We start from the raw sequence: 115,343 nt of genomic DNA, 5'->3' as shown, positions 1-115,343 counted from the left end.
ACGGGTGTAAACGGCTTGTCAATCTCGCACAAACTTCAAAAAACGTACCATGTTTTTAGACGTAATGGGAAATACAAACTTAAAATCACCCATTGGTTTGAAATGCAGTCTGATTTTGAAGGCACACCACAAGGGCAACTAGAAGAAGGTATTGAGAAAGTCGCCTGGATGAATCCGGAACAAATTACAGAAGCACTAAAAAACTCTTACGAAAACATAAAATTATTATTTGAAGAAGAAAAACTCCTAAAATAGGAGTTTTTTTTATTTTAGAATGCGATAGACTGGATATTGCAAATGTGCTTTTTCATAAAAGATAGAATGTTTGTAAATCCAGTCTAGTTGTGCTTCAGGATTATTAATGAAATTCACATCACTTTGTTTTTTTAAATCAAATTCGGCTTTTAATTTTGGATTTTCTTCCAAAATTTGTGTGGCGGAATCTTCAAAAACATAATCTGAATACCCTTCTTTTTGTTGTAACATTGTGTCGAAAAAATTCCAGTTAAAAAAGGAATCTATTGCTTCGGGTTCTAGTGTTTCCAGTAAATATTTGATTCCCTTTTGCTGTGTGGGAATAACGTAATCTCCTTTGGCGAAAGCTACTTTTTCCATTTTAGTAGTCACCGTTGTGTTTCGATGTAAATAATGTCCTTCATAGGCTGAATTTACAGTTTTAAAATCCGCAATTCTATAGCTTTCTACTTCAATTATAGTATCCTTTTTTAGTTGCGTATACGTGATTGTATTGCTCTTTAATAATTCAATTACCGGCCAAAATCCTTTGGGAATGATATATGCTTCTGGAATAATTATTTCTTTTACTGATTTGAATTCTTTGCTGTACGGAATGTCTTTTTTGAATGGTTTTGTACGGTCATAAAACAAGCGATTTCCGGATGTCACGTCACTTTTTTTATAACTGGCTTCATAGCCTAAAAAAGAAAAAGGAATTGTTTTGGTGCTATCAATTTCCCATTTTATAGGGTACGATTTCTTGGGTTTATATTGCTCTTCGTTTTTCAATCGCAAGAGTTTGATTTTTTTAAAATTAGTGTCGGTGAAATCTATTGCAGAGCGCATATATTCATAGGTTACTTTCACACGATCGGCATATTTTTTTAGCATGTGTGTTTCCACGACAAAACCAATGGTATTAAATAATGAAGTGTAGCCTGTTGCAAATCGTGGGCTTTCAAAAAATTGTCCAAATCCTTTGTCAGGTGTATCCTGAAAGGCATTAACATAAGGTGTGGTTTCGATATTTTTTGTTTGTAAATCCTTAACTAAAGTAGGCATCATTTCAGTATTTAAAAAATCTCCTAAAATCGTTCCTAATTTGTTGTGCTGAGTCATAATGTAGGTCAATTTGTATTGATAATCTGCGCCATTGCTAACATGATTATCAATAAAAACATCGGCATTTATTTTATGAAATATTTCCACAAAACTTTTTGTGTTTCGGGTATCTGATTTGATAAAATCCCGATTCAAATCGTAGTTTCTCGCATTGCCTCGAAAGCCATAAATTTCCGGTCCGTCCTGATTGGCTCTTGAAGTAGAGTTTCTGTTTAAAGCGCCTCCTATATTATATATTGGAATACACACAATGACGGTGTTTTTAGGCGCTTTTATTCTACCCAAAGCCAAGTCTCGGAACAATTGCATACTGGCATCAATTCCGTCCGGTTCCCCGGCGTGAATGCCGTTATTGAGCAGAATGACCGCTTTGGTTTTTTTGATGATTTCAAAATCAAATTGCTTTTCAGGATTGTAAACAATCATGTGCAGCGGTTCACCGCTATCTGTTAAGCCCATTTTTTGCATTTCAATTGTAGAGAAATCACTGTCCAGGAGTTTGTAATATGCTATCGTTTCTGGATAGCTAGCAGATTGATTTCCATTTCCTTTTTCAAAAAAAGTATCGTATTTATTGTTTTTTTGGGCAAATGAACTGATCGAGAGTAGAAAAAAAAAGAATCTGAAAAATTTCATATTTCGGTTTTTAGATTGAATTTCAAATGTAGCTTTTTTTTGATAGGTTGAGAAATGATACTAAGAAAACGAAGCATCCAACTTAATAATTGAAAATTTATAATTCAAAATTCATAACTCAGAATTAAAAATTACCTTTGCAAAATGAATAAGAAACACCATTCCAACAATATACTTTTGAATTTAGGCATCGAAAGCCTGAACGAAATGCAAGAAGTTGCACAAGATACGATCCTGAATGACAATAATATTTTATTGCTTTCGCCAACAGGTTCCGGGAAAACTTTGGCTTTTTTGTTGCCCATTTTAGAAATGTTACAGCCAGAAATTTTATCGGTTCAATGTTTAATCTTGGTTCCGTCACGAGAGTTAGGATTGCAAATTGAGCAGGTTTGGAAGAAAATGGGAACTGATTATAAAGTAAATGTGTGCTATGGCGGACATTCCATTGATACCGAAATCAAGAACTTAAGTAATCCACCAGCTGTTTTAATAGGAACTCCGGGAAGAATTGCGGATCATATCGACAGAGGCACTTTTCGTGTAGATAAAATTCAAACATTGGTTTTGGATGAATTTGATAAATCCTTACAATTGGGTTTTCATGAGCAAATGTCTTTTATCATTGGAAAACTGACTAAACTGAACAAACGTGTTTTGGTTTCGGCCACTTCTGATATTGAGATTCCTAGATACACGAGAGTCGTAAATCCAACGATTTTGGACTTTATTCCAGAAAATGTTGCAGAAACGAACCTTTCGATGCGAATGGTTGTTTCTAAAGAAAAAGATAAAATTGGGAGTTTATTTAATTTGATTTGCTCTTTGAAATCACAGTCGGCTATTGTTTTTTGCAACCATCGGGATGCTGCAGAGCGCATTAGTGATGTGTTGAATGAAAAAGGAATTTATGCTACCTATTATCATGGCGGAATGGATCAGGATGAAAGAGAACGCGCGCTAATCCAGTTTAGAAATGGCAGTGTGAGTTATTTGATTACAACCGATTTAGCTGCTCGTGGACTTGACATTCCCGAAATGAATCACGTAATTCATTATCATTTACCATCCAAGGAAGACGAATTTACCCATAGAAACGGACGTACTGCACGTATGCTAGCCTCTGGAACAGCTTACATCATTGCTCATGAAAGCGAGAAGAAAATGGATTATATCGATTACAGTATGGAAGCTCTAAAAATCGAAAATTCAACTTCATTGCCAAAACCACCTGAATTCCAAACCATTTACATCAGTGGCGGGAAGAAAAATAAACTGAATAAAATTGATATCGTAGGGTTCTTTTCCCAAAAAGGGAAATTAGAAAAAGGCGATTTAGGATTAATCGAAGTAAAAGATTTTATCTCATTTGCTGCCGTGAAATTCAACAAAGTGAAAGATTTACTTCATGCCATTAAAGATGAAAAAATGAAAGGAAAGAAATTTAAAATCGAAGTGGCGCGAAAAGTAATTAAGAAAGAGGAAGAGTAGTTTTTTAGTGTTCAGTTTAAAAAAGTGCTCAATGTTCAGCTTTTAGTGAGTAGTAAAAAAATAGTTTAACAATAAAAAATCGTTATTAGTAAATTTGATTTACTGTTAACGATTTTTTGCTTTAAAGAAGTCTCTGATTACACTTTTTTCTGACCACTTAACTTTTTATCAACTCAGGCACTGATCACTATATTTTTTTCACGTATTGAGTAATAATAACGATAGTCTGACCGTCAACTTTGCCTTCAATGTATTCTGCATTTTCATGATCCAATCTGATATTACGTACTGCGGTTCCTTGTTTGGCAACCATACTAGATCCTTTTACTTTCAAATCTTTTATTAAAACGACAGAATCTCCAATTTCTAGAATCACTCCGTTGCTGTCACGGTGAATGATTTTGTTCTCCTCTTCCTCACCTTCACCAGTTGCTTGTGCCCAAGCCAAAGCGTCTTCGTCTAAATACATTTGATCTAATAATTCCTGAGGCCAACCAGCAGCACGTAAGCGGCTTAGCATTCTCCACGCCACAACTTGTACCGCTGTATGTTCACTCCACATGCTGTCATTCAAACACCTCCAATGATTTAAATCTACATGGGCTGGATTTTCTATTTGTTCGAGGCAAGTACTGCATGCCATGATGTTTTCGTCAAGTTCCCCTTTTTTGGCTGGCAATACTTGATATACTTTTAGGTTTTCGGTTGCACCACAAAGTTCACATTTAGATCCACTTCGTTTGCTTAATTCTCTTTCTACACTCATGTTTGATGGCTTTTACTTTAGGTAAAAGTACGGCTTAACAGCACTTTTCACAAATTTATATTGTTGCTGTTTATTTGTCAAGTCGAGCGCAGTCGAGACTAAATGATACGTCTCGACCGCGCTCGACTTGACAAAATCACTTTAAAATTATTTTACTCGGACGGCATCAGGAACCAACATTTCGTATTGGCCACCATTGCGAATGACATCTCTCACAATGCTGGAACTGATATAGGAAGTTTTTGCCGCGGTTAATAAAAACACGGTTTCTATTTTTGACAAACGCCTGTTGGTGTGTGCGATGGCTTTCTCAAACTCAAAATCGGCGGGATTTCGCAACCCACGTAATATGAAATTTGCTTTTAATTTTTTACAAAGTTCGGTGGTTAAACCTTCATACGTAATCACTGAAACTTTGGGTTCGTTTTTGAAGGTTTCCTCGATAAATTGTTTTCTGTCTTCGAGAGAAAACATGTATTTTTTTTCAGCATTGATTCCAATGGCAATTACAATTTCATCAAATAGCGGCAGGCTTCTTTTGATGATGTCTTCATGTCCTAAAGTGATTGGGTCAAATGAACCCGGAAATATAGCTTTTCTCATTTTATAAGATATAATTAAATCGAATGACTTTATGTAGGAACTAAATTAAGTTTTTCGGTGTGTTTTTATTGCTGCGACCCATTCGGATTTTTCACAAACCCTGCATTCCGCATTTCCTGGTTGGTGGCTTTCCGTATTTCCACAAAATGTGCAGGAATATATTCCTTTAGTTGGGATTGTTTGACTTTTTAATTCAAATAAAAAAGGCAAAATGGGTAATCCTGGAAGTACTTCATGGTTTTCATAATAAAAAACACTGATTTCGCCACTGGTTTCCATAAAAGCATTTTTTACTTGTCCTAAGTGTTCAACCGATTTCAATCGGAGTTCCGAAAAAAATTCGTCTTGCGCTAAACTTTCTTTTTTAAAAGTAGCAATCGAAAATTTGCCTTCATTGATGATGCATTCCGTTTTGCCCTCTATAAACTCTTCAAAGCGTTTGCTTTTTCCGGTGAGCCAAGTTACTAACCGGTACAAAAGGATAATAACCAAAAATACGGTTATGGGTGGAATTATCCCAACTTCTTCATAAAACATGGGATCTCCCGCTGCAGATCCCAGAGCAATAATGATGACTGTTTCAAAAACAGATAATTGCTTCACGCCCCGTTTTCCAGCTACTTTTAATGTCAATAGTAGAACTGTAAACATTACAGTGGATCGGAAAATGACTTCTAAAAGAAAGGATTCTGGTAAATCATTGTATAGTAATCGGTTCCAGTCAAAGATTTCTATCATAATGGAGCGTTAGTTATTTAAAGCCAATTCTATTGCATTGGTAAATAAATCTTCCAATGAAATGCCGGCGGCTTTGGCTTGTTGCGGAATCAAACTTTCCGTTGTTAATCCCGGAATGGTGTTCATTTCCAGCATGTGTGGTTCATCATTTACGAGAATAAATTCGCTACGGGAGAAACCTTTCATTTTAAGAATTTCGTAAGCGCGTTTGGCTATTTCGCTGACTTTTTGAGTCATTTCATCTGAGATTCTTGCCGGAGTGATTTCTTGTGATTTGCCCAAATATTTAGCTTCATAATCGAAGAAATCATTATCTGAAACAATTTCGGTGATGGGCAAAACGGTTATTTTTCCCTTGTAATTGATGACTCCTACAGAAACTTCAGTCCCGTCCAGAAAACTTTCAATGATGATTTCGTTGTCTTCTTTGTACGCTACTTCTATGGCGATAGGCAATTCAGCGGTGGTTTTTACTTTTGAAATTCCAAAACTGGAACCTGCTTTATTGGGTTTTACAAAACAAGGCAGACCAACTTTAGCAACAATTTCATCCGTATTGATAGCATCGCCTTTGTTCAAGTAATAAGAAGTGGCGGTTTTTATACCGTATGGTTTTAAAACCGACAATAAATCGCGTTTGTTGAACGTTAAAGCCGCTTGGTAATAATCGCAGGAAGTTTGCGGAATGTGCAATAATTCGAAATACGCCTGCATCAATCCGTCTTCGCCGGGAGTTCCGTGAATAGCATTAAAAACGCAATCGAAAGAGATTTTGTTCCCTTCAACTGTTACTGAAAAATCATTTTTATCGATAGGGAATTCAATGTCATTTGCATCAACGTAGACCCATTTCTCCTTGAATATATGGATTCGGAAACCGTTGTATTTCGTTTTGTCCAGATATTGGTATACGACATTTCCGCTGATAAGGGAGATTTTATATTCGCTGGAATATCCGCCCATGATGATGGCAATGTTTTTCATTTTGTATCGTTTTGTTCTTAGTTGTTCGAATAAATAACCAAGTGTTTTTAGCACTAGATTCTAGCCCCGATAGTAGTGAAAATCCTTTTTATCAGCCTTTTTGGCGGATTAAAAGAGTGCAACGAATAGCGGGAAATAGCTCCAAAAAGCATTAAACAAAATTATCATTTTTTTTGAAACGAAATAGCTTTATCTTTGCCACATATAAAAATAAATTTATGAGTTTACGAAAGTATCTTACCAGTCGTGTGTTTTTAATACAAGTATTAATTGCGATTGCCATTATTGCCGTTTTGGGTTATTTGTTTATGCATTGGTTGACTTTTACAACAGATCATGGTCATGAAATTGCTGTTCCAAATTTGAGTAAATTAACGGAAGAGCAAGTAGAAGAAAAGCTGGATGAGTTGGATTTAGATTACGTGCTTTTGGATAGCGTGGATTATAGAAGCGATTTCCCGCAATTTAGTGTGGTAGAGCAAGATCCCACACCAGGTACTAAGGTAAAAGTAGGAAGAAAAATATACATAAAAATAAATACATCGGGATTTTCATCGGTACGAATTCCAGATTTAGTGAACAAAACATATCGTGAAGCCGTACCTACATTGAAAGCATTAGGGCTTGAGGAAGGAGCTGTAACGTATGTTCCAAATCTTGGAAAGGATATGGTGCTGGAAATGCGTTACAAAGGAAGAAATTTGAAAGTAGGAGACAGGGTCTTGAAATCATCTAAAATTGATTTGGTTTTAGGAGACGGAAAAATGAGTTACGAAGAAGAGGAAAATGCTGCAGATACGCTTGCAGCTCCAATAGAAGAAGAAATACCAGTTGATGAGCAATAATATAGATACAATAGATTTAGAAGACGAGTTATTTGAACATTTTAGATTTGAAGTTCCTAAAGGTCAAGCGTCGTTGCGAATAGATAAATACCTAATGGGTTTAATTCAAAACGCGACCCGAAATAAAATACAAACCGCCGCTACCGAAGGTAATATTTTTGTAAATGATACCACGGTAAAGTCTAATTATAAGGTAAAAGCCAATGATGTGGTTCGTGTGATGCTTACACATCCTCCTTATGAAAATCATATTATTCCGGAGAATATTCCGCTTGATGTTGTGTACGAAGACGATACGTTACTGTTAATAAACAAATTGCCAGGAATGGTGGTACATCCCGGTCACGGGAATTATACCGGAACTTTAGTGCATGCTTTAGCATATCATTTTGATAATTTGCCAATGAACAGCAGTGAACGTCCCGGATTGGTTCATCGAATTGATAAGGATACTTCGGGTTTATTGGTGATTGCCAAAACGGAAGCAGCCATGACGCATCTTGCCAAGCAATTTGAAGCCAAAACTTCAGAAAGAGAATATGTTGCTTTAGTCTGGGGAAATGTAGCAGAAGAGCAAGGAACGATTGAAGGAAACTTAGCGCGACACCTAAAAGATCGCATGCAAATGGCGGTTTTTGCTGATCCGGAAATAGGAAAACCTGCCGTTACGCATTATAAAGTGTTGGAACGTTTTGGATATGTGACATTAATTTCGTGCCAACTGGAAACCGGGCGGACACACCAGATTCGTGCACATTTAAAACACATAGGTCATCCTCTGTTCAATGATGAACGTTATGGTGGTCATTTGATTTTGAAAGGAACAACGTTTACGAAATACAAACAATTTATAGACAATTGTTTCAAAGCTCTGCCAAGACAGGCTTTACACGCTAAAACATTAGGTTTTGTACATCCTACAACCGGAGAGTTAATGCGTTTTGATACAGAACTACCACAGGATTTACAGGATTGTATCGAGAAATGGAGAGGCTATTCCAAATCGCATGGAACAGACGAAGTAGAAGAATAAAATATGAAAAGCCCCGGATTGGGGCTTTTTTTGTGGGATTATTTTCCCTGTTTACTGTTTTGATTACGGTAATGATTTTTGTACTATGGGATTGTTGGTATGTTTATTGTATATAGTTGCACATCTGGGATTTATTGTTTGCTTTCACTTCAAACTATGTATTTAGTTGGATTTTTTAAATTTAGGTTAGATGGCATTTTATTTAATTTTGGACTACAACTATCCCCGTTACTTAAACATAAAGTGTGCTAATTTAATTTTTTTAACATGACCTCTAAAAAGAAATATAGAGTACGATTTATACGAAACATGGGTTTATTAGCACTTGTTTTTTGTAGTGTGGCTTACGGTTCATCGCGTACTGATACGTTTTTACTTCAGAAGAATGAAATTGTTATTAAAAATGAATTGATATATCCAATCGAAACTAATATTTCCTTGGGTGAAAAAATTGTGAATTTTGGGATGGGTTTATTAGGAACCCCTTATGTTGCAGCCGGATGTAGTAAGAATGGTTTTGATTGTTCCGGATTTGTTTACTTTGTTTTCAATCATTTTAAAATTCAGGTTCCCCGAAGCTCTTCAGAATTTAAGAATTTTGGTAAAGAAATACCTATTGCTAATGTCAAAAAAGGGGATCTTCTGTTGTTTTTGAGTCCGACCAGAAATGTTATTGGACATATTGGTATCGTATCAAATCCTAATGGGATGGACAGTGATTTTATCCACTCGTCTTCAGGACGTGAAATGAAAGTGATTATTACTAATCTAAAAAAGCCAGGTTATACCCGTAGATTTGTAAAAGCAATACGTGTTTTGTAGTTTTTTAGATAAAAATAGTACTTAATATTTGGGTTTATTATTTAATTACTTATCGGAGTAGAATCAAAGTTACACAAATTCGTCTTTATTCTATTTTTAATAAAAAGAGACTGCCTTATTTTAATTCGGATTTATTGTTTGTATTATCAAATTTAACTCAAAAATTTATTGATAGTATTTACGATTTTCTCCAATTTATTAGAGTACTTATTTTGGTATGATTAAATCTAAATTTTCAAGCTTAACTTTGATAAATTAAGCCTCAAAACATCATATTTTCTTTTAAGTATGGTACTATTTTTTCACAAAAAAATTATCTTTTAAAACTAATTTCATCCAGTCCAATCGTGTATTCCACACGTTGATTGTCGTTGATATCCCAAATTTCCATTTTTATTTTCGGGATTTTCTTTTTCCAATCAATCGTCAACAAGCCAAAATGGTTTTCCATTATCGGACCTTCAATTCTGTTTGTATTGGGCGTTGCAAAATGCCAGGTAGAGGAAAGTCCGCTAGAGGTAAAGTCATAAATTGGATAGAGTCCGGGTTCTGTAAGTTTAGATATTTCTCCATAATGCACGTCTCCGGTTAAAAATAAAACACCGTTAGCTTTTGTTTTCTTGATAAGGTTTAAGAATCGTTTTTGCTCTAGCGGAAAGTTAGCCCAGCCTTCATAGCCGTTGTATTCAATTCCAAATTGCGATCCTGAACCAATCAATCGCAGATCAGCGGGTTTTTGTAATTCAGTTTCAAGCCATTTCCATTGCGCTGCACCTAAATATGTGGAGTCAGGGTTTTGTAAAGGTGCATAATCCAAAGAATAGAAATATCGTTTATCTTCAGTAACTTCGCCGTTGTATTTCTTGTAATTATCTCTAAAAGTTCGATTGTCTAACAAGATAATCTGTACTTTTTTGCCTTTGGTTTCATACATATAGGATGTATATATTCCCTTGTGTTTTCGTCTTTCGGAATCTGCAGGCTCTTCAAAAAAATTCAAGAATAGTTCTTTTGATTCTTCTTTTTTGGAATAATGCCTGCCTATATCATTTTGTCCAAAATCGTGATCGTCCCAAGTAGCAATGATAGGGACATTAATTTTTAAATTTCGAAAACTAGGTTTAGCAGCCAACCGATCGTATTTGGTTTTCAGTGTATTCATATTGTCTGTGTCACCGTAAATGTTATCGCCCAGGAATACAAATAAATCCGGTTGGTGTTTGACCACTACATCAAAAATAGGTAGGGGGTTACTTTGGTTCGAACACGAACCAAATGCAATTTTTGAAATGTTTTGTTGCGAGTAACTATTATATGTAAGCAATAAAACAGTCACTAAATAAAGGGGTATTTTAAGGGTATTATATTGTGTCATTTTATTTTTTTAATGGTTTAAACTTCTTCTGTAAATGTCAATCGGTTACCGAATGGACCTATCGCTTCCATGCAAATCACATTGGTAATCCAGGAAATTTTGTCTAAACGAGGTCTCTTAAACAGGTATTTTTTAGCAAGTAATTTTTTGTGATATGCTGTAAGATTATTGAAGCCGTCAATATGAATTCTTGCGCCGGGAGAACAACCTCCATGATGCTCGGTTAACTGATTAACAATGCCGTGTAGTGAAATTTGTAAATAAAACGGGAAGATGTCCGATTTGTTCTCCCAATTTATGGTGAAACCAAGCCAGTCAATATAAAATGCTTTGGCTTTCTTATAATCTAAAAATCTAAAAATTGGTCTTGCATTAGCCATCATCAGTTATAAATAAATTCGTATTGCTCAAATATAATCAAAAAAGTACTGCGACTAGAGGCAATATTGTGGCTAACACTAGAATGAAAAAAAGAAGACATACAGGTTGTTAATTAAAAGTTAAATCAATGGTATATTATCAATTTACAAACCGTAAAAATTATTTTTGATATTGATTAACTATTAAAAAACCTATTAATGAAGAAATTTTTCATTTTGACCACAATTGCAGCTTCTTTACTTTTGCCCACCACTCAGTTTGCACAATCCAAAAGAAAAAAAGATAAAAATGCCATTGCAGTTCCTCCTCCAGAAAAAAAGCCGGAACCCACGATAAAGGAGTACAGTAAAGTAATCACTAAAGACGCAATTTCTGATGATGGTTTGTTTACGGTTCATAAAGTAGATAAAAAATATTTTTTTGAAATACCTAATAAATTATTAGACAAGGACATGCTTTTGGTGAGTAGGTTGTCTAAACTACCGTCTAACTTGGGTGGGGGATATGTAAATGCAGGTTCGGAAACCAATGAACAATTAATTGTCTGGCAGCGTTTTCAGGATAAAATTCTCATTAAATTAAAATCGTATAATGCGGTTGCCAATGACAGTTTGCCCATCAGTATTTCGGTTAAATCCAATAATTATGAACCTACATTATTTGCTTTTGATATTGTAGCATTCAGCAAAGACTCTGCAAATACGGTGATTGACGTAACTAAATTTTATGGTACGGATGTAAAATCAATCAGTGGCTTGTCAGGTGAAATGAGAGAAACTTATAAAGTTAAAGGATTGGATGAATCCCGAAGTTTTATCAATACGATGAAAAGTTTTCCTATGAATATTGAAGTAATTCAAGATTTCACGTACAATGCATCTAAACCACCCATTCAGGAAGATGCGGAGACAATTAGTATCCAGATGAATCAGTCGATGATTTTATTACCTGAAAAATTGATGCAACCCAGATTAGCGGATCCCCGAGTGGGATGGTTTACGATGAGTCAAATTGATTATGGAAGCAATGAATTAAAGTCAGACAGTAAAACTTACATTCACCGTTGGAAATTGGAACCTAAAGATCCTGTCGCTTACGCTAAAGGAGAACTGGTAGAACCGATTAAGCCCATTGTCTATTATTTAGATCCTGCTACGCCTGAAAAACTGCGCAAATACATCAAACAAGGAATTGAAGAATGGCAAAAACCTTTTGAAACAGCGGGTTTTAAAAATGCTATTATTGCCAAAGACGCTCCCACTAAAGAACAGGATCCTGATTTTAGCCCGGAAGACATCCGGTATTCGGTAATTCGTTATGTAGCGAGTACCACGCGAAATGCGGTAGGCCCAAGTGTTTCTGATCCCAGAACGGGAGAAATTATTGAGAGTGATGTGATTTGGTACCACAACCATTTGCGTTCTTATAGAAACCGCTATTTATTAGAAACTGGAGCAGCGAATCCTTCGGCGAGAACGTTGAACACCAGCGACGAGGAAATGGGTGAAATGATGCGTATGGTTATCGCTCATGAAGTAGGGCATGCACTTGGTTTTCCTCATAACATGGGCGCTAGCTGTGCCTATGAAACTGAAAATTACAGAGACGGTGGTTTTACTCAAAAAAACGGAATCGCAGCCAGTTTAATGGATTACGCCCGTTTTAATTACATTGCCCAACCTGGAGATAAAAATATCCGTTTCATCCGCCAGATGGGGCCTTACGATCATTATGCTACAAATTGGGGTTACAGAGTCATTCCTAATGGCACTTCTCCTGAAGCTGAAGTGCCTACTTTAGACAAATGGATTATGGAAAAAGCAGGAAATCCTATTTATAAATTTGGAAAGCAAAGCAGTAGTTTTGATCCCTCTTCACAAACAGAAGATATTGGAAATAATTCGATGAAAGCGGGTTCTTATGGACTTGAAAATTTGCAATATGTAGCGGCACATTTATCAGAATGGACAAGTGATGTAACCAATAACTATGAAGATTTAGAGGAGTTATACAAAGAGATGTTGGATGTATGGAGCAGGTATGTAGGGCACGTAGTAACGAATGTTGGGGGCGTTTATGAAGCCATTAAAAAGCCAAACCAAACAGGAAGTATTTATAATGTTGTCCCAAAAGCAAAGCAACAAGAAGCCATGCAATGGTTACAAGCCAATGCTTTTGCCTCTCCAACGTGGTTGGTGAATGTGAGTACGTTGAAAAATATCGATTATTCCGGTTACACGGAGCGTTTTAGAAGTTTGCAAGCCAGACATTTAAATAGTGTCTTGAGTTTTGAACGTATTGGTCGATTAATGGATGCTGAAATAATAGGAAATGCTAATTATAGCGCATTGGATTTATTGGGTGATATGCGCAGAGGGATTTGGAAAGAAGCTAATTTACCCCTCAATGTGACTATTTACAGAAGGAATTTACAGCGTGCCTATATTGAAAGAATGGGATATTTAATGAAAGAAGAAATTAAATCAGGTCGTCCTTCTGAATACTACAATGTGGCGCAATCGGATGTGAGAGGATTGGTTAGAGGAGAATTAAATGCCTTAAAAACGACTTTATCCATTGCTAAAACCAGAGGAGTAAATGCAGAGACTAAGTATCATTATGAAGATGCCGTCAAAAGAATTGAGTTGATATTAAACCCGAAATAATTGTAATTCAAAAGATTTTTTTTGCTAAAAAATCCGCTTTCGAGCGGATTTTTTATTGTTGTCATAAGTTTTTTATATAACATGAAGAGTTTATTTCATTGGAAAATTAGCTTCGAAAGTTTTAAATCGAGTATCTAAATCTTTAAGCAATTGTTTTTTTATGGAAGCTTCTTTGATAAAACTGTAATGGATACTGTTGTACACATATTGCTTGATATCCGTGTAGCTCACCTCTTTGTATCTTTTGGCTAATAAAACATATTGTTCGGTCATATTAGTGCGTAAAATTCCTGCATCATCCGTGCTGATAACAATGGGAACCCCAAATTCTTTGTATAAAGTCAATGGATGACGATTTTCTTTGACTTTCAAAATAAATTCGTTGCTCACTAAATTAATTTCTATAGGAATGTTTTTCTGTGCCATATAACGCAATAAATCATACGAATCTTTCTCGTATGCTATATCTACTCCGTGCCCAATACGCTGAGCTTCTGCGGTATAAACGGCAGCACTAATGTGCCAAGTCAAATCTTCCGGAGGCACTAAACCAAGAGTCAGTTCTCCGGCATGCAAGGTATATTTTACATTTGGATAACGAGAATGGCAGTATTTAAACATGACCATGTGCAACCAATAATCTTTCATCGCTGTTTCACCATCTTCCGGAGAAACAATGTTAACTCCCGCCATCAAAGGACTTTCATCTGCTGAAATGAATGCGATTACCAGATTTTTAAATAGATCTACGGGTTCCATAAAACGCAATACAAAATTTTGATACCGCATCGTGAATTGCTTATCATCTATTTTTAGTTCATTGTGAAGCTTAGCTACAAAATTAGTATTGAACGATAGTGCGTAGGATTCAGCATTTTTTTTCAGTAATACATTGTAAACGGAATCCAATGATTTTAAAATTGCTTTTTCGTCTTTTGCAAAAGCTAATTTTCGCAATCGGGTATTGAATTTCGTCAAATCATCGGTATTCATTGTAGTTGGTATTGTAGACAATTGCGTTTCGATGTAACTGACATTTTCTGAAATGGCTCTATTTTTTAGTTCCAGTAAACCTTGTCCAAAATTCCCTTTGATGGCTGGTTCAAACTTCATAAACGATTCGAAAAATAACTTATCAGAAGGGTAATCGACATGATTATAGTCTTTTACAGACCATTTTTGCATGATTTTTTGTTTGTACGTATTTAATGTTCCGTTTCTTCTTAATGTCGAAAATTGTTCCCAGTTTCCGGTTGCTGGTTTTTCTTTTAACACATCCATCGTTTCGGTATTGAGATAAAAATCTTCCGCAATAGCGTGTTGTAGTAAGGGTTCAGCGTAAATAGAACCTGAAAAATGATGGTGTAAATCGCCTCCTTTTGGCATTTGCGAAAAGAAAGCAGTTAATTCTGCTTCATTCTCTCTGATTTTTTCAAAATAGTCATTCGGAGTTTGAGAATAAACGTTATTGAGTACTGTTATTAAGAGAAAAGTATAAATTAATTTCATATTTTTAAATTTTATTGAAAGAGTATTTTAAATAAATCTTTCAATTGATGAATTAGTGTTTTAGTTAATGTATGATAATCGAACTAGTATTTTGCAATTTATACCACGAACTTAGATATAAATGTATGAATTTTAACTAAAATTTTATGCAAAGATAATTTTTTCCAAATTTAAACAAAGAGGATATCTGCTTTAAGTGTTAAACACAAAAGGTTGTTTTGATTACAAGTTGAAAGATTAATTTTGATTTTTAATGTGGTTTGTCTAGACGGTAAAATTTAGTATTATGTAAAGTATTCTTTAAAGGAAATTACATCTAGGTATTAGTAGGTTTAATTGTTTTGTAAGTGGGATGAAATCAATAATCGACTACTGTTGCGTCTGTTTTTTAATTTGTTTTAATGCTATTTAAAATTTATGAATAAGAAGTCCTTTAGCTTTAATTCATTAAATATTATTTAAGTCTTACACTACAATTTCATTGCTTCAGCGGCTAATCTTCCTGTTTTTAATGCGGCATTTATAGAACCATTCAACAAATGATCCCCACATATAAACAATGAATCCGATATTTTTATTTCGGAGCCTGGGATTTCATTTCGTACACTTTCCTGCAATGGCAAAGCATATTCAATGCGATAGGCCTTTAGCATTTTCCACGATTGTACTTTTTCTCCATACCACTGTTTCAGTTCCTCTTTCATATATTCAGCTAAAGTGGCATCATCAATAGTTGGAATACCATTGTAAGAAACGGAGATTAATACTTTTCCTTTTGGAGCATAAGCTTTGGAAACATTTGATATTACAGTCAAATTATTGACCCATTTCTTGTTTTTTGAAGCATTTAATATAACTACCGCTTTGTTAGTGGGAGCTTCGTTTGTTTCAAAATAAACATTGGTTACTTGATGTGAAGATAATTGTTGTTCTGGTAAGATTTTTTTTGTCAGATTATTAGCGTTTGTAGCCAATAAGATTTGGTTGGCTTCAAGGATAGTTCCATTTGCAGTAATTATTTTATGTTCATCAATAGTAATAACCTTTGTATTATATTGAATACTTCCTTCAGGAAGCATAGCCAGTAATTGTTTTGGAATTTCTTCCATTCCTAAAGTGGGAACCGCCACATCACCATCTGAAAACATTTTCATCACAAAGTCAAACATTCTTCGGGAAGTATGCAAGTCATTTTCTAGAAATATTCCCGAAAGGAAAGGGGCATAAAAGCGTTCGATCATTTTTGAACTAAAACCATAATCCGAAAGTTGTTTTCGAGTTGTTTGTTCAGGTTGTTCGAATATTTCTTCAAGGGTTAATTTTTGCAATTTATTTTTTAACCAAAGCGTGTTCAGTTTGTCTTTTAGGGTGCCAACGGGTGCAAAAAGTGTAGCTAATGCGGCCGAAGGTCTTCGGAATGGATCTGCGATTTCAAAACTACCACCATCATAAAGAACGGTGGCTCCTGGTAACATGCTTTTGAGTTTTAAATCATTATAGTTAAGTAATGCTTTTGTCTCGGGATAGGCAGTCAAAAGAACTTGAAAACCTCTGTCTAAAAGAAAACCTTGATAAGAATCGGTTTTTATTCTGCCACCTACGCGTTCACTAGCTTCTAGGAGTAGTACTTTGCGTCCTTGGCGATGCAAATAAACTGCGGCTGATAATCCGGCAAGTCCTGCTCCAACAATAATTACATCGTGTTTCATAGTCTCTTAATAATGTTTTTACAAAAATAAACCAAATAGGTTTTAAATATTGAGGCCTTAGGGCTATTTATACCCACTCAAAGTTACGGTATATCGATATTTGTCATTTTTAACCTTAAAGAAGGGATTTAGATTCCTCTTCTGAATAATTCAAATCGGCATGAAAGGTTTCTTTTAATTTCCAAAGTGCCAAAATTGAGATTAGCGATAATATGGATCCAACAATCATGGCAGAAAGAAGAATGTTCCCCTCAAAAATGGTATCTCTGAAAAAACCATAAATGATAATAATTAAAGGTAGTGAACCCCGAACAAAATTAGGAACGGTGGTTGTTACGGTCGCGCGAATGTTAGTGCCAAATTGTTCAGCCGCTATAGTTACAAATAAAACCCAATACCCTACGGAGAATCCCATAATAAAGCATAGCGTATAGAAAGTGGCAGCTGTAACCCCAAAAGCATTTAAGTATACAAAAACCATAATCAGATTAAAGATCAGGAATATGTACATGATTTTTTTCCGGCTTTTAAACCACTGACTGAGCAATCCGCTGGCAATATCTCCAAACACTAATCCTCCGTAACACCAAGCAATTGCTTTTCCTGCTGCGATAGTTTCAAAGCCTTGGACATCTAATGCTTTGGCAAATTCTGGGGAAAAAGTAATCAATACTCCAACGAGGAACCATAACGGTATTCCGATAAGAATGCATTGAATGTACTTTGAAAAACGTTGTTTGTTGGTAAATAAAGAGATAAAATCTCCTTTTTTTTCTTTGCTTTGTTGAACTCGTTTGTACATTCCTGATTCAGAAATACTAATTCGTAAAAAAAGTAAAAGAAGCCCTAAAACGCCGCCTGCATAATAGCACAGACGCCAATCCTGAAAAATCTGATACACTAAATACGCTACAACGGCACCCGAAACCCCTACCGAAGCAACAATCATTGTTCCATAGCCTCGTTTTTCCTTGGGTAAAGATTCCGTAACTAATGTAATTCCGGCGCCTAACTCTCCTGCCAGACCAATTCCGGCTATCAGTCTCCAAAACGCGTATCCATCAACGGTGGTTACCATTCCGTTAGCAATATTAGCCACTGAATAAATTAAAATAGAACCAAACAAAACAGAAATTCGACCTTTTTTATCGCCTAATATTCCCCAAAGAATACCACCAAAAAGCATCCCGAACATTTGCATACTAATCAAATATTCTCCTTGATTCCTGATGGCTTCACCAGTAATTCCTAAATCTTTAAGACTATCCGTACGGACAATACCAAAAAGTAATAAATCATAAATATCTACAAAATAACCGAGTGCCGCTACTATAACGGCAGCATTTAAAATTCGGGTTGGTTTTTGAGTCTCGGTGGGAACAGTATGGGCCATTTATTATTGTATAAGGAGTTTCATCATTAAGTCGGTTTGTTCGTCAGTTCCTAATGTAAAAACGTGTTTGTCAAATACAACAAATCCATTTTTAGTATAAAAATGAAGCGCTCTATAATTCTCTTCCCAGACGCCAAGCCAAATATAATCTACGTTAGTATTTAGAGCTATTTTTTTTACTTCATCAATCAACAGTTGACCAATATTTTTTCCTTGAAAAGATTGCAAAACATAAATTCGGTGTACTTCTAGAGCATTGTCATTAAAACGCTCGGTTTGTGCATTACCAAAATTAATTTTTAAATAACCAACGACTTCTGTATTCGAATACGCTAAATAAAACTGGGAATTTGGATTGTTCAATTCAACTCTTAATTGCTCTAGATTAAAGCTGTCGGCAACATAATTGGTAATGTTTTCAGGAGTATTTACAGCTGCAAAAGTTTCTTTGAAAGTTTGAATGCTAATATTTTGTAGTACTTCAAGATCAGTATCAGTTGCTTTTTGAATTTCGATTTGGTTCATTCTCTTAAAATCATTTGGATTATTTGAACTCAAAAATACACAAATTAATTGGATGGGAATCTCGATCTTCTATTACACTATTAAACAAATCAATACAAATATTCTAGGTTTCTTATTTTCAATTAGTATTTTTGAACTAATTAATGGAAATAAATCCAAAGAGAATAGTGTATGAAAATTGTAATATCGCCAGCCAAGTCCTTAAATTTTGAGAAAGAGTTACCTACAAAGTTGCATACGGAGCCTTTATTTTTAAAAGAATCAAGACTAGTTCACAAAGTTTTAAAAGAAAAAAAACCTAGTGATCTATCTGATTTAATGAGTATTTCGGATAAGCTAGCTGATTTGAATTGGAAACGAAATCAAGAATGGAAAACACCTTTTACCCCGGCAAATGCTCGGCCTGCAGTGTATACTTTTGATGGGGATGTTTACACTGGATTAGACGCTTATACTATTACACCAAAAAAAATAGACGCTTTACAAGATAGTTTACGAATACTGTCTGGTTTGTATGGATTGTTAAAACCATTGGACTTAATTCAAGCGTACCGTTTGGAAATGGGAACTAAATTACCCGTGGGAGAAAGCAAAAACTTATATGATTTTTGGAAACAAACCATTACAAAAGCTTTAAATAAAGAGTTAAAAGAGGGAGAATTATTTTTGAATTTAGCCAGTACTGAATATTTTGGCGCTATTGATGCTAAAGCGTTAAAAGTTCCTGTAATTACTCCGGAATTCAAAGATTACAAAAACGGAAAACTAAAAATAATCAGTTTTTTTGCCAAAAAGGCGAGGGGAATGATGGTGCGCTATATTATTGATTCTGATCCTCAAACGATAGACGATTTAAAAGGCTTCAATTATGATGGCTATCAATTTGATGCTAATTTATCAGAAGGCAATCATTTGGTATTTACCAGATAGTGAAGAGACACTATTAATCTAATTTTTATTAATGCATCGCATCGGCAGGATTGATTTTGTTTTTTCCTTTTTTGATTAAAAAAATAATGGGAATACAGCATAGAAACAGAATGCCGAGATACAGAAAAATATCCATATACGATAAAACAGTGCTTTGTTTCATCACAGAATAATCTATGACCTGATATGCTTTTTTGAGAGACTCATTAGCACTAAATCCTTTTGACATAAAACCCCTTTGCAGCAGTACAACCCTTTCTTGCACTTCAAATTTACTGGCGTCTAAATGGGATATTAAATTCACTCGATGCTCTTGTGTAAATCTTGTAATGAAAGTAGTGATGATAGCAATACCAAAGGAACCTCCCAATTGTCGCATCATTCCTGTAAAGGCTGCGCCTTCGCCAATATCCTTTCCTTTTAAGGTAGAGAGTGACAGTGTTGTTATGGGAACAAAAAGAAGTCCTAATCCTATTCCTCTTAAAATTAATCCCCAGTATAGATGTTCAACACCTGTGTTGGGAGTCATGCTATTGTGCATCAGGAGAGTAAAAAAAAAGAAAATTAAAAAACCAAGACCTACCATATAACTTTGTGGTACGCCTCGTTGAATTAATTTACCAATTATTGGCATCATAATCGCGGTGGTAATCGAACCAGGAATAAGCAGTAAACCAGCATCGGTAGCGGTCCATCCTAAAATGGTTTGTGTATAAATGGGAATGATTAAAGTAGAACCATACAGACCAAAACCCAAAATAAAACACATTAAGACTCCAATTCTAAGATTACCATCTTTTAAAACACTCAAATTGACAATAGGATGTTTATACGTTAGTTCTCTCCAAATAAACAATACTAAACCAAAAACGGATACAGTGCTTAATACTAAGATTATTTTATTGTTGAACCAATCGTCTTGCTGACCGTGTTCTAAAACATACTGCAAAGAACCTATAAACAGTGTCAACAAAAAAATCCCCAACCAATCGACCTGTTTGGCTTTTAGTTTTTCTCCATATTTTGGGCTTCTTACAAAAGTAAATGCCAAAATAGTGGCTATAATACCCAGCGGAATATTTATATAAAAAATATAAGGCCATGAAAAATTATCTACGATATACCCTCCTAATGGTGGCCCTAATGTGGGGCCCACAATTACACCCATTCCATAAATTGCTTGCGCCATACCTCGCTTTGCAATGGGGTAACTTTCTGTTATAATGGTTTGTGCGGTCACTAATAAAGCGCCTCCTCCTAAACCTTGAATGAATCTAAATGTAATAAGTTCCCATATATTATTGGCATTGCCGCATAAAAAGGAAGCTACGGTAAAAATAATGATGGAGGTCACAAAATAATTTCGTCTTCCAAATTGTTGTGAAAGCCAGCTGGTCATTGGAATTACAATTACATTTGCAATAGCATAAGCGGTAATCACCCAAGCAACATCGTTTAATGTGGCACCCAGGCTTCCCCTCATGTTTGTTAGTGCTACATTGACAATTGTAGTATCTACGATTTCCAGCAATGCACATAGTACTGCTGTGATCGTAATAAGAACTCGTCGATAGCCATATTCTACTAAATCGTCATCTCCTGTTTGTACCATTTATGCTAAAGTGTATACTAATGATTTTCTTAAAAGTGTTCCCTTCTTTTGATTTTTTTAATTTAAAAATCAAGTTAATCTAAGTGTACATCAACATCAACATTCATTCCTGGGCGTAATAATTTTATTTTTTCAGGATCGTTTGTAGTGTCTAAACTTATCTTAACCGGCAATCGCTGAATTGTTTTTACAAAGTTTCCTGTGGCATTATCCGGAGGAAGCAAGGAAAATCGAGATCCTGTTGCGGGTGAGAACGAAGTAACGGAACCTTGAAAATTATATCCGGGATACGCATCCACTTTTACCGTTACTTTTTGACCAATAACCATTTTATTCAACTGTGTTTCTTTGAAATTAGCAATTACCCATGCTTCTTTGTTGTTGATAATGTAAAATAGCGATTGTCCTGGCTGAACTAATTGTCCTGGCTGAATGTCAATTTTAGAAACTTGACCATCAATAGCAGCAGTGATAGCAGTGTAGGTTAAATTTAATTTTGCAGCATCAAGTACCGCTTTGGCTCTTTTAATATTGGCAGCAGCCACTTCGGTTTGTTTATCAGATACCTTAGATTTAGCCACGATAACTGATTTTTGAAACGCACTCGCTCTTTCTTGTTGTTGTAAAACACGCAATTGACTTTCGGCTTCTAGTTTTGCGGCTAAAGCCTGTTCGTATTGTTGTTTTGTAATCGAGTGGCTTTTGTACAAATTATCATATCGGTTGTAATCACTTGTAATGCGCCCCAATCTTATTTTTGCAGATTCGATATTCCCTCCAGCAGATAAAACATTGGCATCCGAAACAGAAATACTGGCTAATGCACTACCAATATCCGCTTTAGTAACTTCAAAATTTCCTTCAGCACCAACCATGCCAGCATTCGCTTCTTCAATTTTTAATTGGTAATCTCTTTTATCAATAGTAAACAGCGTGTCGCCTTTTTTTACAAAATCATTGTCTTTGATGTATACTTTATCCACATATCCAGAAACTCTTGGGATAATTGGATTCATATTTTTCTCAATTTGTGCATCATCTGTTTCCTCGTGTGATTGTGAATGCAGGTATTTAAAAGTTCCATAAGTTCCTCCTAAAACGACCAAAGCTACTAGGATAATAATAAATTTTTTGTTTGTTTTTTTCTTTTCCATGGTAGTGTGATTATTTTTGAGCAAGATTGAATGATTGTGATAATTGACCCGTTACGGAGAGTAACTCATAGTATTTTTGAATGGTATTGGCTTGGGCCAAAGCTTTATTAATTTTGGAACTGAGTTGTTCTACATCAGCTTCTAGCAAATCATTCGTATCCGAAAGTCCATTGTCATATTTATCTTTTATGATTCTGTAATTTTCGGATGACTGCTCTACTGCTTGACCGTAAACTAGATCTTGTTTCAATGCCAAACTATATTCTTCAATTGCTTTTTGAACTTGGATTTTAATATAATCTGTCAGTATCGCCTCAGAGTTTTGTACTTCAAGGAATTTGTTTTCGGCTAGTTTTACCAGCGTTCCATTTTTGAGAATAGCGCTTAAATCATAAGAAAGACCAATACCTATATTCATCGCATTCTGAACAGTTATCACGTTACTTAAGTCTAATGCAGTATAGCCACCTACTATGGCAATGGCAGGGTAGTAAGAGCCTTTAGCTATTTTGATAGTTGCTTCAGTTGCTTTTCCCTGAAAGCGAATGGCTTCTAAATCCTTACGGTTTTCTAATGCTAATACATCATTTTTTGGTACATTAGTCATTTGAAAATCAGCGAAATCACTTTCACGGATCTCGAGATTTGTATCAGGTTTCAATTTTAGAAGAGTAACTAAATAAAAGTTGATGATTTTTAAATTATTGTTCGTTTCGTCTAAGGATAATTGGATTTTTGAGGCTTGTAATTGTGATTTTAATAAATCATTTCTGGGAATAATTCCATTTTTTTCAAGTTCAATAAAATCTTTTACTCGTTGTTGCGCACTCTTTTGATTTTCTGTTAGCAGTTCAATCGTTTTTTGAGCTTTGTACATGCTGGCATAATAGTCAATCACCCGTAAAGCTATATCCTCTTTTGTTTGAGAAGCGGTAGCCATTTCGGCCTGATATAAATTTTCATAAACCTTTATACTGTTTTGAATTTTAAAACCAGAGAAAACGGGAACACTAGCATTCAACTGTCCGATCATTAATTGATTAACAATAGGAAGCGGTTCTTGAGCACCTGAATTGTTTTGATTGAGTTTGAAATTAACCGAAGCATTTGCCAATCTTTGGTATTGCCCTGAAAGTTTCAAATCCGGATATTGATTGTTTTTATTGGATTGTAGCTCATACTTTTTAGTTTTGACTTTGGTATTAGCTAGAGTGACTTCATTGCTTTTGGTCCAAGCCAAATTAATGGCTTCGTTCAATGTAAAACTTGTTTTTTCTTGTGCTACTGAAGAGGAAATTCCAATAAAGAAAATCCCAAAGAGCATGAATTGACTAACTTTCATAAATCAGAAGTGCTTTTATAGTTTGTTGAATGTGCTTTGTCAAATTAGTTTTGATGTAATTGTTGTATAAATCCTCAGTTTTTAAATTCAATAAATTTTCGAAAAAGGGTTTATTCATGTGAAAATGAAAGAAAGTACCGAGAATTGTGGGTGTAATAAGCGGAATAATAACATCTTTTCTAAAAATACCTTTTTTCTGACCTTCCACAATGATAGATTCAAGGGATTTTAGATTTCCTTTTTTTAGTTCCGAAAAAGCCTGAAGATTTTGTTCTCTCTTTTTGGTGGTAAACTCGAAGTGTAGAATTCTGTAGATTCCACGATTACTATTAATTCTATTGATGTATAGCTCAATAAGTTTATTGATTTTATCAATAGGATCCAGATCTTCCTGTATTAAATTTTCTAATTGATTTTTAAGATCCGAAGTTCTGTAAACAATAAGCGATTCGAGTAATCGCTCTTTAGAGCCAAAGTAGTACGAAACCATGGCAATATTTATTTTGGCTACTTTTGCTATATTTCGGATGGAAGTACCATCAAATCCCTTTTCTGCAAAAAGGGCTTCGGCAACTTCGAGAATTTGAATTTGTTTGTCGTTAAAATTACTTTTCAATGGAATCGAATTTATTCAATAAACAAAACTAAACAAGCGTTTAATTTAAACAACTGTTTAGTTTTTCTTTAACACAGTTTTAACAGTATAAGATAAATCGCTATACCTTTTTTCAAATGGTCTAAAAATAGGTATATTGAGAAGGCCGATATTTAACTTAAATTGTGAATATCTATTTTATAAATTGTGATTAATTTTTCCTTTAAAATCTATCTTTGACATCCTAAAAAAAAAGAAATGAGCACAACCTGGTATGAATGCAAAGTAAAATATAGAAAAACGGATGAAACTGGAGCACAAAAGATTACGACAGAACCCTACTTGGTAGATGCGTTATCTTACACAGAGGCAGAAAGCAGAATCAATGAAGAGATGTCGGCGTATATCAGTGAAGAATTTAAAATCACGAATATAAAAGTGGCGAATTATGCCGAAATTCATCCTTTCGAAAATGCAGATCGTTGGTTTCGATCTAAAGTTTCATTATTGGCATATGACGAAGAAAGCGGTAAAGAACGCAAGACTAATATGTATTTACTAGTGCAAGCTAACGATGTCAAAGAGGCTTATGATAACACGATTAGTGTAATGAAAGGCACGATGGGCGACTACACTATACCAGCCATTTCAGAATCTCCTATAATGGATGTTTTTCCTTATTTCAGTGGGGAAGAAGGAGAATTGGAACAATTAGAACGGTTCAATGCGCTCAAAGGTTCTAAACCGGAAGTAGCTGCCGAGATAGTAGATAATATGGAATTTGAAATGGCTCCTGAAGAAGAAGCTGCAGTTTAAGAGAAGTTGTTTTTTTTTAAATACCGCAAATTCGCAGATAAAAACAGTTGTAAACTAATTTTATTTGCGAATTTGCGGTTTTTTAATTTTAACCCTAAGTTTTTGATAATTTCAATTAGTCTTGTTTAGCTAAGACTTTTTCATATGCTTTTCTGGAACTCCCTCTGAAAAATACTTCGCCACAATACGTGTAACCCGAATTTTTAAAAATGTTCATCATGGCGATATTATCAAAATTAGTATCTGCTTTTATGCTGTATATATTGTTGCTTAGCGCAAAATCTTCGATGTGTTTGAGAATCATTTTAGCAAAGCCTTTGCCTAAATACTTTTCAGAAATCGCTACGCGATGCAGTACTACAAAATCATCATTCGTTAGCCAGTTTCCTTCAATTTTTTCATAGGCAGGTTCGTCATTGATTAGTACCGCACTATAACCGACGATGGTTTCTCCATCAACCAAAACAAATCCTTCTCCTTTTTCAATATCTTTTTGAACAACGTCTGGATTTGGATAGCCGTCTTGCCATTGGGTACTGCCGTCTTCTTTTCTGCGTAGGATTGCTTCTTGTAAAATTTCCCATATCGAAGCTATTTCAGATAGTTCCGCTTTTCGAAAGTGATAATTCATCTTTATAATTTAATTTTGTCTGTTAAGGAGTGTGCTTTAAAAGTACAAAAGAAACTTTAAATTTTGGACAATCCGTATTATAGGGTGTGTTTATTTTTTAGAAGAGTATGTTGCGGAGCGGTGGTGTTAGTTCTTTATGCTGCTATTGCTAGCGCGAGCGTCCCGCTCGTGAACACTAACAAAAATAGGTGTAAATTTGTAATAGGCACGAGCGGGACGCTCGCGCTAGCTGGGGGCTATTTCTTAGAAAGATACCAATTAGCAAAAATCATTATTCCAATTGATATAATTACGATTAATATTTTGCCGTAGATCGCACTACCGATGTAAAAAGAAATTATAAAATAGATAATCAGTCCAATCAGTAAAATCGTAATAATATTTTGCAATGCTAACAATGTAATCCCAATAACTTTCCTTAAAGGATTAAAATGCGAGAACTTTCTAAAAAAAGTAATTTCATCTTCAACTTTAGAGATTAGTTGATAAAGATCTATGTCAATTAATGAAATTGTTTCTTTAACTAATGCTTCGTTGCCATTTTCATCAATTGATAATCTTAAACAGTTGTCCAGAATTAATTTACTAAGGTATGCTGATTTTCCATCTTTAAGTAGAAGATCTTGGATCTGCTCTTTAAAAACTTTGCTTTCATCATCATTTTTAAAATATAATATTAAACTTAATCTATTCTTTACTTCAGTAAGAATCTCGATACGGATATTAAAAGTTTTTTCAAATGTTATTTTTGAATCATTTATGGGTTTTTCAATTGCACCTTTTATGATCCATGCTATGAAAGCTATTAAACTTGTAAGAAGAAATACAAGTAAATTTGAATCCGCGTCTTTCAAAAATTCTATTTCATCCATGTGTAATCTTTATTTTGTTTAAAAAATGATATAAAAGCAATTTTTATGTGCTTAAAGATACTACCATCTTTTGAATAATCATTTTCTGGATTTTCATTTCTTAAAAAAGCGAATGTTGTATCAGCATGATGCACTACAGCCAATCTTTCTTCATTATTATTAGTTGTTCCAGTCTTCAGAAATACATTTTCAATATCCAAACCAACTTTAGTTTTGAAAATTTTATTCATAACTTTCATTAAGTCTTGCTTTTGGCTATCTAAATTTTCACTTAGGAAAGTGTTGTAAATACTAGCTAATTGATAGAGTGATATCCCGTTCTTTGTAGCACCCAATATACTTGAAGGAAATAATTCATCTCGATTGATACTCAACGTTTCTGAAAGAAACTCGAGAGTTTTATTTATCCCAACTTTTTCAGTAATGTTTATAAAAGAGTTGTTATTAGAATAAAATAATGCATCATCTATATTTAATTGTGAATCAACTCTTGTAGCCTCTCTTACACTCCAATTCAAGGTGTTACTGTGAGAATTAAATTTCTCTTTATCATTAATTCCAAATTTTTTAGCCCAATAATAAATGAATGGTTTCAATGTCGATCCGACATTTGACTTGAAAAAAAAGGGATAATCTGATCCATAATAACTAGAAAAGCCAACAACCTTTTTGTTTTTTATGATTATAACCGAGGTGGGATATTTTGAATCTCGCACAAACTGTTGCGCAAAATTTTGATATTGTGGTACTAGCGTCGAAACAATTATCTTTTTCTTCAAATCAATCTTTTCAGTGATGAAAGGGATTGTTCTATTTTTGATAGAAATAATTTTGTTATTTGCAACTTTGATGATTCGATTATCAATTTTGTTTTGCTGATTTAAATTTATCTTTTGGTTGTCATATAATAAATTAGAAAGAAGTCTCATCCTAGAATTGGCTTTTGCAACATTTGCCATATAATAATTAGGTCCTCTTAAGATTGTTATCAGATACAATACTTCTGAATAATTTAAAGCTTCCGGCTCTTTATCAAAATAGCATAAACTTGCACTTCTTACTCCACGTATATTTCTACCAAAATAGATATTATTGAAATATAGATTTAGAATTTCGTCTTTCGAAAATTTATTTTCCAGCTCTCGCGCTTTCAATGTTTCTCTAATTTTTCTAGATATTGTTTTGGAGTTTTCTCTCAATAAGTTTCTTGCAAGTTGCTGAGAAATTGTGCTGCCTCCTTCTATAACCTTTAGATGGACAAGGTTTCGAAATAATGCTCTTGTAATACCCCTAAAATCAATCCCAGAATGTTCAAAAAATCTTTTGTCCTCAATTGGAACAATGAAATCTTTAAATTTAGTAGGGATTTTTGACGATTCTGCCTTACACTCATAATTATCGGAAACCACAGCAAAGGCCTTTCTATCGCTGCAATGCTTATTATAAATTACAAATCCTTCAAATTCTTTATCCATAGAAAATCGTGAGTTTTCATAGGTCTGATAAACCTCAGACTTATTGGTTACGCTAATATATATAAATAATCTTATAAAAAATTAAAATTAAATATTGTTTCAACCATAAAAAAACGGCGTTTAAATACACTTTAAACGCCGTTTGATTTACAGAAAAAAAGTTCTTTTATCGAATCGCTTTTACAAACTCTTCAATTTTCCAAGTACCATTTTCGGTTAAATGCTGAATGAAGGCACTCCCTATAATCGCTCCTTTGGCAAATTGCACAGCTTGGTTAAACGTTTCCTTGTTGTTGATTCCAAAACCAATTACTTGCGGATTTTTTAAATTCATGTCGGCAATGCGTTTGAAATATTCCTCTTGAGCGCTTCCAAAACCAGTTTGTGATCCTGTAACACTTGCTGAACTTACCATATAAATAAATCCATCAGATACGCTGTCAATAAAATGGATGCGCTCGTCAGACGTTTGTGGCGTAATCAAGAATATATTTTTCAATCCGTATTTCTCGAAAGTTTCCTTGTATTCATCGGCATAGACAGCAACGGGAAGATCAGGAATGATTAATCCGTCGATGCCTATTTCGGCACATTTCTGACAGAAATTCTCTATTCCGTATTGTAACATTGGGTTGAAATACCCCATAATCACTAGAGGAATAGAAACCGTTTTACGAATATCCTTTAATTGGTCAAACAACACTTGTGTTGTCATCCCGTTGTGCAAGGCTTGTGTCGAACTCGCTTGAATGGTTGGTCCATCGGCCAATGGATCGCTGAACGGCAAACCTATTTCAATCATATCTACGCCGCTTTTCTCTAAATCCTGAATGATTTGAACTGTGTCGGTTAAATTAGGGTATCCTGCCGAAAAATAGATAGAAAGTATCTTTTTAGTTTCTTGTAATTTTTGATTTATTCTGTTCATTGTTTTATTTTTTGTCTTAACAGATTTTTAAAAGCTGTTAGGTGTATGTTTTTATATTTACAATTATTAATTTTCCATATAAATCCATGCCACTATTCCGGAGTTCAATGTTATTTGAACTCTTTTATACGCATTAGATTCGAATTGATCTGCTTTAGTCAGATCTTCACTGGAAACAGTAAAAACAATACCATTTATTTGATCCGAAGGATTTTCGCTTGGTGTTGCTACAAAATAATCTGCCATTCCAAATTCTTCTTCTATTTTTAGATCTTTTAGTTTATAGCCTTTGAGTTGGTCTAGTGTTCCAGTCAATAGCTTCTTAAAAACCTGTATTTGAATTTTTTTAGACTGTAATGTTCCGTAAGAGAATATATGTTCCATAATACTATTTTTTCTCGTTATTTATTGCGTTAGGGATAGGAACGGCATCCTTTTTTGTGGTTTTTTCTACCACAAAAAAGATATAGTGTACAGCCCGACCCGATTTTTTTTGGGAGGGTAACGCCCAAATTATTCTTCTGTTATAATTTAAAATAATCGATATACGTATTCAAATCTTTGTCACCACGACCAGAAAGATTAATGACTACAATATCCTCTGGTTTGAATTTCATTTCGTCTAAAACGGCAAAGGCATGTGCACTTTCGATAGCAGGAATCAGTCCTTCCATTTGGGATAATTTTAATCCCCATTGCATGGCTTGATCATCCGTAATGGAGATGAATTGCGCTCTACCAGTAGCGAATAAATTAGCGTGCAAAGGGCCTACGCCCGGATAATCCAGTCCTGCCGAAATGGAATAGGGCTCGGTGATTTGTCCATCAGGAGTTTGCATCAATAAGGTTTTACTACCGTGAATAACGCCTACTTTTCCCAAGGCTGATGTAGCGGCACTTTCGCCTGAATTGACTCCTAAACCTGCTGCTTCGACTGCAATAATATGTACGTCTTCGTTGTCCAGAAAATGATAATAGGTACCAGCAGCATTACTACCACCACCCACACAAGCAATCAGATAATCAGGGTTTTCGCGACCTTCTTTTTCTAATAATTGTTCTTTGATTTCTTTAGAAATAACACTTTGGAAACGCGCCACCATATCCGGATAAGGATGTGGTCCCACGACAGAGCCAATGATATAATAGGTATCTACAGGATTGTTAATCCAGTCGCGAATGGCTTCGTTTGTGGCATCTTTTAATGTTTTTGATCCGGAGAGCGCAGGACGTACTTCGGCACCAAGCATTTTCATACGAGCCACATTTGGCGCTTGACGTTTTATATCAATTTCACCCATGTAGACAATACATTCCAATCCCATTAATGCGCACACAGTTGCGGTTGCTACGCCATGTTGTCCAGCGCCGGTTTCGGCAATGATTCGTTTTTTACCCAAACGCTGAGCCAGTAAAATTTGTCCGATTGTGTTGTTAATCTTGTGTGCACCAGTATGACATAAATCTTCTCTTTTCAGATAGATTTTAGTGTTGTATTGTTCCGATAGGCGTTTGGCAAAATAAAGTGGCGTAGGGCGACCTACATATTCTTTGAGCAAAGCGTCAAATTCAGCTTGAAATTCGGGCTCCGCTGTAATTTTTAAATAATTTTGACGTAATTCTTCCACATTTGGATATAGCATTTCAGGAATGAAGGCGCCTCCAAATTCTCCGTAATAACCTTTTTCGTTGACGTTGTATGACATAATTTTATTTTTTTATTTTGTTATATGTAGAGACGCACTGCAGTGCGTCTCTACATAATTGTATGTTTTTTAAACCAGGTTCTATCTCAAATTTACTATTTACATCAATAGCGTAAAGCGGTAAATTGGTTTTTAAAATTTCATTTACAGCACCCATTTCATTAATTCCGATTCCGCCACTTAGGAAAAACGGTTTGCTAGAAGGATACTTTTCTAATACTTTCCAATCGAATGCAATTCCGTTTCCACCTGGTAATTTTCCTTTGGTATCAAAAAGAAAATAATCACAAACTGTTTCAAAGGGTTTCAGTACTTCAAAATCAAAAGAATCATCAACAGAAAATACTTTTATAATTTCAATCTGAACTTGTTTCCCATTCTCATCTTTCAAAACTTGCTTTAAATCCTGACAAAATTCAATCGATTCCTGTCCGTGCAATTGAACGGCTTGCAAATCGTATTTTTGAACTTTCGCCAAAATAACGTCGGTACTTTCATTAACAAAAACCCCTACTTTCTTGATTGATTTTGGTAAATCTGGAATGCTATCTTCAAAATATCGAGCTGATTTTCCCCAAAAAATAAAGCCCATATAATCGGGTAGGAGCGAACCTACTTCGAGTATATTATCGGGATATTTCATACCGCAGATTTTTATACCAACCCTATCCCTTCCCGAAGGAGAGGGAGCCGAAGTGTCTTGATTATCTGTTTTTTTTTTCATTTCCAGGTTTTTTTAAGTTCAATCTTTTTAAGGTTTTGAACCCTAAAAGAGTCATTTTACAGTTGACTGATAAATTCGGTTGCAGCTTTACCGGCATTGTCGGTTTTCATGAAGTTTTCTCCAATTAAAAACCCTTTATATCCGTAAGGCTTTAATTCATTTATCGCTTCAATAGAGGATATCCCACTTTCGGAAATTTTCACAAAATCATTTGGTATTTGCGCTGCCAATTGCTTGCTGAAATCTAAACTCACTTCGAATGTTTTTAGGTTTCTATTGTTCACACCAATCATATCTAAGGTAGGCATAATTGATTTTTCCAGTTCTTCTTGGTTGTGCACTTCCAGTAAAACTTCCAATTCTAAACTTTTAGCAAATTCGGATAAGGATTTAATTTCCTCTCTCGTTAAAACCGCAGCAATAAGCAAAATTAAATCGGCTCCGTAAGCTTTGGCTTCCAAGATTTGGTATTCATCAACGATAAATTCTTTTCGTAATAATGGAATGTTGACTGTGGCTCTTGCCAAAAGTAAATCGTCTAAGGAGCCACCAAAGTATTTCCCATCCGTTAATACCGAAATTCCACTAGCACCTGCATTTTCATACCCTTTAGTTACTTCTTCCACCGTAAAACTGTAATTTATCTCTGCTTTGGAAGGCGAACGACGTTTGTGTTCCGCAATAATTCCGGAGGTGCTGTTTCTTAAATTATCGCTCAAAGAAATAGTTTTTTTTCCAAAGAAAACGGAAGCCTCCAATTGCGAAACGGGAATGATGGTTTTCTTGAGAATGACTTCTCTTTTTTTGTCAACTATGATTTTATCTAAAATATTCATTATTAGCTATTTAGTATTTTCTTTGTTTGACGTTTAAAGTTGCTCATCGTTTGTAATAATCCATTTGCACAACTTTAAACCTTAACCTTTAAACTATTTTATTTACTCAATTCTTGTAATTTTTTCAAAGCTACAAGTCCTTTACCAGATAATAAACTTTCTTTTGCTATTTGAAACCCTTCTAAGGGAGAACATTTTGTAACGGTTGCAATAGCCATGGCCGCATTGGCACAAACCACATTGTTTTGCGCTTCGGTTCCTTTTCCAGAAATGATATCCGTAAATAGTTGCGCTGATTCTTCGATGGTGTTGCCACCTTGAATTTCGCTTTGCAACAAAAGACGAACACCAAAATCTTCCGGGGTTAAAATTCCTTCCATTGTAGGAGTAATCGTTTTTGTAGGCCCGGTTAATGAAACTTCGTCATACCCGTCAAGCGAATGTAAAATGGTAAAATTGACATCAGTATTCTGATATAGGTAAGCATACATTCGGGCTAGTTCCAAATTAAACACTCCTACTAATTGATTTTTAGGAAACGATGGATTTACCATGGGACCCAGCATATTGAAGAATGTTTTAACCGCCAATTCTTTTCGAATAGGTCCTACGTTTTTCATCGCTGGATGAAATAATGGAGCGTGTAGGATACAAATTCCCGCTTTGTCAATACTTTTTTCTAAGAAATCAGAATCATTACTGAATTTAATGCCTAATTTCTCCATTACGTTACTTGAACCTGAAATAGAAGAAACACCATAATTCCCATGTTTTGCCACTTTAATTCCTGCACCCGCTGCCACAAAAGAAGCCAAGGTTGAAATATTAAACGTGTCTTTTCCGTCACCACCTGTACCGCACAAATCGATGGTATCATAAGCAGATAAATCAACACGAATACACAGTTGTAATAAAGCTTCCCGAAAGCCGGCAAGTTCATCAATACTTACACTTCGCATCATGTAAACGGTCAGAAAAGAAGCAATCTGACTGGTGTTATAACTCCCGTGAGAGATATTTACCAATACGTTTTTAGCTTCTTCTTGTGAAAGTATTTCGTGATTTATCAGTCTGTTTAATATGTTTTTCATTTTTATATATGTCTTAAAGTTGAAAGTCTTAAAGTCTTAAAGTCTTTCGACATTATGACATTTGACATTATGACTAATTTTTCACCCAATTCTCTAATATCTTTTTCCCATTAGGAGTCAAAACACTTTCCGGATGAAATTGTACACCGCGTATATCATACATTTTGTGACGCAAGGACATTACTTGTCCATTTTCGTCAAATGAAGTGGCTTCCAGCACATCTGGTAAATTAGTGTCCACCACCCAAGAATGGTACCGTCCTACTTCAAATTCGTTTCCTAATCCTTCGAATAAAAGTTCATCATCAACCACAGTTTTTACCATAGTTGCAACGCCATGGTATACTTTGTCCAAGTTGGATAGCGTTCCCCCGTAAACTTCGCCTATTGCTTGCTGGCCTAAGCAAACGCCAAAGATACTTTTTGTAGGTCCGTATTTTTTAATGACTTCTTTCAACAATCCTGCTTCATCAGGAATTCCAGGCCCTGGAGACAGAAGGATTTTATCAAAAACTGCAACTTCATCAATATCAAATTCATCGTTTCGATACACGGTTACTTCGCAATCTAAATCTTCGAGATAATGCACCAAATTATAAGTGAAACTATCGTAATTATCTATGACTAGTATTTTTTTCATGTTTTATTATTGAAAAATTGAAAGATTTAAAGGTTGAAAAATTCTTGTGTTTTAGCAATCTTTAAATTCTTAAATTATTGAATCTTTAAATTATTTTATATTGTTTCGGCTAAATCTAATGCTTTATTCAGCGCTAATAATTTATTGTATACCTCCTGCATTTCGCTTTCTTCGTCTGAACTGGCTACGATGCCGGCTCCGGCTTGGGAATGCAATTGATGATTTTTACTTAGGAACGTCCGAATCATAATAGCATGGTTAAAATTGCCTTCAAAATCCATGAAACCAATAGCTCCACCATAAAAATTTCGATTGGTTTTTTCGTATTCTTCAATTAATTGCATGGCTCTGTGTTTGGGAGCACCACTCAAGGTACCTGCAGGGAAAGTATCCGCTACTACTTGCATGGTTGTAGCATTCTCATGTAAATGCCCCGTTACTTTTGAGACTAAGTGAATGACATGGGAGAAAAATTGTACTTCACGGTACTTTTCTACCTTGACGTTGTGACCGTTTCTGCTTAAATCATTTCGAGCTAAGTCTACTAGCATTACATGCTCACTGTTTTCTTTTTTATCTTCGGATAATTGTTTGGCGAGAACGGCATCTTTCTCGTCATCACCGGTTCTTTTAAAAGTTCCAGCAATAGGATGAATTTCTGCTTTACGGTCTTTCACAATGATTTGAGCTTCCGGTGAAGAACCAAATATTTTGAAATCACCATAATCAAAAAAGAATAAATAGGGAGAAGGATTAATGCTTCGCAATGCTCTGTATACATTAAACTCATCGCCTTTAAAACCTTGGGTAAATCGTCGGGACAAAACTAATTGGAACACATCACCTCTAAAGCAATGTTTTTTTGCTAAAGTCACATTGTGTTTGAATTCCTCGTCGGTTAGATTTGAAAATCCGGCTCCTTCTTTCGAAAATTTATAAGAAGTAATATTTCTAGATTGTAATAATTGTTCGATTTCTGAAATGTTGTTTCTTCCGTCTAAGCTATGGCAAAAAATATAGGCTTCATTCTTGAAATGATTGATAGCAATTATGTTTTGATACACTGCATAATACACATCGGGAATGGTATTGCTATTTTCTTTTTTGGCAATAACCACTTTTTCAAAATAACGTACGGCATCGTAAGCTATATATCCAAAAAGCCCATTATTAATGAATTTAAAATTATTTTTCTCGGATTTAAACTGACCCGAAAATTCTTGAATTACTTCTGGAATATTGGTATTGGCATCGATTAATATTTTTTCAAAACCCCCATCAGGAAAGGTCTTGTAGATAATTTCATTTTCTATTTTTATAGAGGCAATTGGATTACAACAGATGTACGAAAAACTATTATCATTGCCGTGATAATCACTACTTTCTAATAATAAGCTATTGGGGAATTTATCACGAATTTTGAGATAGACACTTACTGGAGTAATAGTATCTGCGAGGATTTGCTTGTAATTTGTATTTAGTATAAAAGGTTTCAATTTATATGTTTTTAGTGTTGTGTGATAGAGATAAAACAGGCATAAAAAAAAGGCCTGTCGTGATGACAAGCCTTTCAAATTTATAGTTTAATAATACTATAGGAAGCTTAGTTCACGACGACTGACGTAAATTGTTCCACCACCAAGTATTGTTTATTTTTGATTTCATGATTTATTTTATTGCAACAAATATATAAATGTAATTTGATTATTCAATATCATTGTGCGTTAAATAACATTAAAATTCAATAATTTTTGTTAAATAAATTTTAGTCGTGATTTTTATTAAAAAAACAAAACCCTAACGATATGTTAGGGTTTAATTATGGGATTTTAAATGAAATTTAGAATTTCAATGCAACCGCTAATTCAAATTCATCAGAAATAGCTTTGTCTCCTAAGTTGTCAAAGAAACTTCCAGAACCATATTTAATATCGTACTTTGTTCTGTCTATTTTTAATTTAGTTGCTGCGGTAGTTGCTGTTGTAGCAAGATCAAAAGTAATAGGATTTGTTTTTCCTTTAATAGTTAAATCTCCGGTTACAGTATAAATATTTGCAGATTTTAAAGTTGCTTTTTTGAAAATCAAAGTAGCTGTTGAAAATTTATCTGTTCCAAAAAAATCATCAGCCTTCAAGTGGCCCTCCAATTTTTCTTTACCTTGACCAGCTTTTAAGTCTGTAACGATGATAGAAGTCATGTCTACATTAAATGTACCACCTACTAATTTTTTTCCTTTAAAAACTAAGGCACCATCTTTTAGGTTGATTGTTCCTTCATGTTGTCCCGTTACTTTTTTTCCAGTCCAGTTGATAGTACTTTTTGCAGGATCTACTTTTTTTGTTTGAGCGGTTACTGATAAGGTAGATAAAACTACTACTAATGCGAATGCGATTGATTTAAAATTTTTCATGTTTTTGAGTGTTTGAATTTGATTAATAATTAAAGAGTGATGAATAATTCTTCGTTTGATTTCCTAACTTTTTTGTAATGTTGCGTTGCATCCTCATCGTGTCTGTATCCCAGAGTTGCGATTAATGTTGCGTTCAATCCTAATTTATCCAGACCCAATATTTCATTTACTTGAGCAGGGACAAATCCCTCCATTGGTGTAGCGTCAATTTTTAGATCAGCGGCAGCATTTAATAAATTTCCTAAAGCCAAGTAAGTTTGTTTTGCTGTCCAGATATTTCTAGCTTCTTCAGGAAGAGATGTTATGTTTGTTGTCATAAAATCTTTGTATCCTTGCATGCTTTCTAAAGAAATTTGTCTGGTTTGGCTTGTATTGATAAAATAATTATCGATTCCATTTTTACCAAAGTCTATTTCATTTGCAAAAACAATTAGGTGTGAAGCTTCTATAATTTGTGATTGTCCCCAGGCAGAAGGTTGAATTTTAGCTCTTAATTCGGGGTTTTCAACTATAATAACTTTATAAGGTTGTAATCCAAAGGAGGACGAACTCAAACGAATCGCTTCCTTTAATATGTTTAAATCTTCAGCTGTTATTTTTTTAGTGATATCAAACTTTTTTGTTGCATATCTCCAATTTTGATTTTCTAAGAAAGTATTCATGTTGTATTTACTATTTATTGGTTTCTGTATTTTTCTAATAATTGATTTAATTGAACTATTTCCTCTGCACTCAAATTTTTTGAAAAGAATTCCTCATGCGATATGACCTTTGGGTCTAATTCTTTCAAAACATTCAATCCTTTAGGCGTTATCGATACTTCAATTTTACGACGGTTATCAGGACAAACTTTACGAGTGACTAGTTCTTTTAATAATAACTTATCTACTAATCGAGTCGTATTGCTCGTTCTGGCTAACATTCGTTCTTGAATTACGGACATGTTTGCCGGATTTCCTTTTTGGCCTCGTAATATTCTAAGTACATTATATTGTTCTCCAGATATTTCATGAGGTTTTAATAATTCATTAAAATTTTCTGTAATTACATTTTGTGTATACAAAACATTTAGAATAATTTTTTTAGAATTATCCATTGTTACAGTTGATTTTAAAATGTCTTCAATTTTCATATTTGTATATATGTAATTTGTTGGTACAAATGTAACGTTTTTTATAGTTGTATATACAAGTGTAGGTTATTTTTTTGTTAAAATAATTTTAAGATACTGTAAAATGATTTGATTTTGTTTTTTTATGTGTTTTAACTCTTGTAAATCAAATGTTTGACTAATTTTGAATCTCAAAATTAAATTATTGTGAGGGTTGCTCGTGTTGGTTTAAAAATTTATTTTTTTTTAAAGTATACTCAAAACTTGTACCAAAACACGATGAAGCAAAAAGTGTATGTATGGCGAGTGTCCGATTTTGTTAAATTGTATGGCTTTCCACAAATGGTTTAATCTGATTGCAGTAATTAGAGTTCAAGTGTTTAAATATTTTAAAAAGTAAATTATCAAGAGTTGGAATCTGTTTTTACCATCAAGTAAGCGTTGGTAGAGTCTGATAAGTTTAGGATTTAGACTAACTACCCATTGCTCTTATTTCATAAGTAATTTAGTTTTAATCATCAACTACTTTTTTTAACTTTTATTCAAAACTTATGGATTATATTCAAATACTCGGTTTGATAGCAGCTACATTAACAACTGGTGCCAATTTCCCACAGACCTACAAAATTATAAAAACAAAATCAACAAAAGACATTTCTAAAGTTACTTATGTGATGCTTTTTTGTGGAGGAATGATGTGGCTTATATATGGGATTTTACAAAATGACATTCCTATTATCATTGCAAATGGCATTTCAGGCGCAATATGTGGAATTATTCTTATCCTTAAATTTTCTTCAAAAAAAGTACTCGAAAATTTGGATAAAAAAATATAGTGTTCTGTAATACAGTGTAGTGGGGTTTGTTTAAATCGTGATTTTATAAATTTTAAATAAGATTATGTAAAAATTTTATCTTTAAAAGTGTAAATTTATAATGATTTAAAAAAGTGTTACAAAAACTAATAAATTATTACAATGAAAAACACGAAAACAAAATTAAATGATTCTGAAAATCAGAAACTACAGGATTTAGCTATTGAAAAGTCCGATGCAGAGAATCAGTTTATGACCACTGATCAAGGACTTAAAATTAACGATGATACTAATTCTCTAAAAGCTGGCGAACGTGGTCCATCATTACTGGAGGATTTTATTTTAAGAGAAAAAATCACCCATTTTGACCACGAAAGAATTCCAGAAAGAATTGTACATGCGCGTGGTTCTGCCGCGCATGGTTATTTTCAGGTTTATGAATCTATGGAAAAATATACCAAAGCAGGATTCTTGCAGAATCCACATATTAAAACGCCTGTATTTACACGGTTTTCTACTGTTGCTGGATCAAGAGGATCAACGGATCTGGCACGAGATATTAGAGGATTCTCAGTAAAATTTTATACCGAGGAAGGAAATTATGATTTAGTGGGGAATAACGTGCCAGTTTTTTTTATTCAAGATGCGATTAAATTTCCAGATTTGATTCATGCAGTAAAGCCTGAGCCCAATAATGAAATGCCACAAGCAGCATCGGCACACGATACTTTTTGGGATTTTATTTCCTTAATGCCAGAAACGATGCATACTATAATGTGGGTTATGTCAGACAGGGCCATTCCTAGAAGTTTAAGAATGATGGAAGGTTTTGGAGTTCATACTTTTCGGTTTGTAAATGCTAAAAATGAATCTCATTTTGTGAAGTTCCACTGGAAACCAAAACTAGGAACACATGCTGTAGTTTGGGATGAAGCACAAAAAATATCAGGAAAAAATTCTGATTTTCACCGTCAGGATTTATGGGAAGCCATTGAGAACGGGCAATTTCCGGAATGGGAGTTAGGAGTGCAAATTATTCCAGAAGCAGATGAACACAAATATGAATTTGATTTATTAGATCCTACTAAAATTGTTCCTGAGGAATTAGTTCCTGTAACATTAATAGGAAAAATGATCTTAAACCGAAATCCAGATAATTTTTTTGCTGAAACAGAGCAAGTTGCTTTTCATCCAGGCCATATTGTTCCAGGAATTGATTTTACTAATGATCCCTTATTGCAAGGAAGATTATTCTCTTACACTGATACACAATTATCCCGTTTAGGAAGCCCAAATTTTCATGAAATACCAATCAATAGAACCATTGCACCAATGTATAATAATCAGCGTGATGGACACATGCGTCAGGAAATCAATGTAGGTAGGGTTAGTTATCACCCAAATTCTCTTGGTGGAGGCTGTCCTTTTCAAGCAAAAATTGAAGAAGGTGGATTTACCAGTTTTAACGAAAGGATTGATGCTCAAAAAGTACGTGACCGAAGCGAAAGTTTTTCAGATCATTTTAGTCAAGCTACGTTATTCTTTAATAGTCAAACCCAAACTGAAAAAAATCATATTATAAATGCTTTACGTTTTGAATTAGGGAAATTAGAAACTGTAGCAATTCAAATCCGTATGTTGGGATTATTATCTCAAATAGATTTAGGATTAGCGACAAAAGTAGCTGAAGGTCTAGGAATGAAAGTACCCAAAAGTCCAGAAAAGCCAATGAATCATGGCGTTGGTGCTAATGCCGATAAACAGAAGTATGAACCTAAAAAAGTAATTCAAAGTGTGGAAGCTTCGGATGCATTGAGTATGCTTAAAAACAAAACAGTATCCAAAACGATTGTGACACGACAGGTGGCATTTTTATGTTCAGAAGGAACTGATAGGGCTTCGATCAATGCCTTGAAAGCTGCTTTAGAGAAAGAAGGTGCAAGCATGAAAATTATAGCGCCACATTTAGGAACGATAAAAGCAAATGACGGAAGCGAAATAAAAGTAGATCAAAGTTTTCTAATTGCTTCATCTGTTTTGTTTGATGCTGTATATATTCCTGGAGGAAAAAACACTGCTTTCCTGAGTTCAAAGCCTGAAGCAATTGAGTTTATTAATGAAGCCTATAAACATTGTAAAGTTATTGGTGCTGATGAAGCCGAGATATTTACTAAAACGAATGTTAAAGATGTGTTAGATACTAAAGATAGTAAAGATGGAATTATTTTGAATGGAAGTAAAGAAGATAAAAATTTCACAAAATCTTTTATAAACGCTATGGAGCAACATCGTTTTTGGGATCGAGAAGCAGCACTTTAGTGGCACGGGTTTTATTTTAAAAAAACTCCCATAAACATTAAAAATCGAAATTTTAATTTCAATTTTTAATGTTTATGGGAGTTTAAATATGTACTTATTCAAAACTGATTTTGCTCCTGTTTAATTATAAATTTTTACTATTTAATATTCTTAACAGTATTTAATTTATCGAAATGATAATACAGCCAAATTTTACCTATAAACGGAACTAATTAAAAGTAACAGATTGTCAAATATTAAATTTTTAAAATGATTGTAGAACATTGTTTTTAGAAATAAACGGAATGATATTATGGTTATTCGATAGTAAGACTTTTTCAGATTTTATAAGTATAAATTGTTATATTTAAAAATAATTTGAATTTAACGAATATGCACAAATCAAAACCATCCTATGACGATCTACTAAGTATCCTAAAAGATCGTGAGATAGAAATTAATAGATTATTAAAAAAAGAACAGTCTATTAATAATTTTGAATTTTACTTAGAAGAATCTCAAGATTTAGTGTGCACGATTGGAAGTGATGGCTTTTTAAAAGAACTTAATTCTGCGTTTTGTACAATATTAGGTTACACAAAAGAAGAATTGCTATCGAATCCTGTTTTGTCCTTTATTCATCCTGATGACAAGGATAAAACAAGTAAAGAATTAGAATTATTATCTCTTAGCGGTTCTATAATAAATTTTGAAAATAGATTTATAAAAAAAAATATAGCAATTGCTACTATTCAGTGGACTATAACAGCATCTCCGTCAAGAGAAGTTGTCTATGCCATTGGTAGAGATCTTACTGAAAAGAGAGACATTGAAAAAAAAGTCAAAGCTCAGGAAATAGCTGAAACTAATTATAAGATGAAGCTTATACAAGAGGAAAGTAATTTGAAATTTAAAAATTATATCAAAAATGCTCCTGATGGGGTTTTTGTTATGGATCAGGATAGGAATTACATAGAAGTAAACGAGGCAGCGATTAGATTAACAGGATATTCTGAACAAGAACTTTTAGGGATGAAATTTGGAGATTTATCCTTAAAAGATAAAGTAGCTGATGCTTTAAATTTTTTTGAGGTATTAATAGCTACAGGAGTAATTCGGGGCGAAATAAAAATCAGTAATAAAAGCGGAGCCGAAATACATTGCTTTATAGATGTGGTAAAACTTTCTGAAAATAGATTTCTGGGTTTCGTGAAAGATATTACCCAACGTAAAAATGCAGAAGCAAAAATTGAAAAAAGCGAAAAACAATTTCGTGCCTTAGTCGAAAACAATGATGGTGTAATAACTGTTGTTGATAAGGATTTAAATGTCATATTTCGAAGTCCTTCTTCGGCTCGAGTTACTGGATATACTGATGATGAGTATGATGAAATTATGGATGTAGATTATTTTCATCCAGACCATTTAGAGTATGTTAGACAAATGGTACAAAAAGCATTAGATAATCCAGGCTTGCCAATAGCGGTTATTTTTCAGGTTAAACATAAAGAAGGAAATTATATATGGTTGCAAGGAATGCTCAATAACATGATTCATGACGATAGTGTTGGAGGTATAATTGCCAATTTAAAAGATGTAACAGAAAATAGAAAAGTAAATGAAACGCTTTTAAATGAAAAGAATAAGTTTGCTAAAATTGCAGCTACCGCACCGGGATTAATTTATTCGATGCGTCAGAATAAAGATGGTTCTTTATGCTATCCTTATGCGAGTAATGCTATTGAGGGAATTTATGGATTTTCTTTTAGCGAAATAGAATACAATCCCAATGCCATTTTTTCGCTCATTCATCCAGATGATTTAGATTTTGTAACACAAAGTATAATTGCAACTAAAACACGATTAGTGCCTCTAGTGTGTGAATACAGATATTTTCATCCTACTAAAGGCTTAGTATGGCACAATGTAAATTCGTTACCAGTTGTGGAACCGGAAGGAACTGTAATTTGTCATGGAATTGTAACGGATATTACTGAACGTATTAAAGCGGATCAAAAACTCATTAAAGCGAACAGACTGCATCTATTTATAAGTCAAATTAATCAGATGATTGTTCGAACCACTGATGAAAAAAACCTTTTTTATGAGGCTTGTAAAATAGCCGTAAAATTAGGTAAGTTTGAAATGGCTTGGATAGGAATGATTGATGAAAATACTAAAAAAATAATTCCTGTAACTATTGCTGGAGAAAATAGCGATTATTTAACTTTTATCAAAAGCATTTCAGTTACGGATATTCAAGAGAACCGTGATTCAGTTGGTGTTGCAATTATAAAGGGTAAATATTTTATTTGCAATGATATTGAGAATGATTTAACGATGCAGCCTTGGAAAGAGGAAGCTTTATGTAAAGGATTTCTGTCTGGGATGGTATTACCTATAAAAAAATTCGGAAAAGTAATTGGAAGCTTTTCCTTTTATGCTAAAGAAAAAAACTTTTTTGATGCTGAAGAAATCGCTTTATTAGAAGAGGCTACAGGCGATGTCGCTTTTGCGCTAGAGGTTTTTGAGAAAGAGACTTTGCGGAAGAAAGCCGAAGAAGCAGTTATTGAAAGTGAATCACGCTACCACATGCTTACTGAAGTATCACCTGTGGGTATTTTTCGAACAGATGCAAATGGATTTACTACTTATGTTAACCCGTTTTGGTGTCAAATTTCAGGCTTGTCTTTTCAAGAGGCAATAGGAAATGGCTGGTTAAGAGGTGTTCATGAAGAAGATAAAAGCTCACTATTCAGAGGGTGGGAGAATGCTACAAATAATGAACAGAATTCGTTATCCGAATATCGATTTGTGCGTAAGGACGGTTCTGTTGCATGGGTGATGGGACAAGCTTTGCCTGAGAAAAACATAAAAAATGAAATTGTAGGGTATATAGGTACCATAACTGATATTACACAACGCAAAAATGCTGAAACAATAATTCTGAGAGAAAAAAAACTTTCGGAATCCTTAATTAATAATCTTCCTGGTATTTTTTATCTGTACGACGAAAAGGGGAAATTTTTGAAATGGAATAAGAATTTTGAAGATGTCACGGGGTACAGTAAAACGGAAATTGCAAAAATGAATCCTATTGATTTTTATTTATCAGATGGTGAAGAAGGTTTAGGTGAAAAAATAAAAAAAGTATTAGATAAAAACACATCAGGTGTTGAGGTAGAGTTGGTTATAAAAAACAAAACTAAAGTTTCTTATTACATTAACTCTCACGTAATTGAGTATGAAGGAAAAATGTGTTTGTTGGGAATGGGAATAAATCTTACTGAAATAAAGAAGGCAGAAGAAAAAATAAAAATCGCAAAAGAACGCTATGAAATGATTTCGATGGCTACTAATGACGCTGTTTTTGAAGTCGATTTATTGACAGGACAAAGCTGGAATAATAAAGCATTTATTGATCTATTTGATTTTGGGAGTAGCGAGCCAAACGGAATTGAAAATACTACAATATGGCGATCAAAACTTCATCCGGATGACAAGGAAAGAGTAATAAAAAAATTAGAGGATTCGTATGTAGGATCTACAAATTTATGGTCCGATGAGTTTCGTTTTCAAAAGAGTGACGGAAGCTACGGTATCTTTTATGATAGGGGTTTTATAACAAGAGATGAATCTGGCAAGGCAATACGATTAAACGGAGCATTAACTGAAATCACGGAACTAAAGAATGTTAAGGAGCAACTAATTAATACTGAAGAAAAGTATCGCAGCCTCATAGAACAAGCATCCGATGCTATTTTTATCAATAACGCTAATGGAGATTTACTAGAAGTAAATGAAAGCGCTTGTGAAATGCTTGGCTATACTAAAGAGGAGCTTTGTACAAAAAATTTAACGGATTTATATACCAATGATGAGCTTAAATCGAGCCCAATTATTATTAAAGAATTACTTAGTGGCAAGCAAACATTAATTGAACGTAGCATGCTGCATCGCAATGGGACTTTGATTTCAGTTGAAATCACGGCTAAAATGATTACTGATGGGCGTATTGTTGCGATTGTTAGAGATGTAAGCAAACGAAAAAAATCCGAGGATGACTTCAAGAAAATGAATAAAAAACTAGAAGCTATACTCGGAGCCATACCAGATTTATTGTTTGAAGTTGATATTCAAGGTAGAATTTTTAACTACCATTCTCGTAGGGATGATTTATTAGCCCTGCCTCCAGAAGTGTTTTTGGGAAAAACATTTACTGAAGTGTTACCTACTGATGTAGGAAATTTATGTCTATCCGCCATTCGGGAAGCTTCGGAAAAAGGATATTCAACTGGTAGACAATATTCATTACAGTTGGCAAGTGGTTTGCATTGGTTTGAACTTTCAATAGCACCGATGAAAGAAAGCGATGAGCATGAAATACATTTTATTTGCCTTTCAAGGGATATTACAGCAGCTAAACAATCGGACAATGCACTATTGAAAAGCGAGGAAAGATATCGCGGACTGTTAAACAATTTGGAAGCAGGGATTATCGTCTATGCTCCGGATAAATCCATTATCGTAAATAATATTAAAGCGGGAGAATTATTGGGGCTAAGTGAAGAACAAATGAAAGGGAATACATCCATTCATCCGGATTGGAATTTTTTAAATGAAGATAATTCCGTGATGTCTATTACTGAATATCCTGTAAACCAAATTTTTGCCCGTAAAGAACCTCTCAAAAATTTCACAATTGGTGTTAGTAGACCAATAACTGATGATATTGTTTGGCTCTTAATTAATGGTTTTCCAGAAATTGATTCTTCTGGAGAAATATATGAAATTGTAATTAGTTTTTTTGATATTACCGAACAAAAAGAGATGGAAATGGAGCTGGTTAAGGCCAAAGAGTTGGCTGAGGCAGCAAATAAAGCTAAAACTGATTTCCTTGCCAATATGAGTCATGAGATTAGAACACCACTCAATGGGATAATTGGTTTTACCCATTTGTTGATGAAATCAAATTTAAAAAAGGATCAATCCGCATATATGAAAACCGTCAATGAATCTGCAATGTCATTAATTGAAATTGTAAATGATGTGTTGGATTTCTCTAAAATTGAATCTGGAAAATTAGAGTTGAATATTGAAGAGACCAATCTCTTTAAATTAACGAATCAGGTTATTAATTTATTTAAACACCAAGCTAACCAGAAAGAAATAAACTTAATATTAGATATTGATACGAACACCCCACAATATGTTTTAGCGGATTCGGTTCGATTAAAACAAATATTAGTCAATCTATTGAGTAATGCGGTAAAGTTTACCAATTTTGGAGAAATTCGTCTCGATATCAACGAAATTAAATCGTTAGATAAAAAATGGGTAACCATTAAATTTTCAGTTAAAGATACTGGAATTGGAATAAAAACGGGTAATAATGAAAAAATATTCAATTCATTTGTTCAAGAAGATAATTCAACCAACCGAAAATTTGGTGGTACAGGATTAGGTTTGGCAATATCGAATCAGCTGTTGGATTTAATGGGGACCAAATTGCAATTAATAAGTAAATATGGAGATGGAAGTGATTTTTATTTTGTCATTAAATTTAAGAAAGCAAAACATAAAAAGAACAAAGATCTGTTGTCTTTAGAAATAGTTTCTGAAAATTCATTAATTCAAGATACTATTTTAATGAATAAGAAGGTTCTGATTGTAGAAGATAATAAAATCAATATGCTTTTAGCCAAAACGTTAGTCAAGAGAATTATATCGAATTGTACAATTATTGAAGCTATTGATGGAAATGAAGCAGTAGCACTTTATAAAAAAGAATTACCAGACATTATTTTAATGGATATTCAAATGCCAAATAAGAATGGTTATGAAGCCACAAACGAAATAAGGAAATGTAAGAATGCGGAACATATTCCTATAATTGCAATCACTGCCGGAATCATGGTTGGTGATAAAGAAAAATGTATCGAAGCAGGGATGAGTGATTATTTACCGAAACCCATTATTCAAAAAGATTTAGAAATGATGTTGCATAAGTGGTTGAATAAAGAGTGATTCCTCTAGTATTAACAAGTGTTTATTGATTTAAACACTTTTTTTATGCAAATTTGTGAAGGAGGTTACATATAATAGTTCTGTTTTTATGTGTTTTAGAAGTTGTTACACTTGTAATAATGTGTTTTTTTTATTAAATTTAACATGCGTTAATCTATAATTTAGTTAAATATTTTGTTTTTCATAACATATTAGTCTTTTTGGACCTGAGAGTCTTTTTTTTTGCTTGTTAAATTTAACTTTTTAATAAAAATGATAAACAAATGTTAAAATAATAGATATTTTGGTAATAGAGTAATCTTTTATTTAATCCATAAAAAAAGGATTAGACAATTTAAACATATTAAATTAGCCATTTATTAATTGTCAAATTTAAAAAACAATACTTAATTGTAGTATACTACTCAACAAAAAATAGTTAAATGAAAATCTAACTTTATAATGATAAAATATAATCAAGTCAGTCTTGAAGAAGGCGAAATTTTAGATTTGAAACCAAATTTAAGTTTATCTCTATCCGATATTAAAGACTTTCCAATTATTGGTATTGGAGCTTCTGCGGGTGGGCTAGAAGCGCTAAAATTATTTTTTGAAAAAATGCCTACAGCAACAGGTATGGGATTTATAGTAATCCAGCATCTAGACCCAACACATCCTGGAATAATGCCTGAATTACTACAAAGAATGACAGAGATGAAAGTTTATCAGGTAACAGATATGCTTCCGGTAAGACCTAATTCTGTTTATGTAATTCCACCAAATAAAAGCTTATCAATTTTGAACGGTAAATTGCACGTATTTGATCCCAAAGAGCCTCGAGGGTTGCGATTACCAATTGACATTTTTTTTAGATCATTAGCAGCGGATCGAATGGAAAAAAGTATTGGAGTTGTTCTTTCTGGAATGGGATCTGATGGTAGTTTAGGACTAAAAGCCATCAAAGAAAAAAACGGAATAGTAGTGGTACAAGACCCTACCTCTGCAAAATTTGACAGCATGCCACGTAATGCAGTTGCATCTGTTACAGCTGATATTGTTGCGCCTGTTCAAGAATTACCTGACAGGATAATTGCATTGCTCCAATATTTTCCAAAAATCAATAGCGTATCTGATTTTTACATTAAAACTAAAAGTAGTCTTGATAAAATTATAATCTTGTTACGGGAACAAACAGGGCATGATTTTTCGATGTATAAAAAAAGTACTTTACTGCGTCGCATTGAAAGACGAAAAGGAATACATCACATTGACAAAATAGAAACGTATGTACGTTTTTTAAAAGAAAATCCCCAAGAAACGGAATTGCTTTTCAAAGAATTACTAATTGGTGTAACGAGTTTCTTTAGAGATCCTCCTGTTTGGAATAAACTGAAAGAGGAAATTATTCCAAAAATGTTACAAGGAATGTCTCCTGAACATATTGTACGAGTATGGATTCCTGCCTGTTCGACGGGTGAAGAAGCGTATTCTTTAGCAATGATTTTTGAAGAGGAAAACTATAAAAGGGAAAAAGATAAAAGAATAAAATTACAAATTTTCGCAACTGATTTAGATGTTTTATCTATTGAGAAAGCAAGGAAAGGTTTTTTTTATTCTAACATAACAAAGGATGTATCACAAGAACGTATCAATAAGTTTTTCACACCCGAAAAAGAAGGATATCGGGTAAACACTTCTATTCGAGAAATGATTGTTTTTGCGCCTCACAATGTTATCAAAGACCCTCCATTTACAAAGTTGGATTTATTAACTTGCCGGAACATGTTGATATACATGGAACCTCAATTACAAAATAAATTAATAATGCTGTTTAATTATAGCTTAAACCATGGTGGTATAATGATGCTTGGAACTGCAGAAACAATTGCAAGCAGTATTACAGGATTTGAAGTAGTGGATTCAAAATTGAAGTTTTTTAAGCGAATTTCAAAATCAATTTCCCCTAAATTCTCAAACTTTCCAAGTTCTTTTTCCCAAATTAAAAGAGAAACTATTGATATTATGAAAGAAAATAAGGTCGTTGAAAACATACAGACTCTTACGGATCAAATTTTACTACAACGTTTTTTACCTGCAAGCATACTGGTTAATAATAAAGGGGATATAGTCTATATTACTGGGAGAACTGGGAAATATTTAGAACCAGTAGCTGGTAAAGCAAACTGGAACATTCATGCTATGGCTCGGGAAGGTTTAAGAAATGAATTGCCAAAAGCATTCCGTAAAGCGATGCAAAATTTCAATCCAGTGCATGTTGATGCCATAAAAGTAAATGAAAATGGAACCTATCATCTAATAAACTTGACAGTCCAGCAATTAGAAAGTCCGGACGCTTTAAAAGGGATGATAATGTTGGTATTTACGGATGTTATCAATACTAATAGTAGTAAGGAACCCAGTTTAGGTATTTCTAAATTAATAAAATTGAATGCTACTAGTAAAGAGAACGAACTGGAAGCGGAACTCATTCGTAGTAATGAAGATTTAAATAGTGTTCGAGAAGAGATGCAGGCTTCTCAGGAGGAACTTAAATCAACAAATGAAGAGCTTCAATCGACAAATGAAGAGCTTCAATCAACAAATGAAGAATTAACAACTTCAAAGGAAGAGCTTCAAAGTTTAAACGAAGAATTACAAACCGTTAATACGGAGTTACAGAGTAAGTTAATTGATTTTGAGCAGGCAAATAATGACATGAAAAACCTGCTTAATAGTACGGAAATCGCCACTCTTTTTTTAGATAATGAACTAAATATACGACGATTTACAGATCCCGTAACTAAAATATTTAAATTGCGTGCTACGGATACTGGAAGACCTTTTACAGATTTAGTTTGCGATTTGAAATATCCCGAAATGGTTGATAATGCGCTAGAAGTTATACGAACACTTACACCCATCCAGAAAGAAGTGCCAACAAATGATAACAGGTTTTATTATGTTCGTATAATGCCATATCGTACTTTGGATGACCGCATAGATGGACTTGTAATCACATTTACTGATATTACAGCAGCAAAACAAGCTGAGGAATCTCTTAAACTAGAAAATCAGTACCGTCGTCTTTTTGAATCTGCCAAAGATGGAATTCTAATTCTTAATTTTGAGTCTGGAAAAATAATAGATGTAAATCCATTTTTGGTAGGTATGTTGGGTTTTTCATATGACCAGTTTATTGAGAAATCGATTTGGGAAATAGGTTCTCTAAAAGATATTGTTGCCAATAAGGATAAATTTTTAGAGTTACAAAAAAAAGAATTTGTTCGGTATGAAAATTTGCCCTTAGAAACTGCAAAAGGAAGAAAGATACATGTTGAGTTTGTTAGTAATGTTTATCTGGTAAATAATAAAAAAGTGATTCAGTGTATCATACGCGATATTTCTGATCGTGTCTTTGTTCAGGAAGCATTAGTTAATGCTGAAACGCGTTACAAACACCTTTTCGATTCTGTAAAAGACGGAATTGTATTTGTGGATGGAGCATCAGGAAAGATAAATGCTGTAAACCCTTTTTTTATAGATTTAACGGGTATTCCCAAGGAAAAATTTATTGGGAAAGAAATTTGGACTGTTGAATTTCTCAAAAACATCATAGTAAATAAAAATACTTTTAAGGAATTGAGTCACAACGAATCATTTCGCTCAATCTACAAAGAGATTGAAACAGCGCATAAAAAAAGAATTAATATTGAATTTATTAGTACAGTGTATTTTATTGGAAATCAAAAAAACATTCAATTTTTCATGCATGAAATAGCATTATAAAAGAGATTTTTGGTTAAAGATAAAAGGCTTTATAATTTCCAATTCTAGACAATTAAAATAGTAGTATTTAAAAATGTAGTACTCATGGGAAATATTGAAAATAAAACTGACGCTCGCTTCATCATTAGACAAAAAGCAGAGGAATTACAAAGGATAAAAGAGTCAAAAAGTAATTCCAAACTTTCTGAGGTGGAAACATTAAAACTGATTCATGAATTAGAGGTACATCAGTTAGAGTTGGAGATGCAAAAAGACGAACTCCTGCTTGCAGTAAATGAGGCCGAAAAGGCAAAGCAAAAATACACTGAATTGTATGATTTTGCGCCCACAGGCTATTTTACGCTTACGAATTCGGGTAAAGTGACTCATCTTAATATAGCTGGGTCTCAACTATTAAAAAAAGACAGATCAAAATTGATAAACAGTCAATTTGGATTTTTTGTTTGTGATGATTCTAAGCCTGTTTTCAATAAATTTATAGATCGTATATTTGAAGTTGAAAAAAAGGAATGTTGTGAGGTTAAATTAGTTTTAGAGGATCAAACAACCATAAATATATATCTTACCGGAATTCTTTCTGAAAATAAAAAAGAAGCACTGATCACAGTTGTAGACATTACAAAACATAAATTAACGGAATCAGCACTTAGAGAAAGTGAAGAACGGTATCGGGATTTATTGAATAATCTTGATGTTGGTATAATTGTGCATGATAAGAATTCTTCTATTCTTTTTTCAAATCCCAAAGCCTCTGTGTTAATAGGTTTGAGTAAGGAAAAAATAAAAGAAAAACACAGTCATAATCCACTATGGAAATTTATAAAAGAGGATTATAAATCGTTGTCCATAGAAAATTACCCCGTTAACCAAATTATTAGTTCACGAAAATCAATTAAAAATTTTATTATTGGAATAAAAAAACCCTATATCACATCTATTAAATGGCTTTTGTTTAATGGTTTTCCTGTTTTTAATAATAATGGAGAAATTGACAAAGTGATCATTAGCTTTGTTGAAATAACGGAGTTTAAAAAATTAGAAATTGCGCTGACGAAAGCTAAAGAACAAGCCGAAGCGGCCAATAAAGCTAAATCTAGTTTTTTGACAAATATGAGCCACGAAATTCGTACTCCCTTAAACGGAATTATTGGATTTACGGATTTATTAATGCGGACTAGTTTAGATGGAAACCAGAAGGAATACATGAATACGGTTAATGAATCTGCTACTATTTTAATTGAAATAATTAATAATATTTTAGATTTTTCCAAAATAGAATCGGGAAAATTAGAATTGAACGTGGAAGAAATTAATCTTATAGAACTTACGCATCATGTAGTTGATATTTTTAAATATCATGCAGATTTAAAAAAAATAGATTTAATTTTAAATATAGAAGACACTGTTCCCAATTTTGTTTTTGCAGATTCTATACGTTTGAAACAAATTTTAGTAAATTTAATAGGTAACGCATTAAAATTCACAAAAATAGGGCATGTTCAGTTAGATATTAGTTGTGAAACTAATTTTGAAGATGAAAATCGATGCCACTTAACGTTTTGTGTAAAGGACACAGGTATTGGAATAAAACAAGAAAATCAAGAGAAAGTATTTCAATCTTTTATGCAGGAAGATTGCTCTATAACACGCAAATTTGGAGGAACAGGACTTGGATTAGCTATTTCAAATCAGCTTTTGTCCTTGATGAACAGTGATTTAAAATTAAAAAGTAAATTTGGACAAGGAAGTGAGTTTTATTTTAATATTGAATTAGAAAAATCTAATCATGAAACTATTTCCATAGGCCAAGAGGAAAAAGTTAAGAGAAATAACGAAGCCAATTATTCAATGGATTTTTCTGGGAAAAATATATTGATAGTTGAGGATAATAGAATTAATATGCTTTTAGTAAAAACGTTACTGAAATCGATTCTACCAGGTAGCACTATTTTAGAAGCATCAGATGGTGAAAAAGCAATTAAAATGTACAAAAAAGAGAAACTGGATTTGATTTTAATGGACATCCAAATGCCTCATAAAAACGGATATCAAACTACTGCGGAAATAAAACATTTAAAAAAATACAATAACATTCCAATAATTGCCTTGACTGCAGGCATAATGTTAGGTGAAAAAGAAAAGTGTTTAGAATCAGGAATGGATGATTATGTTTCCAAACCAATTATTAGATGTAAATTAGAAGAAGTTTTATATAAATGGTTGCAAAAGGGAGCGTTAAATGAAAATAATTAAATTTAAAAAAAGATCTTCAAATTTATAATTAAGTCTGGTTATGTTAGTTGTCAATCAAGGAATGTTTTTATTTTGTTCTTTTTAAACCAAATTTTTTGATAGCGTGTTTTTTGAGGTGTTCAATTACCTCCTCTACAGAGTCAGTTACGAAAAGGAGCTTCATGTCTTCAGGACTGATGCTCTCATAGTCTACCATTTTTTTGATATGATAGGTTAATTCTTTGTGATAAATAGAATCAAAAATTACAATTGGGAAATTGCTGATTATTTTATTTTGAATTAAAGTCAAAGCTTCAAATAGTTCGTCTAATGTTCCTATTCCTCCTGGCATTACTACAAAAGCATAGGAATATTTTATTAAAATTACTTTTCTTACAAAAAAATAAGGAATATAAACCCATTTGTGTAGATAAGAATTTTGTTTTTGCTCTACAGGAAGCACAATATTGCATCCTACAGAATATCCGCCTGCTTGATAAGCTCCTTTATTTGCGGCTTCCATTAATCCAGGTCCACCTCCTGTCATTACTGTAAATCCTAATTTTGCTATTTCGGAACCAATTTTTTCGGCGCTTTTATAATGAGCAGTTTCTGGACCAAAACGGGCTGATCCAAAAATCGTTACACAAGGACCTAGGGCATGCATTTTTTGAAAAGCTCTTATAAAATTATAAAGGACCTTAAAAATGAAAGTTAAGTTTTTTATCCGCGTCATCGGTCCTCGTACAAATAAAGATTCGGATCTTGAAAGTTTGTATTTACGAGGCTTTTTCATAATGATTGTAAAAAAATAGAAATTAATACAGAGTTTTTATGAAGTTTTAAATAAATTTTCCAATACAAATAAAGAATGAATTTTTCAAAAAATAAAAGTTCATCAGTTTGTAACGTAATTACAGTAAATTTAATTTTAGAATTAATACTGACTGTTAAAAATTATTTATTACTTTTTTCCAAAATGATTTTAATAATTTCTTCTTTACTCAACACTCCGGATTGTCTCCACAACTGTATGCCATGTTGAAATAAAATCATAGTAGGAACTCCACGAACCTGATATTGATTTGAAATTTGCTGGTTTTTGTCTACGTCAATTTTAATGATGGAAATGGTCTCTCCCAAATTCTCTTTTACTGCTTTTAAAATTGGACCAAGCGTTTTACATGGTCCACACCATGTAGCAAAAAAATCTATTAATACCGGTTTTTCTGATTTGATAATTGTATCGAAATTACTCATCTGTAATGTATTTGTAGTTAGGAAATAGTTCTATTTAAAAAAAAATTAACTTACTAAAAAAAACAGCCCTTTAAACATTTATATTTTAAAAAGCGACTTTAGCAAAAATTATTGAGGTAACTATTAGAAAAATCTAAAACTTAAGGTGTTATTTTATAAATAAAAGATGCCTCCATTATTTTGAAAAAAACTAATATTATTGTTTCAATTTTTCAATTTTATACTTTTCATCATATGAAATCACATGTTGTAATTCCTTGATTGTGATTTCTTTTTTACTGACAATTAAAACTTCAGCAAAATTACTACTCATATTTACATTTAAGATAGTATCAATTGTTGCTAATTTTTGTGAGATAGTTTTCATACAGTTACTACAAGTAATGCCATCAAATTTATAAAGAGTAACAGCTACTAGATTGTTTTTTTTTAGTTCGATAAATAATTCAGAATTGGCTCTTGCTTTTATGGATTTTTTAGACAAATTCATGCTCAAAAAGTCAAAAACTCCTGCAAAAAGCATTCCATATTCTTCTTTACTTCCGCCAAAAGGAGGGCCGGTTTCAAAAGTTCGGTTGAATAATACTCCAGCCAAAATTCCTTCATCAGCTAAAAGATAATGCATTTTCCAAACGTACTTTTGCCGCAATACAGGTGGTAAAGCGCAGAAAAAGGTTTGCTCAATTATCAAATCATATTTTCCCTCGTGTTCAAAGAAATCACCTAATATAATTTGAATATTAGAATTGTTTTTAAACTTTTCTTTTAAATCCGCAACGGGAGTGGGTGCAATATCTATAACAGTTATGTTTGTAAATCCTTGCTCGAAAAGATAGTCTGCTTCATAACTATTACCACAGCCGGGAATTAAAATACGAATGTTTTTGTTTTTTAAGGTATCCACATACGCTTGTATGGGAGGAGATACTTTACCTAAATCCCAATGGGTTGTCTTAGCTTTGTATTGGGCTTCCCAATAGGTTGCGTCAAGCGATGACTCACAGGAAACTAGACAACATTTTAACTCTGACATTTTATTTTATTTTTTAAATTGTTAACATTATGAATAAAGACGTTCAAAAGAGGTACATATAAAATACTTTTATAATTGATATAAAAAACACCAATAATTTTGATAGTCAGCTTTCTTAATTTAGGTGTCAATTATTTTAAAACTTTGCTTTGGCAAACGAAATCAGTTTTTGGTATATTTGTTTTTGCAATTGCATTAAATCCACCTTCAATTTCTGTAAAATTTCTAAAACCACGAGCTTCTAATATTGAAGCGGCAATCATACTACGGTATCCCCCCGCACAATGTAGGTAAAAATGTTCTTTCGGATTTATATCCTTCACCCATTCATTAATAGCTGCTAATGGTTTACTGTAGGCTTCTTGTACATGTTCAGCTGAATATTCATTTTCTTTGCGAATATCAATTATAGTGCTTTCACCTATTTTTACTTTTTCTACAAATTGTTTGGCTGTAATTCTATTTACCGTATCAATTTCTTTTCCGGATTTTGCCCAGGCATCAAAACCGCCATCTAGATGACCTATTAAATTATCAAACCCTACACGACTCAAACGCGTTACAGTTTCTTCCTCTTGTCCTACTTCACAAACAATTAGAATGGGTTGTTTTACATTCCCAATTAAAGCGCCCACCCAGGGAGCAAAATCCCCGTCAATTCCTATATTTATAGCTTGCGGAATAAATCCTCTAGCAAAATCCCCATTTTTTCTCGTATCTAAAATCAAGGCACCGGTTTCTTCAGCAGCCATTTCAAATTCGACCACCGATAGTGCACGCATTCCCAAATGCAATACCTTTTCAAAACTCTCATATCCTTTTTTATTCAGGGCTACATTCATGCCAAAATAAGCCGGTGGAGGCAATAAACCTTCGGTTACTTCTTGCACAAATTCGGCTTCAGTCATATTTGCTCGCAATGCATAATTTGATATTTTTTGATTGCCGATAGTAGATATTGTTTCTTTGCTCATGTTTTTTCCACAGGCACTTCCTGCACCATGAGCTGGATATACAATAACATCATCTGCCAAGGGCATCACCTTATCTCTTAAGGAATGATATAAGAGCGCAGCTAAGTCTTCCTGTGTCATCGAAGCTGCTTTTTGGGCTAAATCCGGTCTTCCTACATCTCCAATAAATAAAGTATCTCCAGAGAAAATTGCGTGATCTTTTCCGGTTTCATCAATCAGTAAATAAGTAGCGCTTTCCATAGTGTGGCCAGGGGTATGTAAAACTTTTATTTTGATGTTTCCAATAGTGAATTCTTGTCCGTCTTTAGCAGAAATACATTCAAATTCACAGGTTGCATTTGGACCATAAACAATAGGAGCGCCAGTTTCTTTACTCAAATCAACATGGCCAGATACAAAATCAGCATGGAAATGGGTTTCAAAAATATATTTTAATGTAACGTTGTCTCTTTCTAATCGATCTAAATACGGTTGGGTTTCACGTAATGGGTCAATTATAGCAGCTTCGCCATTAGAGGTAATATAATAAGCACCTTGGGCTAAACATCCTGTATATATTTGTTCAATTTGCATGATTGCGTCTTTTAATTTCATAGTACAAATGTAGTTCTGTTTTTTAGGATAAACAGTGATAATTGTTACATTGATTTTTTATTTCATTAAAGATTCTTTGATTATAATATAAATACCCATGCTTAGTATAAACCATCCAAAAGCGGGTTTTAATCTTGCTCCATCAATTTTTTTAGATAAATAAGTTCCAATAAACATTCCAATTATGGCAATTGTTGAAATAGTAAAAAGCAGTTTATAATTGATTGGATTACCATTACATACATCCCCGCCAAATCCAATTAATGAATTAATAAAGATAATCAATAATGAAGTGCCAATAGCCTGTTTTATAGGTAAGTTTGCAAAAAAAAGCAAAGCTGGAATGATTAAAAATCCACCTCCGGCACCTAAAAATCCTGTTATGAACCCCACCAGAAGTCCTATGTAGGCAATACGGAAAAAGTTATCTTGTTTCACATTCTTTTTTTGACTAGTTTTTTTTATCATTGATATTGATGTAATAATCATTAGTATAGCAAAGATTATCATTATCAAAAGGTTTTTTGATACTTCAAAAGCATTTATTGTAAAAAGAACGGAAGGGATTGTGGGCAATATAATATCCCGAACAAAAAGTAAAGAAAGTACAGAAGGTATTGCGAAAATTAGTGCTGGTTTTAACTTTAAATTTCCAAGTTTGTAGTGACCGTAACTACCAATCATGGCTGTTATTCCTACTATAAATAAGGAATAACTTGTTGCCTGTTCTGGATTGATATTAAAAAGGTATACTAAAATAGGAACAGCAAGAATTGATCCTCCGCCACCTATTAGACCTAAAGAAAGCCCAATGATAATTGAAGCAAAATAACCTAAATATTCCATTTGAATTTTTTTAATACAAAGGTTGTCTGTAAATCATTTGTAAACGGTAACATTTGTCACATTAATGATGTTTTATTTTAAAATTTCAATATTGTTACGGTGCAGGGATACCAAGCCCCTTTGTTCCATCTTTTTTAAAAGACGAGAAATCACTTCTCTGGAGGTATTTAATTCGGAGGCAATTTCCTGATGAGAAAGTTTCAATTCTTTACAGTGGCAAGCCTCGGCATGGCGTTTTAAATAAAATTCTAAACGTTCATCCATTGCTCTAAATGCAATGCTGTCAATGACTTCTAGGACTTCCTCAAAACGAGTGCGATAGGAATTAATTACAAATTCAGACCAACTGCGGTGTTGCATCATCCATTTGTCCATGAATAGAAGAGGAATTAACACGATGTCAACATCTTCAACAACCTTGGCCATTATTTGACTTTTTTCATTTTTGGTAGCACAAATCATAGAAATAGCACAGGCTTGACCGGGTTGTAAATAATACATGAAAAATTCACCTCCATTTTCATCTTCGCGATAAATTTTTATTTTTCCACTGATCACTAATACAGTGTTTTTTATATATTGGCCGGTTCGTATTATTATATCACCGTTTTGGTAGGAATGTAAAGTGGCGTTTGTTGCGATTTCTATACCTAATTCTCTTGAAAATGAAGGAAATATATTCTTGATTGATTCTAGCATTTTAGTATAATTACTATCGTTTATAATGTAAAAGTAATCTAAAAAAAATAAAAAGAGGAGGCTGTTTTTAATTAGGAAATTATGGGCAAGTGGTTGATTTATTGCATCTTATTTTATTTATTGCCCATGGATTTAATAGGCTTTTTCAGTAAAATAGATGGCTGATTTATAATTCTTTGATACAAACTGTTTTGCGAAAACGTTTTCTTATAAATATTATCTAATTTACAATTCATCCGTTTATTATTAGTTAAAAACGTTGTATTTTTACAAAAAAAATCATTATGAATTTAACACAAGAAGATTGGATTTCTCAATTTGAAGCTGATGAAAATGCAGTGATTTTAGATGTGAGAACTGAAGCAGAATTCAATGAAGGTATTATCACTAATGCCATCAATATTGATATTCACCGAGGTCAGGATTTTGTAACTGAAATAGAAACATTAGACAAGAGTAAAAATTATTATGTGTATTGCCGTTCCGGTATGCGAAGTGCAAAAGCATGTGAAATCATGAATCAACTGGGTTTTGAAAATGCTTATAATCTGGTAGGAGGTATTACAGAATGGGATGGCGAAGTAGTTACTCCCTAATAAATAAAGAGGCAATTGCCTCTTTATTTATTTTAAAATAAAAATAAAATTTAATATACTTTAGTATGAATGTAATACCAGAAGAATTTAAGATCACCACATTATTGAATCAAGATACATATTTAATAGATGGTGAGTTAAAAAAATGGGAAGGTCAAACTACCGCGGTTTTCTCGACAATCTCATCCTCGGAGGAATACGGACCAACTATATTAGGATCTATTCCCTTTATGGGAGAAACAGAAGCTAATGAAGCAGTAAATGCGGCTAGCATAGCTTACAATAATGGTCAAGGTTTGTGGCCTACCATGAAAGTTTCGGACCGTATCAAATGCATGGCAAATTTTGTTACGCAGATGAAAGCGACTCGAACAGAAGTTGTTAAACTTTTGATGTGGGAAATTGGAAAATCATTGGGTGATTCTGAAAAGGAATTTGACAGAACGGTAGAGTACATCTACGATACTATTGAAGATTACAAACTGTTAGACAGAGACAGTTCTCGTTTTACCAAGAGCCAAGGGGTTAATGCCATGGTACGTCGCGGACCACTTGGTGTTGTACTGTGTCTTGGACCATACAATTATCCTTTGAATGAAACTTTTTCTTTATTGATTCCCGCTTTGATTATGGGTAACACTGTAATTTTCAAACCTGCTAAGCATGGTGTTTTGTTAATTTCTCCTCTATTGGAGGCATTTAGGAACAGTTTTCCAAAAGGAGTTATTAATATTGTTTATGGAAGAGGACGTGAAGTAGCTTCGCCAATAATGAAATCTGGAAAAGTAGATATTCTGGCTTTGATTGGTAATAGTAAATCAGCTATTGCGTTGCAGGATCAACATCCTAACAAAAACAGATTACGGTTGATACTAGGCCTAGAGGCTAAAAATCCAGCGATTATTTTACCGGATGCCGATTTAGATTTGGCTATTCAAGAATGTATTGCAGGTACCTTATCATTTAATGGTCAACGTTGTACGGCCTTAAAAATTTTATATGTTCATGAGACGATTGCCGATGAATTTAATCGTCGTTTTGCTGCCAAAGTAGATGCGCTGGTTTTTGGAAATCCATGGGATCAATCAGTACAGTTAACTCCGTTGCCCGAAAAAGACAAGCCTGCCTACATCCAGGAATTAATTGATGATGCGACTCACAAGGGAGCGAAAATAATTAATGCTAAAGGAGGGGAGCACTCTCCTAATTATATCTTTCCTGCAGTTTTATTTCCAATAAACAAAGAAATGAGAGTGTATCATGAAGAGCAGTTTGGTCCTGTTGTACCCATTATGACTTTCAAAGACATTCAAGAACCATTGAATGATATGGCGGAGTCAAATTACGGACAACAAGTAAGTTTGTTTGGAAAAGACATCAAAACTATTGCGCCACTTATTGATACTTTAGTGAATCTAGTGTGTAGAGTAAACCTAAATAGTTCTTGTCAAAGAGGTCCTGATGTATACCCATTTACAGGCAGGAAAGACTCTGCTGTGGGAACGTTAAGCATTCATGATGCCTTGCGTTCGTTCTCTATCAGAACTTTTGTAGCATCAAAAGATAATGATTATAACAATAGTATTTTGCAGGAATTATTAAATAGCAAAGAATCTAATTTTGTCAGTACAGATTATACATTGTAATTTATATAGATTAAATTTGCCCTCTCGTTTGAGAGGGTTTTTTTTGTTTTATAAAATCAAGAATAGCTAAAAATAAAAGTCAAATATTAAAACGCAATAATGAAATACTCAAGATTAACAAAAGAACAATTTGAGGAATTGAATCAGGAATTCAGTACTTTTTTAGCAACGCAGACCATCGATAAAGCCGAGTGGGATAAAATAAAAGCAGAAAAACCAGAAGTTGCCGAACAAGAATTAGATGTTTTTTCTGATTTGGTATGGGAAGGAGTACTTTCAAAAGCAACGTACTTAGAACATTTTTCTAAAAATCATATTTTTCTTTTTCATTGTTTTGATACTCACGTCCAATCAATAGTCTTGAAATCTTTAGTTCCAGAGACTGATTTCTTGACCAAAGAAGGCTTGCAATGGCTTAGCGATAATATGTTTACGGATACTATTGAAATGAAAGTGGGTAAAAAAGAGTTTTCAGAAGAACGCAATACTTCAATTTTTGAATTAATACAACAAGGTTCGTTTTTGAGTGATGGTCTATTGTACCAGCAAATAAATACTATTATGGCATCTTAATTGTATTGCTATTTATTTTTAATTGGCTATTTTAGTACACTTTTTCAAAACTAAAATAGCCAATTTATTTTCTATGGATATTCAGAATACAATTCAAAAATTAAGGGAGGAATTAAATCAGCACAACTATAATTACTATGTGTTAGATAAGGCAATTATTTCTGATTATGACTTTGATTTGAAATTAAAAAAACTACAAGAGCTTGAAAGTCAGTATCCGGAATATTTTGATGAGAACTCACCTTCGCAACGAGTAGGTGGAACAATAACAAAAAACTTCCAAACCGTTCCGCATAGATATAGAATGTACTCTTTGGATAATTCCTATTCCAAAGAAGAATTAATTGATTGGGAAAAACGCGTTCAGAAGGTCTTAGGCGATGTCCCGCTAGAATATACCTGTGAATTAAAATATGATGGTGCCTCAATTAGTATTACGTATGAAAATGGAAAACTGAAACGAGCCGTTACGCGTGGCGATGGTTTTCAGGGAGATGATGTGACTAATAATATCAAAACCATAAAATCAATTCCGTTAAAACTAAAAGGGAATTTCCCAGATACATTTGACGTTCGCGGTGAAATAATTTTGCCTTTTGCCGGATTCGAAAAAATGAATCAGGAACTAATAGAAATTGGAGAAACTCCCTATTCTAATCCTAGAAATACGGCTTCAGGAAGTCTAAAATTGCAAGATAGCGCTGAAGTGGCAAAAAGACCTTTGGATTGTTTGTTGTATTTTTTAATTGGAAATACTCTTCCTTTCAAATCGCAGTTTGAAGGATTAGAATCCGCGAGAAACTGGGGTTTTAAAGTTCCTAAAGAAGCAAAATTAGCCAGTAATTTAACTGAGGTTTTCGAATTTATTGATTACTGGGATAGTCAAAGGCATACTCTTCCTTATGAAACGGATGGTATTGTGGTTAAAGTAAATTCTTTTCAGTATCAAGAGGAATTGGGTTTTACCGCCAAATCACCTCGTTGGGCCATCGCTTATAAATTCAAATCAGAACAAGTTTCAACAAAATTAAATTCTATTTCGTATCAGGTAGGACGAACCGGTTCTATAACTCCTGTAGCTAATCTTGACCCCGTTCAGTTAGCTGGAACCATTGTAAAAAGAGCTTCATTGCATAATGCTGATCAAATAGAAAAGTTAGATATTCGTGTAGGAGATACTGTTTTTGTGGAAAAAGGAGGAGAAATTATTCCCAAAATTATAGCGGTCGATTTAACAAAACGAGCCGATGCCTCAGAATCTACAAAATACATTAGCCATTGTCCGGAATGCAATACAGAACTGGTCAGATCAGAAGGAGAAGCGAATCATTATTGTCCAAATTTTTATGGATGTCCACCGCAGATCATTGGAAGAATTCAGCATTTTATTTCTAGAAAAGCCATGGATATTGAAGGTCTTGGCGGAGAAACGGTAGCCTTACTTTTTAATAATGGATTAGTTCATAATTATGCCGATTTGTATGAATTGACTGTCGACCAGATTTTACCCTTGGATCGAATGGCACAAAAATCGGCTGAGAATTTAGTAAATGGAGTGGCTCATTCTAAAAATATTCCTTTCGAACGCGTTTTGTTTGCACTCGGAATTCGCTTTGTAGGAGAAACAGTAGCGAAGAAATTGGCTAAACATTATAAAAACATTGATGCCTTGGGTCAGGCGACTTTGATGGATTTAATTTTGGTAGACGAAATTGGAGATCGAATCGCACAAAGTGTACTTGATTTTTTTGAAAACAAAGAAAATAGAGGCATTCTGGAAAGGCTTAAAAAATATGGAATACAATTTGAAATTGTTGAAAAAATAAATCCCAATGCTACAGATAAACTTATAGGAAAAACTTTTGTGGTCTCAGGTGTGTTTGAGAAATTCTCTAGAGACGATTTGAAAAAAGCAATTGAAGATAATGGGGGAAAAGTGGGGAATTCTATTTCAGCAAAGACGGATTATGTTGTAGCTGGCGATAATATGGGGCCGGCTAAACTTGATAAAGCAAATAAACTCAACATTTCGATAATTTCCGAAGATGATTTTATCAATTTAATTCATACTTCTACTACAGAGACTGATTAAAGATATAGTTTTTGCCAGAATATGCATTGTCTGTTTTTTGGTGTAACGATTGAAATTCTTGTAGGGGTATTTTTATAGTTTTTTTTTGTTATTAAACGATTAGTCTTATTTATAGTAAGTTAGTCTGTTTTATAAATTTGGGATTCATGCCCAAAGTTTAAATCCAGACATGAAAGTAAACACTAAATAAAGTAATGATCGGTTTTGTTCAAAAAATAATTAGTGTGTAAATGGTTAAATTTTGAAGGAAAATCGATTGTAGTTACACTATAATCGATTTTCCTTCAAAAGCTTTTGCTTTATTGTTATCCAAATAAAAATCAATTCTCCCCAGATTTATACCATAACAACCTACTTGATTTACTAAAACTTCTTTGCCAATACGGTTTTTTGTAACAGTAGGTTTGTCTAAAAAAGTATGGGTATGTCCGCCAATAATCAAGTCAATATCCTGTGTGAGTTCGGCTAATTTTAAATCACATATTTTAGTAGGTTCGTCTTTGTATTTATACCCTAAATGGGATAGGCAAATTACTAAATCACACTGCTGTTCTTTCTTTAAAATTCGTACCATTTCTTGTGCGGTCTCAACCGGATCGTTGTAAACAGTCTCCTTATACATTCCTTTATCGACTAAACCGGCAAGCTCAATCCCGAGTCCAAAAACACCAACCTTAATCCCATTCTTGTTGAATATTTTGTATGGTTTTACAAAACCATCCATCACAGTATTTTTAAAATCATAGTTAGCGGATAAAAACTCAAAGTTGGCGTGTGGCATTTGTGCATGCAAACCTTCAACCCCATTATCAAAATCATGATTCCCTATGGTAGAAGCATCGTATTGCATCATGCTCATCAATTTGAATTCTAATTCTCCGCCATAATAGTTAAAATAAGGAGTTCCCTGAAAAATATCGCCCGCATCTAATAACAGAACATTTGGATTTTCTTTTCGAATTGTTTCAATCAATGCGGCCCTGCGGGCTACACCACCCATATTAGCATTTCTGGGATGATCAGCCGGAAATGGATCAATATAACTGTGTACATCATTCGTATGTAAAACTGTCAGCTGTCTGGCTTTTGAGGATTCGAAGCTGCTTAATGATATTCCTAAACCCAGTAAAGCTGAACCTGCAGCTGTTTTCTCTATAAATTCTCTTCTTTTCATTTTATTTTTTTTTGGAGCTATTTCCTGCTGTTTGCTATATATTTATGCTTTTAAAGAAAAAACACAAAGGCAATTGCGAAAGCAATTCGACCATCAGGGCTAAAGCCATATCTTAACAGTGTTATTCTATACTTGTTTAAAGCGAAGCCTTGTGTCGCACTATGGAACATTTATTTTTTATTCAACCGTAATTCGAATGTCATTTATCACGGGAATTGTATCTACTTCTTTGAAATAGTCAATTAGGATATTTCTCAACTTATAGTCTAAATCAAATTTCTGAATGCCTTTTTTAAAGAAATTCATGTTATCTCCACCATTGGATAAATAATCATTGGTTCCAACATAATAAATGGTCTCTTTTTCAAGGGGTTTTCCTTGTACTAAAATATTTTTGGCAACATTGTTTTTGTCAATTGTAAATGTAATTCCAGCAAGAGGATGGGATTTCTTTTCGGCAATAAAAAAGGTTACCATTTCAAGAATTTGTTCCCCTTTTAAAGCGATAACAACCAAGCTGTTTTCAAAAGGCATAATTTCAAAAGCGGTTCTGGCGGTTACATTCCCTTTCGGGAGTATAGAACGAATCCCGCCACTGTTGAGCAGGCAAATGTCAATACTCTTTTTTTCTCGGGCTTTAAACACAGCATTGCCTCGCATTAAAGTCACATCAGCCATTAAATTACCAATAGTAGTTTGCCATTTACCGGTGCTTTTATCTAATGTTTGTGGACTATAGGCAAGAATGCTGTCTAAGTCGTTGTTGATATTTTCTCGGTATGGTTTTATGAAATTTTCAATTTGTTGAGCTTGTCCTCTTTGTGGACCGGAATTAAGAGCTTGATTTTCCTTTTCCGTTACTGGAATTCGCTTTCCTTCAATCTTAGTAACGTAATAATTTTGTTTGCTGCATGAAACAACAAATAAAAATGTTAAGAATATAACAAAAAGTTTAGAAACGTCGTTATACTTTTTTAGTTTTACCATTTTAAATGCGACTTAATTAATTAATTTTGTAATCAAGTAAAAGTAATATGTTTTTAAATTATATAAAGAATTTTTTTGTAAAAAAAACATTAAAAAACAGTTTGCAAAATTTAAAAAGTAATGCTTCTACAGCTGCCATACATACCGTTGGATTAGTGGTTGATGCTACTGATTTTGTTAAGATCGAATTATTGATTAAAGAATTGTCTTCATTTGGAATTGTTCCTGAAAGCATAAAAACCATTGTTTACAATGGAAAACTAAAGAAAGGTAATAAAGATACATATCCTACTTTTAATGCAAGGCATCTTAACTGGAATGGACAAATTTCGTCTCCAGCAGTACATGATTTTATCAATCAAAAGTTTGATTTACTAATCAGTTATTATGATATCGAAAAAGCAATTTTAATGCAAATTACGCATCATTCAAAAGCAAACTTCAAAGTGGGCTTTTCAACTATTGACAAAAGATTAAATCATTTCATGATTAAAACGGAAGTCAATAGTTACAGTGTTTTTGTAAGTGAATTATTTAAATATTTAAAATTATTAAACAAAATATAATATGCAATCATTAATAGGAACCGGTGTTGCTCTTGTAACCCCATTCAAACAAGATTTTTCAATTGATACCGATGCTTTAAAAAGAATTGTACATTTTTCTATTGATGGAGGAATTGAATATCTGGTAGTATTGGGTACAACTGCAGAAAATGCAACCTTGTCTCCGGACGAAAAAGAATTGGTTATTCGTACTGTAATCGAAGCGAATAATGGCGCTTTGCCATTAGTGCTTGGAGTAGGAGGGAATAATACCTTAAAAGTGGTTGAAGAATTAAAAACAAGAGATTTGTCAGCATTTACAGCGATACTTTCTGTTTCACCGTATTACAATAAACCAACTCAAGAAGGGATTTACCAACATTTTAAAGCAGTTGCTGAAGCATCGCCAATTCCGGTAATTTTATACAATGTTCCTGGGAGAACGGCGAGCAATATGTTGCCTTCAACGGTTTTGCGTTTGGCACACGATTTCGAAAACGTTGTTGCCATCAAAGAGGCAGCAGGAGATATCGTTCAGGCCATGCAATTATTGAAAAATAAACCTAAAGATTTTCTTGTGATTTCAGGTGATGATATGATTGCTTTACCAATGGTTTTAGCAGGTGGATCTGGCGTTATATCAGTAATTGGACAAGGTTTTCCTAAAGAATTTTCAGAAATGATTCGATTGGGATTAAATCGTAAAGTAGACGAAGCGTTTAAATCGCAGTATCTTTTAGCAGATTGTATCGATATGATTTTTGAGCAGGGTAATCCTGCAGGAATCAAACAAGTGTTTCTATCGCTAGGAATTTCAGAAAACACAGTGCGATTGCCGCTAGTGGGAGTAGATGATTTATTAGCGGGAAAAATTGACCAATTTGTTAAAAAAGTAAATAAACAAGGTTAAATAAAAAGACTTTTTTTAAACAAAAAATATATTTTGAAGTCGCTAAATTAATAACTAAATTTGCCACCGAAACTTCGGTATGATTTCGTGGGTTGTTTCAATCAGGAAATCATAAAAAAAGTAAACAAATGAAAAAAATAATATCTCTTTTACTTCTTATAGTCGTTTTTAGTTCTTGTAACGAATATCAAAAAGCATTAAAAACGGAAGATGTCGCTATTAAATTTGATATGGCGACTAGACTGTATGATGCGGGAAAGTATTCTAAAGCGATTCGTATTTTTGAACAAATTGCTCCTGCATACAGAGGAAAACCTCAAGCTGAAAAATTGTTTTATATGTTTGCTCAGTCTTATTATAAAACTAAGCAATATTACTTGGCAGGATATCAATTTGAAAGTTTTGTTTCCGGATATCCTAAAAGTGAAAAATTACAAGAAGCGGCGTATTTGGGCGCAAAAAGTTACTCAATGTTATCACCAGTTTATAGTTTAGATCAAACGGATACTACAAAAGCATTAGATAAATTACAGTCATTTATTGATAATTATCCAAATTCAGAGTATTTATCTGAGGCAAACAATGCAGTAAAATTACTGAGTGAAAAAATAGAGAAAAAGGTTTTTGAAAATGCGAAAGGGTACAATACAATTTCGGATTATAAATCGGCAATTATAGCCTTAGAAAATTTTGTTTCGGATTATCCAGGAACGCCTTTCAAAGAGGATGCATTGTATTACAAGTTAGATTCAGCCTATCAATTGGCTATTAATAGTATTCCTTCAAAAATGGAAGATCGATTAAATGTAGCAAAGGTAGCACAGTCAAATTTGATAAAATTTAATGCCGAAACTAAATACAAAAAAGTAGCAAACGAAATGTTAGCTAGAATAAATAAAGATTTACAAAAATTTACTAAATAAATAACGCCATGGATTTAAAAAAGACGATTGCTCCAGTAAATACAATTACATACAACAAAAATGTGATTGAAGAACCTACTGGTAATGTGTATGAAGCGATAACCATTATGGCTAAAAGAGCAAACCAAATCAATTCTGAGATTAAAAAAGAATTGACTGAGAAATTAGAAGAATTTGCTACTTACAATGACAGTCTTGAGGAAGTTTTTGAGAACAAAGAACAAATTGAGGTTTCAAAATTTTATGAAAAACTACCTAAGCCACATGCTTTAGCGGTTCAAGAATGGTTGGATGGTAAAATTTACCATAGAGATTCAAATAAATAATAATGCTATGTCAGTTTTAAACGGTAAGAAAATTTTACTAGGAATCTCTGGTGGAATCGCAGCGTATAAAACAGCATCATTAGTACGACTTTTCATAAAAGCAGGTGCACATGTCCAAGTGATAATGACACCTGCTTCTAAGGATTTTATAACTCCGCTAACACTATCTACATTATCCAAAAACCCGGTACATTCCAGTTTTTATAATCAAGATGATGAAAATGAGAAATGGAATAATCATGTAGATTTAGCACTTTGGGCCGATCTAATGGTAATTGCTCCTGCAACGGCAAATACGTTGTCTAAAATGACCAATGGCAGTTGTGACAACCTTTTGATTGCTGCCTATTTGTCTGCTAAATGTCCTGTGTATTTTGCGCCTGCAATGGATCTGGATATGTATAAACATTCCTCAACCGTGGCTAATTTCTCTTCTTTGATGCGATTTGGGAATATAATTATTCCTGCAGAAACAGGCGAATTGGCAAGTGGCTTATCCGGAGAAGGTAGAATGGCCGAGCCTGAAAATATTGTGGCATATATTGAAGCTGATTTAAACAGTAAATTACCTCTTAAAGGGAAAAAAATACTAATTACTGCTGGGCCTACTTATGAAGCCATAGATCCTGTTCGTTTTATTGGGAATCACTCTTCGGGGAAAATGGGCTTTGATATAGCTTCAAGCGCTGCTAATCTAGGGGCTATAGTAATTTTAGTTTCAGGGCCCACAAATTGTAAAGTTTTAAATCCATTAATCACTGTTATTCCAGTAGTTTCGGCTGAAGAAATGTACAATGCATGTCATCAGTTTTATGCAGATGTTGATGTTGCTATTGCGGCAGCAGCTGTAGCAGATTATAAACCGAAACATACAGAAGCGCAAAAAATTAAAAAGGCTGCAGCTGAATTTACAATCGAACTTGTGAAGACAAAAGATATTTTAGCTTCTTTAGGGGCTCAAAAGGAAAAACAATTTTTGATTGGTTTTGCATTAGAGACAGAGAATGAAATTGAAAATGCAAAGCTGAAAATTCAGAAAAAAAACTTAGATTTGATTGTTTTAAATTCGTTGCAAGATCCTGGTGCTGGTTTTGGGAAAGCAACTAATAAAGTAACTTTTATTGATAAAAATTTCATTATTGAACCTATGGAATTAAAATCTAAAGAGGCAGTTGCTGATGATATTTTAAATAAAGTGATAATTCATTTTGGGATTCAACACTAGAGAAATGGTTTATTGATCACTTATAGCTGTTGTAAGTGAGACAAAATGAATAAAAAATAGAAATCTACGGATGAATAAAATAATTATTTTTTTGCTGCTTTTTATTTTTGGATTTGCTCAAGCGCAACAATTAAATTGTGTGGTAACGGTAGACTCCCAAAGGCTGAGCGTGACAAATCAGCAAGTTTTTAAAACTTTAGAAACAGCCATAAGCGAGTTTGTAAATAAAACCGATTGGACAGGTCAAGTGGTAAAGCAAAGTGAAAAGATCAATTGTTCAATGTATATTACGGTGTCTGCTAACAGTTCAGATCAATTTACGGCTACTATTCAAGTTCAGTCCGCCAGACCGGTTTTTAATTCCTCCTATTCATCGCCGGTGTTAAATTATAATGATAAAGACTTTAATTTTAAGTACACCGAGTTCGAAAATTTAATTTTTAACCCCAGTACGTTTGATTCTAACCTAATATCGGTACTTTCTTTTTACAGTTATGTGATTTTAGGAATGGATGCGGACACTTTTGTCGCTAATTCTGGTACTTCTAATTTTGAAATCGCTCAAAACATTTCAAGTGTAGCTCAGCAAAGCGGTTCAAAGGGATGGAGTCAAGCCGATGGAAATCAAAATCGCTATTTTTTAATAAATGATATTTTATCTCCAACTTTCAAACAAGTCCGACAAACTATGTTCGATTATCATTCTGGATTAGACTTGATGAGCCAGGATTTAAAAGTTTCGAAAGAAAAAATTAAGGTATCGTTAATTAATCTGGCAAAATTAAATGCCACCCGACCAAATGCTTTTTTAGCACGTGTGTTTTTCGATGCAAAATCGGATGAAATAGTATCTATATTTTCTGGTGGACCTAGTATTACGATATCAGATTTAGTCAATAATTTGAATAAAATTTCTCCTTTGAACTCAAGTAAATGGGTTTCTATACAATATTAACCAGTCTTCAATTTAGCTTTTCTCAAAAAATAATATAGTAAATGATAACATCACTTTCAATAAAAAACTATGCTTTAATAGAAAAATTGACTATCGATTTTTCAAAAGGGTTTTCCACAATAACCGGAGAAACTGGTGCTGGTAAATCAATAATTTTAGGCGCATTAGGGCTGGTATTAGGAAAAAGAGCCGATTTGACTTCATTGAAAAATAAGGAAGAAAAATGTGTAATTGAAGCACATTTTGAAATTTCAAAGTATAATTTGACCTCTTTTTTCGAGTCAAATGATTTAGACTATGAGAATGATACAATAATTAGACGTGAAATTCTGCCTTCAGGTAAGTCTCGAGCTTTTGTAAATGATAGTCCCGTAAATCTTCAAGAATTGCAGGAATTAAGCTTGTTTCTAATTGATATTCATTCCCAGCAGCAAACTCAGGAACTTTCTGATGAAAGTGTACAATTTGATATCATAGATGCTATTGCAAATAACAAGGAAACGATTCTGGAGTATCAATTACTTTTAAAAAGTTTTAAAGCAGATAAATCTAAATTGAATGCACTGTTGCAAATACAAAGAGAATCTAAAAAAGAACAGGAATACAATACTTTTTTATTAGATGAATTGATTGCAGCAAAATTAAAGCTCGGTGAACAAGAAGTTCTTGAAGCTGATTTTGACAAGTTAAATAATGTTGAAATTATAAAAGAATCTATCGATAGGTCTTTGGCTATAGCCAATGAAGAACAAATCGGTGTAGTGCATAATTTGAATGAAATTAAGGTTTCACTACAAAAAACAGCATCTTTTTCAACGGAATATCATTCCTTATTAGAAAGAATTACGAGCATAACAATTGAGTTTGATGATATCTTAGGTGAGTTGAATCGTTGTTCCGAAAAACTAGTTAATGATCCAGAGCAATTGGATTTAGTTAGTCAAAAGCTTCAGTTGATTTTTAATTTGCAAAAGAAACATCAGGTTTCATCTGTAGATGAATTATTGAAAATCCAAGTTAATATGGAGAATTCAGTTTTAGAGTTAGGGAATATAGAAGAAGAAATTGAATCGCTGACTGTTTCTGTTGAACAAAAAACAAGTTATTTAGATGCATTTTCGATTAGAATTCATAATTATAGATTGGAATCTATTCCAGTTTTGTCTCAAAAATTAATTGAGATATTAGAAACGTTAGGAATGCCTAATGTGCGATTTAAAATGGATCTTTTAACAACTGAAACGTATTTTAAAAACGGGAAAGATGAGCTTCAGTTTTTATTTTCAGCCAATAAAGGAACGGATTTTGGTTTATTGAAAAAAGTCGCTTCCGGAGGTGAAATGTCTAGAATTATGCTGGCTGTAAAGGCAATATTAGCCCAATATTCAAAATTGCCAACACTGATTTTTGATGAAATAGATACCGGTGTTTCTGGTGAAATTGCTATAAGAATGGGAGAAATTATGAAAGATATGAGTCAGGCAATGCAAATTTTTGCCATAACCCATTTGCCACAAATTGCGGCTAAAGGCAATGCACATTTCAAGGTTTTTAAATCCACTGTTGGAGAGGATACTCAATCTGAATTGAAACTTTTAAATGAGGATGAACGTATAGTTGAAATAGCCCAAATGTTATCCGGAACAGTCGTTTCTGATTCGGCCTTAAATCATGCTAAAGCTTTGTTGAACTAATATTTTAAATTATATTTGTTTCTAATATAATTAACACGAATTTAATTAAATTTTATATTTAAAAATAGAATATGTATTTAAAAAAAACTATCGCAGTAGTGAGTATCATTTATATTTCTCTTATTAATACTTCTTTTGGGCAAGTTTTAGATTCTAATCAAGCAGTTACTGGAGGTGTCGCCCATAATTATGTGTATTCAGTGAGTGATTATCCGGAGGGTTTCTATAATACTTTGGAAGACTTTATAAATAAAAAGAATACTAAACATAACCCGGTTGAACGAAGAGAAATCATAGGTTTTGAAAAAAAATTGATTCCTAAAAATTCTATTGTTGATCATGTTTTTCTATATACTATTGCGGATGAAACTAAATTGACAGGAGTTTTTGCTGTATCACTGAATGGAAATCTCTACATACAACAAAAATATTTTAGTAAATATGCACTGAAAGGGGATAAGAGTGAAGTAGGGGATAATCCAAATTCATATCATAGGGTGCTACAATCAGGTAAGTTTCTATATTTAGAAGCAGCACTGGCAAATGGTTGGTCAAAGGGAATAGCTTATGGAAGTGGCGGTGCAATTGGAGGAGTAATAGGTTCTTCAATGAATAGATTGAAAGGAATTGTATTTGATATCACTAAAAAGGAATTTAATGTTTTAAAAGACTGTAAAGATTTCAATGAATTTTTATCCAGTTACCAAGTCGACACTATAGAATGTAAAAATAAAAAAATAGACATATTAACGGTGAGAGAAAATATTAGAAAAATTATTAATTAAGATATTTATATTTTTTTGAATTAAAGAATAAACAAGTCCAACAATATAAAACGGAAACAAAAGACAGTTATGATTATTGAACCTAGAATGAGAGGATTTATTTGCACAACATCACACCCAAAAGGTTGTGAGCAAAATGTTAAAAATCAAATCGATTACATCAAATCAAAAGGTCCCATTGATGGTGCTAAAAAAGTAGTAGTAATTGGTGCTTCAACCGGTTTTGGTTTGGCTTCCAGAATTACAAGTGCTTTTGGTTCTGATGCGGCTACAATTGGCGTTTTCTTTGAAAAAGCACCCTCTGAAGGAAAAACGGCTTCACCAGGATGGTATAATTCTGCGGCTTTCGAAACGGAAGCACACAAAGCAGGTTTGTATGCGAAAAGTATTAATGGAGATGCTTTTTCGAATGAAATAAAGCAGCAAACATTAGATTTAATCAAAGCTGATTTAGGGCAAGTTGATTTAATTATCTATAGTTTGGCTTCACCGGTTCGAATGCATCCTACAACAGGAGTATTGCACCGTTCTGTTTTGAAACCTATTGGAAGTACTTTTACGAATAAAACGGTTGATTTTCATTCTGGAAAAGTTTCTGAAATTTCTATTGAACCTTGTAGTGGTGACGACATTGAAAATACTGTTGCTGTGATGGGTGGCGAAGATTGGGCGATGTGGATTGATGCCTTAAAAGCTCAAAATTTATTGGCTCCTGGTGCTACTACTGTAGCTTATTCATATATTGGGCCATCATTGACTGAGGCTGTGTATAGAAAAGGAACTATAGGTCGTGCGAAAGATCATCTTGAAGCAACTGCATTTTCAATCACTGAAAGTTTAGCGGAACTTAAAGGAAAAGCATTTGTATCGGTTAATAAAGCCTTGGTTACTCAAGCAAGTTCGGCCATTCCAGTGATTCCATTGTATATTTCATTGTTGTATAAAATAATGAAGGAGGAAGGAATTCATGAAGGTTGTATTGAGCAAATTCAGCGTTTGTACCAAGAACGATTGTATACCGGAAATGAAGTTCCTGTTGATGAGAAAGGAAGAATTCGTATAGATGATTTAGAAATGCGCTCTGACGTTCAGCAAAAAATAGCTAAACTATGGATTGAAGCTGTAACTGAAAATTTACTAGAAATAGGCGATTTAGAAGGTTATAGAAAAGATTTTCACAATCTATTTGGTTTTGGAGTGGATGGAATTGATTATACTGCTGATACTAATGAAGTAGTTCATATTGAAAGTATAGCGTAAGTAGTTCAATAAATAAAATATTTGTAAACCATCAATTAATAGTTGATGGTTTTTTTATGGATAAAGATTATATTTGTTAAAATTTTATAAGTCTAAAAATACACATCAATACCACATCTGAATTTATGTTTTTTTCACTAATCATACCCGTTTATAATCGTCCGGACGAAGTCGATGAGCTTTTAGAAAGCCTTTCTCATTCAACATATAAAGAAATATTTGAAATTGTATTGGTGGAGGATGGATCTACTCTAGTTTGCAAGGATGTGGCTCAAAAATATGGAGACCGACTTGATATTTCCTATTACTATAAAGAGAATTCGGGACCGGGAGATTCCAGAAATTATGGAATGAAAAAAGCCAGGGGTGACTATTTCATCATATTTGATTCGGATTGTATCATTCCAGCACAGTATTTGACAGAAGTGGATAATGCTTTAAAACAAAACTATGTAGATTGTTTTGGAGGTCCTGACAAGGCTTTAGACAGTTTTTCAGATATTCAAAAAGCAATTAATTTTGCAATGACTTCTTTTTTAACCACAGGTGGAATTAGAGGTGGTTCAGAAAAAATCGATAAATTTCAACCCAGAAGTTTTAATATGGGTTTGTCTCGTAAAGCTTTTGAAGCGTCGAAAGGGTTTGGGAATATTCATCCTGGAGAAGATCCTGATTTATCAATTCGTTTGTGGAATTTGGGTTTTGAAACCAAACTGTTTTCTAATGCTTATGTATATCATAAGAGAAGAATCGATTGGGATAAGTTTTCTCTCCAGGTAAATAAATTTGGTAAAGCAAGACCTATTTTGAACAGTTGGTATCCAAAATATAATAAACTAACTTTTTTCTTTCCATCGGTATTTATAGTTGGATTTTTTACTTCAATTGTATTATTGTTGTTCAACTTTGATTACCTGATTCAGTTGTATTTTAGTTATTTTTTGGTACTGTTTTTAGTATCTTCATATCAGCACAAAAGTATTAAAATAGGTTATTTATCATTAATAGCTGTTTGGAAGCAATTTTATGGATATGGAATAGGTTTTATAAAATCCTATTATAAAGTGATCATCTTGAAACAGTCTCCTAAAGATGCTTTTCCAGAATTATTTTTCAAAATAATATGACAAAAATTATTGGTCTGACAGGCGGTATTGGAAGTGGAAAAACAACAATTGCAAAGTATTTTAAATCTTTTGGGATTCCGATTTATATAGCAGACGATGAAGCAAGGAAAATTATGGAATCTCCGGAAATTATTGATGCCATTATAAGTGCTTTTGGCGAAGCCATTTTTGAAAATGGGATATTGAATAGAGAAAAACTGGCAAAAATTGTATTCAATGACTCAGATAAATTAGAAAAACTTAACAATATTGTTCACCCCGCGGTAAAAAAGCATTTTGAGCAATGGCTTTTAAACCATAAAAATGTCCCTTACATCATTTATGAAGCTGCTATTTTATTTGAAAGCGGTGGTAATAAAAATTGCGATCTTATTATTACTGTCACTGCACCAGTAGAAACAAGAATTCAGCGTGTTATAAAACGTGATAAAACTACACTTGAACTTGTTTTAAAAAAAATAAATGCACAATGGACTGATGAAAAACGCATTTCAAAAAGTGATTTTGTTATCGAAAATATTGCTAAAGAAACTGCAAAACTACAAGTAGATCGAATTCTTAAAATTTTAAAGATTAAACAAAAACACACATAGGTGTTAATGTTTGGTTAATCTATTATTTAATATATTGTTAAAATACTAAATTTGTTTCGATGAATAAACTTTTTTTTAAATTACTTGTTTTATTAATGAGCTTATCCTTAATAGGGATAATTTTGGTTCAGGTGTATTGGTTTAACACTTCATTCAAAAATAATGACGAACAGTTTAAATTTCATGTTAAGCAAGTTATTGGTAATGTGGCTGATAAGGTTCAAAAGCAAGAAGCATATAATTTTTATGACAAAATAAATCATTATAAAGACAGCACAGGAAAAGTGCCTAAAAAAGATGATATTCTAGAATTTTATTATGTTCAAAAAAATCCAAGAACTAATAAAACAATAATATATTCAAATAGTATAATTTCTGAGGATTATAATATTTCTCCTACGTTCTTTGATAAAAAATTTGATAGTGAGAAATTTAAAAGCTTTAGTTCCAAGCGGGTTACAGAAGTTTATAATAATAATTCTATTGACAAATCTAGTGTTACTCAAAGTTTAATACCAGATGTAAGAATTGAAAAAACTGGTAATTTAGATGTTTTAGACAATGCTTCCTTTGAAATATTTTATAAAGATTTCGCTTCTGTATTACCCATTCAGGAAAGAGTTTCAAAAGAAACATTGAGTAAACTTATAAAAAAAGAACTAGAAGAATCGGGTGTAAACACTAAATTTGAGTTTAGTATATACAGTAACAATTTAGCTACTAAAGTAAAATCTAATGGTTTTAAATATGATAAGGATGCCACCTATTCGATTCCAGTATTTTCAGATAATGAAGGGAATAGTAAATACCAATTATTGGTTACATTTCCGCACAAAAAGAAATTTTTATTATCTGAATTGGTTAGTATAACCGTGCTTTCTATCATTTTTACATTAATTATTTTGATTGCTTATTCAAGTGCTTTGAATCAATTAATACGTCAACGTCAGATATCTGAAATTAAAAATGATTTCATCAATAATATGACGCATGAGTTTAAAACTCCCATTGCAACAATTAATTTAGCGCTGGATGCCATTAGAAATCCAAAAATAATTGACGATAAAGAGAAGGTGTTGCGATACCTTCAAATGATTAAAGATGAGAATAAGCGAATGCATGCACAAGTAGAAAATGTATTGCGGATCTCTAAATTAGAAAAGAAAGAATTAAATATCATTAAAGAATCACATAATATTCATGATATTATAAACGATGCAATCGAGCACGTGAATTTAATTTTAGAAGACAGAGAAGGATCAATTGTAAGTCGTTTTAATGCTGTACGAACTACTGTTTTAATTAATGATGTTCATTTTACGAATGTCATTGTGAATATTCTGGAGAATGCTATAAAATATTCTCCAAACGTGCCAGAAATTGAGATTTTTACTGAAAATATCAAAGATATGATCATTATTAAAGTAAAAGATAAAGGACTTGGGATGAGTAAAATAGCTCAGAAAAGAATTTTCGAAAAATTTTACAGAGAGCATACAGGTGACATTCACAATGTGAAAGGGCACGGGTTGGGTTTAGCGTATGTAAAAAGAATTGTTGACGACCATAACGGTCAAGTTTATGTAGAAAGTGAAAAGGGAAAAGGGAGTACCTTCATAATAAAATTACCATTAATAAATTAGAATATGGAAAATGTAAATAAAAAAATACTTTTAGTCGAAGATGATCTTAATTTTGGTGCGGTTTTAAAGGATTATTTAATGCTAAATGATTTTGACGTCACTTTGGCGAAAAATGGAATGGAAGGATTTGAAAAATTCAAAAAAGATACTTTTGATTTATGTATTCTGGATGTTATGATGCCCTATAAAGATGGATATACGTTAGCTAAAGAAATCAGAGAAAAAAATAATGAAGTGCCTATAATCTTCTTGACCGCAAAATCTATGAAAGAAGATGTGTTGAAAGGATATAAAGCTGGTGCTGATGATTACTTGAATAAACCTTTTGATTCTGAAGTATTGTTGATGAAAATCAAAGCAATAATTCAAAGAAAATCATCGGATACTAAAGCAGAACAAGTACAATTTGAATTTAATATCGGTAAATTCCATTTGAATTCAAAACTTCGTTTTTTAACATTTAATAATGAAGAGCCAATAAAATTATCTCCAAAAGAGAATGAATTATTAAAAATGTTGATTCTTCACGAAAATGATTTAATGCCAAGAGAATTAGCTTTGACGAAAATATGGAGGGATGATAATTATTTTACTTCGAGAAGTATGGATGTGTACATTGCTAAGCTTAGAAAGTATTTGAAATTAGATGAAGATGTTGAAATTTTAAACATCCATGGAGAAGGATTTAGATTAGTGGTTAAGAATAAAGTAGCCGAATAAATAAAAAAGATAAGCCTCAAGAAATTGAGGCTTTTTGTTGACAAGAAAGTAAGGATTTATTTCCAGTTCAATTGTAGCGCAAAACTCGTTTTGTCTTCTTTTGTAATACTAAAAACAGTTTTGCTCTCCGAAATACTTTCGTGAATGGTGACATTGTCTTTTAGGGATAATTCCTTTAAAAAATTCATTTCAAAACTTTCAATTTTTTGATTTAGAATCAATTTAGAGTCAATCAGATCTAAGCACCATTCCAGATATTTTACATTATTGACATGATTTACAATATCGAGATCGGATAAAAACACTTTTTTTTCAAAAACGATTTCTTTGTCATGATTGAAATTAATTTTAGAGAAACCTTCTTGAGTGGCTCTTTTTTCGGGATATAATTCAAAATGTTTGAACGGCAAAGCCAATCCTTCCGGCCGACGTTTTTTAGTGTTAAAAACAGCCCAAAAAGTCTCAGAACCCACAATTTTTTCTCCGTTTATATGCATTTCTAATGCCCGCACTGAGCGAGAGTTCTCTAAAGAATTAATCCATGTTGTTACGGTTACAGTATCGCCCCATTTAGGTAATTGGGTGATCTCAACGCGCATTCTGCTCAACACCCATGCTTGATCAAATTCTTGCATATCGGTAAAGCTAATGCCCCCAATTTCTGAATGTGCTGCTGCCGTGAGCTGAAGTATGTTGCACAAATCAGTATATTTTAAAAAACCGTTTGGTGCACATTGCGTAAAATTAATTTCCCAATCTTTACTTAGGACAGAAGTGAAATTTGTTGCTATTGGCATTTGAATAATTATGAATTAAGAATAACAAATTTGTGTTTATAGGTGTAAAATCTACTTTTTAAAATTGATATAAGCAACAATTTCATCATACGGAGTTTGAAAATCAAACCATTTGGTATTTTCATTTCTTTTAAACCAAGTCAACTGTCGTTTGGAAAACCGTCTAGTGTTTTTCTTGATTTCTTCAATTGCAAATTCTAATGAAATTTCTCTATCAAAATAGCTAAATAATTCTCTGTAACCCACAGTTTGTAAGGCATTCAGCTCTTTATTAGGGAATAAGGTTTTTGCTTCGGCTAAAAGTCCTTCACTCATCATTATGTCAACACGTTGATTTATCCTATTGTAAATTATTTTCCTATCCGCTTCTAAACCAATTAGAATAGGAGTGAAGTTTCTACTTTTTTGCTTTTGATTTAAAAAAGAGGAATATGCTTGGCCTGATCCAAGACAGACTTCTACAAAACGCATCATTCGTTGTGGATTTTGCAACGTTTGCGGATTTTCGGATAGTAAACTTTTATAATAGTCAGGATCCAAAGTTTCAAGCTTTTGTTGTAAATAACCAATTCCTAGTTTTTCGTAATTTGTGGTTATCTCAGCACGTACTGCTGTGTGTATTTCGGGAAATTCATCAAAACCTTTTAAAATAGCATCAACATACAATCCGGAACCGCCAACAAGAATTGCATAATCATTTGTCAAAAACAATTCATCAAGTTTTGCAATCGCTTCTTTTTCGAAATCCCCAACGGTATAGTTTTGAAATACAGATTTGTTTTGTATAAAATGATGGGTGGCTACTGCTAATTCGGCTTTGTTAGGTACAGCGGTTCCAATGGTCATTTCTTTGAAAAATTGTCTGCTGTCGCAAGAAACAATATCACATTGAAAATAATTCGCTAATACAATACTTAAGGAAGTTTTTCCTATTGCTGTAGGCCCAAGAATGGTTATTAAGTATTTCATGTTTTTTATAAATAACTTGAATAGCTTTAAAATTTAATCACTTTTAAAGTGGTACTTCTTCTAACATGACTTTGAATAATATTGCGGGTGTCACGGTTGTTTTGCATTGGAATAATTATATTCCTCAAAATTTCGATATTGTGGATTTGATAGTTTAAATCATAAAAAGCATAGCCTTTATAAATCCCATTTTCAATCAAAATGGCAGAGCGTTCACTAATAGTTCGTCCTTTGTCGATAAGTACCATATTTTGATTTTCGAAACTATTTTTTTCTATAAACGCAACTACTCTGGCATTGTATTCTTCAGGTAAAATTTGGCCAATACATGCACCATCACACTCCTTTATGCTGTATTGAAAACAGTTTGTTTTAGAAGTGTATAAGCCGGTTAGCTTTTGACATAAATTATAGTGGGAAGTAATTCTGAATAAAGCATTTTTACCTTCTTGCAAGGATGTAAAAGAGGTTATTTCTTTTTTTCGTCCGTCTGCTTTTTGAAGTTTTAAATTAAGATATCCCTTTTCATCTTTTTCAGCATACAAAGCCAATTGAAAAACACTTTTTCTTTGTGCTCTATTATAGATGGGTTTATTGATTTTTATTTCTTCGCTTTCTTTCAATAAGGCGATTAATTCACTCCCGGTTTCGTCATAAGTTACTGTAAAAACTTCGGTTTGAATTTTCTTGCATTTAGTTGTAGTCCCGGTAAAATGCTGGTTGATTCGCTTTTTTATATTACGGCTTTTACCAATATAAATCAGATTTCCTTTTTCATTGTGAATGTAATAGATACCCGTTTTTGACGGTAAATTAGCCACGATATCCATTAGTTTTGGCGCAATCCCTTTCTCGATTTCCAGTTTAATGAAATCTTTTACAATTTCTTTCTCTAGATCTTTTTCTAAAAGTATTTTGAATAATTTAACCGTTGCCAAAGCATCGCCACTAGCGCGGTGTCTATCTGCCATTGGAATTCCAAGTGCACGAACTAATTTTCCTAAACTATGTGAGGGCTGTTCCGGTAATAATTTTTTTGATAGTTCTACGGTACAAAGTGTTCTTGCTTCGAAGTCATATCCTAATCGTCTGAATTCAGTTCTTAAAATTCTGTAATCAAAAGAAGCATTATGAGCAACAATAACGCAGTCGTTTGTCATTTCAATAATGCGTTTGGCTACTTCAAAAAACTTGGGGGCAGAACTTAACATAGCATTGTTAATCCCAGTTAACTTTACTACGAAAGGCTGAATTGGTATTTCAGGATTTACTAAACTAATGAATTGATCAACAATTTCATGGCCATCAAATTTATAGATAGCGATTTCAGTGATCCCTTCTTCGTTAAATTGTCCTCCAGTAGTTTCTATATCGAGTATTGCGTACAAATTTTTTGTTTAATGTTTAATATTTCAGGTTGAAAAACATTTGAAATCAAAGGTTGTTAATTTTCAATCAAAAGTCAATTTCTTCCTCCAAAGATACTACTTCCAATGCGAACCATCGTACTTCCGCATTCAATTGCAAGCGGATAATCTCCTGACATTCCCATAGAAAGAGTGGTAAATTGTGAATTGTGAATTTTAAATTGATCAAAAATCGATTTTAAATGGGTAAATTCTTTTTTGATTTGGTCTTTTTTATCTGTAAAAGTGGCCATTCCCATTAACCCGATGATTTGTATGTTGTTCATTTCCAAAAAGGGATCTGAGGACAGGAGTGAAGTAAGTTCTTCCTCGTCAAGACCAAATTTAGTTTCTTCATCAGCAATATGAATTTGTAATAAACAATTGATCACTCGATTGTGTTTTTGGGCTTGTTTGTTGATTTCTTGTAGTAATTTAAAACTATCTACGCCGTGTATCAACTCTACAAATTGCGCCATAAATTTGACTTTATTTGTTTGAACGTGACCTATCATGTGCCATTGAATGTCTTTGGGCATTTGTTCCCATTTTTCAGCCATTTCCTGGATTTTATTTTCTCCAAAAATGCGTTGCCCAGCCTCATAAGCCTCTATTAAGTCAGAGACAGGTTTGGTTTTTGAAACCGCAACTAAAGTTACATTTTCAGGTAAAGTAGATTTTATTGAAAGTAAATTTTTTTCTATTGACATTTTTTGTTTTGATTTTAAATCGGTACTAAAACTAAAGTTCATACACTACCAATCCACTGCGGAATTTAGGTTCGATGTATGTACTTTTTGGAGGCATTATCAAATTGGCATCAGCCAAGGCTTTTATCTCTTCAATATTGGAAGGAAATACTACAAAACCGATTTCAAATTCTCTTTGGTCAATTTTGTGCTTCATCTCTAATACAGATTGTTTCCCCGATAGGTATTCGATTCGTTCATCATCGCGTAAATTCTCAATGGCTAAAATGGGCAGCAACACTTTTTTATATAAAATTTGGGTATCTAAACTCTCCAATGCTGTATCGAAAATTTGATATTCTTTTCGCAACATTAAACTATAAAATGTATTATCCAAATACATTCCGAATTGATGTTTTTGAGAAGGCTTAAAAGGTTGCTGGAATTTATTTTCAACAATGAAATTCTTGTTTAACTCCTTTATGAAATCCTCTTTGGAAAAACCGTTTAAATCTTTTACCAACCGATTGAACTCGTATATCTTGACATTGTTTTCGGAAATTAAATAGCTTAAGATATAATTTTTGGAGGTGTTTTCCAGATTATCGTTTTCTTCACTTAGTATTTTCAAGGCTTCCGTACGATGGTGTCCATCTGCAATATAAAGACGCTCCGTTTTTTCGAAAATATTTTGAAGCCAATTGATCTCTAATGTATCTTCAATTTTCCACAAGTAATGAATCTCTTTTTTGGTAGTTGAAAACTCAAAATCGGCTAATTTTTGAGTACAGTTAAAAATCCAGTTTTCAATTGTTTTATTATCCGGATAGGTCATCAAAACAGGCTCTGTATTAAACTCCGCATATTTCATGTAATCTTTGAGTAATTGGACTCTAAAGGCAATAATATCCTCGTGTTTTTTGATGACATTGTTGCGATAATCCGCTACACTTGTACCAACAATAATTCCGGTAAAAGATTGCGTTTTGGTTACAATTTTATGAATATAAATTGCTGGTTTTTTATCCTTAACTAAAATGATTTCGTTTTTGAAATCCTCATATTTTTGATGTACTTGGCGGTATCTTTTTTCAAAAGAAACACTTTCCTGATTGGTGTAAGCTGGTTTTAGAATATGCAAAAAAGACAATGGGTTGAAATCCAATTGTGCTGCTAATTCCGCATTTACATATTCTTCATAAGAACGACAAGTGACAAGACAAACCTTATCACGAGTAGGACGAACAGCTTTAAAAGGTACTATTTTAGCCATAATTATGTCAAAAATTAAAAGCCAAAAGCGGAGAGTTTACAGTAATTGACTTTAGACTCTCGACTTTTAAACATTAGAGACTATATAAATTGTTTAGAAATTTTCTCTGCTTTTTTGCTTTCCGAATAATCGTAGAAACCTTCACCGGATTTCACACCCATTTTTCCGGCTCGAACCATGTTTACAAGTAATGGACAAGGCGCATATTTTGGATTTTTAAAACCGTCGTACATTACATTTAGAATAGCCAAACACACGTCAAGACCAATGAAATCAGCTAATTGTAAGGGACCCATAGGGTGGCCCATACCTAGTTTCATCACAGTGTCAATTTCATAAACACCAGCCACTTTGTTGTATAATGTTTCAATGGCTTCATTAATCATGGGCATCAAAATTCTATTGGCAACAAAACCCGGATAATCGTTTACTTCAACGGGAGTTTTTCCTAATTTCTCAGAAAGATTCATGATGATTTTAGTCACTTCGTCGCTAGTATTGTAACCACGGATGATTTCCACTAATTTCATAATTGGTACCGGATTCATGAAATGCATACCAATTACACGCTCTGGATGTGTTACAACCGCTCCAATTTGTGTAATAGAAATGGAAGAAGTGTTGGTTGCCAAAATGGTAGAATGAGAACAAGTTTCGTTTAATTGTTTGAAGATATTTAGTTTTAATGCTACATTTTCGGTTGCAGCTTCAATCACTAAATCGACACCCACAACACCATCTTTGATATCTGTATAGGTTATAATATTGGTAATCGTTTTTGCTTTGTCTTCTTGGGTTATGTTCCCTTTTGCAATCATTCTGTCTAAATTGGCAGCGATTGTTGCCATCCCCTTATCCAAAGATTTTTCAGAAACATCTATTAATTTTACTGTAAAACCACTTTGAGCAAAAGTATGGGCGATCCCATTACCCATTGTTCCTGCTCCGATTACGGCTATTGTTTTCATATTTTTTAGATTAAAGTTTAAAAATTTAAGGTTTAAAGTTCTCTTGAGCAACTTTAAACCTTAAACTTCAAACAAATTTTTATTTACTTTTTAAAACAATCTATAATTTGGTATGCCACTCTTAATGCTTCCGTTGCTTGTTCCAATGTTACAACAGGTTCTGTATCATTAATTATAGCATCTGCAAATGATTCCAGTTCGTCAAGAATAGCGTTGTTTTGTTCTACGTCGGGATTGGAGAAATAGATTTGTTTTTTTACGCCTTCCGCATTTTGTAAAATCATATCGAAATCGCCGGGAACTTCCGGTGCATCTTTCATTTTTACCACTTCACATTTTTTTTCTAAGAAATCAACCGAGATGTAAGCGTCTTTCTGGAAAAAACGAGATTTACGCATGTTTTTAAGAGAAATTCGGCTCGCCGTTAAATTGGCCACACAACCATTTTCAAATTCTATTCTGGCATTGGCAATATCTGGGGTATCGCTTATAACCGAAACACCGCTTGCACTAATGTTTTTTACTTTAGAATTTACAACACTTAGAATCGCATCGATATCATGAATCATCAAATCTAAAACTACAGGAACATCAGTCCCGCGAGGATTAAATTCAGCAAGACGATGGGTTTCAATAAACATAGGGTTTTCGATCATGTTTTTGGTAGCAATGAATGCCGGATTGAAACGCTCTACATGTCCAACTTGACCTTTGACTTTATATTCTTTAGCCAAGGCGATAATTTCTTCGGCTTCTTCCACCGAATTTGAAATGGGTTTTTCAATAAAAACATGCTTGCCAGATTTTATAGCTACTTTGGCACATTTGTAATGTGAAAGTGTTGGGGTAACAATATCAATAACATCTACTGCATGAATAAGGGTGGCAATTGTGCTAAAGTGTTTGTATCCAAATTCTTTAGAAACTTTCTCCGCATTCTCTTGATTAGGATCATAAAAGCCCACTAATTCATATTTATCAGATAGTTGCAATAAACGTAAATGTATTTTTCCTAGATGACCAGCACCTAATACTCCAATTTTCAGCATAATGATGTAATTTTTACAAAAATAGCAATAAAATGATTAATCTATTATTGATGTGAGACAATTATTCAGTTAATTTAAAAATTAAAATCCAACATTTGAATTCAGAAATTGTTTTCTATTTTTACCAAAATAAAATAATAAATTTTGAAAGACACAGCCAAACATCAAGGACTTCGCAATCAATTAGTAAGCATTTTAGAACAAAAAGGGATTGCTGATAAAAGTGTTTTGGATGCGATAAAAAAGATTCCAAGGCATTTATTTTTGGATTCTAGTTTTGAAGATTATGCTTATCAAGATAAAGCATTTCCTATTGGTGCAGGTCAAACCATTTCACAACCCTATACAGTAGCCTTTCAATCTCAATTATTAGAAGTAAAAAAAGAACATAAAATTTTAGAAATCGGAACTGGTTCTGGATATCAAACTGCAGTTTTGTGCACAATGGGAGCAAAAGTATTTAGTGTAGAGAGACAAAACGAATTATTTAAAAAAACGTCTGTTTTATTTCCAAAGTTAGGGATTCGTCCAAAGCATCTTTCTTTTGGAGATGGATACAAAGGATTACCTAGTTACGCTCCTTTTGATAGTATTATTGTCACAGCAGGTGCTCCATTTATTCCTCAGCCGTTGATGGCACAGCTTAAAATAGGAGGAAGGCTCGTTATACCATTAGGCGAAGAGGTGCAGATTATGACTTTGCTAATTAGGAAAAATGAAACTCAATTTGAAAAACATGAATTTGGAGAGTTTCGATTTGTTCCTTTACTAGAGGATAAAAATTAAAACACAAACTCGTATGTAACTGGTTTTATTGGTCAATAAAGGTTAGATACCGTTGTAAGCTTTCTTTTTCTTTTTGAGCAATGAATATTAAAAAATCCTCATTATTACTTTTAGTTTGGACTGTTTCCAGTGTTTTGTAATATTGTATACCTGTCTCATAATCTCCCTTTATACTGGCTATTTCATACCCATGTTGCAATAAGATTAAGTTCATGACTAAGCGTGAAGTCCTTCCATTTCCATAATTGAAAGGATGAATTCTCACTAAGCGTTCGTGCAATTCTGCAGCCAAAACAATCGGATGAAGACTTGATTTATGGCTTTCATACCAAATAAAAAAAGCGTCCATTTCTTTAGCAACTAAATGGGGTTGTGGGGGTATGGTGCTGCTTCCTTGAATCAGGACTTGCACCTTTCTATACCGACCTGCATCTTCCGGATAAATCCCCCTTACAATAAGATTATGGATAGATAGTATTTCGCGTTCATTTATAAAACTATTTCTTTGCGTCAAATCTTTTATGTAAGCTATAGCTTCTTGATGATTAATCACTTCAAGATGTTCCCGCATACTTTTTCCAGAAATAGTTAAACCTTCATTGATAACCAAATCCGTTTCCTGGAGAGTCATTGTGTTTCCCTCGATACGATTGCTCTCAAAGGTGTATTCTAATTCTAGCGTCCGAGTAATTCTATAACTATCAAATTCATGAAAAGAATCCAGTTTTGATTTTAAGATGTCTATTTCATCTATTATTTTCTGTAGAGTTGTAGATATTTTTTGCTTTACAACTTTGTTCTGATACCTAATTTCTTCCTCAGCAAGCAATAATGCTTTTAGTGCAAACTCCTCTTGACCAATTTCATGAATAATTTTTTCTTTGAGCCAGGCGACCATGATTGTTTCTAAGTCAATTTCCAGTAACGATGCTAACTTTATAATTTGTTCTCTGGTGGGTTTTCTGCCTCCACTCTCAAATTTACTGATCAAGGCCTGATCTATTTCAAGAAGTTGTGCTACTTCCCTTGTTTTAAGTCCTTTTAGCTCTCTTGCGTTTTTGAGTTGTGTTTTCATTGTATTGAAATACTAAATAAAGTCTTGACAAATAAAGTCATTATATTTTAATGAAAAAAAACAAACCTTACTTTTAATTTAGAATGATTTTTTTATTCTGTCAAGATCACGTTTAGTGTCCTGTTCTTTAAGGGATTCTCGTTTGTCATAGGTTTTTTTTCCTTTACAAAGACCAATTTGGAGTTTGGCCAACCCTTTTTCATTGGTAAACAGTTTCAGTGGAACTATTGTTAATCCTTTGGCTTGAACACTTTTTAACAAACCTTTTAATTCCTTTTTTTTCAAAAGCAATTTTCGTTCGCTTCTAGCTTTGTGATTGAACTGATTACCAAATGTATATTCTTCAATGTAGGTGTTAATCGCAAAAAGCTCATTATTACTAAACTCACAAAAACTCTCAGTAATATTTGCTTTTCCCAAACGTATGGATTTTATCTCGGTCCCAGCCAAAACAATACCAGCAGTAAAGGTTTCGATTATTTCATAATCGAATTTGGCTCTTTTATTGAATATATTTATTGTTTTTAGCATAGTTTGCAAATGTAACAAAAATTAGAGGTTTAGCAATACCCTATGGCAATTTCAATAATTGAAAGGAGATTATAGCATTACTAATAGTTACGATATAGAGATTGCCAAAAGTTAAATCCTCAATATCGGTAAATGCGTTTTGATTGATAAGTTGATTTACAAATTTGGGAGTGGTATTACTATGTCCCACAATCAAAATTTTTTCCCCTAAAGTTTCTTTTTTGAAAGAGTCAATAGCTATGATTTTAGGATCATAGTGTTTAATTTCAATATTTTGGGCTACAGCAGTCGGATTAGCCGTTTGTATTGTTCTTTTATAATCAGTTGAGTAGATCTGATCAAAATCTACTTCTGAGAATATTTTGTTCCATAGATTCGCCCTTTCTAAACCACTTGCAGATAAATCTGGATTTTGAGAATTATCCACTTTTTCTGCATGGCGTATGAAGTAATAGGTTGTCGTAATTTCTTGTCCAAAACTGATGTTTAAAAATAACAGCGCAAGTAGTAAGAGATATTTTTTCATTTCAATGAATTTAAAAAATTGTTATTTATCGATTTTATATATTTGCAAAATGGAAAATTTAAAATCAAAAGATCCGCTTCACGGAATTACACTTCAAAAAATAGTGGAGCAGTTAGTAGGGCATTATGGATTTGACACTTTGGGTGAACTGATTAAAATAAAATGTTTTACGGATAATCCAAGCGTAAAATCGAGTTTGACTTTTTTGCGAAAAACAGACTGGGCAAGAAAACAAGTCGAGGATTTATATTTAAAATCGTTGACTAAATTTTAGTTTAGTTTATAGGAAACCATAAAACCGCCTCTGTAGGGCAACCACTCGCCACTTTTATTAAATTTTTGAGCTTTATCGTAGCGTTCTCCCGTAGCTAAGTCATATCCTTTATAAAAACCTTGATGCGAACCACCTCCTAAGAAACAATCTAACATAAATTTATCATTTATTTTTATTTGATATCCAATTGTTGCACCTATAAAATATCCAACGCCTTTTTCGTATAAAGTACTATTTAGATAATTCCATTTCTGGAAGTTAAAGAGGCTTGCACCAATATGAAAACCAGCATAAAACCCGTTATTTTTTTCTTTAAAATGATAACGATATTCAGGAGTGAAAGTATAAAACTCTCTAGGTTTGCCATTTATAGATTTCCAAAAAGAAGCTAAAATATCAAACTGGAATGTTGATTTTTTACCAATACTAGTTTCAATACCCACATTAGGAATAGTAAAAGGAGTAGTCATTGCATTTATTTTGATATACGTTTGGCTTTGGGAAGCAATCGAAGAGAACAGGATAAAAAGAATAAGTAATTTTTTCATAATAGTATTTATAGTACTTTAAGAATATGTAAAGACATCAAAAATAGCTGCAAATGTAAAATATTAATTACTAAAGTAATTAGGTTTTAAATTTAGATATCCCAACAATGTTTATGATATTAATTGATATCAAGGTTTATTTAATAAAGAATAAATTACAGTATCTATGAAACGACCATCAAAAAATTCATTTTCCTTTAAATGTGCTTCTTTAACAAAATTATTTTTTTCTAATACTTTGGCCGATCCCTGATTTTCGGGGTCAATTATTGCTTCAATAGAGTGCAATTTCATAACATTAAAGCCATAATTTACAACTTCTTTTACGGCTTCGGAAATAATTCCTTTCCCATGGAATTCCGGATGCAACATATAGCCAATCTCCGCACGATAATGCTCTGGTTTTATTCTGTAATGACCAATAATCCCTATTAATTTAGTTTCATTTTTGAACGTAATGGCCCAATTAACACCTTCATTATTCTCTATTTTGGTATCTATCATTGCTATGTGTGCTAACGCTTCTTCATCTGTTTTTACTAAAGGTCTTGGGATAAATTTCATGGTTTCCGGATTAGATCGCAATGCAAAAATTTCTTGTATATCATTGTTGTCCACTCTTCTTAAAAGCAAGCGTTCCGTTTCTAAATTAGGAAATGGATTGAAGTTTATAGTTAGCATATTTTGTTTTTTAATTAAAGGATTTCGATGCTGAATTTTGAGTTGAATGTTTCATTTGCTGCTAAAATCTGGACGCCCTCTTTTTCAAATAGATTTCCTGAACTTTCAATAGTATCCGAATAACCAAACCAAGGTTCAATACAAATAAAAGGAGCATTTATTTTGGTCCAAATTCCTAAACTTGGAAAATCTTCAAAATGTACTCTTAGCAATGGTTTTTCATTTTCTAAAACAGTCAAAGTATTAGATTGTAATGCTTTAAAAATCAAAGCATCGTTTTTGAATAATTGATATGTCAGTGGAATATTTTTAGTAGTCACGTCTAATTTCTTAGTGTTCTTTGAAATTAAATCATTCTCCAAAAGATAATATTCTAAAGATTCTTCTTTTTCAAAAGTAATAGCATAATTTTCGAATTGATTTGGTAAAGCAAATGCGGGATGGGCTCCTATAGAAAATGGCATTGAAGATTTCCCTGTATTAATTACTTTATAGGCAACGGATAATCTGTCCTTTTCTAAGGTGTATATTATTTGTAATTCAAATAGAAAGGGATACATTTTTAAAGTCTCTTCAGAGGATTGTATCGAGAATGTAGCACTTGTTTCTGTTACACTAATCAATTCAAATGCCATGTCTCTGGCAAAACCGTGACGGGATAAATAATATTCCAGTCCATTGTAATGAAAGGAATTATTTTTTAAAGTGCCCACAATAGGAAACAAAACAGGGGAATGCTTGCCCCAAAATGCTGGATTCCCTTCCCAAATGTATTCTTTATTAACAGTTGTTTTTAAAGAAACTAATTCGGCACCTACGTGTTTAATTTCTGCAGATAGGCTCGTGTTTTTAATTATTGTAGTCAAAGTAGTTATGTAGGTTAATTTAAAATTGTTTTTATAACGTAAATATATTTTATAATTTTTGATTCTTCACCTTACTTGTTATTTATTCAAAAAAGAATCAATTTATTCTAAATAGTTTGAAATCCTCATTTTTTTCATTAATTTGTGATATAAAATTAAATAAAATGAAAAATATTCGCTTCAGAGTCATTCTGTATTCGGCATTATTATTGGGCATTACGACGCTTTTTGCGCAACAAACCCCAATAAATACATCAAGTAGCCTTATTTCAAAGTACGATTACCATGATGCTTTTGCTCCATTTTTTTATACAAAAAATGGAACAAGTACCCGTTCAGCAAGTGGTCAGCCGGGTGCTGAATATTGGCAAAATAGAGCTGATTATAAGCTGACTGCAAAATTAAATGAGAAAAACAATGAAATTACTGGAACCGATATCATCACGTATACGAATAACAGCCCGGATAAAATGGCTTTTGTGTGGATGAATTTAGATCAAAATTTATTTAAAGCAGATTCCCGAGGAAATGCACTTGTGCCTTTAACTGGAAGTCGAAATGGTGCTCAGGGACAAATTTTTGATGGTGGTCATAAAATAAAATCTGTGAAAGTTGTCACTACTGTAAAAGGTGTAACTACTGAAAAAGAAGCAAAATACGTAATTACCGACACGAGAATGCAGGTTTTTCTTCCGCAAGTATTGAATGCTAAAGGTAGTTCTGTTACAATTAAAATTGATTTTTCTTTTATTGCACCAAATGAAGGTTCGGATAGAATGGGAGTTTTGGAAACCAAAAACGGTAAAATTTTTACGATAGCACAATGGTATCCTAGGATGTGTGTCTATGATGATATTAGAGGCTGGAACGTAAACCCCTATTTAGGTGCTTCGGAATTTTACTTGGAATATGGAGATTTTGAGGTGAGTATTACCGCTCCATCAAATCATATTGTAGTAAGTTCAGGAGAATTATTAAATCCTACTGCCGTTTATTCCTCAGAAGAACAAAATCGTTTGGCAATGGCTAAAGGAAGTGATAAAACAGTTTTTATTCGTACTGCTGAAGAAGTAGAAAATTTATCAAAAACAGTTTCTGGAACTACTAAAACTTGGAATTATAAAATTAAAAATGCCCGTGATTTATCTTGGTCTTCATCAGCTTCCTTTATTTTAGACGCTGCAAAAATTAATTTGCCAAGCGGAAAAAAATTATTGGCTATTTCTGTTTATCCTGTAGAAAGTGCTGGAGATGCCGCTTGGGGACGATCGACAGAATATACAAAAGCTTCCATTGAAAATTATTCTAAAAGATGGTTAGAATATCCGTATCCTGCAGCTACAAATGTTGCCGGTAACGAAGGCGGAATGGAATATCCAGGAATTGTTTTTTGTAGTTGGGAGTCAAAAGGGGAGGATTTATGGGGTGTTACAGATCATGAATTTGGACACATTTGGTTTCCTATGATTGTTGGTTCAAATGAAAGAATGTTTGCTTGGATGGACGAAGGTTTTAACACTTTTATCAATTCATTGAGTTCAGCAGATTTTAATAATGGAGAGTACAAAGATAAGCCAGTTGATCTGCATCAAAGAGCGGAAGTGTATACAAGTCCAAATCTGGAAACTATAATGAGTTCTCCGGATAATATGAAAGAAACTAATATTGGTCTTTTAGCCTATTCAAAACCAAGTTCTGGATTAGTTATTTTGCGGGAACAAGTTCTTGGGCCAGAACGTTTTGATTTGGCTTTAAAAACGTACGTTGAGCGCTGGGCATACAAACATCCGCAACCAGACGATTTCTTTAGAACAATAGAAAATGTTGCTGGAGAAGATTTGAGTTGGTTTTGGAGAGGTTGGTTCCAATACAATTGGCGATTAGACCAAGGAATTAATTCGATTAAATACGTGAAAAACGATCCTAAACAAGGAGTCGTGATTTCGATTGAAAATTATGAAAAAATGGCAATGCCAGTAATTTTAGACGTAAAAACAAAAAGCGGGAAAATAACCCGCGTTAAATTACCGGTAGAAGTTTGGCAGCGGAATAAAGTTTGGTCTTTCAAACATAATTCAACCGAAGAAATTGAAAGTATTACACTGGATCCAGATCATGTTTTGCCGGATAGTAATGATGCAAATAACACATGGACTTCAGATAAAGGATTGATTGAAAAAGATGTAATTTTGGATGGTTATTTAGGGACGTACATTACTAAAATGGCGCCTATAAAAATTACTTTTTCAGAGAAAAATAGTACGCTAAACGTCTTAATTACTAATTATCCAAGTTTCACTGTGGAACCAATTGGGAAAAATAGTTTTGAGTCGAAACAAGCCGGGCTTAAATTTGAATTTAATGACAGCCTAAACGGATTTGAGATGACAGTACCCGAAGGACAAAAAATACCGTTTACGAGAGAAAAATAGTATTTAGACAAAATAAAAAAGAAAAGACTTGTAGGAATTAACGCTACAAGTCTTTTTTATTTACTTTATTTTCTATTCTAAATTTACTCCGGAATTTGCTGGCTTAAGCAATGCAAAGTTCCAAAACCCCAAATAAAATCAGTAGCACTAATCCCGATGATTTCTCTATCTGGAAAACATTCTGTAAGTATGTTTAAAGCGATTCTGTCATTACTGTCGTTAAAAGTAGGAACTAAAACACAATTGTTCAAAATTAGGAAATTCGCATAACTGGCAGGTAATCGCAAGCCGTCAAATTCCAAACGTTTTGGCATTGGTAGAGCTACAATTATAGGCGATTTACCATTTTCTAGTTTGGCATTTTGCAATCGTTTTAAATTGTCCTGCAACGGTTTGTAGTTGCTATCCTTTGGATTTGTTTCTATAATAGTAACAATAGTATCTTCGTTTACAAATCGGCATAAATCATCAATATGACCATGGGTATCGTCACCTTCGATACCATTGCCCAACCAAATAACATTGGTTATTCCAAGATATTCCTTGAAAACAGCTTCATAGTCCGCTTTAGTAAAATTTGGATTCCGCACCTGAATATTGGGATGTATTAAACATTCCTCCGAAGTCAATAAAGTTCCTCTTCCATTGGTGTCAATGGCACCACCTTCAACAATTACCGGTTTTCCTTTGTACATGACTTGAGTCACAGGAATATTAAGAAATTCGCCCACTTTGGCAGGAACAAACTTGTCCAGCTGAATGTTTTTATATTTCGCCCAGCCGTTAAAATTAAAGTTTAACGCTTCTCTTTCGGTTCCGTTTTTAACGATTATTGGGCCGGAATCACGCATCCAACTTCTATTGGTTTTATGAATGATGTAAGAAATATTTGTTAGGACAACATGAGCTGTTTCCAACATTGCATTGACTTTCTCTTTTTGGTTTTCATCCGAAACGATTAAAAAAACATGCTCGAAAGCAGCTATTTTTTTAATGAATTCTACAAAAGCCCATTGTATGGTTTCATATTTTCCAGGCCAGTCTTTCCCATTGTGTGGAAAACAAAGCAATATACCTTGTTGTTTTTCCCATTCTGCTGGGAATCTTCTATTGTTTGTGGTCATACAGCGTTCTAATTATAAAGAGTACAAATATAAACATTCAGGAGGACTTTAAAATAGGCAGTAAAGATTCATTTTTGAAGTGTTGCGTTAATTAATCCGAATAGTTTTATTAAAGATTATATAATATTGAGTTAATTATTTTCGAGTTGAAGCGAATTATTTTTGATAAAATTTAAAAATACATTTATGAAAAAATATGGTATTACAATACTAGCCGCAATCTTTGTATTGTCAAGTTGCGAAAATGACTCAAACAAAGAGGAATCTCCGGAGTTAGTTATAAATGAAAATGCAGCAACTTTCAAAGAAATTGGATCAATTACTATTGGAGGAGCAGGAGCGGCTGAAATAAGTGCTTATGATGATGTGTCAAAAAAAATGTTTGTTGTTAATAACAGCAATACAAATAGGATTGATGTTATTGATTTGTCTAATCCATCCAGTCCTATTTTTATAACAAGTATCGATTTGACACCTTATAATGGAACTTCAAATAGCGTTGCGACTTATAATGGTAAACTAGCTGTTGCATTAGAAGCAAAACCAAATAAACAAGATGCTGGAAAAGTGGTTGTTTTCAATACGGCTAATTACAGTGTGATTAAAGAAATTACGGTTGGTGCTTTACCAGATATGATCACCTTCTCTCCTGACGGAAATTATATAATGACAGCTAATGAAGGAGAACCAAATGACACCTATTCCATAGACCCAGACGGTTCTCTTTCCATAATTGCTGTTAATAATAATTATGCAGTGACAACTTTAACTTTCGAAAGTTTTAGTACTCAATGGAGTACTTTGAAAACAAAAGGATTCAGAATTGCAAGTCCAACCAATAATTTTGCCTCTGATGTTGAACCAGAATACATCACGATTTCTGCTGATTCTAAAACGGCTTGGGTGACTTTACAGGAAAATAACGGAGTGGCTAAAATTGATTTGGCAACTAAAACGATTACAAATATTTTTCCTTTAGGTTTTAAAGATTACAATTTAGCTGAAAATGCCATAGATATCAGCGATAAAGATGGTGGTTTCTTGGCAAATAGATGGAAAGTCAAAGGCATGTTTCAACCAGATGCTATCAGTAATTTTGAGATCAATAAAATACCATATTTTGTTACTGCAAATGAAGGAGATGCAAGAGAATATTCGGCTTTTGTAGATGTAAAAAGGGTCAGTAGTTCCTCTGTTATTCTGGACCCAATTGCATTTCCTAATGCCATTGCTCTAAAAGCAGAGTCAAGCATGGGAAGATTAAATATCAATACTAAAATGGGTGATACGGACGGCGATGGTGATTTTGACGAATTGGTTTCTTTTGGAGCTCGCTCTTTTTCTATTTGGAATGGAAATACAGGTGAAATGGTATTTGACAGTAAAAATGAATTGGATAAAAAGGCACAAGAATTAGGTATTTATGATGATGCCAGAAGTGATGATAAATCAGTAGAACCAGAATCAGTTGTGGTGACTAAAATGGGAGATAAAATGATGCTTTTTGTTGGTTTGGAAAGAGCAGATGCTGTTATGGTGTATGATGTTACCAATCCTGCTACTCCAAAATTTTTACAAAGTTTTAAAACAGGTGATGCTCCGGAAGGATTGCTTTTTATTCCAGCTTCAAAAAGTCCGAATAAAAGAAGTTTAGTAGTGGTCAGCAGTGAAGGAGATGGAACCGTTAAAATATTCCAACCCGATCTAAATTAGATCTAAAAGTTTATTTTTATAAAAATCCCTGCTTAGCATTATTTCTCAGCAGGGATTTTTTTATTATAGAAGATTATTAGTCAATCGCTCTTTTTGTAATATCACCAAAAGCGTCTATTCTTCTGTCTCTAAAGAAAGGCCAGTTCTGACGCACATTTTCTTGTAAGTCTAAATCCACTTCAGCAATCAATATTTCTTCTTTATCGTGTGAGGCTTGCGCCAAAATTTCGCCTTGTGGTCCTGCAATAAACGAAGAACCCCAAAACTGAATTCCTGCTGTATCTGGAAGGTATTGTTCTAAACCAATTCTGTTTGCTGCCGCTACATATACACCATTTGCAACTGCATGCCCTTTCATAACACTCATCCAAGCGCCATGTTGGTTCTCGCCATATTGTTCTTTTTCTTGTGGATGCCAACCAATCGCTGTAGGATAAAACAAGACTTCCGCACCTTGCAATGCCGTTAAGCGTGCTGCCTCAGGATACCATTGGTCCCAACAAATTAATGTCCCTATTTTTCCTTTTTTTGTTGGAATCGTTTTAAAACCCAAATCTCCGGGAGTAAAATAGAACTTTTCATAAAAATGAGGGTCATCTGGAATGTGCATTTTACGATATAATCCTGCTTCTGAGCCATCCGTGTCAATAATATAAGCACTGTTATGGTAGATTCCTGCCATTCTTTTTTCGAAGAAAGGAACAATTATCACTACGCCTAACTCTTTTGCCAAAGCGCTAAAAGCAATAAATGAAGTACTATACAGTGGTTCTGCTAAAGCAAAATTATCTACATCTTCGCTTTGACAAAAATAATGACTGCTGTATAATTCGGGTAATGAAATAACTTCGGCACCAAGGTTAGCAGCGTCACGAACCCAGCTGATGCATTTTTTTAAGTTATTTGCTGCAATATCATTTAGATTCAATTGAATGACTGCTATTTTGTATTTTTTGTTTGGCATGACTAAAAATTTATACTGCAAAAATAGTGAATTTTATAAAGAATTGGCATAATGAAAATTAGAAATCAAGAAATTTGATTATGCCTACAGGCTACTCACAATTACGGATAATATCCCAAAAAGTAAAATCCATTTTAAAAGGATACTCAAAAAGCGAAACTCTTTTTTAGTTTTTGCATTCCAAATTTTTATAGTAAAATATAATAATGGGCCCACTACAAAAAGCAATAAATATAGGGTTGTAAAAAGCAATTCAATATAATACTTATTGATGTAATAAATAAGAGAAAAAATAGGGATAAAGCTTAGTCCAGAAACTATTTTTGCCGTTCTAGATTTTCCTATTGCTATTGGTAACGTATTCATACCTTCATTGTAATCCCCGTCTATATCTTCTAAATCTTTAACAATTTCTCGAAGTAAATTAAGCATGAACGCAAAAATAGCATAATCTAAAAGTATTGAAAAAACATAGGCCATTTGCTGTTGATTACCTGGATGGATAGTTGGGAATAAATCAAAAATTCCAATAATTACTACACTAGAAGAGAGCAACAAAGACACAATTATATTACCAATAAGCATCATTTGTTTGAAGCTGGTTGCGTACAGATAAAGTGTTGCGGCAATCAAAATAAAAACAGTTGCAAAACCCGGTTTCAATATTACATTTGATAAATAAAATCCTATACCTACACCAGCAGCTGTAAGGCCAATATATAGGTTATAAGCTACAGTTTCCGTGATGCTTTTACCGACAATTACGTTTTTAGGTTTGTTGATTGTATCTGTATTTTGGTCAAAAATATTATTGATGACATAGCCTCCAGCAGCTATTAAAAGGGTTGATACAACCAATAACATGTATTGCCAATCTGATAGTGCCAAAGGGATTTTCTGAATTTTAAAGAATCCATACCTAAAAATAAGCTGCATAAAAGCAAGCATCAAAAGGTTTTGATACCGAATTAGTTTTAGGTATTTCATTGTTTCATTGTTCCGTTTTTATAATAGTTTTATGGCCATTAATAAATGAAGATTCTCAGTGAGAATTTTTAATCATGTTTTCCGTCAAAATGTTTCATCCATTTTCCTTGGGCTTTCATCACTTGTTCAATGACATCACGTACGGCGCCTTTTCCGCCATTTTTATGCGAAATGTATTTTGAAATGGTTTTGATTTCCGGACTGGAATCTTGAGGACAAGTAGGTAGTCCCACTAGTTGCATGACATGATAATCAGGAATGTCATCACCCATATACAAAACATGTGCAGGGTTAATTTGGTATACTTCAGTATATTCATCAAAGGTTTCTACTTTATCAGGCGTGCCTAAATAAATGTCGGTAATTCCAAGATTACGAAGTCGTACTCGAACACCTTCATTACTTCCTCCAGAAATAATACAAACATTATACCCGCTTTCTACTGCAGCTTTCATTGCATAGCCATCACGAATATTCATCGTTCTAAGAATTTCTCCTTCATTAGTAACAAAAACGGAGCTATCGGTAAGCACACCATCTACGTCAAAAATAAACGTAGTAATATCATTCATTATTTCTTTATAACTTTTTGCCATTCTCTTGTATTGATTGTGTTAGTATTTTATAAATATTGAGATGATTCTCCTTTGACAAAAAACCCTCATGTGCTTGGATAGTTGCTGTATCATTGCGTTTTGCTGGTCCGGTTTGCGCTTCCTCTGGAGAAAGAATCATTATTTTGGTAGCAGTTTCGGCAATTAAAGGTTTTAGAATTTCAAAAGGAACCTGGTTTTCCTGACAAATTTCCTGGGCTATTTGATACATATGATTGGTGAAGTTGTTGACAAATACTGCTGCAACATGAATTGCTTTGCGTTGTTCAGAATTGATGGCAAAAACTTTTTCAGCAATCGTTTTAGCCACTTTGTCCAATAGTTGATAATCAGTAGCATTTTCGCTTTCTAAACATATTGGGATGGTTTTAAAATCAATTTCTTTCTTTTTTGTAAAGCTTTGCAATGGATAGAAAACCCCTTTTCGATTGTTTTCATCCAAAGCATTTAATGCAACACTTCCGGAAGTATGCACCACCAAACGATTTTTGAATGGAAGCTTCGATGAGATTTCAGCTATTGCATCATCTGAAACAGCTATTATGTATACGTCAGCTTCCGCCAAAGTATTCAGATCATTTGTGATATTTCCTGAATCCAGTAGGTGCGAGACGCTCCCTACATGTCTGGAATAAACCTGAACTAATTCAATATCTGTTCCCAAACTAGGAGAATTTTGAAATGCTACAATCAAATGTTGCGCTACATTTCCAGAACCAATAATTACTACTTTGATCATACGCCAAAAATAGCAAAAAAATATGAAGTGTTTAATTCAAATTTTCGAACAATAATAAATCAAAATAAACCCTAAAAAGGGCCTGCTTAGAGTTATGTACAAGGGCTTAATTTTGGATTAAATTAACAAATGTCCGAATATAAAAGTCAACATTTTTAAGTACTTTTGTGGCACTTTTACAAAACATAATCCCATAAAAATGGATAAAAAAATATTTTCTTTTTTGTTTTCTACACGATTAATGGCTCTTTTATTTATTTCTTATGCCGTTGCAATGGCTACTGGGACTTTTATCGAAAGTAAATACAATACCGATACTGCAAAAATTCTAATTTACAATGCATGGTGGTTTGAAGCCATTCACGTATTTTTCTTAATTAATTTTATTGGGAATATCAAGCGCTACCAACTCCTCAAGAAAGAAAAGTGGGCTACATTATTGCTTCATTTATCGTTTGTATTTATCATATTAGGTGCTTTTGTAACGCGGTATATTAGTTATGAAGGGATGATGCCTATTCGCGAAGGCGCTGCTGAAAACCAAGTTTTTTCAGATAAAACATATCTTACTCTTTTTGTGGATGGAGAATATAAGGGCGAAATGAAACGTAGGGTTTTTGAAAAAAAAGTGCTGCTTTCTCCTGCAACCAATAATCAATTTACTATTTCAGATAAGTTTGCTAATACACCATTTGAAGTGAGTTATGAAAATTTTATTATGGGCGCTAAGGAGTACATAAAACCCGACCCCAAAGGGATTGTTTATTTAAAATTAGTAGAAGCCGGAGACGGTGGCCGTGAAGAACATTTTTTAAAAGATGGAGAAGTCCAAAACATCCATAATGTTCTGTTTGCTCTAAATAAATATACTGACGGTGCAATCAACATTAATACTCAAGGAAGCAGTTATACAATACAAACGCCATTTGAAGGAGCTTTTATGCGTATGGCGGATAAATTCCAAGGTAAAGTAATAAAGGATAACAGCCAGCCGTTGATGATGCGTTCCTTATATACTATTGGAGAAATGCGGTTTGTATTTCCTGATCCTGCGGTGAAAGGAGTTATTGATTACGAATCTCAAAATGATTTTAAGGCAAAGAATCATGAAGATGCATTAACCATAAAAATAACGGCCGAAAACCAAGAAAAAATAGTTACTGTATTAGGTTCTAAAGGTAAATTAGGAGATTCTAAAACAGTAAAAATAGGAAAAATAGACTATACTTTTTTCTATGGAAGTAAAGCATATGTATTGCCTTTTAAGATAAAATTAAATGATTTTATTGCTCAGAAATATCCAGGAACGGAGAAAAGTTACTCTTCTTTTGAAAGTAAAGTGACTGTAGAAGACAAGAAACCTTTTGATGCCAGAATATATATGAATAATGTTTTGGATCATGATGGCTATCGCTTTTTTCAATCAGGATTTGATCCTGATGAAAAAGGAACAATTCTGTCAGTAAACCATGATTTCTGGGGAACCGCGCTTACTTATATTGGTTATTTTATGTTGTATTTTGCCATGATGGCCATTATGTTTACCAAATATTCCCGTTTTGCAGATATTAAGCGAAAACTAGAAGTGGTTAAGACTAAAAAGGCTAAATTGTTGACTCTATTACTCTTGTTTTTTAGCTTTAATAGCTTTGCACAGGAGCAAGAGCATGACCATGCCGCTCACGAAGGGCATGCACATACGGAGGCCGAAGCACCACCAGCATCACATACAAATCATACTAAAAAAGTATTAAGTCAGGACGAACTAAATGATTTGATTACCAAGTATAAAGTGCCGGAAGAACATGCAACAAAATTTGGTAGACTTGTTATTCAAGATGGAGGCGGAAGAATGAAGCCTATTAATACATTTTCTTCGGAATTATTACGAAAAGTTAGTCATGATGATTCATATAAAGGAATGAATTCTGATCAGGTATTTTTGTCTATGACACAATACGCGAGTTATTGGATTGAAATACCAATTATCTACATTAAAAGTGGGAATGACAGTATTAGAAAAATTATTGGAATAGATAAAGCAGCAAAATTTGCTCCTTTTGTCTCTTTCTTTGACGAAAAAGGGAATTACAAGCTTTCTAAATATTTAGAAGAAGCATTCAAATCAGCGAATCCAAACCAATTCGAGAAAGATTTTATCGAAACAGATAAAAAAGTAAACCTAATGGAATCGGCTTTGAGCGGACGAATATTAAAGATTTTCCCAATTCCAGAGGATAAAAATAACAAATGGGTTTCCTATTTAGAATTGAATGAGTCTGGTTTCAAAGACATGGAAGCAACCTACACTAAAAATGTATTGCCTTTGTATTTTGGTTCTTTGGCTAATGCTTCAACTTCGAATGATTATAAAACGGCAGATGAATTACTGGAAAGCATCAACGGTTTTCAAAAACGATTTGGAAGTAAAGTGAGGCCTAGCGAAGAAAAAATCACTTCAGAAGTATTGTACAACAAATATGATGTGTTCAAAAAATTACCCTATTGGTATATTTTTGCATCTATTCTGATGTTGTTCTTTACGATTTTACAAATCTTCAAAGAAAGAAAGGCATTGAATTTTTTAGTCAATTTCATGCACATAGTTGTAATTGGATTGTTTGTATTACACACTTTGGGTTTAATCGCCAGATGGTACATTTCTGGTCACGCGCCTTGGAGTAATGCGTATGAATCTATCATATATGTAGCTTGGGCAACCATGTTTTTTGGTCTTGCTTTTGATAGAAAATCGAAGCTTACCGTTGCTTCATCAGCCTTTGTTACAGCCATGATTTTGGCTGCAGCCTACATGAACTGGATTGATCCTGAAATTGCTAATTTACAGCCTGTTCTGAATTCGTATTGGTTAATGATTCACGTGGCAGTAATCGTAGCGAGTTACGGACCATTTGCATTGGGAATGATCTTGGGAGCTGTTTCGTTATTGCTGATTTTGTTTACCAATGAAAAAAACAAAGCAAAAATGGATTTGAATATTCAGGAAATTACTTATATCAATGAACTTGCTTTAACGATAGGTTTGATAATGTTGACAATTGGAAACTTCCTTGGAGGGCAATGGGCCAATGAAAGCTGGGGGCGTTACTGGGGTTGGGACCCAAAAGAAACTTGGGCTCTTATCAGTATTATGGTGTATGCTTTTGTAATCCATGCTCGATTTGTACCCTCCTTACGTGGGAAATGGGTTTTCAATTTGATGAGTATGTTTGCCTTTATATCTATTTTGTTTACCTATTATGGGGTAAATTTTCATTTAGTAGGACTGCATTCCTATGCGAGTGGTGAAGCTCATTCCTTAAATTGGATTTGGTATTCACTAGGTTTCATAGCTTTATTTGGAGCTGTTTCCTATCCAAAATACAAGAAGTATTATAAGAAATAATTTCAAATTTAAATTCATAAAAAAAGGTTCAACTGTAAAGTTGAACCTTTTTTAGTATCTAAGAAAATATGTTTTTTATACTTTTCCTAAAGTATACAGTTGTTCCATTGTTGGAGATAAACTTCCACCTTTAGGCTCAAGTGTAATTCCAAAGGCTTCTGCTTCATTAGCATTATTCACTGCAAATAATTTTTGTTCATTTACATCAAAGTCTTTCAATAATCCGATGCTGGTAGGAGTCAACGGACTTAATTTCAAGGCCCAAACTTGGTATACCATTCCTTCTGGAGGTTCTGGTAATCCGGCAGCATCTATGTAAACTACTTTAGTGTCTTGATTCCAGTATACTTTTGCCGAGGATTCCGGGGCTACAGCTTGTCCTGCAAGAGAAACAATCGTATTATTAGTATCTCTAACAACCGCTAAACTGGTTTTGATCGATGTGTTTTTTAATTGTAAGTCGTTAAATTTTTTCTCTAATTTAGCATTCTCAATTTCAGTGTTAGCTACTTGAGTACTGGTCTGATTTAATTGGTTGTATTGATAGCCAATACCAACTAACAATAAAATAGCTGCTGCCCAACCAATATAGTGCGACTTGTTTTTAGTAGGTTCCAATTGGATCACGCCACTATGTTTCAGTTCTAGTTTAGCTTTAATTTTCTCATAATTAGCGACCGAATGAAACGGTGAAAAACTCGATGATAAAGCAACAATTGCTTTTTCAATAGCGATGATTTCCGCCTGTATTTCCGGATTGTTTTTTGCCATGGTGTTTACCTCTTCGTTTTCGGTTTCACTAAGTAAACCATAAACATAGAGTTCCAGGATTCCTGATTCTATATATTCTTTTGTTTCCATTATACTTTCAAATAATTTCTTAAGTCATTAATACAATTCCTGTTTTGTGTTTTTACTGTTCCTAAAGGAATTGCCAATTCGTCCGAAGCTTCCTGTTGGGTATAGCCTTTAAAAAACAGTAAATCTATTATTTGAATACACTTTGGTTTTAGCCTTTTTACAAATTCCTGTAAACCTATTGTATCCACTTTGTCAACCAGTTTAGAACTGTCTTCAAAATGATTTACGAAATTATCAGAGGAAAGGTTTTTTTGACTGTTATTAAAATTTTTAGAACGCAGTTTATCAATAGAAGTATTTCGGGCAATATTTAGAATCCAAGTGTAAAATCTTCCCTTGCTTTCATGGTAGGAATCAATGTTTTTCCAAATTTTTACAAATACATCTTGAAGTACATCTTCTGCTTCTTCTCTGTTTTTTACAAGAACATTAATAACCGAAAATAAACTTTTAGAATACATATCATATAAATGTGTAAATGCTCTCTCGTCTTTCTTGTAAATTAACACTAACAATTCTTCTTGGCTCATATCTTATAATTTTTCTACTACAAACTTATACATTCTTATTTACAAATGACATATTTTATGATTACCATCATTAAAATAAATTTTAAATTAAAATAATTGTATTTTTTTTAATACTGTAAGGTATTGTTTATCAATAATTTGGTAAAAATATTAGTTTTTTTTTATGTTTTTTAAAACCAAATCGAATACTTACCCGTAAATGATCGTATAAACTTTTAATTTTATCAAAATGAAAAAAACAAAAATGATTTTAGGTCTATCGCTAGTGGCGGTTTCAGGCTTAATTTTAGTAGCTGCGGATCACATTGATGCTCCATTAACAGCATCAGGAAGTGCTATTGATATTACTGATGTGTATGCTTTTCAAGGTCAAAACACTAGTAATTTAGTATTTGCTGTAAACACACAAGGATTGTTAAGTCCAGGTGCAACTGCTGCGGCAAAATTCGATGAAAACGTGATGATTGAAATCAACATTGATAATAATGGTGATAATGTAGAAGACCTAGTAATTCAAGCCATCAAAAGAGATGACAAAATGTACTTCTTTGGACCAGTTGCTCCAGGTACTACAGGAACTACAAGTACTATTAAAACGGCTGCTGCTTCTGGAAGTGTAACAATCTCATCTTACGGTGCTACACCATCAACCTCGGAACAAAATGGTATGAAATTTTTTGCTGGACCAAGAGACGATCCATTTTTCTTTGATTTAGGTCAATTCAAAGCTATTCTTGCTGGTAGTGCATCAGGATTTAATAGTCCAGGTGTAGATACTTTTGCAGGAACTAACGTAATGTCAGTGATCGTAGAAGTTCCAAAAGCAATGTTAGGGACCTCAAACACAGTAAACGTTTGGGCTGAAACAAAGAAAAAACAATAACATTTTAAATTTAAATTATGAAATCGCAAATTCTCGATTTCTCAAAAAAACTTAAATACAAACATCATGAGTAAAACAAATAAATTCAAAATTATAACAATCGCACTAATAGCTGCAGTTGTTTCAGTAAATTGTGATAACGACGATTCAAACGGTAATCCTGAAGCTAGTCTTAATTTTACAGGAACATTCGTTCAGCAAGATCAAATGGCAAGACCAGCAATTAATACTGTTTTCATTGCTTCAGGACAGCCTAAAGATGATTTTAATGCTGCAATTCCTTCAGCAATGGGAGGTAAATATCAATCGATTTTTCAATCAAGATTATTGGCTCTAAATTCAGGTTTTACAACTAATGCCTTGGGACAAACTGCAGCTCAGTTTACAGGTCTTTTGTCTACAGATGTACTAAATGTATCAAAGATTGCTAAAACAACGTTCTTTGATGGAACAAATGTTTTAACAGGAAGAGCATTAGCAGATGATGTAATTGATGTAGAATTGTTACTAATTTTTGGAGGGTCTGCTGGATCATCTAATCCTCGTCTTACTAAAGACAACGTAAATGCAAATGATAAAGCATTTGGAACAACTTTTCCTTACTTAGCTACTGCTTGGTAGTATTATTTTAAAAAAAACAGAGCGTTTACATGGTAATCTTCGCTCTGTTTTTTTTTTTTTTCAAAACAAACAAACAAACAAACAAAACGATTAGAGCATGAAAACTTTAAAAATAATCCCATTTTTAGTTTTCACAATCCTATTTATATTCGGTTGCGAGACTAAATCAAAACAAATTACGCATACAGAAGATTATAATAAATATTTGACAATAAAAGATAATAAATCATTGAGTTTTGCACAAAATGAAATTGATTTTTGGCAAAAAAAATTTGACGCAGCTCCCAACCAGATTAGTTATTTAAGTCAATTATCCTCTAACTACAGTACTCTTTTTGAATATACAGGCAATATCAGTCATTTGTATAAATCAGAAGAATTATTAACAAAATCGAATGAAGCGTATGATTACTCGAGAGTTTCAACCATTCGATCTTTGGCAAGAAATTATATTTCTCAACATCGTTTTAAAGAAGCATTGGCACTAGCTAACAAATCTTTAGTAATAGGGGAAGGGAAAAAAGAAACCCAAAAATTACTTTTTGACGTTCAAATGGAATTAGGAAACTATCCTGAAGCTATTAAAAATTTGAACGCTATTCGAGACATGACAGATTTTGATTATTTAATCCGCCTAGCAAAGTGGAATGATCATAAAGGCGATCTGGACACTGCAATAACTTTTATGGAAAAAGCCAGAGATATAGCTGAAAAATATGATAACAAGACCTTAAAAATTTGGTCTTATTCTAATTTAGGTGATTTTTACGGTCATGCGGGACGAATTGAGGATTCATACAATAGTTTCCTAAAGACGTTAGCGATTGATCCTAATTATTCTTACGCCTTAAAAGGAATTGCCTGGATTGTTTTCTCCAAAGAAAGAAATACAAAGGAAGCTAATCGAATTATTGATGCAATTGCAGTAACTCATAATACGCCAGATTTTTACTTATTAAAATCTCAAATTGCTCAATTTGAAGGAAATAAAAGCGAGGAAATAAAAAACAGAAACGCTTATTTCTCGATGATGGAGAATAATAATTACGGGGCAATGTATAACAAATACAATGTCTTGATATACGCTGATGACAAACAAACGGCTCAAAAAGCATTGGAAATTGCAAAAATAGAGGTCAATCATAGACCTACAGCTGATTCTTATGATTTATTAGCTTGGTCATATTTGAACTTAGGTCAGCATGAAAAAGCATTACGCATTGCTCAAAAACATGTGGTTGGAAAGTCATTTGAACCAAAAGTGCAGTACCATTTGGCCATGATTTACAAATCCAATAATCTAGTGCTCAAAACTAAACCTATCAAAGAAGAGTTGTTGTCTAGTTTGTATGAATTAGGTCCTAATTTTGAACAAAAAGTGAATCAGTTATAGCACATGAAAAATATTGTTTTAATAATAATTTTCCTTTTTGGTTTTTCTTCTTATAGTCAAATTCAAAAAGGAAAAATTTTAGATAGTGATGGGAATCCTGTAGAAAACGCTTATTTAGTAAATACAAATTCTGAAAGTCACTCTCATACAAATGAATTTGGTGCTTTTAGTTTAGATAAAACTGTTGTGGGAGATGTTATAAAAATAACGGCGCTAGGATACAAAAAGTCAAATTTCAACATTATTTCTTCCGATGCTATTATTATTTTGGAAGATGATATTTTTAGATTAAACGAGATAGTAATCCAACCGAAACTTTCGGCGATGAACGTTATTTCAAAAATTGATTTAGAAACGACACCAGTTAATTCTTCTCAGGAAATTTTGAGAAAAGTACCGGGACTGTTTATTGGGCAACATGCTGGTGGTGGTAAAGCAGAGCAAATATTTTTAAGAGGTTTTGATATCGATCATGGTACTGATATCGCCATTTCAGTAGATGGAATGCCAGTGAATATGGTTTCCCATGCACACGGTCAAGGCTATGCTGATTTACACTTTGTAATACCGGAAACGGTAGAAAAAATAGATTTTGGAAAAGGAACGTATTATGCTAACAAAGGGGATTTTGCTACAGCAGGATACGTTGCCTTCCAAACTAAAGATAAAATAGAAAAAAGTAGTATTGGTCTCGAAATAGGACAATTCAATATGATGAGAACGGTAGGATTGTTTAATCTTTTGGGTAACCAAAAAACACAAAGCGCTTACATTTCCACAGAATATATTCTAACAGATGGTCCTTTTGATTCTCCCCAAAATTTTAATAGAATCAATCTGTTAGGTAAATATTCCGCTATTTTAAATGATAATAGTAAATTTTCAATCTCAGCTTCTCGCTTTTCCAGTAAATGGGATGCTTCTGGACAAATACCACAACGGTTGATAGATAATGGAACGATTTCTAGATTTGGTGCTGTTGATGATACCGAAGGAGGTAATACGTCTCGAACGAACTTCAATGCGAGTTTGAGTAAACCAATTGATGAAAATACCTTCTTGAAAGCAAATGCTTTTTATTCAAATTATGAGTTTGAGTTGTATTCTAATTTTACTTTTTTCTTGAATGATCCAATTAACGGTGACCAGATTAAGCAAAAAGAAAATAGAGATATTTATGGAATGAATGCAGAATTGAACAAAAAAACTAAATTGAATGATGTGGATGTATTGTTACAATTTGGAGTTGGCTTTCGTGCTGATGCCACAAAAGATACGGAGCTTTCTCATACTTTGAACAGAAGAACGGTTCTTGAAAATATAAAATTAGGGGATATTGATGAGTCTAATTTGTTTTCGTATTTGAATTCAGAATTTAATTTTGGTAAGCTGATGGTTAATCCGGCTCTTCGATTGGATTATTTCAAATTCAATTATCAGGATAAATTGGAGGAGAATTACAAGACTCAATCTGAATTTAAATTTAAGTTTTCTCCAAAACTGAATTTTATTTATTCGCAAAACAACAATTTGCAGTTTTTCATAAAATCTGGAATGGGATTTCATTCGAATGATGCCCGAGTAGTCGTTCAAAATAGTGGGAAACAAATTTTACCAACGGCTGTAGGAACTGACATTGGTACTATTTGGAAACCATTTCCAAAGTTGATTCTTAACGCAGCACTATGGCATTTGTATTTAGAGCAGGAATTTGTTTACGTAGGTGATGCTGGAATAGTTGAACCAAGCGGACAATCAAGACGTATGGGAGCAGAGCTGGGGTTCCGTTATCAACTGAATGATTGGTTTTATTTTGATGCTGATGCCAATTATACGTATGCCAGAAGTATTGATGAATCAAAAGGGCAAGATTACATTCCGTTAGCACCTGATTTTACCACTACAGGTGGGGTAAGTTTTCAAAAATTAAATGGTTTTTCTGGAGGAATACGGTATCGTTATTTAAAAAGTCGTCCAGCAAATGAGGATAATTCTATTGTTGCTAAGGGCTATTTTGTTTCGGATTTAAATGTTAATTATCAATATAAGAATGTAAATTTTGGGATAGCAGTTGAGAATATTTTTAATACAGAATGGAATGAAACACAATTTGCAACTGAATCAAGACTTCAGAATGAAACAGAAAGTGTTGAAGAAATTCACTTAACACCTGGAACACCTTTTTTTATGAAAGGAAAAATTACTTATACATTTTAATACCGCATAAAAGTTTGTTGTTTATTTGTTTGGAAGCCTGGGATTTTAATAATTCCAGGTTTCTTTTTTAACAGCCGTTTAACTGAAATAAATTTTTATGAGACAAATATTTGTTTTATTTTTATAAAAAATTCAAACTATGAAAAATCTAGTATTTATAGCCACTTGTGCTTTAATTTTATTTAGTTGCCAAAACCAGGCACAACCCAAAAAATCTGAAAAAAGTATGACTGCAACATCTATAGCCAAAGAGACGATATATCAATTCAAAGTAGAAGATTTATCAGGTAATACTTTTGATTTTTCTACCCTTAAAGGGAAAAAGATCATTATTGTAAATACAGCTTCAAAATGTGGGTATACGCCACAATATGAACAGTTAGAGGCTTTGTACAAAGAATATAAGGACAAAGGTTTAGTAGTAATAGGTTTTCCTGCAAATAATTTTGCTTCACAAGAACCTGGTACTAATGAAGATATTGCAACATTTTGTAAATTAAATTATGGAGTAACTTTTCCTATGATGGATAAAGTTTCTGTAAAAGGGGCAGATATGGCAGCAATTTATCAGTTTTTAACTCAAAAAGCCAAAAATGGATTACAAGATTCAGATGTAAAATGGAATTTTCAAAAATACTTAATTAATGAAAAAGGAGAATTAGAAAAAGTATATCTTTCTGCAGTAGAACCTACTGATGAAAAAATTGTAAGTTGGGTGAAAGGATAATTTTGCCACTATCGTAACGTTACGAATTGATTTAAAATAGTATAATGAGATCCTCAATCAAATGAGAATCTCATTTTTTTTTAAATAGTGAAGGGATTATTCAATTCTTGAATTTTCATCCAAAAAAATTAAGAAATATTCAGTATTGAACTTTAATATTGAATGTTGAACTGGAAGTAATACAGAGTATAAAAAATTAAATTTTTTCGTTTTTGAAAATTTCCGCAACAGCTGCTTCGTAATTCCGTATACTTTGCGCTTTTTTTATTTTTTTCAAAACTTTATGTGGGTTTGAAAACGTAGCCGAAAAATATTCCCATAAATGGTACATTTTCAATAAAATATGTGTTGAACCAGAGAGCGATTCACTATAAATAGCATACAAAGTATCGTGAAACGTACTGAATAATTCCATTTTGTTCGCAGGATATTCTGAAGTATTGTTTTTTATCATGCTTGGTAAAAAAGGATCCGAAATTAATCCTCTGCCAATCATCCAGTGGTCAATGCTTGGGAATCTTTCTTGCATTTCATGAAATTTAGCCACTGAGGTTATATCACCATTGTAATACAGTTTATGCTTGCTGTTATCAATACATAGCTGAAACGCATCTAGATTTACGCCACCTTTGTACAATTGTTTTCCAATGCGCGCATGAATCGCAATATTTTTAATAGGATAAGTATCTAAAATAGGCAAAACATCAAGTATTTCTTCACTGTTTTCATAGCCCAAACGCATTTTCATTGACACAATAATGTCAGATTCATAGTGTGCTCTGTGAAGAATAGTATTGATTTTTTCAGGATTACTGATCAAACCAGAGCCCATTCCAGATTTGGTCACCATAGGATATGGACACCCTAAATTCCAGTTTAATTCTTTATAACCCAATTCTCGGACATAGTTGGCCACAAATAAAAATTCATCGGCATCGTTTGTTATCACTTGCGGAATTACTTCTAAATCAAGATTGTTTTCAGCAAGCAGGTCGCGTTCGTACGATGGTTTAATAACCATTTTTCCATTCAAACGGATGTAAGGAGAATAAAACGTATCAATTCCTCCAAAAATTTTGTTTTGTGCATTTCTAAAACGAAAGTCGGTAAATCCCTGAAGAGGCGATGAAAGTAAGGTGTAGTCCATGTAATTTTTAGTTGTGCAAATATACTACAAAGCTCAAGTCTTGAAGTCATAAAGTTTTTAAAGCCTCATATGTTGAATAAACGAACTTTATTTTAGTTCCAATTCAATTATTCTAAAATCAATTGCATGAAAACGGAGCTCAACCAACGGTCAAATTTATATCCGGATTCTTTTATAATACCAACGGTTTCAAAACCATATTTTTTATGAAAAGCAATACTACCTTTGTTTTCGGAATCAATAACGCCAATCATAGTGTGGTATTTTTGTTTTTTTGCCAATTGGATAAGTTCGGCCAATAATAATTTCCCAACGCCTTTTCCTAAAAATTCTTCCGCCACATAAACAGAATGTTCTACTGTAAAACGGTAGCCTATTTTATGACGAAAAGTTCCATAAGTAGCGTATCCAATTGTTCCGTTTTCAGTTTCGGCAACAATTACAGGTAAATCTTGGGCCAATTTATCTTCATACCACAATTTATGGGTTTCAAAATCACGTGGCTCATAATCATAAATAGAAGTACTGTGCAGTATTTGGTGATTGATGATTTCCAATATTGTATCTAAATCGGTAAAAACAGCCGGTCTTATTTTGATTTCCATATAGAATTTATTTTCCTTCAAATTTAAGAAAACTATTTAAGATTAGAGAAAAACCTTTGCAACTTTGTATCTTTGTTTCTTTGAAACTAAAACAATGATTTACCCCAAAATACCTTTAGCACAAAGCATTATTGAAATTTGTTTAGCCAAAGGAATCACCACCATAATTATTTCCCCGGGTTCTAGAAATGCACCGTTAACAATAGGTTTTGTGAGTAATCCTGCCTTTCAATGTTACAGTATTGCTGACGAACGTGCTGCTGCATTTTTTGCATTAGGAATTGCGCAACAAACGAAACAGCCCGTAGCTTTGGTGTGTACATCGGGTTCCGCTTTACTGAATTATTATCCGGCTTTTGCCGAGGCATTTTACAGTCAGATACCTATGATTGTGATTTCGGCGGATCGACCGCAAAGCAAAATTGATATTGGCGACGGCCAAACCATCCGACAGGAAAATGTGTTTGAAAATCATTCGTTGTTTAATGCTAATTTGCATGAGGCTGTTTCGACCGAAAATGATTTAAAAATAAATGAGGCGATTGATACAGCAATTACTCAAAAAGGTCCTGTTCACATCAATGCACCTTTCGAAGAGCCTTTGTATGAAACCGTTTCAGCCCTTTCAGTCGAAGTGAATAGTATCGCTTTTGCAAATGCTACTCAGACGATTTCTATCGAAGACGTTTCGGAATATGCAACGATTTGGAACAATTCTACTAAAAAAATGATTCTAGTTGGTGTAAATGAACCAAATGCAATCAATTCAAATATTATTGACGCTTTTGCGAAAGACGAATCGGTTGTAGTTTTGACTGAAACGACTTCTAACCTGCATCATCCTACTTTTATAAACAATATAGATACGATAATTACACCTTTTACGAATGATGATTTTGAGAATTTCCGTCCAGAAATTTTAATCACTTTTGGCGGAATGGTCGTTTCTAAACGAATCAAAGCTTATTTAAGAAAATACAAACCAAAACACCATTGGCATATTGATTCTTGGAGAGCGTATGATACTTTTGGTGCTTTGACCAAACATTTTGAAGTAGCTCCAAATGTGTTTTTTGATGCTTTTTTGCCACTTACCAGTTCTATAGAAAGTGATTATTTCAAGCAATTAGATACTGTAAAAGTGTTGCGAAAGCTAAAAAGTGAAATGTATTTAGACAAAATTCCTTTTTCGGATTTTAAAGTTTTTGAAAAAGTAATGCAGTGTTTGCCAACAAACAGCCAACTGCAAATCAGCAATAGTTCCGCTATTCGTTATGCGCAATTAATAGACATTCATCCTTCGATTGAAGTGTATTGCAATCGCGGTACCAGCGGAATCGATGGAAGTACTTCTACGGCTATTGGTGCAGCTGTTGCCAGTGCTAAACAGACTGTTTTTATAACGGGTGATGTTGGATTTTTGTATGACAGCAATGCGTTATGGAACAATTATATCCCGAAAAACTTCAAGATTATTCTAATCAATAACGGTGGTGGCGGAATTTTTAGGATTTTACCAGGACATGAAGAAAGTCCAGTTTTTAATACATTCTTTGAAACTTCCCATTGTTTAACTGCGGAACATTTGGCTAAAATGTATGGCTTTGAATATAGTATTTCCAGCGATGAGGAGAGTTTAGAAACAAGTTTGACCGTTTTGTATGCTCAAAATGAGAAACCAAGTATTTTAGAAATTTTCACGCCCACCTTGGAAAACGACAGTATTTTACTGCAATATTTTAAAGAATTGATCTAATTAATTTTTGATGTTCGTTAAAATGGATGATTAAATTTAAGAGTATTAGAAGTTATTATCAAACAGTAACTTTTTTTGTATAAGTGCAAGAGACGAATTAACTGAAGGGTATACAGCTGATTTTATAGACAAATGTGTCGTAAATCCAGATATCGATTTGTTGACAAAAGTTACTATTGGTTGTGGTCCGTCAATTTATAAAGATGATTTGCAACATTGGCCGGAACTCAGCAATTTCAATTGGACACAGTAAAAAACAACTTCTTAATCAAGTAATTAAGACTTGCCCGTGGAACCGAAACTAGATGCAGCAATAGCTACAGTTATGTAAATATACCTCGCTCAAAAGAAATAAATGCAGAGCGGTAATTTATTAGTTATTTAAAGTTCACTTCAAAAAAGAGAGTGTTTACAAGTAACATCTAATTTGTAAATAGTATTCATAAAAAAAGCGTTTGCCGAGGCAAACGCTTTTTTGTTTAGTATTTGAACGATTTTTAACGAATTGGTACTGGAAAAACGGGTAAACTGGAATGCCCTAATGCATCAACTGTTTGAACAGCAAAGAAAAAGTTGTCTTTAGAATATGGGATTTCAGCTTTTGTGTCTTTTACAAAAATTGTTTTTTCCCAATGTTGTGATGACGTTTCTCTGATAAGAATGTTATACCCATAAACTGATTTTCCTTCAGGTGCAGTCCATACTAAAGTAGAAAAATTAGTCAGGTCCTTTACTTCAATCCCTACGTTTGTTGGCACTTTTGGAGACCAAGCCAAATTACTGAATGTAGCCAAGTTAGAACAGGTTACTTTCTTCATGTATTCAAAGTCCATAAACTCGGTAAGATCGCCGTACTGGATATTGTTTTCTTTTCTCACGTTTTGATGTTGGTGATCGTAATTTTCATTCATTTCGCAAAAACGAATGGCTGTAAATCCATTTTGGCTGAAAGGAGTATGATCGCCACCACGTAAGAAACGGTCGTTGCGATAGACTAAATTAATGTCTAGTTGCTCTACATATTGATTGGTAACCGTTTTGATGTAACGGGCTAATTGTCTAGAGGGACTGTCATTATCGCGATTGGTCGATTTACGTATTTTTGATTCGGCTTCCGTTTCTAAGAATGGAATTGTTTCACTGAAAACGCGTACTTTAGTATTGTCACGCAATAAAGTACCGCTGGACAAACTGTTTCCAATCATGTCATTATTGATCATCGCAATAACATTCCATTTTCCATCTTTGGCAACATCTGCTAAATGTTTGGCTCCGTACAATCCTTGCTCTTCTCCAACTACAGCTACGAAAATTAGTGTAAAAGGGAATTCTCTTTGGCTCATAATTCTGGCAAGTTCCATCATGGCAGCTACTCCGGAAGCATCATCATTAGCACCTGGCGCATCAGATTTGGCATCCATCACATCTGAAGCACGGGAATCTAAATGGCCGCTTATAATCAATACACGATCGTCTGTAGGATCCGTTCCTTTTAAAGTTGCCATAACATTACCCAACTGGCTGTCGGTGGCAATACGTCTTCCATCAGCTTTGATGGTGAAAAAGTCAATGACAGAAGTTAGTCTTCCATTTGATGTCAAAGCATATTTATCAAATTCTGATTTTACCCAGCGTTGCGCCGCTCCAATACCGCGGGTATTACTTTTGGTGTCGCTTAACGTATGTCGGGTTCCAAAAGATACTAGTTTGCGAACTGTAGCTTCCATGTTTTCCGATTTTACTTCGGCAACCATTTTTTTTATTTCCGGGTCATCGACGGTGGTTTGTGCGTAATTGCTATGAGAAATGAATAGTAGTAGGAATAAACAAAGAATTGAGGTTGGTTTCATTAATAGTATTTTTTAGTTTTTTCAAAGTTAGTAAAAAGAAAAGGAAATTATGGGGAAATTAGATTTTAGGATTTGTTTAATTATCTATAAAAGATACTTTTAAATTGCTATAGTTCAATAAAGTCTTTGATTTTGTGATCATTTTTTTTGTTTTTAATGGATTTGATACTAAATAGTTTTTAATGTTGTAGCGTTTAGTAGATTGTCTTTTACTTTTTCAAAGGCGGAGATTTTGTGGAGTGGTTTACAAATATTACTTCAAATTATCTTAGTCTAAAGATTTTACAAATAAGTCTTTGATTGTCATACTT

Annotated in this window: 102 protein-coding genes (1 of these 102 only partly in view); 42 read left to right on the top strand and 60 right to left on the bottom strand. The window is 33.3% G+C overall.

Annotation, left to right across the window (positions count from 1 at the left end; all coding sequences use genetic code 11):
• Positions 1–255, top strand: partial view of an NUDIX hydrolase gene (locus tag ACNQF9_RS09910; protein WP_417959599.1) — the final stretch only. 348 nt of this gene lie to the left of the window's left edge; 255 of the gene's 603 nt are visible here — the last part of the coding sequence; its start codon lies beyond the left edge, outside the window; its stop codon occupies positions 253–255.
• Between the two features lie 9 nt (positions 256–264).
• Here ACNQF9_RS09910 and ACNQF9_RS09905 read toward each other — a convergent pair whose 3' ends face one another.
• Complete coding sequence (locus ACNQF9_RS09905) at positions 265–1,995, bottom strand: M14 family metallopeptidase (protein ID WP_417959600.1); 1,731 nt, start codon at positions 1,993–1,995, stop codon at positions 265–267.
• A 144-nt stretch (positions 1,996–2,139) separates the two neighbouring features.
• On the opposite strand from ACNQF9_RS09905, the gene ACNQF9_RS09900 reads away from it, so the two are divergent.
• Positions 2,140–3,486 (top strand): DEAD/DEAH box helicase, encoded by a 1,347-nt coding sequence (locus ACNQF9_RS09900; RefSeq protein ID WP_417959601.1) that lies wholly within the window; start codon positions 2,140–2,142, stop codon positions 3,484–3,486.
• A gap of 187 nt (positions 3,487–3,673) precedes the next feature.
• Here the strand turns inward: ACNQF9_RS09900 and ACNQF9_RS09895 are convergent, their stop codons facing one another.
• The 4 genes from ACNQF9_RS09895 to ACNQF9_RS09880 form a co-directional block, all read right to left on the bottom strand.
• On the bottom strand, positions 3,674–4,252 hold the full coding sequence (locus tag ACNQF9_RS09895; protein WP_417959602.1) for a PhnA domain-containing protein: 579 nt from the start codon (positions 4,250–4,252) through the stop codon (positions 3,674–3,676).
• 147 nt (positions 4,253–4,399) lie between these two features.
• On the bottom strand, positions 4,400–4,855 hold the full coding sequence (gene coaD, locus ACNQF9_RS09890; RefSeq protein WP_417959603.1) for a pantetheine-phosphate adenylyltransferase: 456 nt from the start codon (positions 4,853–4,855) through the stop codon (positions 4,400–4,402).
• A 45-nt stretch (positions 4,856–4,900) separates the two neighbouring features.
• On the bottom strand, positions 4,901–5,593 hold the full coding sequence (locus tag ACNQF9_RS09885; protein ID WP_417959604.1) for a DUF421 domain-containing protein: 693 nt from the start codon (positions 5,591–5,593) through the stop codon (positions 4,901–4,903).
• Positions 5,594–5,602: 9 nt separating this feature from the next.
• A complete protein-coding gene (locus ACNQF9_RS09880; protein ID WP_417959605.1) occupies positions 5,603–6,577 on the bottom strand; it encodes a D-alanine--D-alanine ligase in 975 nt (324 codons plus the stop codon).
• 218 nt (positions 6,578–6,795) lie between these two features.
• On the opposite strand from ACNQF9_RS09880, the gene ACNQF9_RS09875 reads away from it, so the two are divergent.
• The 3 genes from ACNQF9_RS09875 (at position 6,796) to ACNQF9_RS09865 (ending at position 9,277) form a co-directional block, all read left to right on the top strand.
• On the top strand, positions 6,796–7,422 hold the full coding sequence (locus ACNQF9_RS09875) for a PASTA domain-containing protein (protein WP_417959606.1): 627 nt from the start codon (positions 6,796–6,798) through the stop codon (positions 7,420–7,422).
• The gene (locus tag ACNQF9_RS09870; RefSeq protein WP_417959607.1) at positions 7,412–8,455 is read left to right on the top strand and encodes an RluA family pseudouridine synthase; all 1,044 of its coding nucleotides are present in this window, start codon (positions 7,412–7,414) and stop codon (positions 8,453–8,455) included. Before ACNQF9_RS09875 ends, ACNQF9_RS09870 begins: the two co-directional genes overlap by 11 nt.
• A gap of 267 nt (positions 8,456–8,722) precedes the next feature.
• A complete protein-coding gene (locus ACNQF9_RS09865; RefSeq protein WP_417990159.1) occupies positions 8,723–9,277 on the top strand; it encodes a C40 family peptidase in 555 nt (184 codons plus the stop codon).
• Between the two features lie 313 nt (positions 9,278–9,590).
• Here the strand turns inward: ACNQF9_RS09865 and ACNQF9_RS09860 are convergent, their stop codons facing one another.
• Positions 9,591–10,652: an alkaline phosphatase D family protein gene (locus tag ACNQF9_RS09860; protein ID WP_417990158.1), complete on the bottom strand. Its 1,062-nt coding sequence runs from the start codon at positions 10,650–10,652 to the stop codon at positions 9,591–9,593.
• A 17-nt stretch (positions 10,653–10,669) separates the two neighbouring features.
• Positions 10,670–11,035 carry a glyoxalase superfamily protein gene (locus ACNQF9_RS09855; protein WP_417990157.1) on the bottom strand — a complete coding sequence of 122 codons (366 nt, stop codon included), beginning with the start codon at positions 11,033–11,035 and terminating at the stop codon, positions 10,670–10,672.
• Between the two features lie 195 nt (positions 11,036–11,230).
• On the opposite strand from ACNQF9_RS09855, the gene ACNQF9_RS09850 reads away from it, so the two are divergent.
• A complete protein-coding gene (locus tag ACNQF9_RS09850; protein ID WP_417990156.1) occupies positions 11,231–13,699 on the top strand; it encodes a zinc-dependent metalloprotease in 2,469 nt (822 codons plus the stop codon).
• Positions 13,700–13,789: 90 nt separating this feature from the next.
• Here the strand turns inward: ACNQF9_RS09850 and ACNQF9_RS09845 are convergent, their stop codons facing one another.
• The 4 genes from ACNQF9_RS09845 to ACNQF9_RS09830 form a co-directional block, all read right to left on the bottom strand.
• Positions 13,790–15,208, bottom strand: coding sequence for an adenosine deaminase (locus ACNQF9_RS09845; RefSeq protein ID WP_417990155.1), 1,419 nt, complete (start codon positions 15,206–15,208; stop codon positions 13,790–13,792).
• A 470-nt stretch (positions 15,209–15,678) separates the two neighbouring features.
• Entirely contained in the window at positions 15,679–16,917 is a 1,239-nt protein-coding gene (locus ACNQF9_RS09840; RefSeq protein WP_417990154.1) for an NAD(P)/FAD-dependent oxidoreductase, read from the bottom strand.
• 115 nt (positions 16,918–17,032) lie between these two features.
• Complete coding sequence (locus tag ACNQF9_RS09835; protein ID WP_417990153.1) at positions 17,033–18,310, bottom strand: MFS transporter; 1,278 nt, start codon at positions 18,308–18,310, stop codon at positions 17,033–17,035.
• 3 nt (positions 18,311–18,313) lie between these two features.
• Entirely contained in the window at positions 18,314–18,835 is a 522-nt protein-coding gene (locus tag ACNQF9_RS09830) for a GNAT family N-acetyltransferase (protein WP_417990152.1), read from the bottom strand.
• Positions 18,836–19,006: 171 nt separating this feature from the next.
• Between ACNQF9_RS09830 and yaaA the strand changes: the two genes are divergently transcribed.
• Positions 19,007–19,765: a peroxide stress protein YaaA gene (gene yaaA, locus ACNQF9_RS09825; protein ID WP_417990151.1), complete on the top strand. Its 759-nt coding sequence runs from the start codon at positions 19,007–19,009 to the stop codon at positions 19,763–19,765.
• A 28-nt stretch (positions 19,766–19,793) separates the two neighbouring features.
• Here yaaA and ACNQF9_RS09820 read toward each other — a convergent pair whose 3' ends face one another.
• The 4 genes from ACNQF9_RS09820 to ACNQF9_RS09805 form a co-directional block, all read right to left on the bottom strand.
• Positions 19,794–21,377 (bottom strand): DHA2 family efflux MFS transporter permease subunit, encoded by a 1,584-nt coding sequence (locus tag ACNQF9_RS09820; protein WP_417990150.1) that lies wholly within the window; start codon positions 21,375–21,377, stop codon positions 19,794–19,796.
• A 74-nt stretch (positions 21,378–21,451) separates the two neighbouring features.
• A complete protein-coding gene (locus tag ACNQF9_RS09815; RefSeq protein WP_417959622.1) occupies positions 21,452–22,531 on the bottom strand; it encodes an HlyD family secretion protein in 1,080 nt (359 codons plus the stop codon).
• A 10-nt stretch (positions 22,532–22,541) separates the two neighbouring features.
• Entirely contained in the window at positions 22,542–23,873 is a 1,332-nt protein-coding gene (locus tag ACNQF9_RS09810) for a TolC family protein (protein ID WP_417990149.1), read from the bottom strand.
• Entirely contained in the window at positions 23,863–24,489 is a 627-nt protein-coding gene (locus ACNQF9_RS09805; RefSeq protein WP_417990148.1) for a TetR/AcrR family transcriptional regulator, read from the bottom strand. Before ACNQF9_RS09805 ends, ACNQF9_RS09810 begins: the two co-directional genes overlap by 11 nt.
• A 237-nt stretch (positions 24,490–24,726) precedes the next feature.
• Here ACNQF9_RS09805 and ACNQF9_RS09800 point away from each other — a divergent pair, with 237 nt between their 5' ends.
• Positions 24,727–25,284, top strand: a complete 558-nt coding sequence (locus ACNQF9_RS09800) for a DUF4494 domain-containing protein (protein WP_417990147.1) — start codon at positions 24,727–24,729, stop codon at positions 25,282–25,284.
• Between the two features lie 115 nt (positions 25,285–25,399).
• Here the strand turns inward: ACNQF9_RS09800 and ACNQF9_RS09795 are convergent, their stop codons facing one another.
• The 14 genes from ACNQF9_RS09795 to ACNQF9_RS09730 form a co-directional block, all read right to left on the bottom strand.
• Complete coding sequence (locus ACNQF9_RS09795) at positions 25,400–25,915, bottom strand: GNAT family N-acetyltransferase (RefSeq protein ID WP_417990146.1); 516 nt, start codon at positions 25,913–25,915, stop codon at positions 25,400–25,402.
• A gap of 236 nt (positions 25,916–26,151) precedes the next feature.
• Complete coding sequence (locus tag ACNQF9_RS09790) at positions 26,152–26,787, bottom strand: hypothetical protein (RefSeq protein WP_417990145.1); 636 nt, start codon at positions 26,785–26,787, stop codon at positions 26,152–26,154.
• On the bottom strand, positions 26,775–28,262 hold the full coding sequence (locus tag ACNQF9_RS09785; RefSeq protein ID WP_417990144.1) for a transglycosylase domain-containing protein: 1,488 nt from the start codon (positions 28,260–28,262) through the stop codon (positions 26,775–26,777). Before ACNQF9_RS09785 ends, ACNQF9_RS09790 begins: the two co-directional genes overlap by 13 nt.
• A 166-nt stretch (positions 28,263–28,428) precedes the next feature.
• On the bottom strand, positions 28,429–29,190 hold the full coding sequence (gene trpA / locus ACNQF9_RS09780) for a tryptophan synthase subunit alpha (protein WP_417990143.1): 762 nt from the start codon (positions 29,188–29,190) through the stop codon (positions 28,429–28,431).
• A 66-nt stretch (positions 29,191–29,256) separates the two neighbouring features.
• Entirely contained in the window at positions 29,257–29,574 is a 318-nt protein-coding gene (locus ACNQF9_RS09775) for a gamma-glutamylcyclotransferase family protein (protein ID WP_417959635.1), read from the bottom strand.
• A 140-nt stretch (positions 29,575–29,714) separates the two neighbouring features.
• Positions 29,715–30,896: a tryptophan synthase subunit beta gene (gene trpB, locus ACNQF9_RS09770; protein WP_417990142.1), complete on the bottom strand. Its 1,182-nt coding sequence runs from the start codon at positions 30,894–30,896 to the stop codon at positions 29,715–29,717.
• Between the two features lie 4 nt (positions 30,897–30,900).
• A complete protein-coding gene (locus ACNQF9_RS09765) occupies positions 30,901–31,539 on the bottom strand; it encodes a phosphoribosylanthranilate isomerase (RefSeq protein ID WP_417960388.1) in 639 nt (212 codons plus the stop codon).
• 137 nt (positions 31,540–31,676) lie between these two features.
• Positions 31,677–32,456, bottom strand: a complete 780-nt coding sequence (gene trpC / locus ACNQF9_RS09760; protein WP_417990141.1) for an indole-3-glycerol phosphate synthase TrpC — start codon at positions 32,454–32,456, stop codon at positions 31,677–31,679.
• Between the two features lie 98 nt (positions 32,457–32,554).
• The gene (gene trpD / locus ACNQF9_RS09755; RefSeq protein ID WP_417959638.1) at positions 32,555–33,547 is read right to left on the bottom strand and encodes an anthranilate phosphoribosyltransferase; all 993 of its coding nucleotides are present in this window, start codon (positions 33,545–33,547) and stop codon (positions 32,555–32,557) included.
• 73 nt (positions 33,548–33,620) lie between these two features.
• A complete protein-coding gene (locus tag ACNQF9_RS09750) occupies positions 33,621–34,187 on the bottom strand; it encodes an anthranilate synthase component II (protein WP_417990140.1) in 567 nt (188 codons plus the stop codon).
• Between the two features lie 95 nt (positions 34,188–34,282).
• Complete coding sequence (locus ACNQF9_RS09745) at positions 34,283–35,683, bottom strand: anthranilate synthase component I family protein (protein WP_417959640.1); 1,401 nt, start codon at positions 35,681–35,683, stop codon at positions 34,283–34,285.
• Positions 35,684–36,027: 344 nt separating this feature from the next.
• Positions 36,028–36,597 (bottom strand): YceI family protein, encoded by a 570-nt coding sequence (locus ACNQF9_RS09740; protein ID WP_417959641.1) that lies wholly within the window; start codon positions 36,595–36,597, stop codon positions 36,028–36,030.
• Positions 36,598–36,626: 29 nt separating this feature from the next.
• On the bottom strand, positions 36,627–37,259 hold the full coding sequence (locus ACNQF9_RS09735; RefSeq protein ID WP_417959642.1) for an NAD(P)H-dependent oxidoreductase: 633 nt from the start codon (positions 37,257–37,259) through the stop codon (positions 36,627–36,629).
• Between the two features lie 14 nt (positions 37,260–37,273).
• Positions 37,274–37,729, bottom strand: a complete 456-nt coding sequence (locus ACNQF9_RS09730; RefSeq protein ID WP_417959643.1) for a MarR family winged helix-turn-helix transcriptional regulator — start codon at positions 37,727–37,729, stop codon at positions 37,274–37,276.
• Positions 37,730–38,259: 530 nt separating this feature from the next.
• Between ACNQF9_RS09730 and ACNQF9_RS09725 the strand changes: the two genes are divergently transcribed.
• From ACNQF9_RS09725 to ACNQF9_RS09705, 5 genes are all read left to right on the top strand, one after another.
• On the top strand, positions 38,260–38,544 hold the full coding sequence (locus ACNQF9_RS09725) for a SemiSWEET family sugar transporter (protein WP_417959644.1): 285 nt from the start codon (positions 38,260–38,262) through the stop codon (positions 38,542–38,544).
• Between the two features lie 141 nt (positions 38,545–38,685).
• Complete coding sequence (locus ACNQF9_RS09720) at positions 38,686–40,842, top strand: catalase (RefSeq protein WP_417990139.1); 2,157 nt, start codon at positions 38,686–38,688, stop codon at positions 40,840–40,842.
• Between the two features lie 372 nt (positions 40,843–41,214).
• A complete protein-coding gene (locus tag ACNQF9_RS09715; RefSeq protein WP_417959646.1) occupies positions 41,215–46,848 on the top strand; it encodes a PAS domain S-box protein in 5,634 nt (1,877 codons plus the stop codon).
• A gap of 441 nt (positions 46,849–47,289) precedes the next feature.
• On the top strand, positions 47,290–50,613 hold the full coding sequence (locus tag ACNQF9_RS09710; RefSeq protein WP_417990138.1) for a chemotaxis protein CheB: 3,324 nt from the start codon (positions 47,290–47,292) through the stop codon (positions 50,611–50,613).
• 84 nt (positions 50,614–50,697) lie between these two features.
• Entirely contained in the window at positions 50,698–52,866 is a 2,169-nt protein-coding gene (locus ACNQF9_RS09705; protein WP_417990137.1) for an ATP-binding protein, read from the top strand.
• A 67-nt stretch (positions 52,867–52,933) separates the two neighbouring features.
• Here the strand turns inward: ACNQF9_RS09705 and ACNQF9_RS09700 are convergent, their stop codons facing one another.
• The 6 genes from ACNQF9_RS09700 to ACNQF9_RS09675 form a co-directional block, all read right to left on the bottom strand.
• Positions 52,934–53,512: an LOG family protein gene (locus ACNQF9_RS09700; protein ID WP_417990136.1), complete on the bottom strand. Its 579-nt coding sequence runs from the start codon at positions 53,510–53,512 to the stop codon at positions 52,934–52,936.
• Positions 53,513–53,802: 290 nt separating this feature from the next.
• Positions 53,803–54,105 carry a thioredoxin gene (trxA, locus tag ACNQF9_RS09695; protein ID WP_417990135.1) on the bottom strand — a complete coding sequence of 101 codons (303 nt, stop codon included), beginning with the start codon at positions 54,103–54,105 and terminating at the stop codon, positions 53,803–53,805.
• Positions 54,106–54,301: 196 nt separating this feature from the next.
• Positions 54,302–55,138, bottom strand: coding sequence for a methyltransferase domain-containing protein (locus ACNQF9_RS09690; RefSeq protein ID WP_417990134.1), 837 nt, complete (start codon positions 55,136–55,138; stop codon positions 54,302–54,304).
• Between the two features lie 131 nt (positions 55,139–55,269).
• Complete coding sequence (locus ACNQF9_RS09685) at positions 55,270–56,685, bottom strand: MBL fold metallo-hydrolase (protein ID WP_417990222.1); 1,416 nt, start codon at positions 56,683–56,685, stop codon at positions 55,270–55,272.
• Positions 56,686–56,763: 78 nt separating this feature from the next.
• Positions 56,764–57,552, bottom strand: a complete 789-nt coding sequence (locus ACNQF9_RS09680) for a sulfite exporter TauE/SafE family protein (protein WP_417959652.1) — start codon at positions 57,550–57,552, stop codon at positions 56,764–56,766.
• Positions 57,553–57,624: 72 nt separating this feature from the next.
• The gene (locus ACNQF9_RS09675; RefSeq protein ID WP_417959653.1) at positions 57,625–58,251 is read right to left on the bottom strand and encodes a Crp/Fnr family transcriptional regulator; all 627 of its coding nucleotides are present in this window, start codon (positions 58,249–58,251) and stop codon (positions 57,625–57,627) included.
• 284 nt (positions 58,252–58,535) lie between these two features.
• Here ACNQF9_RS09675 and ACNQF9_RS09670 point away from each other — a divergent pair, with 284 nt between their 5' ends.
• The 4 genes from ACNQF9_RS09670 (at position 58,536) to ligA (ending at position 63,158) form a co-directional block, all read left to right on the top strand.
• Positions 58,536–58,847, top strand: coding sequence for a rhodanese-like domain-containing protein (locus tag ACNQF9_RS09670; protein WP_417959654.1), 312 nt, complete (start codon positions 58,536–58,538; stop codon positions 58,845–58,847).
• A 65-nt stretch (positions 58,848–58,912) separates the two neighbouring features.
• Positions 58,913–60,493 carry an NADP-dependent glyceraldehyde-3-phosphate dehydrogenase gene (locus ACNQF9_RS09665; RefSeq protein ID WP_417959655.1) on the top strand — a complete coding sequence of 527 codons (1,581 nt, stop codon included), beginning with the start codon at positions 58,913–58,915 and terminating at the stop codon, positions 60,491–60,493.
• 99 nt (positions 60,494–60,592) lie between these two features.
• Positions 60,593–61,066, top strand: coding sequence for a DUF6495 family protein (locus tag ACNQF9_RS09660; protein WP_417959656.1), 474 nt, complete (start codon positions 60,593–60,595; stop codon positions 61,064–61,066).
• A gap of 73 nt (positions 61,067–61,139) precedes the next feature.
• Positions 61,140–63,158, top strand: coding sequence for an NAD-dependent DNA ligase LigA (gene ligA, locus ACNQF9_RS09655; RefSeq protein ID WP_417959657.1), 2,019 nt, complete (start codon positions 61,140–61,142; stop codon positions 63,156–63,158).
• 262 nt (positions 63,159–63,420) lie between these two features.
• Here ligA and ACNQF9_RS09650 read toward each other — a convergent pair whose 3' ends face one another.
• Together ACNQF9_RS09650 and ACNQF9_RS09645 are read right to left on the bottom strand one after the other, a co-directional pair.
• A complete protein-coding gene (locus ACNQF9_RS09650; RefSeq protein ID WP_417959658.1) occupies positions 63,421–64,332 on the bottom strand; it encodes a bifunctional metallophosphatase/5'-nucleotidase in 912 nt (303 codons plus the stop codon).
• A gap of 177 nt (positions 64,333–64,509) precedes the next feature.
• A complete protein-coding gene (locus ACNQF9_RS09645; RefSeq protein WP_417990133.1) occupies positions 64,510–65,319 on the bottom strand; it encodes a 5'-nucleotidase C-terminal domain-containing protein in 810 nt (269 codons plus the stop codon).
• A 47-nt stretch (positions 65,320–65,366) separates the two neighbouring features.
• Between ACNQF9_RS09645 and ACNQF9_RS09640 the strand changes: the two genes are divergently transcribed.
• The 13 genes from ACNQF9_RS09640 (at position 65,367) to ACNQF9_RS09580 (ending at position 78,025) form a co-directional block, all read left to right on the top strand.
• Entirely contained in the window at positions 65,367–65,885 is a 519-nt protein-coding gene (locus tag ACNQF9_RS09640) for a DUF6913 domain-containing protein (protein WP_417959660.1), read from the top strand.
• 1 nt (position 65,886) lies between these two features.
• On the top strand, positions 65,887–66,774 hold the full coding sequence (gene dapA, locus ACNQF9_RS09635) for a 4-hydroxy-tetrahydrodipicolinate synthase (protein WP_417959661.1): 888 nt from the start codon (positions 65,887–65,889) through the stop codon (positions 66,772–66,774).
• Between the two features lie 128 nt (positions 66,775–66,902).
• Positions 66,903–67,697, top strand: a complete 795-nt coding sequence (locus tag ACNQF9_RS09630; RefSeq protein ID WP_417959663.1) for an outer membrane protein assembly factor BamD — start codon at positions 66,903–66,905, stop codon at positions 67,695–67,697.
• A gap of 8 nt (positions 67,698–67,705) precedes the next feature.
• On the top strand, positions 67,706–68,023 hold the full coding sequence (locus ACNQF9_RS09625) for a DNA-directed RNA polymerase subunit omega (protein ID WP_417959664.1): 318 nt from the start codon (positions 67,706–67,708) through the stop codon (positions 68,021–68,023).
• 7 nt (positions 68,024–68,030) lie between these two features.
• Entirely contained in the window at positions 68,031–69,248 is a 1,218-nt protein-coding gene (gene coaBC / locus ACNQF9_RS09620; RefSeq protein ID WP_417959665.1) for a bifunctional phosphopantothenoylcysteine decarboxylase/phosphopantothenate--cysteine ligase CoaBC, read from the top strand.
• A gap of 70 nt (positions 69,249–69,318) precedes the next feature.
• Entirely contained in the window at positions 69,319–70,203 is an 885-nt protein-coding gene (gene porD, locus ACNQF9_RS09615) for a type IX secretion system protein PorD (protein ID WP_417959666.1), read from the top strand.
• Positions 70,204–70,244: 41 nt separating this feature from the next.
• Positions 70,245–71,897, top strand: coding sequence for a DNA repair protein RecN (gene recN / locus ACNQF9_RS09610; RefSeq protein WP_417990132.1), 1,653 nt, complete (start codon positions 70,245–70,247; stop codon positions 71,895–71,897).
• 98 nt (positions 71,898–71,995) lie between these two features.
• Positions 71,996–72,682, top strand: coding sequence for a hypothetical protein (locus ACNQF9_RS09605; RefSeq protein WP_417990131.1), 687 nt, complete (start codon positions 71,996–71,998; stop codon positions 72,680–72,682).
• A gap of 69 nt (positions 72,683–72,751) precedes the next feature.
• Entirely contained in the window at positions 72,752–73,942 is a 1,191-nt protein-coding gene (gene fabV / locus ACNQF9_RS09600; protein WP_417990130.1) for an enoyl-ACP reductase FabV, read from the top strand.
• A 125-nt stretch (positions 73,943–74,067) separates the two neighbouring features.
• Positions 74,068–75,069 carry a glycosyltransferase family 2 protein gene (locus tag ACNQF9_RS09595; protein WP_417990129.1) on the top strand — a complete coding sequence of 334 codons (1,002 nt, stop codon included), beginning with the start codon at positions 74,068–74,070 and terminating at the stop codon, positions 75,067–75,069.
• Complete coding sequence (coaE, locus tag ACNQF9_RS09590; RefSeq protein WP_417990128.1) at positions 75,066–75,662, top strand: dephospho-CoA kinase; 597 nt, start codon at positions 75,066–75,068, stop codon at positions 75,660–75,662. Before ACNQF9_RS09595 ends, coaE begins: the two co-directional genes overlap by 4 nt.
• A gap of 59 nt (positions 75,663–75,721) precedes the next feature.
• Complete coding sequence (locus tag ACNQF9_RS09585; protein ID WP_417959672.1) at positions 75,722–77,305, top strand: sensor histidine kinase; 1,584 nt, start codon at positions 75,722–75,724, stop codon at positions 77,303–77,305.
• A gap of 3 nt (positions 77,306–77,308) precedes the next feature.
• A complete protein-coding gene (locus ACNQF9_RS09580) occupies positions 77,309–78,025 on the top strand; it encodes a response regulator transcription factor (protein ID WP_113634522.1) in 717 nt (238 codons plus the stop codon).
• Between the two features lie 56 nt (positions 78,026–78,081).
• On the opposite strand, the gene ACNQF9_RS09575 is transcribed toward ACNQF9_RS09580, so the two are convergent.
• The 7 genes from ACNQF9_RS09575 to ACNQF9_RS09545 form a co-directional block, all read right to left on the bottom strand.
• Entirely contained in the window at positions 78,082–78,822 is a 741-nt protein-coding gene (locus tag ACNQF9_RS09575) for an acyl-[acyl-carrier-protein] thioesterase (RefSeq protein WP_417990127.1), read from the bottom strand.
• Between the two features lie 51 nt (positions 78,823–78,873).
• On the bottom strand, positions 78,874–79,791 hold the full coding sequence (gene miaA, locus ACNQF9_RS09570; RefSeq protein WP_417959675.1) for a tRNA (adenosine(37)-N6)-dimethylallyltransferase MiaA: 918 nt from the start codon (positions 79,789–79,791) through the stop codon (positions 78,874–78,876).
• A 26-nt stretch (positions 79,792–79,817) separates the two neighbouring features.
• Positions 79,818–81,179, bottom strand: a complete 1,362-nt coding sequence (locus ACNQF9_RS09565) for an exonuclease domain-containing protein (RefSeq protein WP_417990126.1) — start codon at positions 81,177–81,179, stop codon at positions 79,818–79,820.
• 74 nt (positions 81,180–81,253) lie between these two features.
• Entirely contained in the window at positions 81,254–81,907 is a 654-nt protein-coding gene (locus ACNQF9_RS09560) for a YggS family pyridoxal phosphate-dependent enzyme (protein WP_417959677.1), read from the bottom strand.
• Positions 81,908–81,938: 31 nt separating this feature from the next.
• Entirely contained in the window at positions 81,939–83,159 is a 1,221-nt protein-coding gene (locus ACNQF9_RS09555) for a DUF1015 domain-containing protein (protein ID WP_417990125.1), read from the bottom strand.
• A gap of 80 nt (positions 83,160–83,239) precedes the next feature.
• Positions 83,240–84,127 (bottom strand): 3-hydroxyacyl-CoA dehydrogenase family protein, encoded by an 888-nt coding sequence (locus tag ACNQF9_RS09550; RefSeq protein WP_417959679.1) that lies wholly within the window; start codon positions 84,125–84,127, stop codon positions 83,240–83,242.
• Positions 84,128–84,210: 83 nt separating this feature from the next.
• Complete coding sequence (locus ACNQF9_RS09545) at positions 84,211–85,176, bottom strand: Gfo/Idh/MocA family protein (RefSeq protein ID WP_417959680.1); 966 nt, start codon at positions 85,174–85,176, stop codon at positions 84,211–84,213.
• A 144-nt stretch (positions 85,177–85,320) separates the two neighbouring features.
• Here ACNQF9_RS09545 and ACNQF9_RS09540 point away from each other — a divergent pair, with 144 nt between their 5' ends.
• A complete protein-coding gene (locus ACNQF9_RS09540) occupies positions 85,321–85,962 on the top strand; it encodes a protein-L-isoaspartate(D-aspartate) O-methyltransferase (protein ID WP_417959681.1) in 642 nt (213 codons plus the stop codon).
• Between the two features lie 25 nt (positions 85,963–85,987).
• On the opposite strand, the gene ACNQF9_RS09535 is transcribed toward ACNQF9_RS09540, so the two are convergent.
• From ACNQF9_RS09535 to ACNQF9_RS09525, 3 genes are all read right to left on the bottom strand, one after another.
• Positions 85,988–87,037 (bottom strand): Fic family protein, encoded by a 1,050-nt coding sequence (locus ACNQF9_RS09535; protein ID WP_417990124.1) that lies wholly within the window; start codon positions 87,035–87,037, stop codon positions 85,988–85,990.
• Between the two features lie 78 nt (positions 87,038–87,115).
• Complete coding sequence (gene smpB / locus ACNQF9_RS09530; RefSeq protein ID WP_417959686.1) at positions 87,116–87,568, bottom strand: SsrA-binding protein SmpB; 453 nt, start codon at positions 87,566–87,568, stop codon at positions 87,116–87,118.
• A 40-nt stretch (positions 87,569–87,608) separates the two neighbouring features.
• Positions 87,609–88,094 (bottom strand): phosphoglycerate mutase family protein, encoded by a 486-nt coding sequence (locus tag ACNQF9_RS09525; RefSeq protein WP_417959687.1) that lies wholly within the window; start codon positions 88,092–88,094, stop codon positions 87,609–87,611.
• Positions 88,095–88,143: 49 nt separating this feature from the next.
• Between ACNQF9_RS09525 and ACNQF9_RS09520 the strand changes: the two genes are divergently transcribed.
• On the top strand, positions 88,144–88,368 hold the full coding sequence (locus ACNQF9_RS09520; protein ID WP_417959689.1) for a VF530 family protein: 225 nt from the start codon (positions 88,144–88,146) through the stop codon (positions 88,366–88,368).
• On the opposite strand, the gene ACNQF9_RS09515 is transcribed toward ACNQF9_RS09520, so the two are convergent.
• The 3 genes from ACNQF9_RS09515 to ACNQF9_RS09505 all read right to left on the bottom strand — a co-directional run bounded on the left by ACNQF9_RS09515 (position 88,365) and on the right by ACNQF9_RS09505 (position 90,463).
• Complete coding sequence (locus tag ACNQF9_RS09515) at positions 88,365–88,916, bottom strand: DUF3575 domain-containing protein (protein WP_417959690.1); 552 nt, start codon at positions 88,914–88,916, stop codon at positions 88,365–88,367. The two genes, ACNQF9_RS09520 and ACNQF9_RS09515, sit on opposite strands and share 4 nt — an antisense overlap.
• A gap of 129 nt (positions 88,917–89,045) precedes the next feature.
• Positions 89,046–89,597, bottom strand: a complete 552-nt coding sequence (locus ACNQF9_RS09510; RefSeq protein ID WP_417959691.1) for a GNAT family N-acetyltransferase — start codon at positions 89,595–89,597, stop codon at positions 89,046–89,048.
• Between the two features lie 14 nt (positions 89,598–89,611).
• Positions 89,612–90,463 carry an aldose 1-epimerase family protein gene (locus tag ACNQF9_RS09505; RefSeq protein WP_417959692.1) on the bottom strand — a complete coding sequence of 284 codons (852 nt, stop codon included), beginning with the start codon at positions 90,461–90,463 and terminating at the stop codon, positions 89,612–89,614.
• 164 nt (positions 90,464–90,627) lie between these two features.
• Between ACNQF9_RS09505 and ACNQF9_RS09500 the strand changes: the two genes are divergently transcribed.
• Positions 90,628–92,895 carry a M1 family metallopeptidase gene (locus ACNQF9_RS09500; protein ID WP_417990123.1) on the top strand — a complete coding sequence of 756 codons (2,268 nt, stop codon included), beginning with the start codon at positions 90,628–90,630 and terminating at the stop codon, positions 92,893–92,895.
• A gap of 83 nt (positions 92,896–92,978) precedes the next feature.
• On the opposite strand, the gene ACNQF9_RS09495 is transcribed toward ACNQF9_RS09500, so the two are convergent.
• Positions 92,979–94,019 carry an agmatine deiminase family protein gene (locus ACNQF9_RS09495; protein ID WP_417990122.1) on the bottom strand — a complete coding sequence of 347 codons (1,041 nt, stop codon included), beginning with the start codon at positions 94,017–94,019 and terminating at the stop codon, positions 92,979–92,981.
• A gap of 186 nt (positions 94,020–94,205) precedes the next feature.
• On the opposite strand from ACNQF9_RS09495, the gene ACNQF9_RS09490 reads away from it, so the two are divergent.
• Entirely contained in the window at positions 94,206–95,732 is a 1,527-nt protein-coding gene (locus ACNQF9_RS09490) for a choice-of-anchor I family protein (RefSeq protein ID WP_417959697.1), read from the top strand.
• A 76-nt stretch (positions 95,733–95,808) separates the two neighbouring features.
• Here ACNQF9_RS09490 and ACNQF9_RS09485 read toward each other — a convergent pair whose 3' ends face one another.
• The 4 genes from ACNQF9_RS09485 to ACNQF9_RS09470 form a co-directional block, all read right to left on the bottom strand.
• A complete protein-coding gene (locus ACNQF9_RS09485; RefSeq protein ID WP_417959698.1) occupies positions 95,809–96,696 on the bottom strand; it encodes a carbon-nitrogen hydrolase in 888 nt (295 codons plus the stop codon).
• An 84-nt stretch (positions 96,697–96,780) separates the two neighbouring features.
• The gene (locus tag ACNQF9_RS09480; protein ID WP_417959700.1) at positions 96,781–97,683 is read right to left on the bottom strand and encodes a geranylgeranylglycerol-phosphate geranylgeranyltransferase; all 903 of its coding nucleotides are present in this window, start codon (positions 97,681–97,683) and stop codon (positions 96,781–96,783) included.
• A 68-nt stretch (positions 97,684–97,751) separates the two neighbouring features.
• Complete coding sequence (locus ACNQF9_RS09475; protein WP_417959702.1) at positions 97,752–98,279, bottom strand: KdsC family phosphatase; 528 nt, start codon at positions 98,277–98,279, stop codon at positions 97,752–97,754.
• The gene (locus tag ACNQF9_RS09470) at positions 98,263–99,036 is read right to left on the bottom strand and encodes a Rossmann-like and DUF2520 domain-containing protein (RefSeq protein WP_417959703.1); all 774 of its coding nucleotides are present in this window, start codon (positions 99,034–99,036) and stop codon (positions 98,263–98,265) included. The genes ACNQF9_RS09475 and ACNQF9_RS09470 overlap by 17 nt, the downstream gene beginning before the upstream one ends.
• Before the next feature lie 199 nt (positions 99,037–99,235).
• On the opposite strand from ACNQF9_RS09470, the gene ACNQF9_RS09465 reads away from it, so the two are divergent.
• A complete protein-coding gene (locus tag ACNQF9_RS09465; RefSeq protein WP_417959705.1) occupies positions 99,236–102,442 on the top strand; it encodes a cytochrome c biogenesis protein CcsA in 3,207 nt (1,068 codons plus the stop codon).
• Between the two features lie 75 nt (positions 102,443–102,517).
• Here the strand turns inward: ACNQF9_RS09465 and ACNQF9_RS09460 are convergent, their stop codons facing one another.
• A complete protein-coding gene (locus ACNQF9_RS09460; RefSeq protein ID WP_417959706.1) occupies positions 102,518–103,303 on the bottom strand; it encodes an anti-sigma factor in 786 nt (261 codons plus the stop codon).
• Entirely contained in the window at positions 103,303–103,833 is a 531-nt protein-coding gene (locus tag ACNQF9_RS09455; RefSeq protein WP_417959707.1) for an RNA polymerase sigma factor, read from the bottom strand. The genes ACNQF9_RS09460 and ACNQF9_RS09455 overlap by 1 nt, the downstream gene beginning before the upstream one ends.
• A gap of 229 nt (positions 103,834–104,062) precedes the next feature.
• Here ACNQF9_RS09455 and ACNQF9_RS09450 point away from each other — a divergent pair, with 229 nt between their 5' ends.
• The 5 genes from ACNQF9_RS09450 to ACNQF9_RS09430 all read left to right on the top strand — a co-directional run bounded on the left by ACNQF9_RS09450 (position 104,063) and on the right by ACNQF9_RS09430 (position 109,674).
• Positions 104,063–104,716, top strand: coding sequence for a DUF4331 family protein (locus ACNQF9_RS09450; protein WP_417990121.1), 654 nt, complete (start codon positions 104,063–104,065; stop codon positions 104,714–104,716).
• A 66-nt stretch (positions 104,717–104,782) separates the two neighbouring features.
• Positions 104,783–105,337 carry a DUF4331 family protein gene (locus ACNQF9_RS09445; protein ID WP_417959710.1) on the top strand — a complete coding sequence of 185 codons (555 nt, stop codon included), beginning with the start codon at positions 104,783–104,785 and terminating at the stop codon, positions 105,335–105,337.
• A gap of 97 nt (positions 105,338–105,434) precedes the next feature.
• Positions 105,435–106,730, top strand: coding sequence for a tetratricopeptide repeat protein (locus ACNQF9_RS09440; protein ID WP_417990120.1), 1,296 nt, complete (start codon positions 105,435–105,437; stop codon positions 106,728–106,730).
• 3 nt (positions 106,731–106,733) lie between these two features.
• A complete protein-coding gene (locus ACNQF9_RS09435) occupies positions 106,734–108,947 on the top strand; it encodes a TonB-dependent receptor (protein WP_417990119.1) in 2,214 nt (737 codons plus the stop codon).
• A 139-nt stretch (positions 108,948–109,086) separates the two neighbouring features.
• Positions 109,087–109,674 (top strand): glutathione peroxidase, encoded by a 588-nt coding sequence (locus tag ACNQF9_RS09430; RefSeq protein WP_417959715.1) that lies wholly within the window; start codon positions 109,087–109,089, stop codon positions 109,672–109,674.
• A 196-nt stretch (positions 109,675–109,870) separates the two neighbouring features.
• Here ACNQF9_RS09430 and ACNQF9_RS09425 read toward each other — a convergent pair whose 3' ends face one another.
• Both ACNQF9_RS09425 and ACNQF9_RS09420 read right to left on the bottom strand, forming a co-directional pair.
• Positions 109,871–110,821, bottom strand: a complete 951-nt coding sequence (locus tag ACNQF9_RS09425) for a tRNA dihydrouridine synthase (RefSeq protein ID WP_417959717.1) — start codon at positions 110,819–110,821, stop codon at positions 109,871–109,873.
• Positions 110,822–110,928: 107 nt separating this feature from the next.
• A complete protein-coding gene (locus ACNQF9_RS09420) occupies positions 110,929–111,426 on the bottom strand; it encodes a GNAT family N-acetyltransferase (RefSeq protein ID WP_417959718.1) in 498 nt (165 codons plus the stop codon).
• A gap of 94 nt (positions 111,427–111,520) precedes the next feature.
• Between ACNQF9_RS09420 and menD the strand changes: the two genes are divergently transcribed.
• Both menD and ACNQF9_RS09410 read left to right on the top strand, forming a co-directional pair.
• Positions 111,521–113,182 carry a 2-succinyl-5-enolpyruvyl-6-hydroxy-3-cyclohexene-1-carboxylic-acid synthase gene (gene menD, locus ACNQF9_RS09415; protein WP_417959719.1) on the top strand — a complete coding sequence of 554 codons (1,662 nt, stop codon included), beginning with the start codon at positions 111,521–111,523 and terminating at the stop codon, positions 113,180–113,182.
• Between the two features lie 79 nt (positions 113,183–113,261).
• Positions 113,262–113,435, top strand: a complete 174-nt coding sequence (locus ACNQF9_RS09410; protein WP_417990221.1) for a DUF2853 family protein — start codon at positions 113,262–113,264, stop codon at positions 113,433–113,435.
• 244 nt (positions 113,436–113,679) lie between these two features.
• Here ACNQF9_RS09410 and ACNQF9_RS09405 read toward each other — a convergent pair whose 3' ends face one another.
• Positions 113,680–115,032, bottom strand: coding sequence for a M20/M25/M40 family metallo-hydrolase (locus ACNQF9_RS09405; RefSeq protein ID WP_417959721.1), 1,353 nt, complete (start codon positions 115,030–115,032; stop codon positions 113,680–113,682).
• Positions 115,033–115,343 lie beyond the last annotated feature (311 nt).

Origin of the sequence: Flavobacterium amylolyticum, from assembly GCF_048284335.1 — a bacterium.
Lineage (GTDB): Bacteria > Bacteroidota > Bacteroidia > Flavobacteriales > Flavobacteriaceae > Flavobacterium.
This window is presented reverse-complemented; position numbering and strand designations above follow the sequence as displayed.

Excerpts from the sequence above, each read along its gene's own strand:
- ACNQF9_RS09905 (WP_417959600.1), bottom strand. The coding sequence starts at position 1,995 with ATGAAATTTTTCAGATTCTTTTTTTTTCTACTCTCGATCAGTTCATTT.
- ACNQF9_RS09900 (WP_417959601.1), top strand. The coding sequence starts at position 2,140 with ATGAATAAGAAACACCATTCCAACAATATACTTTTGAATTTAGGCATC.
- ACNQF9_RS09895 (WP_417959602.1), bottom strand. The coding sequence starts at position 4,252 with ATGAGTGTAGAAAGAGAATTAAGCAAACGAAGTGGATCTAAATGTGAA.
- coaD (WP_417959603.1), bottom strand. The coding sequence starts at position 4,855 with ATGAGAAAAGCTATATTTCCGGGTTCATTTGACCCAATCACTTTAGGA.
- ACNQF9_RS09885 (WP_417959604.1), bottom strand. The coding sequence starts at position 5,593 with ATGATAGAAATCTTTGACTGGAACCGATTACTATACAATGATTTACCA.
- ACNQF9_RS09880 (WP_417959605.1), bottom strand. The coding sequence starts at position 6,577 with ATGAAAAACATTGCCATCATCATGGGCGGATATTCCAGCGAATATAAA.
- ACNQF9_RS09875 (WP_417959606.1), top strand. The coding sequence starts at position 6,796 with ATGAGTTTACGAAAGTATCTTACCAGTCGTGTGTTTTTAATACAAGTA.
- ACNQF9_RS09870 (WP_417959607.1), top strand. The coding sequence starts at position 7,412 with ATGAGCAATAATATAGATACAATAGATTTAGAAGACGAGTTATTTGAA.
- ACNQF9_RS09865 (WP_417990159.1), top strand. The coding sequence starts at position 8,723 with ATGACCTCTAAAAAGAAATATAGAGTACGATTTATACGAAACATGGGT.
- ACNQF9_RS09860 (WP_417990158.1), bottom strand. The coding sequence starts at position 10,652 with ATGACACAATATAATACCCTTAAAATACCCCTTTATTTAGTGACTGTT.
- ACNQF9_RS09855 (WP_417990157.1), bottom strand. The coding sequence starts at position 11,035 with ATGATGGCTAATGCAAGACCAATTTTTAGATTTTTAGATTATAAGAAA.
- ACNQF9_RS09850 (WP_417990156.1), top strand. The coding sequence starts at position 11,231 with ATGAAGAAATTTTTCATTTTGACCACAATTGCAGCTTCTTTACTTTTG.
- ACNQF9_RS09845 (WP_417990155.1), bottom strand. The coding sequence starts at position 15,208 with ATGAAATTAATTTATACTTTTCTCTTAATAACAGTACTCAATAACGTT.
- ACNQF9_RS09840 (WP_417990154.1), bottom strand. The coding sequence starts at position 16,917 with ATGAAACACGATGTAATTATTGTTGGAGCAGGACTTGCCGGATTATCA.
- ACNQF9_RS09835 (WP_417990153.1), bottom strand. The coding sequence starts at position 18,310 with ATGGCCCATACTGTTCCCACCGAGACTCAAAAACCAACCCGAATTTTA.
- ACNQF9_RS09830 (WP_417990152.1), bottom strand. The coding sequence starts at position 18,835 with ATGAACCAAATCGAAATTCAAAAAGCAACTGATACTGATCTTGAAGTA.
- yaaA (WP_417990151.1), top strand. The coding sequence starts at position 19,007 with ATGAAAATTGTAATATCGCCAGCCAAGTCCTTAAATTTTGAGAAAGAG.
- ACNQF9_RS09820 (WP_417990150.1), bottom strand. The coding sequence starts at position 21,377 with ATGGTACAAACAGGAGATGACGATTTAGTAGAATATGGCTATCGACGA.
- ACNQF9_RS09815 (WP_417959622.1), bottom strand. The coding sequence starts at position 22,531 with ATGGAAAAGAAAAAAACAAACAAAAAATTTATTATTATCCTAGTAGCT.
- ACNQF9_RS09810 (WP_417990149.1), bottom strand. The coding sequence starts at position 23,873 with ATGAAAGTTAGTCAATTCATGCTCTTTGGGATTTTCTTTATTGGAATT.
- ACNQF9_RS09800 (WP_417990147.1), top strand. The coding sequence starts at position 24,727 with ATGAGCACAACCTGGTATGAATGCAAAGTAAAATATAGAAAAACGGAT.
- ACNQF9_RS09795 (WP_417990146.1), bottom strand. The coding sequence starts at position 25,915 with ATGAATTATCACTTTCGAAAAGCGGAACTATCTGAAATAGCTTCGATA.
- ACNQF9_RS09790 (WP_417990145.1), bottom strand. The coding sequence starts at position 26,787 with ATGGATGAAATAGAATTTTTGAAAGACGCGGATTCAAATTTACTTGTA.
- ACNQF9_RS09785 (WP_417990144.1), bottom strand. The coding sequence starts at position 28,262 with ATGGATAAAGAATTTGAAGGATTTGTAATTTATAATAAGCATTGCAGC.
- trpA (WP_417990143.1), bottom strand. The coding sequence starts at position 29,190 with ATGAACAGAATAAATCAAAAATTACAAGAAACTAAAAAGATACTTTCT.
- ACNQF9_RS09775 (WP_417959635.1), bottom strand. The coding sequence starts at position 29,574 with ATGGAACATATATTCTCTTACGGAACATTACAGTCTAAAAAAATTCAA.
- trpB (WP_417990142.1), bottom strand. The coding sequence starts at position 30,896 with ATGTCATACAACGTCAACGAAAAAGGTTATTACGGAGAATTTGGAGGC.
- ACNQF9_RS09765 (WP_417960388.1), bottom strand. The coding sequence starts at position 31,539 with ATGAAATATCCCGATAATATACTCGAAGTAGGTTCGCTCCTACCCGAT.
- trpC (WP_417990141.1), bottom strand. The coding sequence starts at position 32,456 with ATGAATATTTTAGATAAAATCATAGTTGACAAAAAAAGAGAAGTCATT.
- trpD (WP_417959638.1), bottom strand. The coding sequence starts at position 33,547 with ATGAAAAACATATTAAACAGACTGATAAATCACGAAATACTTTCACAA.
- ACNQF9_RS09750 (WP_417990140.1), bottom strand. The coding sequence starts at position 34,187 with ATGAAAAAAATACTAGTCATAGATAATTACGATAGTTTCACTTATAAT.
- ACNQF9_RS09740 (WP_417959641.1), bottom strand. The coding sequence starts at position 36,597 with ATGAAAAATTTTAAATCAATCGCATTCGCATTAGTAGTAGTTTTATCT.
- ACNQF9_RS09735 (WP_417959642.1), bottom strand. The coding sequence starts at position 37,259 with ATGAATACTTTCTTAGAAAATCAAAATTGGAGATATGCAACAAAAAAG.
- ACNQF9_RS09730 (WP_417959643.1), bottom strand. The coding sequence starts at position 37,729 with ATGAAAATTGAAGACATTTTAAAATCAACTGTAACAATGGATAATTCT.
- ACNQF9_RS09725 (WP_417959644.1), top strand. The coding sequence starts at position 38,260 with ATGGATTATATTCAAATACTCGGTTTGATAGCAGCTACATTAACAACT.
- ACNQF9_RS09720 (WP_417990139.1), top strand. The coding sequence starts at position 38,686 with ATGAAAAACACGAAAACAAAATTAAATGATTCTGAAAATCAGAAACTA.
- ACNQF9_RS09715 (WP_417959646.1), top strand. The coding sequence starts at position 41,215 with ATGCACAAATCAAAACCATCCTATGACGATCTACTAAGTATCCTAAAA.
- ACNQF9_RS09710 (WP_417990138.1), top strand. The coding sequence starts at position 47,290 with ATGATAAAATATAATCAAGTCAGTCTTGAAGAAGGCGAAATTTTAGAT.
- ACNQF9_RS09705 (WP_417990137.1), top strand. The coding sequence starts at position 50,698 with ATGGGAAATATTGAAAATAAAACTGACGCTCGCTTCATCATTAGACAA.
- ACNQF9_RS09700 (WP_417990136.1), bottom strand. The coding sequence starts at position 53,512 with ATGCATGCCCTAGGTCCTTGTGTAACGATTTTTGGATCAGCCCGTTTT.
- trxA (WP_417990135.1), bottom strand. The coding sequence starts at position 54,105 with ATGAGTAATTTCGATACAATTATCAAATCAGAAAAACCGGTATTAATA.
- ACNQF9_RS09690 (WP_417990134.1), bottom strand. The coding sequence starts at position 55,138 with ATGTCAGAGTTAAAATGTTGTCTAGTTTCCTGTGAGTCATCGCTTGAC.
- ACNQF9_RS09685 (WP_417990222.1), bottom strand. The coding sequence starts at position 56,685 with ATGCAAATTGAACAAATATATACAGGATGTTTAGCCCAAGGTGCTTAT.
- ACNQF9_RS09680 (WP_417959652.1), bottom strand. The coding sequence starts at position 57,552 with ATGGAATATTTAGGTTATTTTGCTTCAATTATCATTGGGCTTTCTTTA.
- ACNQF9_RS09675 (WP_417959653.1), bottom strand. The coding sequence starts at position 58,251 with ATGCTAGAATCAATCAAGAATATATTTCCTTCATTTTCAAGAGAATTA.
- ACNQF9_RS09670 (WP_417959654.1), top strand. The coding sequence starts at position 58,536 with ATGAATTTAACACAAGAAGATTGGATTTCTCAATTTGAAGCTGATGAA.
- ACNQF9_RS09665 (WP_417959655.1), top strand. The coding sequence starts at position 58,913 with ATGAATGTAATACCAGAAGAATTTAAGATCACCACATTATTGAATCAA.
- ACNQF9_RS09660 (WP_417959656.1), top strand. The coding sequence starts at position 60,593 with ATGAAATACTCAAGATTAACAAAAGAACAATTTGAGGAATTGAATCAG.
- ligA (WP_417959657.1), top strand. The coding sequence starts at position 61,140 with ATGGATATTCAGAATACAATTCAAAAATTAAGGGAGGAATTAAATCAG.
- ACNQF9_RS09650 (WP_417959658.1), bottom strand. The coding sequence starts at position 64,332 with ATGAAAAGAAGAGAATTTATAGAGAAAACAGCTGCAGGTTCAGCTTTA.
- ACNQF9_RS09645 (WP_417990133.1), bottom strand. The coding sequence starts at position 65,319 with ATGGTAAAACTAAAAAAGTATAACGACGTTTCTAAACTTTTTGTTATA.
- ACNQF9_RS09640 (WP_417959660.1), top strand. The coding sequence starts at position 65,367 with ATGTTTTTAAATTATATAAAGAATTTTTTTGTAAAAAAAACATTAAAA.
- dapA (WP_417959661.1), top strand. The coding sequence starts at position 65,887 with ATGCAATCATTAATAGGAACCGGTGTTGCTCTTGTAACCCCATTCAAA.
- ACNQF9_RS09630 (WP_417959663.1), top strand. The coding sequence starts at position 66,903 with ATGAAAAAAATAATATCTCTTTTACTTCTTATAGTCGTTTTTAGTTCT.
- ACNQF9_RS09625 (WP_417959664.1), top strand. The coding sequence starts at position 67,706 with ATGGATTTAAAAAAGACGATTGCTCCAGTAAATACAATTACATACAAC.
- coaBC (WP_417959665.1), top strand. The coding sequence starts at position 68,031 with ATGTCAGTTTTAAACGGTAAGAAAATTTTACTAGGAATCTCTGGTGGA.
- porD (WP_417959666.1), top strand. The coding sequence starts at position 69,319 with ATGAATAAAATAATTATTTTTTTGCTGCTTTTTATTTTTGGATTTGCT.
- recN (WP_417990132.1), top strand. The coding sequence starts at position 70,245 with ATGATAACATCACTTTCAATAAAAAACTATGCTTTAATAGAAAAATTG.
- fabV (WP_417990130.1), top strand. The coding sequence starts at position 72,752 with ATGATTATTGAACCTAGAATGAGAGGATTTATTTGCACAACATCACAC.
- ACNQF9_RS09595 (WP_417990129.1), top strand. The coding sequence starts at position 74,068 with ATGTTTTTTTCACTAATCATACCCGTTTATAATCGTCCGGACGAAGTC.
- coaE (WP_417990128.1), top strand. The coding sequence starts at position 75,066 with ATGACAAAAATTATTGGTCTGACAGGCGGTATTGGAAGTGGAAAAACA.
- ACNQF9_RS09585 (WP_417959672.1), top strand. The coding sequence starts at position 75,722 with ATGAATAAACTTTTTTTTAAATTACTTGTTTTATTAATGAGCTTATCC.
- ACNQF9_RS09580 (WP_113634522.1), top strand. The coding sequence starts at position 77,309 with ATGGAAAATGTAAATAAAAAAATACTTTTAGTCGAAGATGATCTTAAT.
- ACNQF9_RS09575 (WP_417990127.1), bottom strand. The coding sequence starts at position 78,822 with ATGCCAATAGCAACAAATTTCACTTCTGTCCTAAGTAAAGATTGGGAA.
- miaA (WP_417959675.1), bottom strand. The coding sequence starts at position 79,791 with ATGAAATACTTAATAACCATTCTTGGGCCTACAGCAATAGGAAAAACT.
- ACNQF9_RS09560 (WP_417959677.1), bottom strand. The coding sequence starts at position 81,907 with ATGTCAATAGAAAAAAATTTACTTTCAATAAAATCTACTTTACCTGAA.
- ACNQF9_RS09555 (WP_417990125.1), bottom strand. The coding sequence starts at position 83,159 with ATGGCTAAAATAGTACCTTTTAAAGCTGTTCGTCCTACTCGTGATAAG.
- ACNQF9_RS09550 (WP_417959679.1), bottom strand. The coding sequence starts at position 84,127 with ATGAAAACAATAGCCGTAATCGGAGCAGGAACAATGGGTAATGGGATC.
- ACNQF9_RS09545 (WP_417959680.1), bottom strand. The coding sequence starts at position 85,176 with ATGCTGAAAATTGGAGTATTAGGTGCTGGTCATCTAGGAAAAATACAT.
- ACNQF9_RS09535 (WP_417990124.1), bottom strand. The coding sequence starts at position 87,037 with ATGAAAACACAACTCAAAAACGCAAGAGAGCTAAAAGGACTTAAAACA.
- smpB (WP_417959686.1), bottom strand. The coding sequence starts at position 87,568 with ATGCTAAAAACAATAAATATATTCAATAAAAGAGCCAAATTCGATTAT.
- ACNQF9_RS09525 (WP_417959687.1), bottom strand. The coding sequence starts at position 88,094 with ATGAAAAAATATCTCTTACTACTTGCGCTGTTATTTTTAAACATCAGT.
- ACNQF9_RS09520 (WP_417959689.1), top strand. The coding sequence starts at position 88,144 with ATGGAAAATTTAAAATCAAAAGATCCGCTTCACGGAATTACACTTCAA.
- ACNQF9_RS09515 (WP_417959690.1), bottom strand. The coding sequence starts at position 88,916 with ATGAAAAAATTACTTATTCTTTTTATCCTGTTCTCTTCGATTGCTTCC.
- ACNQF9_RS09510 (WP_417959691.1), bottom strand. The coding sequence starts at position 89,597 with ATGCTAACTATAAACTTCAATCCATTTCCTAATTTAGAAACGGAACGC.
- ACNQF9_RS09500 (WP_417990123.1), top strand. The coding sequence starts at position 90,628 with ATGAAAAATATTCGCTTCAGAGTCATTCTGTATTCGGCATTATTATTG.
- ACNQF9_RS09495 (WP_417990122.1), bottom strand. The coding sequence starts at position 94,019 with ATGACCACAAACAATAGAAGATTCCCAGCAGAATGGGAAAAACAACAA.
- ACNQF9_RS09490 (WP_417959697.1), top strand. The coding sequence starts at position 94,206 with ATGAAAAAATATGGTATTACAATACTAGCCGCAATCTTTGTATTGTCA.
- ACNQF9_RS09485 (WP_417959698.1), bottom strand. The coding sequence starts at position 96,696 with ATGCCAAACAAAAAATACAAAATAGCAGTCATTCAATTGAATCTAAAT.
- ACNQF9_RS09480 (WP_417959700.1), bottom strand. The coding sequence starts at position 97,683 with ATGAAATACCTAAAACTAATTCGGTATCAAAACCTTTTGATGCTTGCT.
- ACNQF9_RS09475 (WP_417959702.1), bottom strand. The coding sequence starts at position 98,279 with ATGGCAAAAAGTTATAAAGAAATAATGAATGATATTACTACGTTTATT.
- ACNQF9_RS09470 (WP_417959703.1), bottom strand. The coding sequence starts at position 99,036 with ATGATCAAAGTAGTAATTATTGGTTCTGGAAATGTAGCGCAACATTTG.
- ACNQF9_RS09465 (WP_417959705.1), top strand. The coding sequence starts at position 99,236 with ATGGATAAAAAAATATTTTCTTTTTTGTTTTCTACACGATTAATGGCT.
- ACNQF9_RS09460 (WP_417959706.1), bottom strand. The coding sequence starts at position 103,303 with ATGGAAACAAAAGAATATATAGAATCAGGAATCCTGGAACTCTATGTT.
- ACNQF9_RS09455 (WP_417959707.1), bottom strand. The coding sequence starts at position 103,833 with ATGAGCCAAGAAGAATTGTTAGTGTTAATTTACAAGAAAGACGAGAGA.
- ACNQF9_RS09450 (WP_417990121.1), top strand. The coding sequence starts at position 104,063 with ATGAAAAAAACAAAAATGATTTTAGGTCTATCGCTAGTGGCGGTTTCA.
- ACNQF9_RS09445 (WP_417959710.1), top strand. The coding sequence starts at position 104,783 with ATGAGTAAAACAAATAAATTCAAAATTATAACAATCGCACTAATAGCT.
- ACNQF9_RS09440 (WP_417990120.1), top strand. The coding sequence starts at position 105,435 with ATGAAAACTTTAAAAATAATCCCATTTTTAGTTTTCACAATCCTATTT.
- ACNQF9_RS09435 (WP_417990119.1), top strand. The coding sequence starts at position 106,734 with ATGAAAAATATTGTTTTAATAATAATTTTCCTTTTTGGTTTTTCTTCT.
- ACNQF9_RS09430 (WP_417959715.1), top strand. The coding sequence starts at position 109,087 with ATGAAAAATCTAGTATTTATAGCCACTTGTGCTTTAATTTTATTTAGT.
- ACNQF9_RS09425 (WP_417959717.1), bottom strand. The coding sequence starts at position 110,821 with ATGGACTACACCTTACTTTCATCGCCTCTTCAGGGATTTACCGACTTT.
- ACNQF9_RS09420 (WP_417959718.1), bottom strand. The coding sequence starts at position 111,426 with ATGGAAATCAAAATAAGACCGGCTGTTTTTACCGATTTAGATACAATA.
- menD (WP_417959719.1), top strand. The coding sequence starts at position 111,521 with ATGATTTACCCCAAAATACCTTTAGCACAAAGCATTATTGAAATTTGT.
- ACNQF9_RS09405 (WP_417959721.1), bottom strand. The coding sequence starts at position 115,032 with ATGAAACCAACCTCAATTCTTTGTTTATTCCTACTACTATTCATTTCT.